The 115,343-nt window shown below is 63.5% G+C and carries 94 protein-coding genes, 2 tRNA genes and 1 pseudogene; 37 read left to right on the top strand and 60 right to left on the bottom strand.

Annotated features, from left to right (window positions below; all coding sequences use genetic code 11):
• Positions 1-145: 145 nt before the first annotated feature.
• Positions 146-2,341, bottom strand: a complete 2,196-nt coding sequence (gene katG / locus NKJ58_RS18025; protein ID WP_023667720.1) for a catalase/peroxidase HPI — start codon at positions 2,339-2,341, stop codon at positions 146-148.
• Positions 2,342-2,481: 140 nt separating this feature from the next.
• Here katG and NKJ58_RS18030 point away from each other — a divergent pair, with 140 nt between their 5' ends.
• Positions 2,482-3,390, top strand: a complete 909-nt coding sequence (locus tag NKJ58_RS18030) for a hydrogen peroxide-inducible genes activator (RefSeq protein ID WP_023667719.1) — start codon at positions 2,482-2,484, stop codon at positions 3,388-3,390.
• Positions 3,391-3,497: 107 nt separating this feature from the next.
• Here the strand turns inward: NKJ58_RS18030 and NKJ58_RS18035 are convergent, their stop codons facing one another.
• The 5 genes from NKJ58_RS18035 to hisS form a co-directional block, all read right to left on the bottom strand.
• Positions 3,498-4,601, bottom strand: coding sequence for a calcium:cation antiporter (locus NKJ58_RS18035; RefSeq protein ID WP_023701299.1), 1,104 nt, complete (start codon positions 4,599-4,601; stop codon positions 3,498-3,500).
• 96 nt (positions 4,602-4,697) lie between these two features.
• Complete coding sequence (locus NKJ58_RS18040; RefSeq protein ID WP_023681826.1) at positions 4,698-6,458, bottom strand: AMP-binding protein; 1,761 nt, start codon at positions 6,456-6,458, stop codon at positions 4,698-4,700.
• Positions 6,459-6,687: 229 nt separating this feature from the next.
• Complete coding sequence (gene hisG / locus NKJ58_RS18045) at positions 6,688-7,389, bottom strand: ATP phosphoribosyltransferase (RefSeq protein WP_352812806.1); 702 nt, start codon at positions 7,387-7,389, stop codon at positions 6,688-6,690.
• Positions 7,386-8,507, bottom strand: coding sequence for an ATP phosphoribosyltransferase regulatory subunit (locus NKJ58_RS18050; protein WP_023681828.1), 1,122 nt, complete (start codon positions 8,505-8,507; stop codon positions 7,386-7,388). The genes hisG and NKJ58_RS18050 overlap by 4 nt, the downstream gene beginning before the upstream one ends.
• A gap of 172 nt (positions 8,508-8,679) precedes the next feature.
• Complete coding sequence (gene hisS, locus NKJ58_RS18055; RefSeq protein WP_352853562.1) at positions 8,680-10,185, bottom strand: histidine--tRNA ligase; 1,506 nt, start codon at positions 10,183-10,185, stop codon at positions 8,680-8,682.
• 203 nt (positions 10,186-10,388) lie between these two features.
• Here hisS and NKJ58_RS18060 point away from each other — a divergent pair, with 203 nt between their 5' ends.
• Positions 10,389-10,631 carry a hypothetical protein gene (locus tag NKJ58_RS18060; RefSeq protein WP_023681830.1) on the top strand — a complete coding sequence of 81 codons (243 nt, stop codon included), beginning with the start codon at positions 10,389-10,391 and terminating at the stop codon, positions 10,629-10,631.
• 127 nt (positions 10,632-10,758) lie between these two features.
• On the opposite strand, the gene NKJ58_RS18065 is transcribed toward NKJ58_RS18060, so the two are convergent.
• A complete protein-coding gene (locus tag NKJ58_RS18065) occupies positions 10,759-11,397 on the bottom strand; it encodes a DNA-3-methyladenine glycosylase I (protein ID WP_023715643.1) in 639 nt (212 codons plus the stop codon).
• A gap of 209 nt (positions 11,398-11,606) precedes the next feature.
• Here NKJ58_RS18065 and NKJ58_RS18070 point away from each other — a divergent pair, with 209 nt between their 5' ends.
• On the top strand, positions 11,607-12,350 hold the full coding sequence (locus NKJ58_RS18070) for a L,D-transpeptidase (protein WP_023715642.1): 744 nt from the start codon (positions 11,607-11,609) through the stop codon (positions 12,348-12,350).
• A 271-nt stretch (positions 12,351-12,621) separates the two neighbouring features.
• Positions 12,622-13,542, top strand: a complete 921-nt coding sequence (locus NKJ58_RS18075; protein ID WP_352519442.1) for a bifunctional 5,10-methylenetetrahydrofolate dehydrogenase/5,10-methenyltetrahydrofolate cyclohydrolase — start codon at positions 12,622-12,624, stop codon at positions 13,540-13,542.
• A gap of 4 nt (positions 13,543-13,546) precedes the next feature.
• Here NKJ58_RS18075 and glcF read toward each other — a convergent pair whose 3' ends face one another.
• The 4 genes from glcF to NKJ58_RS18095 form a co-directional block, all read right to left on the bottom strand.
• Positions 13,547-14,872 carry a glycolate oxidase subunit GlcF gene (gene glcF, locus NKJ58_RS18080; RefSeq protein WP_023750649.1) on the bottom strand — a complete coding sequence of 442 codons (1,326 nt, stop codon included), beginning with the start codon at positions 14,870-14,872 and terminating at the stop codon, positions 13,547-13,549.
• A gap of 4 nt (positions 14,873-14,876) precedes the next feature.
• Positions 14,877-16,088, bottom strand: a complete 1,212-nt coding sequence (locus NKJ58_RS18085) for an FAD-binding protein (RefSeq protein WP_023715640.1) — start codon at positions 16,086-16,088, stop codon at positions 14,877-14,879.
• A 203-nt stretch (positions 16,089-16,291) separates the two neighbouring features.
• Entirely contained in the window at positions 16,292-17,788 is a 1,497-nt protein-coding gene (locus NKJ58_RS18090; RefSeq protein WP_352519441.1) for an FAD-linked oxidase C-terminal domain-containing protein, read from the bottom strand.
• A 259-nt stretch (positions 17,789-18,047) separates the two neighbouring features.
• Positions 18,048-19,370 carry a DUF3422 family protein gene (locus NKJ58_RS18095; protein ID WP_023686827.1) on the bottom strand — a complete coding sequence of 441 codons (1,323 nt, stop codon included), beginning with the start codon at positions 19,368-19,370 and terminating at the stop codon, positions 18,048-18,050.
• A 205-nt stretch (positions 19,371-19,575) separates the two neighbouring features.
• On the opposite strand from NKJ58_RS18095, the gene NKJ58_RS18100 reads away from it, so the two are divergent.
• The 3 genes from NKJ58_RS18100 to NKJ58_RS18110 are packed head-to-tail and all read left to right on the top strand — an operon-like array spanning position 19,576 to position 22,345.
• Entirely contained in the window at positions 19,576-20,373 is a 798-nt protein-coding gene (locus tag NKJ58_RS18100) for an FCD domain-containing protein (protein WP_023695102.1), read from the top strand.
• A 12-nt stretch (positions 20,374-20,385) separates the two neighbouring features.
• Positions 20,386-21,522, top strand: a complete 1,137-nt coding sequence (locus NKJ58_RS18105; protein ID WP_023715638.1) for an alpha-hydroxy acid oxidase — start codon at positions 20,386-20,388, stop codon at positions 21,520-21,522.
• Between the two features lie 55 nt (positions 21,523-21,577).
• Positions 21,578-22,345 carry a metallophosphoesterase family protein gene (locus tag NKJ58_RS18110; protein WP_352853563.1) on the top strand — a complete coding sequence of 256 codons (768 nt, stop codon included), beginning with the start codon at positions 21,578-21,580 and terminating at the stop codon, positions 22,343-22,345.
• Here NKJ58_RS18110 and NKJ58_RS18115 read toward each other — a convergent pair.
• Positions 22,342-22,482: a hypothetical protein gene (locus NKJ58_RS18115; RefSeq protein ID WP_006206855.1), complete on the bottom strand. Its 141-nt coding sequence runs from the start codon at positions 22,480-22,482 to the stop codon at positions 22,342-22,344. The genes NKJ58_RS18110 and NKJ58_RS18115 overlap by 4 nt on opposite strands.
• 371 nt (positions 22,483-22,853) lie before the next feature.
• Positions 22,854-23,552 carry a type 1 glutamine amidotransferase gene (locus NKJ58_RS18120; protein ID WP_023681838.1) on the bottom strand — a complete coding sequence of 233 codons (699 nt, stop codon included), beginning with the start codon at positions 23,550-23,552 and terminating at the stop codon, positions 22,854-22,856.
• A gap of 86 nt (positions 23,553-23,638) precedes the next feature.
• Between NKJ58_RS18120 and NKJ58_RS18125 the strand changes: the two genes are divergently transcribed.
• The 4 genes from NKJ58_RS18125 to NKJ58_RS18140 all read left to right on the top strand — a co-directional run bounded on the left by NKJ58_RS18125 (position 23,639) and on the right by NKJ58_RS18140 (position 27,692).
• A complete protein-coding gene (locus NKJ58_RS18125) occupies positions 23,639-24,286 on the top strand; it encodes a hypothetical protein (RefSeq protein WP_023692351.1) in 648 nt (215 codons plus the stop codon).
• 31 nt (positions 24,287-24,317) lie between these two features.
• The gene (locus NKJ58_RS18130; protein WP_023740490.1) at positions 24,318-25,052 is read left to right on the top strand and encodes a 16S rRNA (uracil(1498)-N(3))-methyltransferase; all 735 of its coding nucleotides are present in this window, start codon (positions 24,318-24,320) and stop codon (positions 25,050-25,052) included.
• 114 nt (positions 25,053-25,166) lie between these two features.
• Positions 25,167-26,540 carry a glutamate--cysteine ligase gene (locus NKJ58_RS18135; RefSeq protein WP_023670558.1) on the top strand — a complete coding sequence of 458 codons (1,374 nt, stop codon included), beginning with the start codon at positions 25,167-25,169 and terminating at the stop codon, positions 26,538-26,540.
• A 90-nt stretch (positions 26,541-26,630) separates the two neighbouring features.
• Complete coding sequence (locus NKJ58_RS18140) at positions 26,631-27,692, top strand: DUF937 domain-containing protein (protein ID WP_352853566.1); 1,062 nt, start codon at positions 26,631-26,633, stop codon at positions 27,690-27,692.
• A gap of 233 nt (positions 27,693-27,925) precedes the next feature.
• On the opposite strand, the gene NKJ58_RS18145 is transcribed toward NKJ58_RS18140, so the two are convergent.
• A complete protein-coding gene (locus NKJ58_RS18145) occupies positions 27,926-28,216 on the bottom strand; it encodes a DUF1127 domain-containing protein (protein WP_023670560.1) in 291 nt (96 codons plus the stop codon).
• 178 nt (positions 28,217-28,394) lie between these two features.
• Here NKJ58_RS18145 and NKJ58_RS18150 point away from each other — a divergent pair, with 178 nt between their 5' ends.
• Positions 28,395-29,351 (top strand): LysR substrate-binding domain-containing protein, encoded by a 957-nt coding sequence (locus tag NKJ58_RS18150; RefSeq protein ID WP_023695095.1) that lies wholly within the window; start codon positions 28,395-28,397, stop codon positions 29,349-29,351.
• A gap of 6 nt (positions 29,352-29,357) precedes the next feature.
• Here the strand turns inward: NKJ58_RS18150 and NKJ58_RS18155 are convergent, their stop codons facing one another.
• Positions 29,358-31,556, bottom strand: a complete 2,199-nt coding sequence (locus NKJ58_RS18155) for a bifunctional diguanylate cyclase/phosphodiesterase (protein WP_352521131.1) — start codon at positions 31,554-31,556, stop codon at positions 29,358-29,360.
• A gap of 91 nt (positions 31,557-31,647) precedes the next feature.
• On the opposite strand from NKJ58_RS18155, the gene xseA reads away from it, so the two are divergent.
• Both xseA and NKJ58_RS18165 read left to right on the top strand, forming a co-directional pair.
• On the top strand, positions 31,648-33,321 hold the full coding sequence (gene xseA / locus NKJ58_RS18160; protein ID WP_023735728.1) for an exodeoxyribonuclease VII large subunit: 1,674 nt from the start codon (positions 31,648-31,650) through the stop codon (positions 33,319-33,321).
• Between the two features lie 8 nt (positions 33,322-33,329).
• Positions 33,330-34,448, top strand: coding sequence for a DmpA family aminopeptidase (locus tag NKJ58_RS18165; protein ID WP_352853568.1), 1,119 nt, complete (start codon positions 33,330-33,332; stop codon positions 34,446-34,448).
• A gap of 33 nt (positions 34,449-34,481) precedes the next feature.
• On the opposite strand, the gene NKJ58_RS18170 is transcribed toward NKJ58_RS18165, so the two are convergent.
• From NKJ58_RS18170 to NKJ58_RS18200, 7 genes are all read right to left on the bottom strand, one after another.
• Positions 34,482-34,724: a DUF768 domain-containing protein gene (locus tag NKJ58_RS18170; protein ID WP_023670565.1), complete on the bottom strand. Its 243-nt coding sequence runs from the start codon at positions 34,722-34,724 to the stop codon at positions 34,482-34,484.
• Between the two features lie 618 nt (positions 34,725-35,342).
• A complete protein-coding gene (locus NKJ58_RS18175; protein WP_352853569.1) occupies positions 35,343-36,236 on the bottom strand; it encodes a sugar phosphate isomerase/epimerase family protein in 894 nt (297 codons plus the stop codon).
• Positions 36,237-36,301: 65 nt separating this feature from the next.
• Entirely contained in the window at positions 36,302-37,240 is a 939-nt protein-coding gene (locus NKJ58_RS18180) for an ABC transporter substrate-binding protein (RefSeq protein ID WP_352853571.1), read from the bottom strand.
• 76 nt (positions 37,241-37,316) lie between these two features.
• Entirely contained in the window at positions 37,317-38,309 is a 993-nt protein-coding gene (locus tag NKJ58_RS18185; RefSeq protein WP_286461478.1) for an ABC transporter permease subunit, read from the bottom strand.
• Positions 38,306-39,802, bottom strand: coding sequence for a sugar ABC transporter ATP-binding protein (locus NKJ58_RS18190; RefSeq protein ID WP_050588083.1), 1,497 nt, complete (start codon positions 39,800-39,802; stop codon positions 38,306-38,308). Before NKJ58_RS18190 ends, NKJ58_RS18185 begins: the two co-directional genes overlap by 4 nt.
• A 44-nt stretch (positions 39,803-39,846) precedes the next feature.
• Entirely contained in the window at positions 39,847-41,226 is a 1,380-nt protein-coding gene (locus NKJ58_RS18195) for an FGGY-family carbohydrate kinase (protein WP_023701286.1), read from the bottom strand.
• Positions 41,223-42,005, bottom strand: coding sequence for a DeoR/GlpR family DNA-binding transcription regulator (locus NKJ58_RS18200; protein WP_023701285.1), 783 nt, complete (start codon positions 42,003-42,005; stop codon positions 41,223-41,225). Before NKJ58_RS18200 ends, NKJ58_RS18195 begins: the two co-directional genes overlap by 4 nt.
• Before the next feature lie 192 nt (positions 42,006-42,197).
• Here NKJ58_RS18200 and NKJ58_RS18205 point away from each other — a divergent pair, with 192 nt between their 5' ends.
• From NKJ58_RS18205 to NKJ58_RS18215, 3 genes are read left to right on the top strand one after another with little or no spacing between them, the layout of a single operon-like run.
• Positions 42,198-43,241, top strand: a complete 1,044-nt coding sequence (locus NKJ58_RS18205; protein WP_023670571.1) for a class II aldolase/adducin family protein — start codon at positions 42,198-42,200, stop codon at positions 43,239-43,241.
• Entirely contained in the window at positions 43,225-44,514 is a 1,290-nt protein-coding gene (locus NKJ58_RS18210) for an FGGY-family carbohydrate kinase (RefSeq protein WP_031199271.1), read from the top strand. Before NKJ58_RS18205 ends, NKJ58_RS18210 begins: the two co-directional genes overlap by 17 nt.
• Complete coding sequence (locus NKJ58_RS18215; protein WP_023701283.1) at positions 44,511-45,362, top strand: TIGR01459 family HAD-type hydrolase; 852 nt, start codon at positions 44,511-44,513, stop codon at positions 45,360-45,362. The genes NKJ58_RS18210 and NKJ58_RS18215 overlap by 4 nt, the downstream gene beginning before the upstream one ends.
• Positions 45,363-45,437: 75 nt before the next feature.
• On the opposite strand, the gene NKJ58_RS18220 is transcribed toward NKJ58_RS18215, so the two are convergent.
• The 4 genes from NKJ58_RS18220 to NKJ58_RS18235 are packed head-to-tail and all read right to left on the bottom strand — an operon-like array spanning position 45,438 to position 49,362.
• Positions 45,438-46,619, bottom strand: a complete 1,182-nt coding sequence (locus tag NKJ58_RS18220; protein WP_023807587.1) for a hypothetical protein — start codon at positions 46,617-46,619, stop codon at positions 45,438-45,440.
• A 21-nt stretch (positions 46,620-46,640) separates the two neighbouring features.
• Entirely contained in the window at positions 46,641-47,651 is a 1,011-nt protein-coding gene (locus NKJ58_RS18225; protein WP_023686805.1) for a succinylglutamate desuccinylase/aspartoacylase family protein, read from the bottom strand.
• A 2-nt stretch (positions 47,652-47,653) separates the two neighbouring features.
• Positions 47,654-47,998, bottom strand: a complete 345-nt coding sequence (locus NKJ58_RS18230) for a RidA family protein (RefSeq protein WP_023686804.1) — start codon at positions 47,996-47,998, stop codon at positions 47,654-47,656.
• Between the two features lie 38 nt (positions 47,999-48,036).
• Positions 48,037-49,362 carry an alanine racemase gene (locus NKJ58_RS18235; protein ID WP_023686803.1) on the bottom strand — a complete coding sequence of 442 codons (1,326 nt, stop codon included), beginning with the start codon at positions 49,360-49,362 and terminating at the stop codon, positions 48,037-48,039.
• A 71-nt stretch (positions 49,363-49,433) separates the two neighbouring features.
• Here NKJ58_RS18235 and NKJ58_RS18240 point away from each other — a divergent pair, with 71 nt between their 5' ends.
• Positions 49,434-50,375, top strand: a complete 942-nt coding sequence (locus NKJ58_RS18240) for an amidohydrolase family protein (RefSeq protein ID WP_023692366.1) — start codon at positions 49,434-49,436, stop codon at positions 50,373-50,375.
• Here NKJ58_RS18240 and NKJ58_RS18245 read toward each other — a convergent pair.
• From NKJ58_RS18245 to NKJ58_RS18260, 4 genes are read right to left on the bottom strand one after another with little or no spacing between them, the layout of a single operon-like run.
• Positions 50,349-51,320, bottom strand: a complete 972-nt coding sequence (locus tag NKJ58_RS18245; protein WP_352560139.1) for an ABC transporter permease — start codon at positions 51,318-51,320, stop codon at positions 50,349-50,351. The genes NKJ58_RS18240 and NKJ58_RS18245 overlap by 27 nt on opposite strands.
• The gene (locus NKJ58_RS18250) at positions 51,317-52,282 is read right to left on the bottom strand and encodes an ABC transporter permease (protein WP_352560138.1); all 966 of its coding nucleotides are present in this window, start codon (positions 52,280-52,282) and stop codon (positions 51,317-51,319) included. The genes NKJ58_RS18245 and NKJ58_RS18250 overlap by 4 nt, the downstream gene beginning before the upstream one ends.
• Positions 52,279-53,778, bottom strand: coding sequence for a sugar ABC transporter ATP-binding protein (locus NKJ58_RS18255; RefSeq protein ID WP_198028928.1), 1,500 nt, complete (start codon positions 53,776-53,778; stop codon positions 52,279-52,281). Before NKJ58_RS18255 ends, NKJ58_RS18250 begins: the two co-directional genes overlap by 4 nt.
• A gap of 27 nt (positions 53,779-53,805) precedes the next feature.
• Complete coding sequence (locus NKJ58_RS18260; protein ID WP_031193248.1) at positions 53,806-54,855, bottom strand: ABC transporter substrate-binding protein; 1,050 nt, start codon at positions 54,853-54,855, stop codon at positions 53,806-53,808.
• Between the two features lie 232 nt (positions 54,856-55,087).
• On the opposite strand from NKJ58_RS18260, the gene NKJ58_RS18265 reads away from it, so the two are divergent.
• Entirely contained in the window at positions 55,088-55,894 is an 807-nt protein-coding gene (locus NKJ58_RS18265) for an IclR family transcriptional regulator (protein WP_023723361.1), read from the top strand.
• Positions 55,895-56,966: 1,072 nt separating this feature from the next.
• On the opposite strand, the gene NKJ58_RS18270 is transcribed toward NKJ58_RS18265, so the two are convergent.
• Positions 56,967-57,317 (bottom strand): hypothetical protein, encoded by a 351-nt coding sequence (locus NKJ58_RS18270; protein WP_156931535.1) that lies wholly within the window; start codon positions 57,315-57,317, stop codon positions 56,967-56,969.
• Between the two features lie 58 nt (positions 57,318-57,375).
• Between NKJ58_RS18270 and NKJ58_RS18275 the strand changes: the two genes are divergently transcribed.
• The 3 genes and pseudogenes from NKJ58_RS18275 (at position 57,376) to NKJ58_RS18285 (ending at position 58,492) form a co-directional block, all read left to right on the top strand.
• The gene (locus tag NKJ58_RS18275; protein ID WP_023715626.1) at positions 57,376-57,693 is read left to right on the top strand and encodes a hypothetical protein; all 318 of its coding nucleotides are present in this window, start codon (positions 57,376-57,378) and stop codon (positions 57,691-57,693) included.
• A gap of 357 nt (positions 57,694-58,050) precedes the next feature.
• Positions 58,051-58,170: pseudogene (locus NKJ58_RS18280) on the top strand (zinc-binding dehydrogenase); the annotation flags it as partial.
• Between the two features lie 67 nt (positions 58,171-58,237).
• On the top strand, positions 58,238-58,492 hold the full coding sequence (locus NKJ58_RS18285; RefSeq protein WP_023681865.1) for a hypothetical protein: 255 nt from the start codon (positions 58,238-58,240) through the stop codon (positions 58,490-58,492).
• A 139-nt stretch (positions 58,493-58,631) separates the two neighbouring features.
• Here NKJ58_RS18285 and NKJ58_RS18290 read toward each other — a convergent pair.
• Positions 58,632-58,708: transfer RNA gene (locus tag NKJ58_RS18290), tRNA-His, on the bottom strand.
• Between the two features lie 345 nt (positions 58,709-59,053).
• A complete protein-coding gene (locus tag NKJ58_RS18295) occupies positions 59,054-59,512 on the bottom strand; it encodes a phasin (RefSeq protein WP_023669330.1) in 459 nt (152 codons plus the stop codon).
• A gap of 324 nt (positions 59,513-59,836) precedes the next feature.
• On the opposite strand from NKJ58_RS18295, the gene NKJ58_RS18300 reads away from it, so the two are divergent.
• Complete coding sequence (locus NKJ58_RS18300; RefSeq protein WP_352519437.1) at positions 59,837-63,841, top strand: PAS domain S-box protein; 4,005 nt, start codon at positions 59,837-59,839, stop codon at positions 63,839-63,841.
• Positions 63,842-64,104: 263 nt separating this feature from the next.
• Here NKJ58_RS18300 and NKJ58_RS18305 read toward each other — a convergent pair whose 3' ends face one another.
• On the bottom strand, positions 64,105-66,069 hold the full coding sequence (locus NKJ58_RS18305; RefSeq protein ID WP_023834053.1) for an acetoacetate--CoA ligase: 1,965 nt from the start codon (positions 66,067-66,069) through the stop codon (positions 64,105-64,107).
• Positions 66,070-66,432: 363 nt separating this feature from the next.
• Between NKJ58_RS18305 and NKJ58_RS18310 the strand changes: the two genes are divergently transcribed.
• Entirely contained in the window at positions 66,433-68,286 is a 1,854-nt protein-coding gene (locus NKJ58_RS18310; RefSeq protein ID WP_023753890.1) for an AsmA family protein, read from the top strand.
• Positions 68,287-68,328: 42 nt separating this feature from the next.
• On the opposite strand, the gene NKJ58_RS18315 is transcribed toward NKJ58_RS18310, so the two are convergent.
• The 7 genes from NKJ58_RS18315 to NKJ58_RS18345 all read right to left on the bottom strand — a co-directional run bounded on the left by NKJ58_RS18315 (position 68,329) and on the right by NKJ58_RS18345 (position 76,459).
• On the bottom strand, positions 68,329-69,147 hold the full coding sequence (locus tag NKJ58_RS18315) for an ABC transporter permease (RefSeq protein WP_023669326.1): 819 nt from the start codon (positions 69,145-69,147) through the stop codon (positions 68,329-68,331).
• On the bottom strand, positions 69,144-70,109 hold the full coding sequence (locus tag NKJ58_RS18320) for an ABC transporter permease subunit (RefSeq protein ID WP_027049422.1): 966 nt from the start codon (positions 70,107-70,109) through the stop codon (positions 69,144-69,146). The genes NKJ58_RS18315 and NKJ58_RS18320 overlap by 4 nt, the downstream gene beginning before the upstream one ends.
• A gap of 9 nt (positions 70,110-70,118) precedes the next feature.
• Positions 70,119-71,258: an ABC transporter ATP-binding protein gene (locus NKJ58_RS18325; RefSeq protein WP_023689322.1), complete on the bottom strand. Its 1,140-nt coding sequence runs from the start codon at positions 71,256-71,258 to the stop codon at positions 70,119-70,121.
• Between the two features lie 84 nt (positions 71,259-71,342).
• Positions 71,343-72,440, bottom strand: a complete 1,098-nt coding sequence (locus NKJ58_RS18330) for a polyamine ABC transporter substrate-binding protein (protein WP_023711775.1) — start codon at positions 72,438-72,440, stop codon at positions 71,343-71,345.
• 426 nt (positions 72,441-72,866) lie between these two features.
• Positions 72,867-73,820 (bottom strand): DMT family transporter, encoded by a 954-nt coding sequence (locus NKJ58_RS18335; RefSeq protein ID WP_023740471.1) that lies wholly within the window; start codon positions 73,818-73,820, stop codon positions 72,867-72,869.
• Between the two features lie 161 nt (positions 73,821-73,981).
• Positions 73,982-74,881, bottom strand: coding sequence for a DUF2167 domain-containing protein (locus tag NKJ58_RS18340; RefSeq protein ID WP_031199285.1), 900 nt, complete (start codon positions 74,879-74,881; stop codon positions 73,982-73,984).
• 150 nt (positions 74,882-75,031) lie between these two features.
• Positions 75,032-76,459, bottom strand: a complete 1,428-nt coding sequence (locus tag NKJ58_RS18345; protein WP_352519435.1) for a helix-turn-helix domain-containing protein — start codon at positions 76,457-76,459, stop codon at positions 75,032-75,034.
• Positions 76,460-76,708: 249 nt separating this feature from the next.
• On the opposite strand from NKJ58_RS18345, the gene aceA reads away from it, so the two are divergent.
• The 3 genes from aceA to NKJ58_RS18360 all read left to right on the top strand — a co-directional run bounded on the left by aceA (position 76,709) and on the right by NKJ58_RS18360 (position 79,032).
• On the top strand, positions 76,709-77,998 hold the full coding sequence (gene aceA, locus NKJ58_RS18350) for an isocitrate lyase (protein ID WP_023681876.1): 1,290 nt from the start codon (positions 76,709-76,711) through the stop codon (positions 77,996-77,998).
• Between the two features lie 52 nt (positions 77,999-78,050).
• The gene (locus NKJ58_RS18355) at positions 78,051-78,293 is read left to right on the top strand and encodes an SMc00767 family acetate metabolism repressor (protein ID WP_023669318.1); all 243 of its coding nucleotides are present in this window, start codon (positions 78,051-78,053) and stop codon (positions 78,291-78,293) included.
• A gap of 277 nt (positions 78,294-78,570) precedes the next feature.
• On the top strand, positions 78,571-79,032 hold the full coding sequence (locus NKJ58_RS18360) for a response regulator (RefSeq protein ID WP_023669317.1): 462 nt from the start codon (positions 78,571-78,573) through the stop codon (positions 79,030-79,032).
• A 30-nt stretch (positions 79,033-79,062) separates the two neighbouring features.
• Here NKJ58_RS18360 and NKJ58_RS18365 read toward each other — a convergent pair whose 3' ends face one another.
• A complete protein-coding gene (locus tag NKJ58_RS18365; protein WP_023681877.1) occupies positions 79,063-79,770 on the bottom strand; it encodes an HAD family hydrolase in 708 nt (235 codons plus the stop codon).
• A 147-nt stretch (positions 79,771-79,917) separates the two neighbouring features.
• Here NKJ58_RS18365 and NKJ58_RS18370 point away from each other — a divergent pair, with 147 nt between their 5' ends.
• The 3 genes from NKJ58_RS18370 to NKJ58_RS18380 all read left to right on the top strand — a co-directional run bounded on the left by NKJ58_RS18370 (position 79,918) and on the right by NKJ58_RS18380 (position 83,889).
• The gene (locus tag NKJ58_RS18370) at positions 79,918-81,354 is read left to right on the top strand and encodes a glutamine synthetase family protein (RefSeq protein WP_023681878.1); all 1,437 of its coding nucleotides are present in this window, start codon (positions 79,918-79,920) and stop codon (positions 81,352-81,354) included.
• Positions 81,355-81,481: 127 nt separating this feature from the next.
• Positions 81,482-82,768 carry an NAD(P)/FAD-dependent oxidoreductase gene (locus tag NKJ58_RS18375; protein WP_023681879.1) on the top strand — a complete coding sequence of 429 codons (1,287 nt, stop codon included), beginning with the start codon at positions 81,482-81,484 and terminating at the stop codon, positions 82,766-82,768.
• Between the two features lie 275 nt (positions 82,769-83,043).
• Positions 83,044-83,889 carry an SH3 domain-containing protein gene (locus NKJ58_RS18380; protein WP_023681880.1) on the top strand — a complete coding sequence of 282 codons (846 nt, stop codon included), beginning with the start codon at positions 83,044-83,046 and terminating at the stop codon, positions 83,887-83,889.
• Between the two features lie 21 nt (positions 83,890-83,910).
• Here NKJ58_RS18380 and NKJ58_RS18385 read toward each other — a convergent pair whose 3' ends face one another.
• The 3 genes from NKJ58_RS18385 to NKJ58_RS18395 all read right to left on the bottom strand — a co-directional run bounded on the left by NKJ58_RS18385 (position 83,911) and on the right by NKJ58_RS18395 (position 87,514).
• Positions 83,911-85,206 carry a Mur ligase family protein gene (locus NKJ58_RS18385; protein ID WP_023681881.1) on the bottom strand — a complete coding sequence of 432 codons (1,296 nt, stop codon included), beginning with the start codon at positions 85,204-85,206 and terminating at the stop codon, positions 83,911-83,913.
• A gap of 85 nt (positions 85,207-85,291) precedes the next feature.
• A complete protein-coding gene (locus NKJ58_RS18390; protein ID WP_023681882.1) occupies positions 85,292-86,587 on the bottom strand; it encodes a Mur ligase family protein in 1,296 nt (431 codons plus the stop codon).
• Positions 86,588-86,767: 180 nt separating this feature from the next.
• Positions 86,768-87,514 carry an SDR family oxidoreductase gene (locus NKJ58_RS18395; protein ID WP_027049416.1) on the bottom strand — a complete coding sequence of 249 codons (747 nt, stop codon included), beginning with the start codon at positions 87,512-87,514 and terminating at the stop codon, positions 86,768-86,770.
• Between the two features lie 322 nt (positions 87,515-87,836).
• On the opposite strand from NKJ58_RS18395, the gene zwf reads away from it, so the two are divergent.
• The 3 genes from zwf to edd all read left to right on the top strand — a co-directional run bounded on the left by zwf (position 87,837) and on the right by edd (position 91,892).
• Complete coding sequence (gene zwf, locus NKJ58_RS18400; protein WP_023681884.1) at positions 87,837-89,306, top strand: glucose-6-phosphate dehydrogenase; 1,470 nt, start codon at positions 87,837-87,839, stop codon at positions 89,304-89,306.
• Complete coding sequence (gene pgl / locus NKJ58_RS18405) at positions 89,288-90,004, top strand: 6-phosphogluconolactonase (protein ID WP_023669306.1); 717 nt, start codon at positions 89,288-89,290, stop codon at positions 90,002-90,004. Before zwf ends, pgl begins: the two co-directional genes overlap by 19 nt.
• Positions 90,005-90,068: 64 nt before the next feature.
• Complete coding sequence (gene edd / locus NKJ58_RS18410; RefSeq protein ID WP_352853576.1) at positions 90,069-91,892, top strand: phosphogluconate dehydratase; 1,824 nt, start codon at positions 90,069-90,071, stop codon at positions 91,890-91,892.
• 67 nt (positions 91,893-91,959) lie between these two features.
• Here edd and NKJ58_RS18415 read toward each other — a convergent pair whose 3' ends face one another.
• From NKJ58_RS18415 to NKJ58_RS18430, 4 genes are all read right to left on the bottom strand, one after another.
• Entirely contained in the window at positions 91,960-93,618 is a 1,659-nt protein-coding gene (locus NKJ58_RS18415) for a vWA domain-containing protein (RefSeq protein ID WP_352853577.1), read from the bottom strand.
• A gap of 151 nt (positions 93,619-93,769) precedes the next feature.
• Positions 93,770-94,762, bottom strand: a complete 993-nt coding sequence (locus NKJ58_RS18420) for a GlxA family transcriptional regulator (RefSeq protein WP_352853578.1) — start codon at positions 94,760-94,762, stop codon at positions 93,770-93,772.
• Positions 94,763-94,779: 17 nt separating this feature from the next.
• On the bottom strand, positions 94,780-95,679 hold the full coding sequence (gene folD / locus NKJ58_RS18425) for a bifunctional methylenetetrahydrofolate dehydrogenase/methenyltetrahydrofolate cyclohydrolase FolD (protein WP_023681888.1): 900 nt from the start codon (positions 95,677-95,679) through the stop codon (positions 94,780-94,782).
• 355 nt (positions 95,680-96,034) lie between these two features.
• Complete coding sequence (locus NKJ58_RS18430; protein WP_352853580.1) at positions 96,035-98,323, bottom strand: GumC family protein; 2,289 nt, start codon at positions 98,321-98,323, stop codon at positions 96,035-96,037.
• Between the two features lie 198 nt (positions 98,324-98,521).
• Here NKJ58_RS18430 and NKJ58_RS18435 point away from each other — a divergent pair, with 198 nt between their 5' ends.
• On the top strand, positions 98,522-99,817 hold the full coding sequence (locus tag NKJ58_RS18435; RefSeq protein ID WP_352853582.1) for a lipopolysaccharide biosynthesis protein: 1,296 nt from the start codon (positions 98,522-98,524) through the stop codon (positions 99,815-99,817).
• On the opposite strand, the gene NKJ58_RS18440 is transcribed toward NKJ58_RS18435, so the two are convergent.
• The 3 genes from NKJ58_RS18440 to NKJ58_RS18450 are packed head-to-tail and all read right to left on the bottom strand — an operon-like array spanning position 99,814 to position 102,697.
• Positions 99,814-100,737 (bottom strand): DUF6492 family protein, encoded by a 924-nt coding sequence (locus NKJ58_RS18440; protein WP_352853584.1) that lies wholly within the window; start codon positions 100,735-100,737, stop codon positions 99,814-99,816. The genes NKJ58_RS18435 and NKJ58_RS18440 overlap by 4 nt on opposite strands.
• On the bottom strand, positions 100,734-101,528 hold the full coding sequence (locus NKJ58_RS18445) for a WecB/TagA/CpsF family glycosyltransferase (protein ID WP_352853586.1): 795 nt from the start codon (positions 101,526-101,528) through the stop codon (positions 100,734-100,736). Before NKJ58_RS18445 ends, NKJ58_RS18440 begins: the two co-directional genes overlap by 4 nt.
• Positions 101,525-102,697 (bottom strand): glycosyltransferase, encoded by a 1,173-nt coding sequence (locus NKJ58_RS18450; RefSeq protein ID WP_352498577.1) that lies wholly within the window; start codon positions 102,695-102,697, stop codon positions 101,525-101,527. Before NKJ58_RS18450 ends, NKJ58_RS18445 begins: the two co-directional genes overlap by 4 nt.
• A gap of 172 nt (positions 102,698-102,869) precedes the next feature.
• Between NKJ58_RS18450 and NKJ58_RS18455 the strand changes: the two genes are divergently transcribed.
• The 3 genes from NKJ58_RS18455 to proC all read left to right on the top strand — a co-directional run bounded on the left by NKJ58_RS18455 (position 102,870) and on the right by proC (position 106,059).
• Entirely contained in the window at positions 102,870-103,868 is a 999-nt protein-coding gene (locus tag NKJ58_RS18455; RefSeq protein ID WP_023692395.1) for a glycosyltransferase family 2 protein, read from the top strand.
• Entirely contained in the window at positions 103,837-105,156 is a 1,320-nt protein-coding gene (locus NKJ58_RS18460; RefSeq protein ID WP_023681901.1) for an O-antigen ligase family protein, read from the top strand. Before NKJ58_RS18455 ends, NKJ58_RS18460 begins: the two co-directional genes overlap by 32 nt.
• Before the next feature lie 87 nt (positions 105,157-105,243).
• On the top strand, positions 105,244-106,059 hold the full coding sequence (proC, locus tag NKJ58_RS18465; RefSeq protein ID WP_023669294.1) for a pyrroline-5-carboxylate reductase: 816 nt from the start codon (positions 105,244-105,246) through the stop codon (positions 106,057-106,059).
• A 22-nt stretch (positions 106,060-106,081) separates the two neighbouring features.
• Here proC and NKJ58_RS18470 read toward each other — a convergent pair whose 3' ends face one another.
• The 8 genes from NKJ58_RS18470 to NKJ58_RS18505 form a co-directional block, all read right to left on the bottom strand.
• A complete protein-coding gene (locus tag NKJ58_RS18470; RefSeq protein WP_352853626.1) occupies positions 106,082-106,981 on the bottom strand; it encodes an MBL fold metallo-hydrolase in 900 nt (299 codons plus the stop codon).
• Positions 106,982-107,254: 273 nt separating this feature from the next.
• A complete protein-coding gene (locus NKJ58_RS18475) occupies positions 107,255-107,437 on the bottom strand; it encodes a type II toxin-antitoxin system VapC family toxin (protein ID WP_280806608.1) in 183 nt (60 codons plus the stop codon).
• 29 nt (positions 107,438-107,466) lie between these two features.
• Entirely contained in the window at positions 107,467-107,646 is a 180-nt protein-coding gene (locus tag NKJ58_RS18480) for a type II toxin-antitoxin system VapC family toxin (protein ID WP_280940305.1), read from the bottom strand.
• Positions 107,646-107,888 carry a type II toxin-antitoxin system VapB family antitoxin gene (locus NKJ58_RS18485; protein WP_023681903.1) on the bottom strand — a complete coding sequence of 81 codons (243 nt, stop codon included), beginning with the start codon at positions 107,886-107,888 and terminating at the stop codon, positions 107,646-107,648. Before NKJ58_RS18485 ends, NKJ58_RS18480 begins: the two co-directional genes overlap by 1 nt.
• 80 nt (positions 107,889-107,968) lie before the next feature.
• The gene (locus NKJ58_RS18490) at positions 107,969-109,282 is read right to left on the bottom strand and encodes an NAD(P)H-dependent oxidoreductase (RefSeq protein ID WP_023681904.1); all 1,314 of its coding nucleotides are present in this window, start codon (positions 109,280-109,282) and stop codon (positions 107,969-107,971) included.
• Positions 109,283-109,435: 153 nt separating this feature from the next.
• Entirely contained in the window at positions 109,436-110,830 is a 1,395-nt protein-coding gene (locus NKJ58_RS18495; RefSeq protein ID WP_023681905.1) for a multicopper oxidase family protein, read from the bottom strand.
• Between the two features lie 182 nt (positions 110,831-111,012).
• Positions 111,013-114,858, bottom strand: a complete 3,846-nt coding sequence (locus tag NKJ58_RS18500; RefSeq protein ID WP_352519430.1) for a caspase family protein — start codon at positions 114,856-114,858, stop codon at positions 111,013-111,015.
• Positions 114,859-115,248: 390 nt separating this feature from the next.
• Positions 115,249-115,323: transfer RNA gene (locus tag NKJ58_RS18505), tRNA-Thr, on the bottom strand.
• Positions 115,324-115,343 lie beyond the last annotated feature (20 nt).

Consider the following 115,343-nt stretch of genomic DNA (forward strand, 5'->3'; position numbering starts at 1 on the left):
CCCCCCCCCCCCCTCTCTTTTTTTAATAATCCCCCCCCACCCCGCAATACACACGTAAGTCGTCGCGGCCCCTGTTTTTTGTTTATATAATACATCCCCGCCGGGGCCGGCGCCCCCCCCCCCCCCCTTCGTTTGGGAGGTTGTATCAGGCAGCGATGTCGAAACGGTCGGCGTTCATCACCTTGGTCCACGCCTTGACGAAATCGCCAACGAATTTCTGCCCGGCATCCGCCGACCCGTAGACCTCGGCCAGCGCGCGCAGCTGCGCATGCGAGCCGAAGATCAGGTCGGCGCGTGTGGCGGTCCACCTGACTGCCCTGGTCTTGCGGTCGCGTGCTTCATAGACCTCATGCGAGCCCGGCTCGGAGGCCGGATCCCAGATGGTGCTCATCGAGAGCAGGTTGACGAAGAAGTCGTTCGTCAGCGTGCCCGGCCTGTCGGTCAACACACCATGCTTCGAGCCGCCGGTGTTGGCGCCGAGCACGCGCAGGCCACCAACCAGCACCGTCATCTCCGGCGCCGTCAGGTTGAGCAGTTGCGCCCGGTCGACCAGCATGGCTTCGACCGACATCGGCGGTTTGCCCCTGACATAGTTGCGGAAGCCGTCAATTTTCGGCTCGAGCGCCGCAAAGGAATGGACGTCGGTCTGCGCCTGCGAGGCGTCGGTGCGGCCGGGCGTGAAGGGAACCTTCACCGCATTGCCGCCATCCTGCGCCGCTTTCTCGACCGCGGCGACGCCGCCGAGCACGATGAGGTCGGCCAGCGAGACCTTCTTGCCGCCTGCGTTGAACTCGTTCTGGATGGCTTCGAGCTTCGCCAGCACGGTGGCCAGTTCGACAGGCTGGTTGACCTCCCAGTCCTTCTGCGGCGCCAGACGAATGCGCGCGCCATTGGCGCCGCCGCGCTTGTCGGAGTTGCGGAAGGTCGAGGCCGAGGCCCAGGCGGTCGAGACCAATTGCGAAACGCTGAGGTCCGAAGCCAGGATCTTGGCCTTCAGCAATGCGATATCCTGGTCGCTGACCAGCTCATGGTCGACGGCCGGAACCGGATCCTGCCAGATCAGCTCTTCCTTCGGCACCAGCGGGCCGAGATACCGCACGACCGGCCCCATGTCGCGATGGGTGAGCTTGTACCAGGCACGGGCGAAGGCATCGGCGAACTGCTCCGGATGCTCGTGGAAGCGGCGCGAGATCTTCTCATAGGCCGGGTCGGCCCGCAGCGCGAGGTCGGTGGTCAGCATTGCCGGCGCATGACGCTTCGAGGGATTGTGCGCGTCCGGCACCGTAGCCGCGCCAGAGCCGCCCTTCGGCGTCCACTGATGGGCCCCGGCCGGGCTCTTGGTCAGCTCCCATTCGAAGTTGAAGAGATTGTCGAAGAAGTTGTTGCTCCACTTGGTCGGCGTCGTCGTCCAGGTAACTTCGAGGCCGGACGTGATCGCATCGCCGGCAATGCCGGTGGCATGCTTGCTCGACCAGCCGAGGCCCTGCGCCTCGATGCCCGCGCCTTCCGGCTCGGCGCCGACCAGTGTTGCATCACCGGCGCCATGGGTCTTGCCGAAGGTGTGGCCGCCGGCGATCAGCGCCACGGTTTCCTCATCGTTCATTGCCATGCGTCCGAAGGTCTCGCGGATGTCGCGGGCCGAGGCCAGCGGATCCGGCTTGCCGTTCGGCCCTTCCGGGTTGACGTAGATCAGGCCCATCTGCACCGCGCCGAGATGGCCGTGCAACTCACGGTCGCCGGAATAGCGCTTGTCGTCGAGCCACTTGGTTTCCGAACCCCAGTCGACATCCTGCTCGGGCTCCCAGACATCGGCGCGGCCACCGGCAAAGCCAAAGGTCTTGAAGCCCATCGATTCCAGCGCAACGTTGCCGGTGAGAATCAACAGGTCGGCCCAGGAGATCTTGCGGCCGTATTTCTGCTTGACCGGCCACAGCAGCCGGCGCGCCTTGTCGAGATTGGCGTTGTCCGGCCAACTGTTCAGCGGCGCGAAACGCTGCTGGCCCGCACCGGCGCCACCCCGGCCGTCGCCGATGCGATAGGTGCCGGCGCTGTGCCAGGCCATGCGGATGAACAGCGGCCCGTAATGGCCGAAATCGGCCGGCCACCAATCCTGCGAATCCGTCATCACCTTGTGCAAATCCTCGATCACCGCGTCGAGGTCGAGCGTCTTGAACTCCGCGGCGTAGTCGAAAGCTTCGCCCATCGGGTCCGAAAGGCTCGACTGCTGGTGGAGAACGCCGATGTCGAGCTGGTTCGGCCACCAGTCGCGGTTGGTCCTGGCGGAGGTTCCATGCGCGACCGGGCATTTGCCGGCGCTGTTGTCGTCGGTCATCGCGTCCATCTTGGCCTCCGAATTGCTGATTTATGTGTTGTTTTTTCCGGGCCGGCCGGGAGCCGCGCCACTCTGGAATGGTTCCAGACTAAGCCGTCTCTTCGATAAAAACAAATTGCCTTTCCTGTTTGTTGCGATAGGCTTTCCTTATGATTGGCTTGACCGTGCGGCAGATGCAATATTTCGAGGCTTTGGCGCAAACGCTGCATTTCGGCCGCGCCGCAAAACTCGCCGGCGTCAGCCAGCCGGCGCTGTCCGCGCAAATCGCCGAGATGGAGCAAAGGCTGAACTGCCGGCTGTTCGAGCGCGGCGGCAAGACGGTGCGGATGACGGAAGAGGCGCAAGCGCTGCTGCCACGCATCGAGCGCATCCTGCGCGACATCAGTGATGTCGAGACGACGGCCCGGCGCGGCCGCCCGGCCATGGAAGGCCGCTTCCGGCTGGGCATCATCCCGACCGTGGCGCCGTATCTTTTGCCGCATGTGCTCCCGGAGCTGAAGCGGCATTTTCCGTCCCTGCAGCTCGAACTGCGCGAAGCAGTGACGGCATCACTGGTCGAGGACACGGCAACCGGACGGCTCGACGCCTTCATTGCCGCGCTGCCGCTCGAGCAGCCGGGCCTGGTCACCGAGGAACTGTTCGCCGACCGCTTCTTCCTCGCCGTGCCAGCCGGAGATCCAGCCTTCGCCTCGCCACCGGTGCCGCCGGAAAGCCCGGCGCTGGAGCGGTTGATGCTTTTGGAGGAAGGCCACTGCCTGCGCGAACAGGCGCTGGCCCTGTGCGGCAGCGTGCGTCCCGTAGCGATGGCAAGCTACGGCGCCACCAGCCTGACGACGCTGCTGCAGATGGTGGCGCATGGTCTCGGCGTCACGCTCATCCCCGAAATGGCGGCAAGGCCGGCCAGCGCCATGCCGGACCTCAAGATCGTGCCGTTCCAGGAGCCAATGCCGCAACGCACGATCTGCCTCGCCTGGCGCCGCAACAAGGTGCGGCATGATGAATGCGTCGAGTTGGCGAAGATCATTCGGGGGTTGGATGCGGCGGTGCTGGGGGTGTGAGTCGTTTGGGTCTTGGATGTCGCCTTGGGAACCCCGAAAAGAAACTCAAATCAGGCGCGTTCGCGAATACCCGCATTGATGGCTGGTCGCCAGACCGCACCAAAGCCTCAAGGGATAAATACCAGAAAAACATACGTAAAAAATACAACGGCATGGACGATTCCGGTCAGGAAGGTCGTCCTTTCGTTGCTAAAGCTTACGCCGCATATGAAAAGCGCTAAAACCAAAAGTACTGCGTCAGCTTCCGGGAGCCCCAGGGTCAACCCTCGTCCCGTAAGCAGGCTGGCTGCTGCGACCGCAGGTATCGTCAAACCAATAGTGGCGCAAGCCGAACCCATTGCGACATTCAGGCCGCGCTGCAGCTCATTGTTGAGTGAAGCGCGAACCGCCGAAATGGCTTCCGGCATCAAAACCAGACCCGCGATCATTGCCCCCACAATGCTGTCAGCCTGGGTCACCTGGTAAGCAACGAGCGCATTTTCAACACTTGCGGCAACCTGCTCGGCGAGCATGACAATTCCGATCAGTCCGATTGCCAGGAGCAGAGCGCTGGAATAGATGCTTTTGTGAGGGGCGGTTCGCGCCGAAAGGTCGTGTGCCAGTCCTTCGATGAAGTCGTCCCGGTGCCGGACGGTTTGCGCGAACACAAAACTTGCATAGAGCAGCACGGAAAGTACGCTCACAAGGCCAAGCTGAGCTGCCGAAAATGTGCCGGGATCGGTGGTCCGCGTGTAGGTCGGCAGGATAAGCGTCATGACGGTCAGTGCAGCCAGAACCGCCAGATATGCGCTTGTCCCTTGCCGGACAATTGCCTGCTTGCGATGACGCCAGCCGCCAAACGTGAGACACGTCCCCACAACGCCGGTGGAGGCAATCATCACCGTCGAGAAGACGGACTCACGTGCAAGCGTGGGGTTGTTCTCTCCATGCAGCATCATGGAAACGATGATCGACACCTCGATTGCCGTTACGGCAAAAGTCAGCACCAATGTGCCGTAGGGTTCCCCCACACGGTGGGCCACCGCCTCGGCGTGATCGAGCACCACGAAAATAGTGATGAACATGATCGCACTCGAGAGCGCTCCGACGAGAATCCTGACGCTCGGCGAACCTTCGTCCACCGGTAGCCCGCTGGCTCTGACCGCAACGGCCAGTGCCAGCGCGGCCAAAGGCATCGCATAGGAAGTCGCTGATCGTGCGAAACCAGTCATTCAAGCCCCAATGCGTTCGGCGAACCTTGCGGAAGCCTGTCGAGCACCCCAGTGTCGTTTAGAAGCCGGGCAGTCCCGTCCCCCGGCCCTCACCCCTCAAGCCGTCTTCTGCACCACCAGCCCTAGCTCCTCCACCATCGCCTCGCGCATCAGAAACTTCTGCGGTTTTCCCGTCACCGTCATCGGCAGTTCGGTGCGGAAGCGGATGTAGCGGGGGATTTTGTAGTGGGCGATCTGGCCGGCGCAGAAGTTCCTAATCTCCTGCTCGGTCGCGATCTGGTTGGGCTTCAGCACGATCCAGGCGCACAGCTCCTCGCCATATTTGGCGTCGGGGATACCGAACACCTGCACCTCCTTGACCTTGGGATGGCGATAGAGAAATTCCTCGACCTCTCTGGGATAGACGTTTTCGCCGCCGCGGATGACCATGTCCTTGACCCGGCCGACAATGTTGCAATAGCCCTCGGAGTCGATCGTGGCGAGATCACCGGTGTGCATCCAGCCATCGCTGTCGATCGCCTCGCGGGTTTTTTCCGCGTCGTCCCAATAACCCTTCATCACGGAATAGCCGCGTGTGCAAAGCTCCCCGGGCGTGCCGATTGCGACGGTGGCGCCACTGGCATCGATGGCCTTGACCTCGACATGCGGGTGGATGCGGCCGACGGTGGAGACGCGTTTTTCCAGCGGGTCGTCGACGCTGCTCTGGAACGACACCGGGCTGGTCTCGGTCATGCCATAGGCGATGGTCACCTCTTCCATATGCATCAGCGACACCACCTTCTTCATCACCTCGATCGGGCATGGTGAGCCCGCCATGATGCCGGTGCGCAGGCTGGAGAGATCGAAGCTGGCGAAATCCGCATGGTCGAGCATGGCGACGAACATGGTCGGTACGCCGTAGAGGCCGGTGCAGCGTTCCTGCGCCACCGCTTTCAGCGTCGCGCCGGCGTCAAAACCCTCGCCCGGGAAAACCATGGTCGCGCCCTTGGTGACGCAGCCCATCGTGCCCATCGACATGCCGAAGCAGTGATAGAGCGGCACCGGGATGCAGAGCCGGTCGTCGACGGTGAGCCTGATTGCCACGGTGACGAAATTGCCGTTGTTCACGATGTTGGTGTGGGTCAGGGTCGCGCCCTTGGGCGCGCCCGTCGTGCCCGAAGTGAACTGGATGTTGATGGCTTCGCCCGGCTTCAACCCTTCGGAGATGCGGTCGAGGCTGTCATGCTCGTCACGGCCGGCCATCGACAGCACGTCGGCGAAATTGAACATGCCGGGCGAGTTGTCATCGCCCATGCGAATGACGATCTTCAGCGCCGGCAATTTCTGCGCCCTGAGCTTGCCGGGGGTGGCCCTGGCCAGCTCCGGCGCCAGCGTCTCGAGCATGCCGAGATAGTCAGAGGTCTTGAAGCTGGCGGCGGTGACCAGCGCCTTGCAGCCGACCTTGTTGAGGGCATATTCCAGCTCCGTCAGCCGGTAGGCCGGGTTGATGTTGACCAGGATCAGGCCGATCCGAGCGGTGGCGAACTGGGTGACCAGCCATTCCCAGCGGTTAGGCGACCAGATGCCGACACGGTCGCCTTTTTCGAGGCCAAGCGCCAGGAAGCCGGCGGCGAGCGTATCGACCGTGTCCGACAGTTCGCTCCAGGTGAAGCGCTTGTCCTGGCCGACGAAGACGGCAGCATCCTGCGTGGCGTATTTGCTGACCGTGCCGGAGAAAAGCTGAGGGATCGTCTTGTCGAGCAGCGACGGGGTGCGCTCGCCGGAGACATGCGCCCTGCCATCGATCGGCGCGATGAACGCCCTGCCGCGCCCGCGCAGATTGGTGGCGTTCTTGAGCTCGTCGAGATTGATCGCCATCGCCGTCTCCTCCCGATGAGTGAGCCTAGCAGCCTGATGGGGTGGTGGAAAGTACAGGCGGTTTCCCTCCCCTCGAGGGAGGGTGCCTCGCGAAGCGAGGCGGGTGGGGTCCTCGGCGAAGTGCTCGACTTCCTTGGTCACGGTCGACCCGGCTTGGGTCGTCTCGCGTCGAGCACTGCCGGAGCGACCCCACCCGTCCATCCGCCTTTGGCGGCTGTCCACCCTCCCCTCAAGGGGGAGGGAGCGCGCTCATCTTCGCGGCGATTTCCCGCACTAGCGCCTCATCCGCCGGCGCACGATCTTTCCGGGCAGCCACCAGGCAAGCCTGCGACTCCAGCACAACCCCATCGGCCAGCACCTTGAGATGGTTGGCGCGTAGGGTCGAGCCGGTGGTGGTGATGTCGACGATGACATCGGCGAGGCCGGCGGCCGGTGCGCCTTCGGTGGCGCCGAGGCTTTCGACGATGCGGTAGACCTGGATGCCGTGCTTTTGCGAGAAGAACTGCTGCGTGAGCCGCCAGTATTTGGTTGCGATCCTCAGTCGCCTGCCGTGGCGCTGGCGGAAATCGGCGGCGACATCGTCGAGATCGGCCATAGTATCGACGTCGAGCCAGATGCCGGGCACCGCGACCACGACATCGGCATGGCCGAAGCCGAGGCGAGCGACGATTTCGGCGCGCGCCTCCCAGTCGGCGAGGTTTTCGCGCAGCAGATCCTCGCCGGTAATGCCGAGGTCGACCGAACCTTGCCCAATCTCGCCGGCGATTTCGGACGCCGACAGGAACGCCACCTCGATGCCCTCGGCGCAGTCGATGCGGGCGCGGTACTGGCGCTCATCGCCGGGCAGGCTGACGGCAAGCCCGGCCCTGGCCAGTACCTCCACGGCCTGCTCCTTGAGCCGGCCTTTCGATGGGATCGCCAGCGTGATCATTGCGGCTCTCCCCGCAGCGCTTCGATGCGGTCGAGCCAGACAGAGAAGCCGACGCCGGGGATCGGCGTCTTGGCGCCGAGCAGGGTCAGCAGCCGGTCGTAGCGACCGCCGCCGGCCAGCGGCCGCTCGCCACCAAGTGCTGCGATCTCGAAGACGATGCCGGTGTAGTAATCCAGCGGACGGCCGAAGGCAGCGTCGTAGCGGATCGTCTTTGCAGGCAGGCCATTTGCCTCGATGGCTTTGGCGCGGGCGGCGAATTTTTCCAGCGCCGCGCCCAGCGAAAGCCCGGCAGAGGCCGCAAAACTTTCGAGCGCAGCACTCGAGCCGTCGAGCGGCACGTCGATGGCGAGAAAATCCCTGAGCGCCGCAAACGCTTCGTTCGACAACCGCACGCTGCGCAGTTCGGCCTTTTCGATCAGCCGCCGGGCAATGTCGGCGGGCGCGCGTCCGCCGGATGCCAGCAGGCCGGCCTCTTCCATGCCGCCGGCAATGTGGGCGGAAAGCGCTTCGAGATCGCCATTGAGGACAAGGGCCGCGACTTCGCCGTCAAGCTGACCGTTGCGTGGCGGGTTGGCGAGATCGGACAACGCTGCCTGCAGCATCGGCGCCGAACCGAAGGCACGCGCAAGTCGCATGCGCCAGCCGCGCGGCAGGCCGAGGGCCGCCAGCACCGCCTCGAAGATGGTCTGGTCGCCGAGCGTGATCGCAAGAGGTTGCGCCGGCAGCACCAGCTGCAGCAGCGCATGCGCATCGGCCAGCGAACGCGCATCGGCCTTGGCCGTATCGCGGTCGCCGAGATCCTCGATGCCGGCTTGGAAAAACTCGTTGCCGCCCTCGCGGCGCTGGCGGAACACTTCGCCGAGATAGCAATAGCGGCGCGGCGTGCCGGCCTGCGAGGCGATGTGGTCGAGACAGACGGGGATGGTGAATTCGGGCCGCAGACACAGCGTCTTGCCGGTCTCGCTTTCGGTGAGAAAGATGCGGCGGCGCAGATCCTCGCCGGCCATGTCGAGGAATGGGTCGGCCGGCTGCAGCACCGCGACCTCAACCGCATGGGTGTTGCGGGTGGCGAAGAGGTTTGTGATTTCGGATGCGATGGCGGGATAGCGGGAGGTCATGCGTGGCGCGAGGCACCCCCCTCTGGCCTGCCGGCCATCTCCCCCTCAAGGGGGGAGATTGGCAGCTTGGAGCGCAGCGCCTCTTCTTCAACGCCGGAGATTGGCGAAACCATGCGCGACATCCAATCTCCCCCCTTGAGGGGGAGATGGCCGGCAGGCCAGAGGGGGGCGTTCAAGCGCCACCCTTCGCACGGTCAGCGGCCTGCGCAGCCAAAATCTTCTTCACCTCGGCGACCAACTCGCTCTCCGCCACCGTGACCTGTGCCGGCCTTGCGGCGCGCCATTCGGCGTTGTCGGTGATCTCGGCCGACATGCGGGCGCCCTCGACCAGATCCTTGATCTGCAACTTGCCCTTGGCGCGCTCGTCGCCGCCCTGGATGATGGCGACCGGGCTGCCGCGGCGGTCGGCATATTTCAGCTGCGCCTTCATGCCGGCGCCGCCGAGATACATTTCGGAGCGGATGCCGGCCGCGCGCAGATCGGCCACCATCTTCTGGTAGCGACCTAGGCTTTCCGTATCCTTGTCCATCACCAGCACGACGACCGGCGCGATGACATCGGTGGTGTCCAGCTTGCCGAGGTTCTTCAGCGCCGTCATCAGGCGGGAGACGCCGATCGAAAAGCCGGTCGCCGGCACCGGCTCGCCACGGAAGCGCGAGACCAGCCCGTCATAGCGGCCGCCACCACCGACCGAACCGAAGCGCACGATCTGGCCGTCTTCGTTGGGGATTTCGGCCAGAAGCTCGGCCTCGAAAACCGGGCCGGTGTAGTATTCGAGGCCACGCACGATGGAGCGGTCCATGGCGATGCGATCTTCGCCATATCCGGCCGCCCTGACCAGGGCTTCAATCGTCGCGAGCTCGCCGACGCCTTCTTGGTAAGTCGGGTTCGAGCCCACTATGGAAACCTGGTCGACCTGTGCGTTCCTTGCCGTGGCGAGGAGAACTGCTTCAGCTTGCCCGTCGTCCAAACCAGCGCCCTTGGCGAAGTCGCCCTCGCCTTCCTTGCCGCCATCCCATCGGCCCGGCCCAAGCAGAAGCTTCACGCCTTCCGGCCCGAGCTTGTCCAGCTTGTCGATGGCGCGCAGCACGGTCAGCCGGCGGCCGGCATTGTTGTCACCGCCAAGGCCGATCGCCTCCAGCACGCCATCCAGCACCTTGCGGTTGTTGACCCGGATGACGTAGTCGCCACGCTTGATGCCAAGCGCTTCCATCACGTCGGCCATCATCATGGCCATCTCGGCGTCGGCTGCGACGCCCGGCGTACCGATCGTGTCGGCGTCGAACTGCATGAACTGGCGGAAGCGGCCCGGGCCGGGCTTTTCGTTGCGGAACACCCAGCCGGAGCGGTAGCTGCGATAGGGTTTCGGCAGCTTCTCAAAATTCTCGGCGACGTAGCGCGCCGTCGGCGCGGTCAGGTCGTAGCGCAGCGACAGCCACTGCTCATCATCGTCCTGGAAAGAAAATACGCCCTCATTAGGCCGGTCCTGGTCGGGCAGGAACTTGCCCAGCGCATCGGTGTATTCGATCAGCGGCTGGTCGGCCGGCTCGAAACCGTAGAGCTCATAGACCGAACGGATCGTGGCCATCATCTTCTCAACGGCGCGGATATCTTCCGCGCTGCGGTCGGCAAAGCCGCGCGGCAGCCGCGCTTTCGTCTTTTCCGATTTGTCGGCCATGGGATGGGTCTTTTCGCTTAGTAATCGATGACTTGTTTGGAGTGGGCGTGTCCTAACCGAAGCGGCTTTGTGCGGCAAGGGTTTGCGCTTTTTCCTTCTTCTCCGAAACAAAACGCACCAAAAGGAAACAATTCCGCCATCGGCGCGGCATCGTGCCGACACAATCAGAGCCGATAAGCGCGCCGAAACAAAGGGTTGGGGCCATGACTGCGGCACACAAGTTCGACATCAGAGACGACGGCCTGCATGAAGTCCGGCTGCGGCCGGCCGAGAGCCGTGCGCAGGTGACGGCGAGCCTCGGTCCGTTTGAGGTCACCGCCGACGAGCGCAAGGGTTCCACCATGCGCGAGGCGCTGATGACCGGATTGCTGGTGATTTATCCGGCCTTTGCGGCACTGGCGGCGATTGTGGCGGGATTGTTCCTGACTGGCGCCAGCGGGACGTGAGTTCCTTACCCTCCCCCTTGTGGGGAGGGTCGACGCGTAGCGTCGGGGTGGGGGTGCGGCGCCAAGATACCCCCACCCGCGCCTTCGGCGCGACCTCTCCACAAGGGGGAGGTAGGGGGACAGCGCCCTACTTCGGCCTCTTAAAGGCCTTGCGTTCCTTCTCCACCTGCTCCCGGCACACGCAGCCTTCGAGATGGTCGTTGACCAGACCCATCGCCTGCATGAAGGCGTAGACCGTCGTCGGGCCGACAAAGGTCCAGCCGCGCTTTTTCAACTCCTTCGAAATCCTGATCGAGACCCCTGTCGTCGGGTTGGCGCGTAGATGCGCCATGTCCACCACCGCCGGCCGCTCCTCCGGCCCCGGCTCGAACTTCCAGAACCAGGCGGCCAGCGAACCGAACTCGTCGACCATTTCGCACGCCCGTTTGGCGTTGTTGATGGTCGAGACGATCTTGGCGCGGTGACGGATGATGCCGGCATTGGCGACCAGGCGCTCGACATCCTCGTCGGTGAAGGCGGCGACCTTGTCGAAGTCGAAACCGGCGAAGGCCTCGCGGAAATTCTCGCGCTTGCGCAGAATGGTCAGCCAGGACAGGCCGGACTGAAAGCCTTCGAGGCAGATTTTTTCGAACAGCCTGCGGTCGTCGGCGACCGGCCGGCCCCATTCATGGTCGTGGTAGTGCAGATAGACCGGCAGATTGCCGTGCCAGAAGCAGCGCGTGATCCCGTCGGAGCCGGTAAGCAGTCCGGTGTTGTCTTGCGCCATGGCCAATCCATCCGTTAACGCGCTTTCGCGCTGCATTTACCGCGGCTTTACCAGATTCCTGAACCCGGCGGTAACCACACCAAAAGGTTTACTGACAAAGCGGCATTTTACGCATTCCGATTCATGTTTCGGTTGCCGCTTCGCGCCAAGGATCGCGCAACCGGGGGCAAGTTCCGCCTCCGTCCGTTCGACGATCAAGGTGCGTTCCGATGAAGATCTTTTTGCGTTCCGTGCTCGGCGCCGTGGCCATTCTGGCCGCCGGCGTCACCTCGTCTGCCGCCAACGACCGCTATGCCGACAGGCCGCCGGTGATGGTGAGCCCCGACCTTTCCGCACCCTGGGTGCTGCAGCTTGGCCGGGCGCCCGGCATCGTGCGGCAGAGCCGACAGATGGTCCAGCAGCCGCGACTTCGCTATGCGCAGCCGGCGCGACCCGATCGGGTGCGCACTGCTTCCGTGCAGGCGCCGGCCAAGCGCGTGGTGATGCGGCCGCAGATCAATCCGCTCTATCTGCCGCAGGAAGTCGCCTATGACGGCCCGCAGAAGCCGGGCACGATCGTCATCGATACGACGCAGAACTTCCTGTTCCTGGTCGAGAAGAACGGCAAGGCGCGGCGCTATGGCGTCGGCACCGGCAAGCCTGGGTTCGAATGGTCTGGCACGCACAAGATCACCAACAAGCGCGTCTGGCCGGACTGGCGCCCGCCAGCGGAGATGATCAAGCGCGAGGCTGCCAAGGGCCGCTACCTCCCGACCTATCTGGCCGGTGGCGAAGAGAATCCGCTAGGCGCCCGCGCGCTCTATCTCGGCACGACGGAATACCGCATCCACGGCACCAACCAGCCATGGACCATCGGCGGCTCGGTATCTTCCGGCTGTATCCGCATGCGCAACGAGGACGTGGTTGACCTTTACGAGAGGGTCAATGTTGGAACGACCGTGGTCGTGATATAGTCGGCTACCGAATCATCTGGTTCAGAAGGCTAGACCTTCAGGGATCGGGAAGAGTTTACGGGGGACGGGCCGTGTGGGGATGCGGCCAGTCAGGAAAGGGCAGCCCGGGAAGCCGCGCTGCCCTTTCTCTTTGCGGCTATAGCTGAGCCAGGCTGCGCCAGAACGTCGCGCCAGGGGGATGACGGTTCGCTTTCACGCTGCCTTGCCGCATTTCCCCTGCTATAGGGACGGCCAAACTCCCCTGCGCCAAACTCGCTGCAAAGGTTCAGCCATGTCTCCGCCAGACGATAGCCGCTATCTCCGGGGCGGCCCGGTCGCCCAGCGCATCATGGCATCCGTGCGCGAGGATGCCGCCATCGCCACCGCCGAAGGTTTTCCGCCCAAGCTGGTGTCGATCACCGTCGGCGATACCGCTGCCGTCGATGTCTATGTGCGCAACCAGCGCGCCAAGGCCGCGCTTGCCGGCATCGGTTTCGAGGAGCGGCGGTTCCCCGCCGACATCAGCGCCGGCGAACTCGAGGCGGCGATCCACGGCCTGAACGCCGACCCGCGTGTCACCGGCATCATCATCCAGCGGCCGGTGCCGGCGCATATCCCGATCAAGACGCTGCAAGCGGCGGTGCATCCACTGAAGGACGTCGAGGGCATGCATCCGGCGTCGATCGGCAATATCGTCTACAATCAGCTCGACCTCGCGCCTTGCACGGCTGCGGCCCCGGTCGAGCTGCTCAAGGAAACCGGCCTCGACCTCAAGGGGCTCGAAGTCGTCGTCGTCGGCCATTCCGAGATCGTCGGCAAGCCGATTGCCTTCCTGCTGATGAGCGAAGGCGCAACGGTGACGGTGTGCCATCACATGACGCGCTCGGTGGCGGCACATGCGCGCCGCGCCGATGCGCTGTTCGTCGCCGTCGGCAAGCCGCGGCTGATCAAGGCCGACATGGTGAAGCCCGGTGCGGCCGTCATCGACATCGGCATCAATTCCGAGATCGGCCCGGACGGCACGAGCCGCATCGTCGGCGACGTCGACACCGAGAGCGTGAAGGAAGTCGCGTCCTGGATCACGCCGGTGCCGGGCGGCGTCGGCCCGATCACTGTGGCGATCCTCTTGCGCAACACAATGGTCGCGCTCAGCCGCCAGCGCGCGCGCTACCAGGCGACGTATGGCGTGGTGGACCGGCTGGCAGCGGAATAGCTGCTTACTCGGCGGCGACCAGGTTTCCTTCGGAGACGCCCTCCGGCTTCGGACCACCATAGGCCCAGTCGAGCAGCTTGATCGTGTGCACCACCGGCAGCTTCGCGGCGGAAGCGATCTGGGTGATGCAGCCGATGTTGCCGGTGGCGACGATTTCGGCGTCGGTCGCCTCGATGTTCTTCACCTTGCGGTCACGCAACCTTGCGGAAATCTCCGGCTGCAGGATGTTGTAGGTGCCGGCGGAGCCGCAGCACAGATGCCCCTCGCGCGGTTCGCGCACGACGAAGCCTGCCTTGGACAGCAATTCCTTCGGCTGGCGGATGATCTTCTGACCGTGCTGCATCGAGCAGGCGGAGTGATAGGCGACGACGGTGCCGGGTTTGCGCACCGGCTCGGGCAGGTCGAGGCTTGCGAGATATTCGGTAATGTCCCTGGCCAGCGCCGAGACCCGCGCGGCCTTGTCGGCATAGGCCGGATCGAGGCGCAGCATGAAGCCGTAGTCCTTGATCGTTGTGCCGCAGCCGGACGCGGTGATGACGATGGCATCGAGCCCGCCCTGGTCGATGGCACGCGTCCACGCATCGACATTCTGCCGGGCCGAGGCAAGGGCTGCTGCCTCGCGGCCCATATGATGGACCAGCGCGCCACAGCAGGCTTCGCCCTGCGGCACCACGACCTCGACGCCAAGCCTGGTCAGCAATGCAATCGTCGTCTCATTGATGGCGGGGTCGAGCACCGATTGGGCGCAGCCGGTGAGGATGGCGACGCGACCTTTCTTCGTCCCCTTGCCAGCATGGACGCCGGGAGAGGCCATTGGCGAGACCGTCGGGATCGAGGCCGGTGCCAGCTTCAGCATCGCGCTGAGCGGCTTCAGGGCCGGCACCTTTTCGAACAGACCAATGAACGGCTTGCCCAGTCTCGCCAGTTTCAGCGCGGCACGAAAGCGCCCGGGATAGGGCAACACGAAGGCCAGCATGGCGCGGGTGAGCCGGTCGAGCAGCGGCCGCTTGTAAGTTTCCTCGATATGGGCGCGGGCATGGTCGACCAAGTGCATGTAATTGACGCCCGACGGGCAGGTCGTCATGCAGGCGAGGCAGGACAGGCAGCGGTCGATATGGGTGACGATCTCCTTGTCGGCCGGGCGGCCATTCTCCAGCATGTCCTTGATGAGATAGATGCGGCCGCGCGGCGAATCCAGTTCGTTGCCAAGCGTCACATAGGTCGGGCAGGTGGCGGTGCAGAAGCCGCAATGCACGCATTTGCGCAGGATCTTCTCCGATTCCGCGACATGCGGATCAGCAAGCTGGGCAAGGGAGAAGTTAGTTTGCATTATCTTAGCCTTGGGCCATGCGGCCGGGATTGAGGATGGACTTGGGATCGAACTCGGCCTTGAGCCGTGCCGACAGTGCGGCCATATGCGGTGCCTGCGGCTCGAACACCGGAACGGCGGCGCGATGCGAAGGGGTGGCGCGCACCAGCGTGGCGTGGCCGCCGCCAAGCTTTCTGATCAGCCCGCGCAGCAGGGCGGCCTCGGGATCGCCCTCCTCCATGCGCAGCCAGACCAGCCCGCCCTGCCAGTCGTAGAAGGCGCTGACACCGATCTGCATGCGCAGCGTCAGCACCATCTGATGGGCCTGAGACGGCGCCATGGAGACGCGCCAGACCGGCTTTTCGCTACGGTCGGCGAATGGCGTGCAGTCCCTTATGTCACGCCAGAGGGAATGCGAGGCCTCGCCTGCAATCTCCTGCAGCGGGCCCGCATTTTTGAGCAGGGTTTTCAGTGCCTCGATGCGGTAGGCGACCGAAGGGCCGAAGCCTTCGACGCGCAGCAGCGTTGCGGCGTCGGCCCCGAGACTGCCGCCGGCAACGCGCGCGGCGGTGCGCTCGGGCAGATGGGCGGCGCTCGACACTTCGGCGCTGGAGCCTAGCGCCAGCGCCATGGCGGCAGCCGCCGCATCGTCGAGCAAGCCGCGCACGGCAAGCGTCACCTCGATCTCGGCCGCCGGCAGCACCTTGAAGGTGACATCGGTGAATACAGCCAGCGTGCCCCAGCTGTTGGCCATCAGCTTCGACAGATCGTAGCCGGTAACATTCTTGACGACGCGGCCGCCTGATTTGAACGCTTCACCACGACCGGCAACCGCGTTGATGCCAAGGATATGGTCGCGCGCGGCGCCCGCCTTCAGCCGGCGCGGGCCGGACAGGTTGGCGGCAAGCACGCCGCCGATCGTGCCTCTTCCCTTGATACCGCCGAACAATGGGCCGTAGTCCATCGGCTCGAAAGCAAGTTGCTGGCCGTTTTCGGCGAGCAGGTTTTCGATCTCGGAAAGCGGCGTGCCAGCCTTGGCCGACAGCACCAGCTCGGCCGGCTCGTAGAGGGTGACGCCGGTGAGCTTCGAAAGATCGAGCGTGTGTTCGCTCTGGTGTGGCCGGCCGATGCCGCGCTTGGAGCCGTGGCCGATGGTTTCCAAAGGTGTCTCTTCCGCCGCCGCCCATTGGACGATGGAGAGGGTCTCGGCCGATGTGGTGGGAGTGAAGGTCGTCATGGCGAAGATGGGTCGAGTTCCTTCGCGCCCCCCTCTGTCCTGCCGGACATCTCCCCCTCAAGGGGGGAGATCGGAAGTCGCGTCCGATTTCGCCAATCTCCGACCTTGAAGGAAGGGTAAGGCGCGCAAGCTGCCAATCTCTCCCCTTGAGGGGGAGATGTCCGGCAGGACAGAGGGGGGTGTTCACGCGCCAACTTAGCCACTCAAAACCTCGGAATGTCCGGAAACGCCACCTGGCCGCGATGCACGTGCATGCGCCCAAGCTCCGCGCAGCGGCGCAGTTGTGGAAACACCTTGCCGGGGTTGAGCAAATGATTGGGGTCGAAGGCGCATTTGACGCGCATTTGCTGATCGAGGTCGATCTGGTCGAACATTTCAGGCATCAAGTCGCGCTTCTCGACGCCGACGCCGTGCTCGCCGGTCAAGACGCCGCCGACCTTGACGCAGAGCCGCAAGATGTCGGCGCCAAAACTTTCCGCCTTGTCGAGTTCGCCCGGCACGTTGGCGTCGTAGAGGATCAGCGGATGCAGATTGCCGTCGCCGGCGTGGAAGACATTGGCGACGCCAAGGCCGTATTTTCCCGACAGTTCGCGCATGCCGGCGAGCACACGCGGCAATTCCTTGCGCGGGATAGTGCCATCCATGCAGTAATAGTCGGGCGAGATGCGGCCGACCGCCGGGAAGGCCGCCTTGCGGCCGGCCCAGAAACTCAGCCGCTCCTGTTCGGATTGCGAGATGCGACAGGTGGTGGAGCCGTTCCTATAGGCGATCGCTTCGACGAGACCGATCAGGTGATCGACCTCGACGCCCGGCCCGTCGAGTTCGACGATCAGCAGCGCCTCGACATCAAGGGGGTAGCCGGCATGGATGAAATCTTCCGCGGCATGGATCGCCGGCCGGTCCATCATCTCCATGCCGCCAGGGATAATGCCGGCGCCGATGATGTCGGCGACGCATTGGCCGCCCTGCTCGCTGGTCGGAAAGCCGATCAGCAGAGCGCGGGCCGTCTCCGGCTTTTTCAGGATGCGCACGGTGACCTCGGTGACGACGCCGAGCAGGCCTTCGGACCCCGTCATGACGCCGAGGAGATCATAGCCTTCCGAGTCCAGATGATTGCCGCCCAGGCGCACCACCTCGCCGTTCATCAGCACCATCTCGATGCCGAGCACATTGTTGGCGGTCAGGCCGTATTTCAGGCAGTGCACGCCGCCGGAATTTTCCGCGACATTGCCGCCAATCGAGCACGCGATCTGGGAGGATGGGTCAGGGGCGTAGTAAAAGCCCTCCTGCTCGACGGCAATGGTGATGCCAAGATTGGTAACGCCTGGCTGAGCGACGACGATGCGGTCGGGATAGTCGATGGCCAGAATGCGGTTAAAGCGGCTCATGACCAGCAGCACGGCATCCTCGAGCGGCAGCGCGCCGCCCGACAATGAGGTTCCGGAGCCGCGCGGCACGACACGGATGTTGCGGTCGTTGCAGTATTTCAGCACCCGCGACACCTGCGCCACCGTTTCCGGCAGCACCACGACCAGCGGCAATTGCCGGTAGGCGGTGAGGCCGTCGCTTTCGAAGGCGCGCATCTCATTGGTGGCGTCGACGACGCCCTCGCCCGGCACGATGATGCGCATGTCGGCGACGATCTCCGCCCGCCTTCGCATAGTGGCGTCGTCTGGCTTGGGCATGACAAGGCCGGACATCGGCGGCGTTCTCCGCTTGGCTGGTAAAAATCTTTTACCAATTACATTCGGATGTTGCAAACACCGCGTCGGGCAAAGAGCGTACTGCCCGCCTTCCGCAGCGGCAATCTGCCGCTATTCACCCTCCCCCTTGTGGGGAGGGTCGCGAACGCAGTGAGCGGGGTGGGGGTCCGCGCGACGAAAGCTCTTTACGAGCACCCCCACCCCGATCCGCTATGCGGATCGACCCTCCCCACAAGGGGGAGGGTAAAGTGCGCTCCTACTCCCCCGGATGTTTCGCCGGCTCGGAGTGCATCCGCCTCACTCGCCGCACCCCCCACCAGACCAGCACGATGGCGACCGGCACCGAGGCGGCGGTGACGACTTCGGGCGCAATGGCATGGCCGAAGATCGAGGCGCCCTTGGCAAGGTAGGAGATCAGACCGACGACATAGTAGGACACTGCTGCCACCGACAGGCCCTCGACCGTCTGCTGCAACCGCAGTTGCAGCCGGGCGCGGTTGTTCATCGACGCCAGCAGATCGCGGTTCTGCTTCTCGACCTCGACATCAACCCACGTGCGCAGCAGCGTCGTGGCGCGGGTTAGTTTGCGCGACAGGTTGGCCTGGCGCTCCTCGACCGAACGGCAGGTGCGCATGGCAGGCGCCACCCGCCGCTGCAGGAAGCCGCCCCAAGTGTCGTAGCCGGGCACGGCTTCTTCGTCCAGCGCCTCCAGCCGCTCGACAACGATGCCGTCATAGGCGCGGCTGGCGCCGAAGCGATAGAGGCTGGAGGCGGCATCGGCTTCCAGCTCGGCGGCAAGCTCGGTCAGGTCGGCGAGCAGCGTCTGGCTGTCGCGGGTTTCAGTGACCTTCATTTCCAGCGTGGTCTGCGCCAACCGGTCTTCGATGCGGCGGGCGCGGCTCGACAGGGTCAGCGCCAGCGGCAGGCCGAGCATGGCAAGCGTGCGGTAGGTCTCGACGTCGATCAGCCGCTGCGACAGCGCGCCGGTCCGCGCCGGCGTCAGGCCGCGATCAAGCACCAGGATGCGGGTCAGGCCGTCGCCGTCCTGGCGGAAATCGGTGACGATGGCCGCATTGCCGCGCTCGACCAGCGAATAGCAGAGGCTCGTCGGGTCGAAGGCCGCAATCAGCTTCTCGCTTGCCGGCGTCCATTTGCGGATCTCCAGCCTTATGCCTGAGATCACCGTTCCCGGCGGCGAGAACCCGTTGCCGAAAGGAGAATCCTCCTGCGCCCTGCCGCTTTCGGCAAGCGGCCCTTCCCAAAGATAGGTCGAGAATTCCGTATGCCGCTCCCAGCGCAGCGTGCCCTTGCCCCACTTCATGGCGTGGTGGCGGGCATGACGGTCGGGCGCCGCGATGCCGAGGCGCCGCGACAGTTCGGAGAGCACGGCCATGTCGACGCCGGAGCCGCCCTCGGTCATGAAGGCGAGTTGCACAAGCACGCGCGGCTTCTCGATCAGCGGATGCGGCCGGGCATGGACCTCGCCGATCGCGCCGGGCCGTCCCTCATGCGCGGGAAAGCCCATCACGCTGCCCTGGGCGCGCGGCTGGAATTCGAGGTTGGACGTCTCGTCCGACACGGTGGTCCCCCTGTTCTCGACCCTTCGTGTGATGGCGTCCTCTAAAGGCAATCCATGAGGCGCGTAAACACCAAAGTCTAGCATCGTAGGTCCTGCCGGCGCGACGCGCAGACCGACCCGATTGGGCAAATTGGATAAATAATTTGACCAGTTGGCGACGCTGGCTTTATCTTGCGCGACGCCGGTTCAATTTCCCAGGCCCCCGTTGAGCGATATTTTCTCCAGGATCGAGCATTCGCGCACCGCCGACGAGGTGGTGCAGCAGATCGAAAGCCTGATCCTTGAAGGCGTGCTGCGCACCGGCGACCGGCTGCCGGGCGAGCGCGAGCTGGCGCGCCAGTTCGACGTGTCGCGGCCGATCCTGCGCGATGCGCTGAAGGCGCTGGAAGGGCGCGGGCTGCTGATCACCAAGGCCGGCGGCGGCACCCATGTCGCCGACGTCATCGGCCAGTTGTTCACCAAGCCGGTGACCGACCTCATCTCGATGCACCGCAAGGCGGTGACCGACTATCTGGAATACCGCCGCGAGATCGAAGGTGTTGCGGCCGAATATGCGGCGCGGCGCGCGACAGCGGACGACATTGCGCTGCTCGACCGCATCATGGCGCGCATGGACGAGGCGCACCGCACCGGCGATTTCGACGACGAGGCGGAAATCGACGTCGAGTTCCACCATGCTGTGTGCGAATGCGCGCACAACATCATCCTCTTGCACACACTGCGCTCCTGCTACCGGCTGCTGTCTGAAGGCGTGTTCCAGAACCGGCTTCTGGTGTTCAGCGTGCCCGGAGCGCGCGAGGCGCTGCTGGCCCAGCACGGCGCGATCTACAAAGCCGTGAAGGCCGGCGATCCTTCAGCTGCCCGCCAAGCGGCGATGGACCATATCTCCTATGTCGAGCGCTCGATGCTCGAGGCCGAACGCAGCGGCGACTGGCAGCGCGTGTCGCGGCTCAGGCTTAAGCAGCGCTCCGACGCCGACGACGGCTTCAAGACGACTGGCTAACGAGGAACCACCATGAGCGACATCCTCACCATTGCCGATCTCAAGGACCTGGCGCGCCGGCGGGTGCCGAAGATGTTCTACGACTATGCCGATTCCGGCGCCTGGACCGAAAGCACCTACCGCGCCAACGAGGAGGACTTCCAGAAGATAAAATTCCGTCAGCGCGTACTGGTCGACATGAGCAACCGCTCGCTGGAATCGACCATGATCGGCGAGAAAGTGGCGATACCGGTGGCGCTTGCCCCAACTGGAATGACCGGCATGCAGCATGCCGATGGCGAGATGCTGGCGGCGCAGGCGGCAGAGGAATTCGGCGTGCCGTTCACGCTGTCGACGATGAGCATCTGCTCGATCGAGGATGTCGCGTCGGTGACGAAGAAGCCGTTCTGGTTCCAGCTCTACGTGCTTCGCGACAAGGATTTCGTGCTCGACCTGATCGACAGGGCGAAGGCTGCAAAATGCTCGGCGCTGGTGTTGACGCTCGACCTGCAGATCCTGGGGCAGCGCCACAAGGATGTCCGCAACGGGCTGTCGGCGCCGCCCAAGATGACGCTGGCCAACATTGCCAACATCGCCATGCGGCCGCGCTGGCTGATGGGCATTGCCGGCACCAAGCGCCGCACCTTCCGCAACATTGTCGGCCATGCCAAGGGCGTCGGCGACGTCGCTTCGCTGGCATCGTGGACGACGGAGCAGTTCGACCCGCACCTGTCGTGGAAGGACGTCGCCTGGATCAAGGAGCGCTGGGGCGGCAAGCTGATCTTGAAAGGTATTCTCGACAAAGAGGACGCGCTGATGGCGGTCGAGACCGGCGCCGACGCCATCATCGTTTCCAACCATGGCGGGCGCCAGCTCGACGGCGCATCGTCGTCAATCATGGCGCTGGAGGAGATCGCCGATGCCGTCGGCGACAGGATCGAGGTGCATATGGACGGCGGCATCCGCTCGGGCCAGGACGTGCTGAAGGCGCTTTGCCTCGGCGCCAAGGGCACCTATATCGGCCGCCCGTTCCTGTACGGGTTGGGCGCCATGGGCAAGCAAGGCGTGACCCTGGCGCTGGACATCATCCGCAAGGAGATGGACATCACGCTGGCACTGTGCGGCAAACGGCTGGTGACCGAGATGGGCAAGGACCAGTTGCGGCGATAGGGTCTTGTTCACCGATTAGACCCTAGCCTCGCTGGATCACGGAGACGAAGCCGCCTTGATCGAGACCGGCATCCACTACCTCGACGCGCGCGCGCCCGATGGCATGCGCCTCTATGCGATCGGCGACGTGCATGGCCGGCTCGATCTGCTCGCCGCCATGCATCGCCGCATCGAGAGCGAACTCGAATACAAGCCGACCAGCGATTGGCGCGTCATCCACCTCGGCGACTATGTCGACCGCGGACCAGAGTCCAAGGGCGTCATAGACTTCCTGATCGAGGCACAGAAACGCGATCCACGGCATCTGATGCTCGCCGGCAACCACGATATCGGCTTCCTCGATTTTCTCGACGAGCCTGACCCGGAAGGGCTGTTCATCCGCTATGGCGGCGTGCAGACGGCACAATCCTATGGCGTCGACCTAGCGGGACACGCAAGCTGGTTCGGCAAGGCCGAGGCGTTACGGCGGGGACACCAGGCACTGGTCAATGCTGTACCGCAAGCCCATGTCGACTTCCTGCGGTCGCTGCAATTGTCACTGATATCAGGTGATTTCTTCTTCTGCCATGCTGGCGTCAGGCCTGACGTGCCGCTGGAGAGCCAGAGCCCGCAGGATCTGGTCTGGATACGCGACGTCTTCCACAACCATCCAGGGCTTTACCCGAAGGTGATCGTGCACGGCCACACACCGGTGCCGGGGGCGGAGGTGATGCCGAACCGCGTCAATGTCGACACGCTCGCCTGGCAGTCAGGCATGCTCAGCGCGCTCGCCGTGGACGGCGCGGACAAGCGTGTCCTGACTGTGCAGGGAAAAGCGTTTTAGCGAAGCGCGGCGGTGACGCCGTAGCCGTCGACGGCCTGATGGTTGTTGGCTGCATCGGCGGAATAAATGCCGAGACCGCACAAAACGATGGCAGACAGCATGACAAAGGACAGAAGCGCTGCTTTCACGGACGTCATCTCTAGTTGAGCTTCCTGCATCTGGGCACGAGGCGGTTACCAATGGGTTGAAACCGAGAATTCGTCTCAAAGTTTCGACGATTTCGCGCTTGTAGGTCGATTCTGTATCGGCGGTGTGTCGCGCGGATCACACAGAAGGTTCATCGCGGTTGCATTGCCGATGCATAGCGCGCGCCTTGTAGGATAGCGTTCGGCCACAAACCAAGGACGAAAGAAGTTGTCCCCGGCAGATTCCCCGCCGCGTGCCAATTATGCAACGGATAGAGCGGTTCGCCGCTACGGCGAACCGCTCTATCTTTTTATCTGACGCAATTCCGGACGGAAAACCGCTTCACACTTTTCCTGGAATTGCTGACTGCGCGCGGCCAGTCTCAGATCGTCGCCACCCAGGCGCGGGCAATGGCCAAGCCCGCGGCGTCGGCCTCGGGGCCGTTGCGTGCCATTTCGCTGTCGAGGCGATCCTGCCAGTCGGGATGGCGATCGGCAATCAGCGGCGCGAAGGATGTGCTCCAGTCCCTCACCATCGGCTGGTCGGCCTCGAAATGGAACTGGAAGCCGTAGACGGCGCGGCCGATACGGAACGCCTGGTTCTCGGCAATTTCGCTGCCGGCAAGCCGCACCGCATTTGACGGCAGCGCGAAAGTGTCGTCGTGCCATTCGAAGATGGGGAAATCCTGGGGAAGTGCGCCAAGCACCGGATCGGTTCTGGCGTCCGGCGTCAGCGATACCTTGTGCCAGCCGAATTCCGAGGCGCCGCCGATCTGGTTCTCACCGCCGAAAGAGCGGGCAACCAACTGGCTGCCCAGGCAGATACCGAGAACCGAGCGATCCTTGGCGGCGAAATCGCGGGTCAGTTCGAGCAGCACCGGGAAATACGGGTAGTCATCGTCGGCCAGCGCATTCTGGCCGCCGCCCAGCATCACCATGGCATCGTGTCCGGTCGCGTCGTCCGGCAGCGCATCGCCCTTGTAGGGCCGGCGCAGGTCGAGATCGGCGCCGGCTTCGGCGAGCGCGGCACCAACCTGGCCAAGGCCGGTGTTGTCGTAGTTCTGGACCACCAGCACCCGCATCGCAAAACCCTGCTGACATGAAATGACGCGACGAGCGATATCATGTCGCCAGCATTGCAGCCAAGATGCGTATTCGGGAGAGAGCTATGCCACTGCAGAACCGGGTCGATCCGTTCGGCGCCATCCATGCCATATCCGAGCGCGGCCTGTTCACCGGCAATCGCGGCATCATCCACGATCCTGAGACCAAGACGCTGCTGAAAAAGCGTTGGGCCTTGCCGGCCTGGATCATCTGCGTCTGCCAATTCCGCAATGTGCGGCGCGAGCCGATGGGCAGGAATCGGCCGGGCGGCAGGGCCGGCTGGACCGAGTTGTTCTTCCTCGACGAGGTGACGGCGCTGGCCGCCGGGCACCGTCCCTGTTTCTATTGCCGGCGTGAGCGAGCCACGGATTTTGTCGGGCGTTTCGGCAAAGTCTTCGGTGTAAACGAACCGCGCGCGCCAATGGTGGACAAGCGGCTGCACAAGGAGCGGCTGGCTTCGGGCGGCAAGCCACCTGATGTCACCATGGGAGAGCTTGCCGAATTGCCGGACGGAGCGATGATCGCGGATGGCGGCTCGGCCTATGCGCTGCGCGGCGGCAACGCGCTGCCCTGGTCGTTCGCAGGCTATGGCGATGCGGCGGCCTTCGACAGCCTTGCCGGCCGGTCGCTGCGCCTGCTCACACCGGCCACGACCGTTTCGGTGCTGCGGCACGGTTTTGAACCGGTGTGGCATCGTTCCGCCGAGACTTGACGCCAGGCACCGCCTCGCCCATTCCTCGGCGATGCGCGCCAATTACAAGATGCAGCGGCTGTTCGTGCCGGACGACCTCGCGGCAGGCATCGAATTCGATGCCGGCCAGCAGCAGAGCCATTATCTCACGCATGTGCTGCGGCTCGGCGAAGGCGCCGAGATCCTGGTCTTCAACGGCCGCGACGGCGAGTGGTCGGCGGCGATTGCCACCAGGTCGAAAAGGGCGGTGCGGCTGAAGGTGCTGGCCTCGCAGAGACCGCAACCGCCCCTGCCTGACCTGATCTATTGCTTCGCGCCGCTGAAACAGGGCCGGCTCGACTATCTCGTGCAGAAGGCGGTCGAGATGGGCGCCGGCATCCTGCAGCCGGTGATCACCCAGCACACGCAAGTGGCAAAACCCTCCATCGACCGGCTGCGCGCCAATGTCGTCGAGGCGGCCGAGCAATGCGGCATACTGGCGGTGCCGGAAGTGCGCCAGGCCGAGAAATTCGAGCGCCTGCTCTCCGGCTGGGACAAGGAACGCCGGCTTATCTTCTGCGACGAGGATGCCTCGACCAACAACCCGCTGCCGGCATTGCAGGCGGTGCCGGAGAGGAAGCTGGCGCTGCTGGTCGGGCCGGAAGGCGGCTTTTCCGACGACGAACGCAAGATGCTGCGGGCGCTCCCCTTCGTCACTGCCATCCCGCTCGGACCGCGCATCCTGCGCGCTGACACAGCAGCTGTAGCGGCGCTTGCGGTGATGCAGGCGACGGTCGGAGACTGGTAAGAAGCGTAAAGATCAATTCCTGTTGACCTGTGGCTCAGGATTTTTCGCTTGATCGGCTGCTGACATTTCGTCCATTTAGCGCCGGCGGGCTCCGAGAGCCGCAGAGGGGGCCCCATGGCGCGCGACACAACCGATTTCCGGCCAATCGAAGGCATCGACGAACTGGTCGAGCATCTGGCCGAAGGCAACAAGCCGCGCGACAAGTGGCGCATCGGGACTGAGCACGAGAAGTTCCCCTTCTATGTCGACGGCAACGCGCCGGTGCCTTATGGCGGCGAGCGCGGCATCCGCGCCATCCTCGAAGGCATGCAGCAAAAGCTCGGCTGGGACCCGATCATCGATGACGGCCGCATCATCGGCCTGGTCGAGCCGACCGGACAGGGCGCGATCTCGCTGGAGCCTGGCGGCCAGTTCGAGCTGTCGGGCGCGCCGCTGGAAACGATCCACCAGACCTGCCGCGAGGGCAATGCGCATCTGGCGCAGGTCCGCGAGATCGCCGAGCCGATGGGCATCCGCTTTCTCGGCCTCGGCGGCAGCCCGAAATGGTCGCTGGCCGAGACGCCGAAAATGCCGAAATCGCGCTACGAAATCATGACCCGCTACATGCCCAAGGTCGGCACCAAGGGTCTCGACATGATGTATCGCACCTGCACCATCCAGGTGAACCTCGACTTCGAAAGCGAAGCCGACATGCGCCGCAAGATGCAGGTGTCGCTGAAGCTGCAGCCACTGTCGACGGCGCTGTTTGCCAACTCGCCCTTCACCGACAGCCGGCCGAACGGGCTGCAGAGCTGGCGCGGCGACATCTGGCGCGACACCGACAACCAGCGCTCGGGCCTGCTCGAATTCTGCTTCTCGCCCGAGTTCGGCTTTGCCGACTATGTCGAATGGGCGCTCGACGTGCCGATGTATTTCGTCATCCGCGACGGCCACTATCACGACATGACGCACATCACCTTCCGCCAGTTCATGGCCGGCGTTGCCCGCAATGAAGTACCGGACGGACTGCCCACCATGGGCGACTGGGCGAACCATCTGTCGACCCTGTTCCCTGACGTCAGGCTGAAGCGCTTCCTCGAAATGCGCGGCGCCGATGGCGGGCCGTGGCGCCGCATCTGCGCGCTGCCGGCCTTCTGGGTCGGGCTGCTCTATGACGAGGCCGCGCTCGACGCCGCCGAGGCGCTGACTTCGAGCTGGACCTATGAAGAAACGCTGGCGATGCGCAATGCGGTGCCGGAACAAGGCATTTCCGCGCCGTTCCGCAACACGACGCTGCGTGAGATCGGCCGCGATGTAATGACCATTTCGCGCCTTGGGCTGAAAAATCGCGGCAGGAAGAACCGCGACGGCTATGACGAGACCTCGTTCCTCAACACGCTGGACGAAGTCGTGGCGCGCGGTACCACCAGTGCCGAGGAAATGCTGTCGGCCTACCACACGCGCTGGGGCGGCTCGATCGAGCCGGTGTTCATGGAATATGCGTATTAGCGTCGCGCCTTGAGCAGCGGCAAAAGCCGCTTCAATCGAACATCGAAACGAACTAGGTTCTCCCTCGAGGATTTCCGGGAGGAGAAACCGATGCCTACCTTGTTCGACATATTGGCGCAGGCGCAGAACGGCAACGGCATGCAGGCGCTTGCCCAGCAGTACGGGCTTTCCATGCAGCAGACGCAGGCGGCTGTCGCCGCTCTGCTGCCGGCCTTCTCGCAAGGGCTGCAACGCAACACCGCCGATCCCTATGGGCTAGGCGCCTTCATGACGGCGATGGCGAGCGGCCAGCACGCCAAATACTTCGAGGACGCGACCAGGGCTTTCTCACCGCAAGGCGTCAATGAGGGCAACGGCATTCTGGGTCATCTGTTCGGCTCGAAGGAGCTGTCGCGCGCGGTGGCCAGCCAGGCCGCGCAGGCGACCGGCGTCAGCCAGCAGATCCTGCAGCAGATGCTGCCGGCCATCGCTTCGATGGTGATGGGCGGATTGTTCAAGCAGACGACAAACCAGTTGACCGGGGGTCAGATGCAGGCCGCCGGTGGCTTCGGCGCCGGCAGCAATCCGCTCGGCGAGATCATCGAACAGATGATGCGGCAGGCGGGCGGCGGGGCACAGCCTGCGCCGCAGCCAGCACCCAATCCTTACGGTGAGAACCCGCTGGGCAAAGTGCTGCAGGACATGTTCGGCGGCGGCGCCCAACAGCCGCAAAGCCAGCCGCAACAGGCGCCCAACCCCTATGGCGACAATCCGCTGGGCAAGGTGCTGCAGGATATGTTCGGCGGTGGCGCGGCACAGCAACCGCAGGGCCGGCCGCAGCAGCCAACACAGCCGCAACAGACGCAGAGCCCTTACGGCGACAACCCGCTGGGCAAGATTTTTGAAGAGATGATGCGGCAAGGCGGTGGTGGCGGCTTCGGCCTGCCCGGCGGGCAGCCGGCGCCGCAGCAGCCGCAAGCACCCCAGCCGCGACAGGCACCGCAGGAGCGCCAGGCGCCGCAACCGCAGGCCAATCCGAGCGGCAGGCCACGCAATCCGTTCGACGATATTTTCGGCAAGATGTTCGAGACTGGCGCCCAGCAGCGCGACGACTATCAGAAGGGCGTGGAAACGATCTTCGACCAGTTCAAGCGGGACATGGACCGGCGGTAGTTGGCGGTAGTTGGGCGCTGACCTTCGCGGCTTCGGAGCAAGGAACGAAGCGACGCGGCGCAGACCGCACGATGACGACGGAGCTTTAAAAGAAAAGCCCGGTCCTGGAGGAGGAGCGGGCCAGTGTGCAGGCTGGCCGGCGGGGAACCGGCAGGGAGTGGGGAGCCTGCTATACTCGTTGGTCGCAGCGAGCCTGAGAAAGGTTCACGGCAGCCGAAACAATGCGCCCGATATCACGCTATCTGGCGGGCGAGATCTTCGATCGTATCGGCACGATCGCTCGCAATCGCACGCAGCTTCACGGTCGGATCGGCACCGAACGGCACATCGATGGCGACATGGAGATCCGCGCGCGTCAGGCCGATATCGGCGAGTTCGGCGTCCGACATCTCGCCGAGGCGATAGAAGGCCCGGCGATTTTTCCAGGCCTGGTAGGCATTGAGAAGGGTGTTGGCCACGCGCGTCGCAACGGCCGGACGCGAGGTTATGCGCGAGGTCTCGGTAGCGAAATCAAACGTGGTCATGTCGGTCTCCTTCAGACTCGAACTGGACAAGACCAGGCGATCGGCGCTGGGGACAGCGGCCGTTCCGGTCTCGATTCACATGCCTTCATGTGGACAATGTGAATTTGCCACGCACCGATTGATTAATCCAACGAATGTTTCTAATCTTTAGCATCAACGCTAGTGATGGATTGGACCGATGAAAGCGCCACTCGATCTCGACCAGTTGCAGACCTTCATCTCGATTGCCGATACCGGCAGCTTCACCCGCGCGGCCGAGGAAGTGCTGCGCACGCAATCGGCGGTGTCGATGCAGATGCGCCGGCTGGAAGAGCGGATCGGCAAGCCGCTGTTCGAAAAGGACGGCCGCACCAACAGGCTGACCGAGGAAGGCGACAAGCTGCTCTCCTACGCGCGCCGCCTGCTCTATCTCAACCGCGAAACGCTGGCCGCCTTCGATGACCAGCGGCTCGAAGGCACCATCCGCATCGGCACCCCCGACGACTATGCCGACCGGTTCCTGCCCGAAATCATGGCACGCTTCACACGGTCAAACCCGCGCGTCGAACTGACCGTCATCTGCGAGCCTACGCCAGGCTTGGTCGAGCATATCAAGCGCGGCAATCTCGATCTTGCGCTGGTGACGCACAACGATACGCGCGGCCAGTCGGAAGTGGTGCGGCGCGAGCCGCTGCTATGGGTGACCTCGGCCAACCATGCCACGCACGAACAGGAAGTGCTGCCGATGGCCTTCGGCCGGCCGAACTGCATCTGGCGGCGCGCCGCCGTCGATGTGCTCGACCGGCAAAACCGCGACTATCGAATCCTGTTCACCAGCTTCTCGGCCACCGTCATCACCGCCGCGGTGCTGTCGGGGCTGGCGATCTCGGTGCTGCCGGAATGCGCGCTGCGGCCCGGCATGCGAGTGCTGGGCGAAGCCGACGGTTTTGGCGCCCTACCCGACTGCCGCATCGGCATCATGCGCGGCCAGACCTCGCGTCCCGAAATCGTCGACGCGCTGGCCCGGCACATCTCGGAAAGCCTCGACAATATTTCCGTGCCGCTCGGCGAAGAAACGGGAAGCTTCGATTTCGCCTCGCTCGCCTTCGCCAAGATGAAGCGGAGCAAGCCGAACCAGATCCTGCCTGGCTGGTAGGAACGATCAGGCCGACGCTGCCGCCTCCGTCGTTGCGTTGGCCGACGACAGGCCGGGCAGCGCCACCAATTGCGCCGGCTCCAGCGGCGGCGACAAGAGGTAGCCCTGCAGCTGCTGGCAGCCCATGGCGACCAGCAGCGCCTTTTGCACCTCGGTCTCTACGCCCTCGGCGGTGACCTCGACCTTGAGCGCGCCGGCGAGATCGATCAGCGCCTTGACGATGGCGCCCGAATTGCCGTCGCCGTCGAGAAGCCGCACGAAGGAGCGGTCGATCTTGAGCTTGTCTATGGCATGGCGGCGCAGATAGCTCAGCGACGAATAGCCGGTGCCGAAATCGTCGAGCACAATGCCGACGCCCGACTGGCGCAAGGCTGCCAGAGCCGCTCTGGTGGTGTCGTTGTTTTCCAGGAGAACGTTTTCGGTGATTTCGAGCTGCAGGCGCTTCGGCGCCAGTCCGGTTTCGGCGAGGATCGAGGCAACCTCTTCGGCAAAGCCGGCGTCGCGCAATTGCAGCGGCGAGACATTGACGGCGAGCCACGGCAGTTTGGTCTTCACGGCGAAGCGGCAGGCTTCCAGCAGGGCCCATGCGCCGAGCTGCCCGATCATGCCGCGTTCCTCGGCGATGGCGATGAACTGCGCCGCCGGCAGTGCGCCATGGACCTCATGCGCCCAGCGGATCAGCGCCTCGGCGCCGACAATGGTCTTGCCGTCGCTGGCAAAGACCGGCTGGTAGGCGAGCTTGATACCGGTGCCGCCATTTAGCGCGCTGCGCAGCTCGCTCTCGACCTTGCGCTTGCGCAGCAAAAGGTCGTCCATGTCGCCGGCGAAGACCTGGTAGCGGCCACGGCCGTTCTTCTTGGCTTCGTAGAGCGCGATGTCGGCCTTGCGCAGCAGATCGTCTGCATCGGCATCAGGGCCTGTCGACAAGGCTATGCCGATGCTGGCGCTGATAAAGACCTGATCGTCCATCAGTTTGAACGGCTCCTGCAGTTTCTGCAGCACCCTCTCGGAAACATCCTCTGCGTTCCTGACGTCGCGGACATCGATCAGGATTACCGCGAATTCGTCGCCACCCAGCCTTGCCACCGTGTCGACGTCGCGAACAGTATGCTGAAGCCTGGCCGCCGTCTGGCGCACGAGTTCGTCCCCTGCCGGGTGACCAAGCGTATCGTTGACATGCTTGAAGCGATCTAGATCGAGATAAAGCAGCGCGACCTTGCTTTCATTGCCGGAGGTAAGCAAGGCACGCCGCAGCCTGTCCTCGAACAGTGCCCGGTTGGGCAGGCCGGTGAGCGTGTCGTGAAAGGCGAGATATTGCGCCTGGGCCTGGCTGGTCTGCAGCGCCGATGACGCACGGCGCAGACGCCGGAGCAGAAAGGCGAGCACGCTCGCCGCAACCAGCGCGGCCAGAGCCAGGGCCGGGCTGGCCTTGCCCACCAGCGTCAGTCCGGGCCGTTCCTGGTCCCAGGCAATATAGCCGAGGATGACACCCTGTTTGTCGATAAGCGGAATGGCAGCCGAGCCAAGCGGCTGAGCCATCGGCAGGAGATGCGCCCCCGCCAGCAGATATTTCTGCGCGATCTTGCCGATCACCGCGTCGTTGATGAACTCTATAGAGACATGCAGATATTCGCTGCCGGATGCCTGGGTGACGCGATCCGAACTCGGCACCAGAGGCATGACGCTGAGTATGGCAGGGTGACCGCCAAGCGAGACCAGATCGTCGGCAACGAATTTTGCGCCGGCCTGGCTTGCGTCCTTGCTCATCATCTGGCGCAACCTGGCGATTGTCGGCCGCAAAGCGGGTTCGTCCTCGCCAAAGACGGCAGGCGACACGACCTTGCCTTCGCGCATGGCGTGGACCGGCCGGTTGGCGTTGTCCAGCACATAGACCCGGTTGTGGCCGTAATACGAGTACATCCAGACGCTGAGATTCTCGGCCATCCAGGTCTGGTTGCCGGCCTTGGCGTTTATAACGGAATCATCCCAGACGGCGACGCTTTCCTGCTCGCGCTTTACCGCGGCGATCTGGTCCTGCAGGCCGTTGGCAAGGAAAACCTTCTGCCGCTCGAGCGAGACCCGGTCGGCCTGCATGGTGGCGTAAAGGCCGAAGCCGACAACGATGGCCAGTGCAAAAACGGCAAGCGTCAGCACCGTCAGGGTGACCTGGAACGTCAACGGGCTGCGTTGTTTGCGGGCGCTCATGCGTCCTCCTTGGCCCAGAGTCAATCAGGCCAGGCTTAAGATCAAGTTATGGAATCTTGACGCGGAGCGACAACAGCCGCTCAATCGGCCGATGAGCGACGCAGAATCCGAATCACGAACCAATGCCACCGAATACACGGTGAGCGAGATTTCCGGCGCGCTGAAGCGCACGGTCGAGGATGTCTTCGGCCATGTGCGGGTGCGCGGCGAAATTTCCGGCTATCGCGGGCCGCACTCTTCCGGCCATGCCTATTTCACCCTGAAGGACGACCGCGCGCGGCTCGATGCCGTGGTCTGGAAAGGCACGATGAGCCGGCTGAAATTCCGCCCCGAAGAGGGGATGGAGGTGATCGCCACCGGCAAACTCACCACCTATCCCGGCAAATCCAACTACCAGATCGTCATCGACAATCTAGAACCCGCCGGCGCCGGGGCGCTGATGGCGCTTTTGGAAGAGCGCAAGCGGCGACTGCAGGCCGAAGGGCTGTTCGATGCCGGCCGCAAGCGGCGGCTGCCCTTCATGCCGCGCACCATCGGCGTCGTCACCTCGCCGACCGGATCGGTGATCCGTGACATCATCCATCGCATCAAGGACCGCTTTCCGCTGCATGTGCTAGTCTGGCCGGTGAGAGTGCAGGGCGAGACAGCGGGGGCGGAAGTGACGGCGGCCGTCAACGGCTTCAACGCGCTGGCCTGGGATGGAGCGATCGTGCCGCCCGACCTTCTGATCGTGGCGCGCGGCGGCGGCAGCCTCGAGGACCTCTGGGGGTTCAACGATGAAGGGCTGGCGCGCGCCGTCGCTGCCTCGCGCATCCCGGTGATTTCGGCCGTCGGCCACGAGACCGACTGGACCTTGATCGATCTCGTCGCCGACATGCGGGCACCGACGCCGACAGGTGCGGCGGAGATCGCGGTGCCGGTGAAAGCGGACCTCGAAGCGACACTAGCCAGTCTTGGCGCACGGCTCAAAGCAGCTACCTTGCGCAATTTCGAACGCAAGCGGCAGGCCTCGCGTGCGGCCGCCCGCGCGCTGCCCTCGCCCGACCAGTTGCTGGCGCTGCCGCGACGGCGGCTGGACGAGGCGGCCAGCCGGCTTAGCCGGGGGCTGATGGTCTCCACCGAAAGAAAGCAAGCTCGGTTCTTCGCCGTGAAGCTCACTCCGGCAACGCTGTCGCGGCGGATTGCCGAGGCGCGACGCACCAACGACCGCAACCTTTTGCGCGCCCAAGGGGCGCTGCGCGCATTGGCGAGAGCCCGGCGCGCGGAGTTGAATCGTGCGGCGGATCAGTTGCCAAAATGTGCGAAAGCATCCCTGCAACGGCACAGGCAGCAACTGGCTTTGCTGCAAGGCCGCATTACGATCGAGCCCACGGCACGGCGGCAAACCGTGCAGAGGGATCTTCTGACAGCTTTGACGAGACGCGGCACGCAAGCGGTACTGCTCAGGCTGGAGCGACTGCGCGGCCGCATCGTCCAATCCGAGAGGCTGATGGCAACGCTGTCGCACAAGGCTGTGCTGGCCCGCGGCTTCGCACTGGTCAAGGATGCCGACGGCGCGGTGATCAAACTGGCAGTTGATGTGGCGCCGGGCGCTGGCCTGCAGCTGGAGTTCGCCGACGGCATCGTAAATGCAGTCGCGACCGGCGACGCCGAGCGGGTGCAGGCCGTTGCCAAACCAGCGGCCACGCCGCCCGCCAGCAAACCCGCCGCAAAGCCGACGGCCAGCAAACCGAAAGAACCGGGCAATCAGGGCTCGCTTTTTTAGAGGACCGCATGACCGGACATGACCCGCATCTTCAAACGCCGGCGGGCAAGCCGCGCGCCCGTGCTTTCGGCATTGCCTTCGAGGGCACGCCGGGCGGCTTCAACACCATCACCGATGTGCCCGGCGTATCGGTCGGCTATGCGACGCTAATTTCCGGCGAGGGTCTGCTCGAGGTTGGCACGGGGCCGGTGCGCACCGGCGTCACCGCCATCCTGCCGCGGCCGTTGGCTGAGCTCGCCACGCCGGTGTTTGCCGGTGTCTTCAGCCAGAACGGCAATGGCGAGTTGACGGGGTCGCACATTATCGAGGAAGTCGGCGCCTTCAACCTGCCGGTCACCATCACCAACACGCATTCCTGCGGCGTCACCCGCGACGGCACGCTGCGCTGGATGCAACGCGTGCTGCCGGCGGCGCTCGACAGCGGCTGGGGCCTGCCGGTTGCGGCGGAGACCTATGATGGTTTCCTCAACGACATCAACGGTCATCACGTCGGCTTCGAAGATGTCGAAGCCGCGCTCGACGGTGCCGCCGGTGGAGCGATCGAGGAAGGCAGTGTCGGCGGTGGCACCGGAATGATTGCCTTTGGCTTCAAGGCCGGCTCGGGCACGGCATCCCGCATCATCGAGTGGCAGGGTATCAGGCATACGGTCGGCGTATTCGTGCAGGCGAATTTCGGCAAGCGGCGCAATTTCACACTGCGCGGCGCCCGCGTCGGGCCCGATCTGGTAGAGCCGGCGATGCGCGAAGGCACGCCGCGTGCCGAAAAGGGCTCGATCATCGCCATCGTCGCCACCGATGCGCCATTTCTGCCGCACCAGATGAAGCGGCTGGCAAAGCGCGTGCCGCTCGGCATCGCCATGACAGGCGGCTTCGGCTACCACAGTTCGGGCGACATTTTTCTGGCCTTCACCACCGCCAATCCGCAAGCAGCACTTGCACCGTCGGGACGAACCGCAAACGCCGCTTACATCCCGGACGTCGATATCGATCCGTTCTTCGATGCGGTGGCGCAAGGCGTAGAGGAGGCGATCCTCAATGCAATGGTCGCCAATGAGGATATGAGCGGACGCGACGGCAATTTCGTGCCGGCGCTGCCGAAGGCCTGGCTGAAAGATCGATTTGGATAGAGGACAAGGCCTGGCGGCGCCAGGCCTGTTGCGTCACGGCTTGGCCGCGTTGCTCTGGTCGGCCTCGGCCGCCTCTTCGAGCCGCGATGCGATCAGTTCCTGGATGTCGCCGACTTCTTCCTGGATATCTTCCAGCGGAATGCCGACCTCAGCGGCCTTGGCCGCGCACTCCTTGGCGAGGGTCTCGGCCTGCTTCTCGATCTTTACCGGCGAGTGCTGGCAGTGGACCTTTTCACCGATCCATCCGCGCAAGAACTCGATCGCATGTTCACTCATACTGCTTTTCCCTGGCGGCTATGCCGGTTGGTAACCGTAAACGTCCGCACCCGGTAAAGGATGCATGCTGCCATTCCAACCGAGTCGGCTTCGCCCGGCAAGTTGATCTTGTCGGAGGTCCGAAGAGCCGAATGAAGGGAAGGGTTCAAGGAGCACGTTCTGATTGTTTGATAGAGTGGTACGTTGGCCGGATCGGCTTCGGCTCTATGCTGTTGTTCTTACGATCTTTTCCTGCTGTCGACGGCCGATTTGTATCACAATAGGGGTCACAACGCGTAACACATTTTCTGCTGCTTCGTGGTACACCGCCACAGCTACGCGGTCGAAGCCGCCGCTATATAGTGACATCATTATGCGATGTCGACTCTATCAGCTATCCTGCTTCTTTCCGCCGCGCTGTGTCAAACGTCATCCCCGTCCAGTATGGAGATTGGATGGCCCCGGAGGGCGTATCAAAATGTTGATTTTATTGCGTTTCGTGGCCAAAATCAGAACCTCTCGTCAGCGTCACCCCGCTCGACTGCCTCCGCCACACTCAGCGCCTCCGACGTCGATTCCTTGCACGTAAGGCGCGGGCAGGATGAACGACAACATTGGCGCTTTGGCAGCGCGCTCCTGCTAAGGACGATGTCTCGATGCGACAAGCTCTGCCTTGCGCTGCGCCGTCTCCAACCCGATTGCGATAAAGGCGCGCGCATGCCGGGCCAGTTCCATATTGTCGGCCCACAGATTGCGCCAGATCGCGGTCTTCCGTGACAGGTTCTCGTCGACGATCTTCGACGAGAAGGATTCAAAGCTGAGGTCGTCCCTATAGCCGATTGCGGTCAGCGCATCGAAGATGGCGGCAAAGTCGATATTGCCGGTGCCGAGGAAACCGCGATGGCTCTCGCCGATATGGACATAACCGATCTTGTCAGCGGCATGGCGGATAGCCAGTCCGACATCGGCCTCCTCGATGTTCATGTGGAAGGTATCGAGATGCAGGAAGATGTTGTCGGAGCCGGTGTCCGCGATGAAGGCCAGGCCTTGTGAAGCGGTGTTGAGCAGATTGCTTTCGAAGCGATTGACGATCTCCAGATTGAGCGTGACGCCGGCGGACTTGGCCGTCTCCGCAACCTTCGCAAGTGTCCCCGCGCTGCGGTTCCACTGATCGCGCGTCGGCGCCTGCGTCTGCAAGCCATGGCTGGTGCTGAGGATGCCGCCAACCTTCTGGCCGCCGAGATCGCGGGTAAGCGCGATCGTCTCGTTGAGGATCTCGACGCCGCGCGCGGCAACCGCCTTGTCGGCACTCGAAATGTCGCCGTCGGCCGGCAGGCCGATGCTGATCGCGACGCCGAGCTTGAGGTCGGCGATGTGCCTGGCCAACCCGCCAACGTCGACATTGGCCGGGTCAAGATAGGAGAACTCGATCAGGTCGAAACCGGCCTCCTTGGTGTTGGCCAGCGTCCGTTCGAGGTCGCCTTGCGCCGAACTCGCCGACCAGACGAAGGAATGAATACCGATGCGCGACATGATCGTCTCCCGTTTCTGAATTGAGATGCGGCCGGGTTGCCCCGGCCGCATCGGCCTTGGGAGGCTTAGCGGGCTGCGGTCCAGCCCTTGTAGTCTTCCAGGTTCTCGGCCGTGATCAGCTTCGGGTCGAGCAGCACGGTCGGCTCCGCCGGCTTCTTGCCGGCAAGCAGCTCAGCCGCCATCGTCAGCGACTGGCCAGCCATCACATAGGGATCCTGCGAAGCCGAGGCCTTGATCATCGAGGTGCCGGAAGCGAGTTCCTTCTCGATATCGGGCGCTCCGTCCACTGCGGTGAAGATGAACTCCGAGCGATTGAGCTGCTTGGCCGCAAGCTGGGCGCCGATCGCCGTCGGATCGTTGATGGCAAACACCGCATCGATCTTGTCGAAGCGGGTCAGCAGCGACTGAAAGACCTTCAGGCCGCCGTCGCGCGAGCCTTCGGCATTCTGGTCGTCGGAGAGGATCTTGATGTCGGGGTGTTTTGCAAGGACGTCCTTGCAGCCCTTGACCCGCTCCAGGATCGACGACGACGCCGGGCCGTTGAGGATGACGTAGTCGCCCTTGCCGCCGGTGTGGTCGACCAGATACTGGCAGGCCTCTTCGCCGGCCTTGACGTTGTTGGTCATGACGGTGACGTCGGCGCCTGGCGCCGAAACGTCGAAGGCGGCAACGACGATGCCCGCTGCTTGCGCCTTCTTCACCGCCGGGCCGATCGCCTTGGCATCGACCGCATTGAGCATGATCACGTCGACCCCGGCGGCGATGAAGGAATCGACCTGAGAGACCTGCTTGTTGAGGTCGTAGTCGGCCGACACTGAGGTTACCTCGACCTTCGGGTTGATCTTCTTGGCTGCGTCCTCGATGCCCTTGATGGTGGCGACGAAGAAGGGGTTGCCGAGCAGGCCGACCGAGATGCCGACCTTGTTGAGGTCCTTGGCCGATGCGGGCGCGATGGCGGCGGCCGCGAGTGCGACGCCGCAGAGCAGTTTAGCGATGGTCTTCATTGCTTTCCTCCAATTGCCCCGCGCCTCTCACGGTGCGTTACACAAACCGGTCGTTTACGCCGGCGACCAAGGTCAATCACGTTCTCGCTCCTGCCTGGAGCCTGTAGCGGTCGAGGGCGACTGCCACGATGATGACCAATCCCTTGATGATGTACTGCCAGATGTCCGAGACACCGGCCAAGATAAGCCCGTTGGAGAGCACCGCTATGATCAGGCCGCCGATCAGCGTACCCCAGATCGAGCCGACGCCGCCGACGAAGCTGGTGCCGCCGAGAATGACCGCGGCAATGGCGTCGAGTTCGTAAGACTGCCCAAGCTGCAGCCCGTTGGCCGCATAGAGCCGGGCCGCTGACATGGCGCCGCCAAGGCCGGCCAGCAGGCCGGAAACGCCATAGACAAAGAGCAGCACCAGCGGCACCTTGATGCCGGTCAGCCGCGCCGCTTCGGCATTGCCGCCGACGGCATAGATCCAGGTGCCGAGCACGGTGCGCTTGAGCACCAGCCAGGACAGCACCACGACCGACAAGGCGATGATGACCAGCCAGGGAATGCCGAACAGCGTACCGTTGCCGATGAAGTCGAACGGCAGGTCCGAGTTGAACACCGTGGTGTCCTGGCCGAGCAGGCGGGCGACGCCGCGCACAGCGGTCAGCGACCCCAGCGTGACGATGAAGGGCGGCAGTCTGATATAGGCGATCAGCAGCCCGTTGATGACGCCGAAGCCGAGGCCGACGAGAATGGCCGCCGGCACGCCCAGCAGTCCCCAATCGGGCACCAGCGACACCATCACCGCCACCATCGCCGAGGCGGCAAGTATCGAGCCGACGGACAGGTCGATCCCGCCGGTCAGGATGACGAAGGTCATGCCCGCTGCCAGCACAATGTTGATCGACGATTGCTGCATGACGATCAGCAAATTGGTCTGGGTGAAGAAGCGCGCGTTCATCAACTGAAAGCCGACCGCCAGCAGGATCAGGATCGGCAGCATGCCAAGGGCGGCGAAGGCGGTGCGCAACCGCCGGCTCCTGCCGACAACCTGGCCACTGATCTCGGTCGCCTTGTCGGTCATCCCTTGGCCGCTCCCGTTGCAAGTTCCATGATTGCTTCCTGGCGCAGCGGCTGGTCTTTGGACGCCGTAACCTCGCCGGCAATCGTGCCGTCGCGCATTACCAGCACGCGGTCGGCAACGCCGATCACCTCCGGCAGTTCGCTGGAGATCATCAGGATGGCGATGCCCTTTTTGGCGAGATTGTCGATCAGCCGGTAGATTTCCGACTTCGCTCCGACATCGACGCCGCGCGTCGGTTCATCCAGGATGACCACTTGCGGCTCGGTCTCGAGCAGGCGGGCAAGCAACACTTTCTGCTGGTTGCCGCCCGACAGCGAACCGGCATTGGCCTGTACCGACCTGGTGCGGATGGAGAGATCCGAAACGGCAGTGGCAGCACGTCTCTCGGCGGCTTTGAAATCGCGCAAGCCGCCGGGCCGCGCATCCCTGGCCAGCACGCCCATGCTGATGTTGTCGGAGATCGACATGTCGAGAAAGAGGCCGAGCTCCTTGCGGTCCTCGGTGAGATAGGCGATGCCGGCATTCAGTGCCTCGCTTGGCGAGCCGATGGTTACGGGCTTGCCGTCGAGTTCCAGCGTGCCGGCGATGCGTCTGTCGGCACCGAAGATCAGTCGCGCGAGTTCGGTGCGGCCCGAGCCGACAAGGCCAGCCAGAGCCAGCACCTCGCCCTTGTACAGTTCGAAGGAGCAGTTCTTCAGGAGATTGCCGTCCGCCATGCCGCGCACCGACAAGGCGACCGCGCGCTTGTTGTCCGGCGGGCGATGATCCTTCCTGTAAAAAGCGGACAGGTCGCGGCCAACCATCATCGAGACGAGGCGCGAGGCGTTCAGCTCGGCACGCTCGAGTGTGCCGACATAGCCGCTGTCGCGCAGCACGCTGACACGGTCGGCCAACTGGTAGACCTCTTCCATGCGGTGGCTGATGTAGATGATGGCGATGCCTTGCGACTTCAGCGTCGCGATGACCTCGAAGAGACGGTCGGTCTCGCGCGAGGTCAGCGAGGTGGTTGGCTCGTCCATGACGATGATGCGCGCGCTGGTCGAAAGCGCGCGGGCGATTTCGACCAGCTGACGCTCGCCGAGCGACAGGCTGGAAACCTGAGCCCGTGCGGAGAAGGACACGCCGAGACGCTTGATGATCTCATTGCTGCGCCGGTAGCATTGGTCGCGGTCGACGATGCCGAAACGCCTCGGCTCATTGCCGAGGAAGATGTTCTGCGCGACCGTCAGGTTGGGCGCCAGCGACAGTTCCTGATAGATAACCGCAATGCCGTGAGCCCGCGCCTTGATCGGGTCGCCGGTGGCGACCGGCACGCCGTCGATCAGTATCTCGCCGCCGGCATCAGGCCGATAGGCGCCGGACAGCACCTTCATCAAAGTCGACTTGCCAGCACCGTTTTCACCCATCAGCGCATGGACTTCGCCGGCATGGACGGTCAGCGACACGTCCTGCAAGGCGCGGACTGGCCCGAACGTCTTCGAGATGTGCCGCATTTCCAGCACTGGCTGGCGCGTGACTTCGGCCTGAGCAGCGACAATCACCGTGCGCCTCCCGCTGCCGCGCGGGGGATGCCCTGCTCGCCGATGAGGCCACGCCATGTGTCGCGATATCGGGCAAGTCCGGTGAAGCTTGCGGCACGCACGGGCTCCGGCACTTCCGCGGCAAATTCGCGGCCGACGGTCTCGAAGGCCAGCGCCGCCGCCCCGGTGGCGCTGCCCTCCAGTGTGGCCCCTTGCAGGAAGGCCTGGCTGGGACGCAGTTGCGCCACTAGCCCGGCGAGCAGGCCGCCAGCGTTCAGTCCGCCATCGACGATCACGGTGTTGTCCGAATGGATCTGGTCGAGGCAGAGGTCGACCATCAGCGCGACGTAGAGCAGCGCCACGGCTGCGCGTTCCTCGGCGCTTGGCATGCGGCCGACCAATTTGCCGGCGCGGCCGGGCATTGGTCCGCCCGGCGCGAAGCTCGGCAGCGCCATGCTGCCGGCGTTGATCACCCGCTGCACTGCCGCCGGCGCGATCGCGCCTTGCCAGCCGTCGCTGATCGTGGCGAATTCGCGCCCGCCCATGAAGCGGATGGTCGGCACAGGGCCGCCGTCGATATCGACATTGACCAGCATGTCGCGCTGGCCATCGAGCGCGTCGAGCAGGCAATCCGGATTAAGCACGACGACCCAGGTGCCGGTCGAGACGACGGTGACCGGGCCAAGCTCCTGCCGGCGATAGGCATGGAGCGCGGCATTGCTGTCATGGACACCATTGTGGATGGCGATCCGCCGCTTCGTGTCGCCGAGGCGTTGCTCGCCGACAACCGAGCCCGCCCGCTCGAAAGCGGGCATCCGGTCGCGCCAGCCCTCAATATCGACCAGCGAACTGAAGTCGCGCTTGCGCGGCGCCCATAAATGCGAGTGGCAGCCGAGATAGGACACTTCCGAGACCGCCCGGCCGCCAAACCGCCAGCTCCAGTATTGTGGATAGCCGAGGATCGATTTCGCGGCCGTGAATGCACCGGGTTGCACCGCCTGTAGCCACAGCATGTGGCGACCGTAGTTGAAGCCGAGCGGCAATCGCGGCGAGAAGGTCTCGGTGAAATCCGGAACGAGGCGATCAATTTGCGCGGCAATATCAGCCGGCGGCTCTTGCTCATAATCGAGTATCGGATGCGTCAGCGCCGCCTCGTCGACCAGGGCAAAGGTGCAGCCATGGCCCGACACCATCACGCCCTGTACGCCATGGACGTCGGAGGCCTCGCTTACGGCGCGAACCGCCCAACTGTGAAGTGCTGCCTCATCAAGCACGCTGAAGCCATCTTTGCGCATCCAGTTCGGCCGGGTCCGGCGCTCGTCGACGATGCGCCCGTCCTGAGCGAAGACGAACAGCTTCGAATTGGTCTTGCCGAAATCGAGGACGGCCATCTTCACTGGATGGCTCCCGAAGCCGAAGCGATGCGCACCATGACGCCCGCGTCTTCCAGCATGCGCGCGTCGACGTCGGACAGGCCGTCATCGGTCACCAGCGTGCCGATGCGCGACAAGGGCAGCGCGATGTTACGGGCGTGGATCGACAGTTTGCGGCTGTCGGCCAGCACCACGATCTGGTCGGCACACAGGCTGAGATCGGCGATGGAGCGGACCAGCAGCGGGTGCGATTCCAGCACGCCCTCCTGGCCAAGGCCTTGCGCGCCGAGAAAGAACTTCGATGCGTAGAACGGCTCCGCCTGGGTCGGTGAATGGATGATGCCCGGCTCACGATGCAGATCGCCGCCGGCAACGGTCAGGCTGCAATGGCCGTGGTCGCTCAGATAGGCCGCGAGCGGCATCGAATTGGTATAGAGACGGATGCTGCGCTCAGCCAGCTTGACCCCAAGGTGGAAGCAGGTCGAACCGCCATGCACGATGACCGCATCGCCGTCGCGCACCATCGTGGCCGCGAGAGCGGCGATCTGCCGCTTGGCCTCGACCGCGAGGTCGCGGTTCTCGTCATAGGGCCTGGCATAGGCAACACCCGCCTGTGAAGCGCCGTCGAGCGCCGAGATGCCACCATAGACCTTCCGTGCTTCACCGGCCTCGTCGATCTTGTCGATGTCGCGCCGCACCGTCGCCGCCGACACGCCGAGCTGCTCCTGCAGTTCGCGCACCGACGCGAAGGGGCGATCCCGCAGCAACTCGACGATCTGACGCTGGCGGCCGGAGTCGCTCAATCGTTTTCCTCCCAGGAGCCGTTTTTGCCACGGCATTTGACGTAACTTACTCAACATCTTTCCGATTGCAAGAACCTTTGATGACATTAGATCACTATTGACGTAAGTCGCTCGCATCTGCGATACACATCAACATCCCACGACGGGTATCCGAAGCTGCGAGGCTGACGGAGCTGATAGAGGAAATGCGCCATGGCGAGCTATGCGGATGCGCAGGAAATGGCTGCTTTGCGGGCGCTTTCGGCCAGCATCGGGCGCAATCCAAATCTGACCCAGGCCGCCGGCGGCAACACCTCGCTGAAAGCCGGCGACACGCTGTGGATCAAGGCTTCCGGCACATGGCTGAAGGATGCGCTCTCCGAAGACATCATGGTCCCGGTGGCGATGGCGCCGCTGCTCAGGGCTGTCGAACAGCGCGACAGCGCCGCCGACCAGCCGCAGATCTTCGCCATCGAGACGCTCAACGCCCGGCGCCTGCGCCCTTCGATTGAAACCACCGTTCACGCGCTGATGCCGCAGCGCGTCGTCCTGCATGTCCATTGCGTCGAAACCATTTCGCTGGCGGTACAGGCCAATTGCGAGGTGGAAGCCGCCAGACGCCTTGATGGTCTCAAATGGGCGTATGTTCCTTATTTCCGGCCAGGCCTGCCGCTTGCCCAGGGTATTGCCGAGCGGCTTCAGGCTGGGGTCGACGTGCTGATCCTTGCCAATCACGGGCTGGTCGTCGCGGCCGATACCGTCGCCGAGGCCGAAGTGCTGCTGCGCCGCGTCACGCTGCTTCTGGCGCGGCCGGCGCGCCAAGTGGCGGAACCGGATGTTGCGGGATTGGCGGCGCTGGCCGGGAAAACCGGTTACAGGCTGCCGGCGGAAATCGAGGCGCACGCGGTCGCCATCGATCCCGAAAGCCGCCGCATGGCGTCCGGGGGCAGCCTCTACCCCGATCACGTCATCTTTCTGGGTCGGGGGTCGGTGGTGGCAAAGCCCGGTGAGGATGTGCCGCGCGTCATCGAGCGGTGCGGTACAAACCCCGTGGCGATCCTGTTTCCCGGGCTGGGCGTGCTGATGCGCGGCGATGCCAGTGCGGGCGCCGACGCCATGCAACGCTGCCTTGCCGACGTGACGGCACGCATCGACATTGCAGCGCGGCTGAACTACCTCACCGCCGCCGAGAACGATGAACTGGTCAACTGGGACGCCGAGAAGTATCGCCAGAAACTCAATGCCGCCAGCCGCTGACACGCCGCTTGCCATAGGCATCGACATCGGCACGTCCGGCGCGCGCGCGGTCGCCATGCGTCCGGATTTTTCCATTGCCGCGCGTTCCGCCGTTTCGCTCGAGTTGTTTGGCCGGAATGCCCGCGACCCTGCAGTGTGGTGGTCAGCGGTCGGCGCAGCGCTGGCGGAACTGCTTTCGGGCATCGACCGAACAGCGGTCCGGTCGATCGCTGTTGACGGCACTTCAGGTACGTTGCTGCCGGTCGACGGCGCCGGGCGGCCGCTGGCCGAGCCGCTGATGTACAACGATACGGTCGCCGACAACGCCATTCTGGTCGCGATCGCTCGCGAAGCCCCAGCGACCAGTGCCGCACTTGGGGCGACGTCCGGTCTCGCCAAGGCGCTCTGGTTCCAGCGCACGCCCGGTGTTGCCGCGGTGCTGCATCAGGCGGACTGGATCGCGGGACAATTCTCCGGTCGCTTCGATGTCAGCGACGAGAACAATGCCTTGAAAACCGGTTACGACATCACGGCCCGCTGCTGGCCGGACTGGATTGCGGCCACCGAAATGCGCATGGAGTTGCTGCCCGGTATCGCCAGGCCGGGCGATGTCGTCGGCAAACTCACCGCGGATGCCGCGGATATGTTCGGCTTACCGCGCGAAATCGCCGTCGTCGCCGGAACGACCGATGGCTGCGCCTCGTTCCTGGCGACAGGTGCCGCGGCAATGGGCGACGGCGTCACCGCGCTGGGGTCGTCGTTGACCGTCAAGATCCTGTCCGACCGGCCTATCTCGGCGCCACGCTTCGGCATCTACAGCCATCGGCTTGGAGATGTCTGGCTGGCGGGCGGCGCATCGAACTCCGGCGGCAAGGTGCTGACACAGCATTTCCCTCTGGCGCGCATCGTCGAGCTGAGCATGGCGATCGACCCGATGACCGAGACCGGCCTCGACTACTATCCTCTTGCCACTGCAGGCGAACGCTTTCCGATCGCCGATCCGGCACTGCCGCCGCGTCTTGTGCCGCGACCGGTGGAGGACGCCGACTATCTGAAAGCCATGTTGGAGGGTATCGCCGCGATCGAGGCGCTCGGCTATGACAGGCTCGCCGAGCTCGGCGCTCCGCAGCTGACGTCGGTCAGAAGCGTCGGCGGCGGTGCGGCGAATGCCGCCTGGACGGCGATCCGGCAGCGCAGACTTGGTGTTGATTTCCTGCCGGCGCTTTCGGACGAAGCCGCCGCCGGCACAGCGCGGCTGGCGCTGATGGGCGCAAGCGCGGCGGGGCTTCTATGAGCGCGAAAACAGTCGAACACCTCAACGGCGTCAACCAGCTGGCCGAGCGCTATGATTTTTTCCTGCTCGATCAGTTCGGCGTGCTGCATGACGGCGCCAGCCCCTATCCAGGGGCAGTGGAAGCACTGTCGGCGCTGAAGCGCGCCGGCAAGACCATTGTGCTGATCTCGAACTCCGGCAAGCGGGCGGGGCCTAACGAGAGCCGGCTGCTAAAGCTCGGCTTCGAACCGGGAAGCTGGGACCATTTTGTTTCTTCCGGCGAGGTCGCGTGGGAGTTCTTCCACGACATGGCGGTATCCGGAAAGCTACTGCCAAACACGAAATGCCTGTTGATAAGCCGCGACGATGACCGCTCGGCGATCGAAGGTCTGCCGTTCGCATTGACTAAGGACGGTGACGATGCCGGGCTGGTGCTGATTTCGGCCAGCGAGGGCGACCGCTATGATCTTGAGCACTATCGCCGACTTCTTGCGCCGGCTGCGGTGCGGCAGGTGCCATGCTTCTGCACCAACCCTGACAAGATCATGCTGACGGCAGTGGGGCCGCGCTTCGGTGCCGGCCGGCTGGCGGATCTCTACGAGGACCTTGGTGGTAGCGTCACGCGTATCGGCAAGCCTTACCCCACTATATTCGGCGCCGCACTAGCGCTGGCAGGCAATCCAGACCGCGGCACTGTGGTCTGCGTCGGCGACAGTGTCGAACACGACATCGCTGGCGGACTTGCTGCCGGCGTGGCCACGGTGCTGGTTCTGTCAGGAATATTGGCGGACACACCTGACCTGTTCGACCTGTTCGACACGATGGACGCATACCCGGATTACACCATGGATGGCTTCAGGTTTCGCTGATTTGATTCACCCCGCAGCGCTCGCGCCCGAATCCGGCCTCAACGCCTCGTGGCCGGCGAGCATTGGCCGGCTGGCTCAAGGCTGCCGAACAGCGCGGATCCAGTCGAGCCGCGCGGCTGGAATGAGGCCGTAATTGTAGAAATTGATGCCGTCGACACCGGGCGCCAGCGCTGGCTTCACCTTGGCCGCAAGAATGTCGGGGCGGGCCATTTCCGGATAGAACAGCCGGTAGCCGGCGCCGAGGAATTTGTCCGCGCCCAGTGCCGCACGGCCGGCCGCCATCAGGCTGGCGACATCGCCGGCCTGCATGTCGTAGGCGCACAGGATCGCCCCGTCGCAGACCTTGCCCAGCGCTGCCAGATCGCAACCGCCAAGCCAGCCGTCTTTCAGATCGATAATAACGACCCGCGTCGTGGGATCGGCTACCTCGCGCAGTTCGGCGACCAGGCTGGTCACTGGCTCGAATCGCCACAAGAGATAGGCATGGAGCTCCGGCCAGGGGGCAAAGGCGTCGATGCCGCAGGCGGGAAAATCGGGAAAGCGCCGCTCAGGCATCGCACGCTCGCAGGTCTCGACGATCCATTGCCTGGTGAGCTTGCGCGCCGCCTCGGCATCGATGCCGGCTTTTGCCGCACGGGCGACGCAGGACGGACAGAAGCACAGAGACAAAAGAAAATCGTCTTCCGGCGTCAGCCCGACACCGTCCTTCTCGTGATGGTATTCATGGGCAAAGCCCATGAAGGACGGGCTTTCAAGTTCTATCCGGTCCGGCCGGTAGCTGTGCGAGATGTCGGCGATCAGCGCGCGGACATAGGCGCGCGCATCGGGATGGGAGGGGCAGAGATTGTAGTAGTTGGCATCGCCGAAGGCGTTGCGGGTGACGGCCTGCGGATGCAGCATGCCCAGGCGGGTGTTGTGCAGGCAGACCGTCCAGCACGAAACTCCTAGTCCGCCCGCGTCGCGACGGCGGATGAGCTGACCGAGCACGTCGCCGCCCTCAGTGATCACGTCAGCCACCTTGGGCTGGATGGCTAGACTTCCCCAGCGCGCAGCGGTCGGCTTGAAATAGATGGTGCCGTCCTCAGGGAAATAGGCCTTGCGGCGCGGGCTGCGCGGCTGCAGGAAGCGCCCGGCATGATAGGATGTCGCCAGGCTGATCATGTTGAGCCCGGCGCGCTCGACAAGATCACGTTCGACCGTCTCCAGGCCGAGATCCTGGATGTCCCAGGGATAGGTCCACATGGACAGTTGCTGCATGGAATATCCTCTGCCTTTGGCTCAGCCGTCGACCGGCTCTGCGACCTGCATTAGGCAGTCGCCCGCCTCACACATCGTGTGCAGCCGGCGCGACAGCACCAAGCCGCTTTCGGCGAAATGCAGGGCCTCCTCGGCAACATCGAGCCGCTCGAGATCGTGGTACCAGCCGGCCAATTGTCCTGAAGTGACACTGTCGCCGAGCCTAGCGGCGGGCTCGAACCAGCCGCGGCGGGTGGCATAGAGGCCCTGGCTGTGCCTGGACAGGGACAGCAGCCTTGTCGGCGCCGAAGGCTTTTCGCCCGCGCCAAGAACCGGCGCGTCGACCACACCCATTGCTATCATCAGACGGTCGAGCGCGCGGGCCGTGATCGCCATCGAATCGACCGTTGCGGTGCCACCGCCGCCGAACTCGCCGCTGACGCCGACGGCGCCGGCGCGGCGCGCTGCGCCCATCGAGGTTGGCGAGGCCTGGCCGTTGTCAGCGATAAAGCCGTAGGGCATGCCGAGCGTGCGCATCAGCTCGACGCCACGCCGGTGGCGCTCGGGATCGGCGTTGCGTTCGACCAGCGCGGTCGGCAGATGCTCCATCGACGTGCCGCCCGAATGGATATCGAAGACGACGTCGTGACGAGGAAACAGCTCCGTCTCAAGGAAATTGGCGAGCCGGCTTGTCGGCGTTCCCGAGGGATCGCCGGGAAACGCCCGGTTGAGATTGCCGCCGTCGAGCGGCGAGCAGCGCTTGGCGGCCATCACCGCAGGGGCGTTGGCCATCGGCATGATGGTGATGCGGCCCTTGATCCGCTTCGGATCGAGCCGGCGCGCCAGTTTTGCCAGCGACAGCTCGCCCTCATATTCGTCGCCGTGATTGCCGGCCATCAAAAGCAGTGACGGGCCGTCGCCATTGCGGATGAGGCAGATCGGCACCTTGACCTGAAAGTAGGGCGAGCGATCGATCGAGAACGGAATGCTTAGATGGCTGAGCGTCTTGCCGTCGCGGTCGAAATCGAGCGTGTGGGCGAGGCCGGTGTGCATGGTCAGACCGCCGCGACCGCGGTGATTTCGATGCGCAGATCAGGGTCGGCAAGCCGCGCCTCGACGCAGGCCCGCGCCGGCAGGCGGGCAGGATCGATCCAGGCATCGTAGATGCTGTTCATGGCCTCGAAATCACCGATCTGCGGCAGGAAGATGTTGACCGCCACCAACTTCGACTTGCTGCTGCCGACCTCGACCAGCAGCGCCTCGACTTTGGCAAGCACGTCGCTGGTCTGGCCTTCGATGCCGGCCTTGCGATCGTTGGCCACTTGGCCGGCTATGTGAACGAGGCCGCCATAGACGACTGCCTGCGACATGCGCGAGCCGGACTGAAAATACTTGATCATATCGGATCCTTTCGAGGTTCTCTTTTTGGGGGATCTGGTCAGCCGAACCAGGTGGGGAAAGCGTGGCGGACGTGGCCGGTCGCGTCGACGCCGAAGATCACGCGATAACGGTCGAGGCAGGTGCAGGGATGCGAGATGCCGAATTCGACGACGTCGCCGACGGCCACGTCGTCGCTCGGTGCAATCGACAGGAAGGAATGCTGGTCGTTGAGCTTGACCACCTCGGCGCGCGCCGCCGGCATCGGCAGCGGCTTGCAGGCACGAAAGACGGTGAGCGGCGTTGGAAAGCCCTGGTCGAACGACACGTCGCGCATGCCCATGCCGCAGATGACAAGGCCCGGCTCCGGACGCGACAGCACTTCGGCCCAAAGGCGTAGCGCAGGGCGAAAGGAATGCCGCGCCGAAGCGCTGATGCCGCCTATGGCAAAACCTTTGCGGGCATCGAGGGCGCCGAGCGAACGGTCATAGGTGCCGTGGTCGTGGAAGAAGATGGCGCCGCTGCGCAGCACCAGCGTTGCGTTGCCGTCGCTGGAAACGAGGGGTGCAAGCGCCGCGACCACCTGGTCGAAGAAGGCGGAGCCGCCGGCTGTGACGATCAGCGGTGCGTCGCCGCCGACGCGGGCACGCAGCCGCAGGAACATGTCGGCGGTCATTGCCAGCAGGCCGGATATCACCTCATCGGTGCGACCGGGCTCGGGTTGCGCCGCCGCCCCTTCATAGGTCGCAACGCCGGCGATCAGCAGCCGCCCGCCGGCAGCCGTGATCGCATCGGCGATGGCCTCGGCTTGCGCGGTGGTGCGGGCGCCCGCCCTGCCCGCACCAAGTTCGACCAGCACGCGCAGCGGCGGCAGCGCCGCATTGGCGCGCCAAGCCTCGGCAAGCGCGTTCACGGCGTCGACCGAGTCGGCAAAGACATAGAGCTCGGCATCCGGCCAGGCACCAGCAAGCACGGCCAGCCGGTTGGCGCCGCCGGCTCCTCCAACCTCATTGGCGATGATCAGCCGTGTCAAGCCGGCCTTCAGCATCACTGTCGCTTGCCTGATGTCGGCGACCGTCGTGCCCCATGCGCCGGCCTCGACCAGCGACCGGGTAAGATCGGGCGCCATCGGCGTCTTGGCATGCGGAGCGATCGCAACATTGTGTTCGCGCGCATAGCGCAGGAACAGGTCGCGATTGGCGGAGAAGGCCGCCTCGTCGAGGGTCAGCACCGGAAGCGCCATGCGTCCATCGGCCGGATGCCAGTGCTCGGCCGCGACAAGGCTGCTGTCCAGCCCGGTTGTGCCGGGAGGCACGCCGCGGATGCGGTCGTCGAGCCGAAAATTTTCGCGCACCGAAAGGGCTGGAACCGGTGAGTTTTCAGTCATGCGATGCTAACCCTTTTACCGTCGCAGAACGAAGCCAGGATCGATCGCCGGTCACAGCCTGAGAGAGATACGTGCCAGAACCTTACGCCGGACCGATCATCGACGCCCATCATCATCTTTGGGATCTCAGACTGGGACGGCATCCCTGGCTCGCCGCCACGGCCAGCGAGCGCGGCGGCCTCGGCGAGCTTGGCCCCTTGCGGCGGAACTATCTGCCCGGGGATTATGCGCGCGATGCCATAGGGCATAATGTCGTCGCCACCGTCCATGTCGAAGCCGGCTGGGCGAGTGGCGACTGCATCGGAGAAACGCGCTGGCTTGAAACACTCGACAAATCGCGCGGCGTCGCCGCCCGCTATGTCGTTCACGTGCCGCTCGCCGATCGCCAGGCGCCGGCGCTGATCGAAGCGCAAGCCGCGTTCGAGCGTGTCGCCGGCGTGCGCGACATATTGAGCTGGGATCCCGACCCTGCCCGCCGTTTTGCGGCCCGTGACGGCATCATGGACGATCCGGCCTGGCGCGCCGGGCTTGCCTTGCTTGGCCAGCATCGGCTGGCCTTCGACATGATGGTGTTTCCGCGCCAGCTCGCCGACGCGGGGCTGCTTGCCAGGGCCTTCCCCGATCAGCAATTCGTGCTCAACCATTGCGGTAGCCCGATCGACCGCGACGCCGATGGCATGCAGGTGTGGCGCGACGGGCTGCGGCTTCTGTCGCAATGCGACAACGTCGCCATCAAAATATCGGATCTGGTCGCCTACGATCATGACTGGACGCTCGACAGCCTGAAGCCCGTCGTCCTGCATTGCATCGATTGTTTCGGCACCGGTCGCGCCATGTTCGGCAGCGACTTTCCGGTCGCCGGCCTGCATGCCTCGTTCGATGACATATATGACGGCTTCAAAACCATCACAGCGGACTTTTCCGCCGACGAGCAGACGGCGCTGTTCTTCGGCAACGCAAGGCGCATCTATCGGCTCGACGATGTGTCATCGGCGCGCCTGCTCCCGGCCTGAGAGCAGCAGCAGGCCGAGGATCAGCGAGCCGAACAGGATGCTGCGCCAGCCGGGCGATGCGTTGACGACGGTGATCAGCGCGGTGATGGTGACCAGCAGGATGGCGCCGGGGATGGTGCCGGCATAGGTGCCAAGCCCGCCGAGGATCGAGGTGCCACCGAGGACCACGGCGGCAATCGAGGCGAGCAGATAGGGATCGCCGATGCCGACATAGCCCTGTCCGTTCATGCCCAACACGAGCACGCCGGCAAGTCCCGAGCAGAAGCCGCTGATGCCGTAGACCGCAAGCGTCGTGGACGTGACCGGAACACCGGACAGCGCCGCGGCAAGCGGGTTGGCGCCCATGGCAAAAATCCGGGCGCCGAGCGATGTCGCATGCATCGTGGTCAGCACGATCGCCGAGACGACCACCCACAACAATACGCCAGCGGGAATGCCGGCCGGCCGGCCATTGCCGAGCCAGTGGACCAGCGGGTTCTCGGCGGTCACGGCGCTGCCGCCGGCGATGATGATCAACAGACCCTGCAAGAATGTCGCCATGGCCAATGTCATGATCATCGGGTGGACGCGCAGCAAAGCGACGCCGAGCCCGTTGACCAGGCCGATTGCCGTGGTCAGCACCAGAACGGAAAGAATGGCGGTGATGCCGGTCGGATCCACCTGCCACGACAGCAGCGGCAGGCTGACGGCGCTGACCGTGACGATGGCCGCGACGGAAAGGTCGATGCCGCCGGCGATCACCACAAAAGTCTGGCCCGCGGCAACCAGGCCGATGACGGCGCCGAGCTCCACCAGATAGCGCAGATGGCCATAAGCGCCGAAGCCGCGCGAAACGAAGCTCGCCACGATCCAGACCGCGGCAACGATGGCAACGGTGAGAAACGGCCGGCTGCGCAGGACCGTCAGGGCGCGTTTGCCGCCCGCGCTGTCATTCCATGCTGTCATTGCTGTGCCTTGCGGAATTGCGGGATGGCGACCGCGCCGATGATGATCAGGCCCTGGGCCACATATTGTGCGACCGGCGTGAAGCCGAGGAAGAACATGACGCTGATCATCAGGCTGAGCAGCAGGCTGCCGGCAAGCGCGCCGCGCATCGTGCCCTGGCCGCCGAGGAAGCCGATGCCGCCGAGCACCGCAGCGGCAATCGAGTTCAGGGTAAAGGCGGCGCCGATGACCGGGTCGCCCGAACCGGTCTGTGCGGCGACGAACAAGCCGGCGCCGGTGGAGAGCAGACCGCTGATCGCATAGGCCGCAATGCGCGCGCCGTCGACCGGCACGCCGGAGCGATAGGCGCCGACCGGATTCTCGCCGGCGGCATAGAGGCTCAAGCCAAGCGGCGTGGCGAGATAGAGCTTCCACAGGAGAACGATGAGCACCAGCAGCACGAATGCCGCCGGTGTGTTGCCGGCAAGCAGGTCGGACAGCCACGCCGGGATTGCGCCGCCGGGCCGCGGCAGGATCAGCAGTGCGGCGCCGCCGATGATGAAGGACCCGGCAAGCGTCACCACGATCGCCGGCAGGCGAAGCCGTACCACGACGAAGCCGGTCGCCGCCCCGATGCCGAGGCCCGTCAGCGCCACCGCGGCAGTGCCCCCGGCGACGCCCAGCGGCCCGGCCATCGTCGTCGCGGCGATGACCGCGCCCAAGCTGACCGTCGCGCCGATGGCCAGGCTGATGCCGCCGGTGAGCATCAGGATCGCCTGCGCCATGGCGACCAGAGCCAATGGAAACCAGCTCTGCGTGAATTTGGCGAAGCCGGACGCCGTGAACAGACCCGGAAAGAGGACGCCATAGGCGATGAGAAACACCAGGACGACGGCAAACAGGCTGCGCACGCCGACATTGCGACGCAGTTGCACCGGCCAGTAGAGCGCATCGGTCTGCCGGGCGGAGGAAGATGTGTTCATGCCGCAACCTTCCGCTGTTCGGCGCCCATCGCGGCGGAGACGATGGCTTCCTCGCTCAGCGCCCCACGCGCCAGCATGGCGACGATGCGGCCTTCGCGGACGATGGCTACACGGTCGCAAAGGTGCACCAGTTCGGGCGTGTCGGAACTGAGCAGCACGACCGCCTTGCCGGCGGCGGCGAAATTGCGAAGCATCATGTAGATCTCACGTTTTGTTTCGACGTCGACGCCGCGCGTCGGATCGTTGAGCAGAAGCACCAGCGGGTCGTGCGGCATCCATTTCGCCAGCGCCACCTTCTGCTGGTTGCCGCCCGATAGAGCCTGCGCCGCCCGGCCGAGGTGACCCTTGATGCCGAGTTGGGCGGCAAGGCTTTTGGCCGTCTCGCGCTCTGCGCGGCGGCTGCGCAGCTTCAGCGCCGGCAGCCTGGCAAAGGCGGGCAGCATCATGTTGGTGATGATGGGATGGATCAGGTGCAGGCCCTCGCGCTTGCGATCCGCGGGCACATAGGCCAACCCCAGCGCGTTGGCATTCGGCACGCCGCCGGGCAGGCCGGAGGCGCCGTTGACGGTCGCCGATGCCGTTCGTGCCGGAATGGCGCCGTAGAGACCGAGCAGCAGATCTTCCTGCCCTTGCCCGACCAGACCGCCAATGCCAAGCACTTCGCCCGTTTTGATATCCAGATCGACGTCGCGCATCAGGCCGGCCGAAAGATTTCGGACGGAGATAGCGTCGGCAGGCAAACTGGAAGGCTGCCATTGCGGAAAAAGATCACCGGGATCGCGGCCGACCATCAGCCGAACCAACCCGGCGGCGTCGGTGCCTTCCAGGGTGCGGTCGGCCGTGCAGGTGCCGTCCTTCAGCACGGTGACGTGCTGGCATAGCGCCATGACTTCGTTCAGTCGGTGCGAGATGTAGAGAATGGCGATGCCTTCGCCGCGCAACCGCTGCAGCAGATCGGTGAGGATTTTGGTTTCGGTTGCCGATAGCGACGATGTCGGTTCGTCGAGAATGAGCACGCGCGGCCGGCGGTAGAGCGCCTTGGCGATCTCCACCATTTGGCGGCGGCCGAGCGACAGATTCCCGACCGGCGTCGACAGCGGCTCGTGCAGACCGACAAGTTCGCATGCGGCCCTCGCCCGCGCAGCGAGTTCGCGGTAGTCGATCAGGCCGAACCGTTTGGGATAGGCGCCGAGACCAATATTTTCGGCGATGGAAAGACTGGCCGTCAGGCTGAGTTCCTGCTGGACGACGGCGATGCCGGCCTGCCGCGCAACAGCCGGCGTCATGCGTGAGACCGCGCGTCCATCGACCTCGATCGTCCCGCCATCCGGTCTCAAGGCGCCGGACAAAAGGTTGATCAAGGTCGACTTTCCGGCGCCGTTCTCGCCGAGCAGCGCATGCACGCGGCCCGGCTGGAGAGCGATTGAAACGTCGCGCAGGACGGGGTTGCCGAAGAAAGACTTCGACACCCCGCGCGCCGCGAGCAGCGGAGCCATGGTTGTCAACGCTACAACCCTTCAGGCTTATTTCTGAGCCAGCAGCTTCTTGAACAGCTCCTCATCGTAAGGAGAAAAGATGTAGCCGTCAGCCGGGAAGTCCTTGGCCCGGGCGAGGTATTCGTCGATGTTGGAATTGTCGATCACCGGCAGCGGAATCTTGACGAAAGCCGGCACATCCTTGCCTTCCAGCGCCTGAACGGCGGTGTAGGTGGCGAAGGCGCCGAGCCAGTTCGGCTGCATCGTCGCCCAGCTCTTCAAGCCCTTTTCTTTCCAGAGTTCCAAAAACTGCCGGGCGTTCTCACCGGTGATCGGCACCTGTTCACGGCCCTGCTTGTCGAGGGCCAGCACGGCGCCTGCCGACAGAGCGCCGCCGAGCGACAGGATGCCGTCGATCTCGGGGTTGGCGAAGAGGAGGCTGGTGACGGCTTCCTGTGCCGGCGCGACGTTGTAGGGCGTGTTGGTCTCGGCAAGCACCGTCACGTCGGGATGGGCCTTGAGCTCAGCGTCGGCGCCTTTGCGCCTGTCATCGCTGACCGAAACCCCGGCGGGGCCATTGAGGATCAGGATCTTGCCCTTGCCGCCGATGGCGTCGATCAGGAACTTGGCGGCCTGGTCGCCCCATTGCGAAGAATCGGTGTTGACCTTGGCGGTGACCTTGTCGGTGTCGACGAGGCTGTCGAAGTTGATGATGGCGATGCCCTTGGCGCAGGCGTCGGCCAGAACGCGTGCCGGTGCGGTCGACGAACCGGCGATCAGGATGATGGCGTCGACATCGGAATCGATCATCGACTGAATCTGCTGGATCTGGACGTTGGCATCGCCCTGAGCGTCGGTGACGACGAGCTTGTCGACCAGTCCCTGCCTCTTCAGGGTCTCGACTTCGGCTTCGATCGTGCCTTGGGTCTGCTTCATCCAGGTCGGCACGGAATAGATGTTGGCCCAGCCGATCGTGTACGGCGCCTTGCGGTCGCCCTTGATGCAGTTGGCGGCGGCATTGGCCTGCGAGGCGACGCCAAAGCTCAGCACGAGACCGAGGCAAAGCGCGCTGGCGGATGCGAAAAACGGTGATTTCATGATGACTGTTCCCTTCAGAGGTTGTGGCCTCGACGTGCAGAACAAGGGCGAGGAAACCCGTCGATCGCCGGGTCTTGTAAACCGTGTGTCCTCTCGGGATTTGTCTGCGTCAGGCTCGTTAGTTTGTCTGGTATTTCAGACAATGTGTCTGTATATCGGACAAATTGGATGCTAGACCGAGCCTTGACATCTTTCAAGCGCCTTGAGACGAGAACCGAAATGATTTTGGCGGATGGTCATGAGCGACGGCACTAACGATGCGATCGGGAAGGAAGCCGGCGCGGAGCCGCGCAACGGCGAACGACGACGCGGCATTGACCGCGTCATCATGCTGCTCGAGGCGTTGCTGCGGCACCGCGCGCCAATGCGCGTCGGCGACATCGCCAAAATGATCGGCGCGCCGCGTTCGACCACCTACGAGATCGTCAACAGCCTGCTCGACGCCGAAATGCTCGAAAACGTCGGCGGTGAAGGTTACGTCTATTTCGGACGCGCCATGCATCTGTTCGGCTGGGCCTACTCACATCACAATGCCCATTACCGTCGCATCATCGAGACCTTGGATAAGTTGGCCGCCGAGACAGGCGAGACGGTCCAGCTATGCGGCCTGCGTGGCAACAAATACGTCGTTCTTGACTGCCGAGATTCGCCGGGCCCGTTCCGGATCTCAAGCGATGTCGGGGTTGAGGTGCCGATCCCATGGACGGCATCCGGACGGCTGCTCCTCGGCCATATGAACGAGCAAGAGTTGAGGGATTTCATCCCATCTGGCGACTACAGGCTTCCCGACGGCCGCATCATTGCACCAGCCGAATTCTTTGCCGATGTTGCCTTGGCCCACCGGCAGGGTTTCAGCGAGACCACAGCCTTGGCCGACCGTTTCACCTGGTGCATGGCGGCCCCCATCCGTGACGGCCACGGCGCCATCAAAAGGACCTTGTGTTTGGTGTTACCCGTCGACACGCCGGAGCCACGGCGCGACGAACTGCTTGCGTTGCTGCGCGAGCGCGCCCGTGGACTGTCTCTGGCGGGAGGCTGACGATCAGCCGTCGTGCCCTCAGGTTGAAGCCTCTTAAAGGCACATGGATTCCGCTCTTCCCCATTGGTTCCATTTAGGTTCCGGACCTTAGTCCCATAGTCGGTGGATAAGGTCCGAACCAGGGAACACGCAACCGGAAGCCACATTAGGAGAAGACCGTCGATCAAAGTCCCTTCATCGCCGGTTGAGGATCCCGCCGCTCTTACTGTCGAGAGCGCGGCGAATCCTTACGCGCGGAGCGAGCACATGAGATTTGTCGAGATTTTCACAGATGTGCTTACGGCCCTGCTTCTCGCTTTATTCGTGTGCGGGATATTCGCTGTTTTCGGAGGCCATCTGGTTCCTCCACGCTACGCAAAGATGGTGTTGCTGCCGGACCTCGATAAGATGACGACTGCATCATCTACACCCAGCTTGCCCGATTCCATCGACTTGCAACTTCAAAAGCGCCCAGAGGTGCAAAGGTCTGCCGGCGTGACACAGCGCGCAGTCGGTCTGGAGCCGCCAGTGCCATCCAGCAAGCGGTAAGAATCAGCGGAGGTTTTGTGGCTCCCCAGCTATCAGAGAGCGCCGGCGATTATTGACAGACCCGGCTCTTGAAATTGGCTGAAATCGCCGCTCCACATTTCCGCATCTGTTTGAATTGTGTTTATCAACTAGTGCGAACGCTATGGCGAAGCAGGTTGAGCTGGCGGCGTTCCTGGCTGATCCCCGCCAGTGCTTGATCGCGGCGTGGGATCCTTGTCGAGCTTGGGATTTCGGTCCACCGGTTCGCCATTCACATCATCGGCCTTGGAGTTTGCAGGGTCCGTTTGGCCAGGATTTGGGCTGTAAGTATCTGGCGATGGAACCCGGCTGTTTTGCTGTGTCGCCGGTGTCTTAGCCTGCTCGCCATAGATTTCAGCGATCCCCCAGGCAACGAGCGCCAAGACAAGGCCTGCCAAGAGCACGCCAAGGACCGGTCGCCCCAAGCCACCCTGCCTGGCCCGCTTTTCCGGAATGTTTCTGCTCATGATCGCAACCTTGGGCTAAGAGGAGTGGCCCGCGCTCCAGGAGCGAAGACGCGAGACGGTCAAGAGTTCCGGACGTTGGCCATGCGGCGAACAGGGAACTCGCTGCACATACCGAACTCGCTGGCGCTGTTGATGTTCCCACGGAATACAAACAGCGCGCCGCCGGGAGCCGGACTGGCAATTTGGGTTGGAGTGGCTGGAACGAGCCAGCTCAAGGTCAACGAGCGGCGGTGTGCGTAAGCGGGCAGCCAGACTGGAACTTTGCCGAATCTGCCGCGTTGCCGACCATGGCCGACTACAACGAGACCACCAATCCGGTGCTGACCGGTTGCAAGGCCCGCGTTGCCACCAGGGACATCTGTTTGAAGGCTATCTGAAATTTGCTCCTCGTTGTCGGCGATTCCGCCCAATGGAACATCCTGATCCGCTCGCGGTTGGGGAAGCCCGGGCCAGCTCAGGAGCATCATCATGAACGTCGAACGTAACCCGGCCGAAGACAGAGGCGATATTCAGTCTGGGGCGACAGAGGACAAGACGCCGGGATTCGACCCGGCGGCGGCGCCTATGGAAACCGATGCCGAAGCGGCAGACACCGGCGCCGTGCCGGTTCCCGCAGCGACGGGCACGCCGGCTTTCGCTAATCAAGCAAGCTTCGCCAATGCGATGCGGCGGCCGGACGACGAGAGCGCCCCGGCCCCGAGTAAAAACGGCCCGGTGCTGGCCATTGTCGCGCTTGTCGTCGTTGCCGCCGTCGTGTTCGTTGTCGCCGCGATGCTGGCGCGATAGCAGATCCTGCGCTTGCGCCAAACCTCTGCCCTTGGACGCGTTCAAGGATGTGGCCGTGGGCAACAGGCGATCAGCGGCTGGAAAAGCAGGTTGCAGCCGCGCATGCCACGCCGGCCGGCACCCCGACCGAGCAGCATTGCGGCATGGCCGAACCCCGTTCGGTCGCCAAGGGTTGAGGCCGGATGCTCGTTGGAAGCGGGAACATTTCACATCGAGCCAAGTTCGGGCTCGCAGAGCTTGTCGTCAAGGAACAGCACATGCAGGCCCTCACATGGCACGGCAAAGGCGAGATACGCTGCGATCAGGTGGCCGATCCGACGATCCAGGATGAACGCGACATCGCTGCAGAAAGTTCGGAACGGCGATATCGACCCGTCATTTCATCGGGCTGGCCCCAAGGCCGGGCCCGAACTTTACAAAACCTTCCGCGACAAGGAGGACGGCTGCATCAAAGTCGTGATGCGCCCGCACGGCTGACCGTTCTGCCTCAGTGGCCCGACTATGTTGTCCGGCCGTCTGCATGCTGAAAAGGCGAGAGTTGAAAATGGCCAAGGACAAACCCGTATCGACAAACCCGGCCGCCACACCTTCGGTCAGATCGCCTGAGGCCACCGGCCTGCCACATCCCCGTCGCGACGCTGAAAACAGCGATTCCGGCGCCAAGCCGACGGCGCCCAAGACCGCTGGCGCCCAGCAAGCGTCCAGATCGCCGCTCGACAGCCGTATTGCAAATCGCAATGCCGGCCGTCCTCGTCAGGCAGGCACGACGCCTCGGCCGACCGACGAACCGCTGGAGTAAAATGAAACCTTAGATGCGGCGCGGGTATCTGCACCGCGGTGTGTGTGCAGTCAGGGTCTTCCTGCCCTGCCGACAGCGCCATACAGGTCTTGATCTCCCGTGGATCGCCGGGATCGGCTTACTTTAGCGGAAAATTCGATGGTACCGTTGGCTGGGATCGAACCAGCGACCTCCGGATCCACAATCCGGCGCTCTAACCATCTGAGCTACAACGGCACGTTCGCCTGAGCCAGATCGTGGTGAAAATTCATTCTCCGAGATCCGCTCTGTCGTTCGGCGATGCGTCCAATACGGTCTATCAGAGACTAATTCAAGGCCTTTGATAAGGCAAAGCCGGTCTCCCAACAGACGCCCGTTTCTTCGGCAAAAGAAAAAGGCCGGCGGGAGGAGGTGCCGGCCTTTTCCTGTTACGAGCCAGCGGGAGGAGGTGCTGGCTGGTCACCCCGGAGAGCAGAGGGAGGAGGTTCCACTCGCCGGGTATTCATTTGGACAACTCTATCGCACACCTATTTGTCTGACGAAATGCGACGTTTTGATGCATCGCAGAGTTGTGCGCAATTATTAGGCGGCCTTGATGTCCTTCAGGGCCTTCTCGAAAGCGGTCTTGACCGGCTTGGAGACGTCTTCGGCAGCCTTCGAAGCAACAGCCTGGAAGTCCTTGGCCTGCTCGACGGTGGTCTCGACGCGCTTGCGCAGGAAGGCGGTCTGCAGTTCGACCACTTCCGACAGCGACTTGGCGCCGATGAGGGCCTCGAGATGCGAGAAGCCGGCTTCGGCATTGGCGCGCAGAGCGGCGATGGTCTTGAGCGACAGGTCGCTGGAAACGGTCTTGGCAGTCTCGAAGGTCGATTCCAGGACTTTCTGGGTCTCTTCAGCGCCGGTCTTCAGCTTGGAGTAGGCTTCCTTCGACTGCTCGACGCCCTTTTCGGCGAAAGCGCGGATCTGGTCGGTTGCCTTGGAAGCGTCGAAGCTCGGGAATTCGACGTTTTCGATGGTCTCAGCGGTCTTGGCCTTGGTCATTTTCCATCCTTTCGGGGTAGCGGCTTTGACAAAAAGCCGTCTCGTTCATGTATGATGGCAATATAGCGGTTTTTTTGTGCGATGCAATATCTTTGTTGCAGTGCACCATAAATTTCTTCCCATGCGTCACCCAAGAGGTTATCCAAGGGCATTCCGAGAGGCTGTTAACCAAGTGGCCAGAGATTCCACCTGCTTCCCGCCATGGCTTGTGGACCTTCGCCGCGCGGGCTTTTATTAACAAAGCGTTAACTGCAAATTGCCCGCCTTGTAGGTTCGCCAAGAGGGGTTCGCCAAGAGGTTTCACCGAAAGGGTCCGCCAAGCGCATGCCTTCCGAGAACTACTCTTTCCTCGATGTCGCCGTGCTTGATGCGGTTCGCCAGCGCTTCGCCGCCGGCGACGCGATCGCGATTCTGTCGGCCGACCTCGAACAGGTGATCTGGGCCAACGGCCCGGGCGCTGCGGTGTTCGGCTATCCCGATATCGAGGCCATCATCGGCGCCTCGGCTCAGCTGCCGCTGATCGCCAGGCGCCAGATCATGGCGACCGCGGGCTTCCCGCAGATCGGCAGCGACCGCGCCATTACGGTACGGCTGGCGACCGGCATCACCAGCCGCGCCGTCGGCTTCCTGGCCAGTGCGGTGACTATGCCGGACGGCGAAAGCGCCATCATGCTGGTGGTGCCGGCAGCGCAGGCCGGCTCGCGCAGTGCTGCCGACATTGGGACCCGCGCCATCAGCGGCTTTACCGAAGACGGCCATTTCATCGCCTTTGTCGACGCCGCCGGCACTGTCGAGGCGGCTTCGGATGGCTTTGGCGCGCTCGCCATCCGGCCTGAGACGCTGGCCGCGCTTGTCGCCGACGTGGCGAGCCAGGACGACCGCATCGTCAAGCGGCTGGTCCCCGGCGGCGCCACGTCCTATCCGGCCGGCTTCGCGCGCCTGACCGAGTCCAGGCATCTGCTGGTGGTCATCGACGAGGATCAGCTCGGTGAGGAAAATCCTGTCGGCGAGCTGGATGCCGAACCTGCTGCAGCGCAGGTCGACGATGGCCCGGCGCAAGCCGCCGCGGAGAACGCGGTAACGGTGGATGCGGTGGCTGACCACCCCACCGCAAGCGGGAATCAGGGCGCCCCACTCGCGGCCGCGCCTGATGTCGGGGAGACAGGTCCGGCTGCCACCGAGCATGATGCTTCGGCGTCAACCGATACAAAGGCGGACCATCGCGAGCAGACGACCGGCCGCGAGCAGGCGGCGAATGACAGCGCGCCGGCGCAACATGATCATTGGTACTTCCATGCCGGCGAAGAGCCGCAGGCGGGCGAGCCGGACAGCCCGGCGCAGGCCGAGCCGGACTCTGTTTCCCCGGCCGAGAGTGCGCAGTTGGACAGCAGTGCCGCTGCGCCCGCCCTGCCGTCCGACGCAGCCCCACCGGCTGCGCCTCCCGCCAAACGTGAGGTCGACCGCTCGGCGCCGCCGCTGCGCTTCGTCTGGCGCACCGACGCCGAGGGCAAGTTCAGCGCGCTGTCGCCGGAATTCGGCGACATTGTCGGCAAAGCCGCCGCCGACGTGATCGGCCGCCGCTTCAAGGACGTCGCGACAATTTTCGGCCTCGACGCCTCGGGCGAGATCGCGGGCCTGCTTGAACGGCGCGACACCTGGTCGGGCCGCTCGGTACTGTGGCCGGTTGCCGGCTCCGACCTGAAGATACCGGTCGATCTGGCAGCACTGCCTGTCTATGGCCGCAGCCGCGCCTTCGAAGGTTTTCGTGGTTTCGGCGTCGCCCGCGCCGGCGATGCGGTGGTCGATCCGGAAGCAATCGGCATGGCGCTGGTCCCCAATGGCGCGCCAGCGGCAGCAGCCGAGCCGGCCCCGGAACAGCCCGTGGCGGAAGCTCCCAAGGCGGCCGATCCGTTCGAGGGCGAAGTGCCGGCACTGACCATCGTGCCGAAGCAGGAACGTCGTTTTGCCGACAAGGTCATCCGGCTGGCCGAGCATCGGCAGCCCGCCAACGACAAGCAGCCGACAAGCGAGAGGGGCCTGTCGACGCTGGAGCGCAGCGCTTTCCGCGAAATCGGCGAGCGGCTGAAGAAGGACAATCCCCCGCCGGAGCAGCCGGAGACTGCCAAGCAGGCCGAACCGGCCAATCCGGATCAGGTAACGCCAGACCAGGCCAAGGCAGATGAGCCCAAGCCGGATCATGTCGAGGCGGACCAGGCTGAAACAGCCGCGCCAGCCCGACAACCCGCCGAGGTCTCGAGTCCGGACGAAGCCGGCCCGGCTGCCGTGGCTGAACCATCGGCAGCCGCACCCGAAAGCGAAACGGCTGAGGCCGAACCGCCGGAAAGCGATGCCGAGGACGAAAAGGACCTGACGCGGCTTGACGGCGAGCAGCCGGACGACGGCCTTGCGGACAGCGAAGCAGGCGAGGCGAAGGCGCCGACAGTGTCGCGCTCCCTGCTCGACTATGCCGATCCCGAACCAGGCTCCGTCACCGAAGACAGTACGGAAGCAACGTCGTCCAACGACGAACTTGCGCCGGCTTCCGAACCGGATGATACGCAAGCCCAAGAGATCGTCGAGGCCGCAGAGCCACAGCCGGTTGTTGCCGAGACGCCGGCCAATGCCGGTGAAGACGACAGCATGACGTCGGCCGACTTCCGCGATGCCGAGGACAATGAGGATTGGGCGCCGTCCGACGAGGCGACCGATTCCGCCGTGGAAGACGGGGACAAGGCCGGCGATGCGGACACAGTGCCGGCAGAACCACAGCGCCTGAAAGTGCCGCCGCTCAAGCTTGAGGGGTTCATGCCTTCGGCATTCTCGGCCGGAGATGAACACAAGGCCCCTGACACGTCGATCCTCGGCAAGCTGCCGGTGCCGCTGCTCATCCATTCGGGCGACGAGCTTCATTACGCCAATGAGGAATTCCTCGGCCTGACCGGCTATGACACGCTTGAGGACCTGAGCGACGCCGGCGGGCTCGACGCGCTGTTTGCCGATCCCTATTCAGAAATGGCCGGCGAAAGCGACCACACACTCAAACTGAAGACGCGCGAGGGCCAGGAATTTCCGATCGAAGCCATTTTGCGTTCGGTGCCGTGGCGCGCCGGCAAGGCGCTGATGCTGGTGGTGCGACGTACCGGCGATAACGAGCCGCCGATGGTTGCGCATCTCGCAGCCGAGGAGCAGACGCAGCCCGATGTCTCCGAACTCAAAGCGCGCATTGCCGAGATGCGCACCATCATCGACACCGCGACCGATGGTGTGGTGTTGATCGGCCGCGACGGCGACATCCGCTCGATCAGCCGGCCGGCCGAGGCGCTGTTCGGCTTCGACAGCGACGACGTCACCGGTAAACCGTTCGCCTCGCTGTTTGCCATCGAAAGCCAGCGCGCGGCGCGCGACTATCTGAACGGCCTGTCCGAGCCCGGCGTGGCGAGTGTGATGAACGATGGCCGCGAGGTGATCGGGCGCGAGGCGCAAGGGCGCTTCATCCCGCTGTTCATGACCATCGGCAGGCTGCCCAATGACAGCGGCTTCTGCGCCGTGGTGCGCGACATCACGCAGTGGAAGCGGGCCGAAGAGGATCTGACCCAGGCGCGCGCGGTGGCCGAGCGCGCCTCCTCGCAGAAGACCGATTTCCTCGCCCGCATCAGCCACGAGATCCGCACGCCGCTCAACGCCATTATCGGCTTTTCCGAGCTGATGGTGGACGAGAAGTTCGGCCCGGTAGCCAATGACCGCTACCGCGACTATCTCAGAGACATCAACCGCTCGGGCAACCATGTGCTCGATCTCGTCAATGACCTCCTCGACATTTCGAAGATCGAGGCCGGCCAGCAGGAAATGGACTACGAGGCGGTGTCGCTCAACGATACGCTGGCCGAGACGGTGGCGATGATGCAGCCGCAGGCCAACCGCGAGCGTGTCATCATCCGCTCCAGCTTCGCCTCGCGACTGCCGGAAGTCGTCGCCGACCTCAGAAGCGTGCGCCAGATCGCGCTCAACATCCTGTCCAATGCCATTCGCTATACGCAAGCCGGCGGACAGGTGATCGTGTCGACCGCCTATGAAACCTCCGGCGACGTTGTCATGCGGGTGCGCGATACCGGCATTGGCATGAGCCATGCCGAGATCGAGCAGGCGCTGAAGCCGTTCAAGCAGATCAATGCGCTGAAGCGCGGGCGTGGCGACGGCACCGGTCTCGGCCTGCCGCTGACCAAGGCGATGGTGGAAGCCAACCGCGCCCGCTTCACCATCACCTCGACGCCGGGCGAAGGGACGCTGGTCGAGGTCGCCTTCCCGTCGACGCGGGTGCTGGCCGAATAGGCCGGCGATTTCCGGGCGAGAATCCCGGACAAAGAAAAGGCGTCCAACAGGACGCCTTAAATGGGATTTGCTGTCACAACGGGGCTTGAGCGAATCTGATCCTCAGGGGACGAGGAACGGGATTTCTCCCTCAAGTTACGTGCGACTATCGACGCCGGGCCTTAACAACTCCTTACCGGCCGTCCAAAAAATTTACGAATGTGTACCACTCATGAAATCTAGGTAAATTCGACCGACATATCTGGTTAACCATCCCGGCCGCGTCACTCAGCCAGCTGCGGCAGGTTCCTGAACAGCTCCAGCGCCTCTGGATTGGCCAACGCTTCCTTGTTCTTGATGGCGCGGCCATGCACCACGTCGCGCACTGCAAGCTCGGTGATCTTGCCCGATTTGGTGCGCGGAATGTCGCTGACGGCGACGATCCTTGCCGGCACGTGGCGCGGGCTGGCGCCGCTGCGGATCTTGGAACGAATGCGCTTTTCCAGATCCTCGTCCAGCGTCACGCCGGCGGCCAGCCGCACGAACAGCACGACGCGGACGTCATTGTCGAAATCCTGACCGATGCACAGCGCCTCAAGGATCTCCGGCATCTGTTCGACCTGATTGTAGATCTCCGCCGTGCCGATGCGCACACCGCCCGGATTGAGCGTCGCGTCGGAACGGCCGTGGATGATCATGCCGCCATGCGCGGTCCATTCGGCGAAGTCGCCGTGGCACCAGACATTGTCGAAGCGCTCGAAATAGGCCGCATGGTATTTCTTGCCCTCAGGATCGTTCCAGAAGCCGATCGGCATCGACGGAAACGCCTTGGTGCAGACCAGCTCACCCTTTTGCTCGCGGATCGGCTTGCCGTCATCGTCCCATACATCGACAGCAAGGCCGAGGCCGGGACCCTGGATCTCGCCGGTCCAGACCGGTTGCGTCGGTACGCCGAGCACGAAACAGGAGACGATGTCGGTGCCGCCGGAAACCGAGGCCAGATGCACGTCCTTCTTGATGCCGTCAAAGACGAAGCGGAAATCCTCCGGCGACAACGGTGAGCCGGTCGAGGAAATCGCCCGCACACTCGACAGATCATGGCTGCGGATAGGCTTGAGCCCGGCCTTGCGTACGGAATCGATGAATTTGGCCGAGGTGCCGAAAAAGGTCATCTTCTCGGCATCGGCGAAGCTGAACAGCACATTGCCGTCGGGGTGGAAGGGTGAGCCGTCATAGAGCAGCAGCGTGGCGCCCGAGGCCAGGCCCGACACCAGCCAGTTCCACATCATCCAGCCGCAGGTGGTGAAGTAGAAGAAGCGGTCGCCTTCGACGAGCCCGGCATGCAGCCGGTGTTCCTTGACGTGCTGGACCAGCGTGCCGCCGGCCGAATGGACGATGCATTTGGGAATGCCGGTGGTACCTGACGAGAACAGGATGTAGAGCGGATGCGCGAACGGCAGCCGCTCGAACGTGACCGCTTTGGCGGTAAAGGGTGACAGCGCCTCTTCGAGCGCCACGGCCTTGTCGATGATCGCTGCGATATCGCGCGAGGTACCGAGATAGTCGACGATCAGGACCTTGCGGACGGTTTCGAGCTTCGCCGCAACGGCAGCGATCTTGTCGGCTACCTCGATTGCCTTGCCATTGTACCAATAGCCGTCCGGCGCAATGAATATGACCGGCTCGATCTGGCCGAAACGGTCGAGCACGCCCTGCTCGCCGAAATCGGGGGAACAGGACGACCAGACCGCGCCGATGGAGGCGGCCGCCAGCATGGCGGCGACGGTTTCCGGCATGTTGGGCATCATCGCCGCGATGCGGTCGCCCTTTTTCACCTTGAGCGACAGGAAAAGCTGCTGAAAGCGCGAGGTCAGTTGGTGCAGTTCGCTCCACGACAGCCGCCGCTCGATCTTGTCCTCGCCGCGAAAGACGATCGCGTCACCGGAACCGGTCTTCTTCAGCAGGTTCTCGGCGAAGTTCAGTGTCGCATCGGGAAAGAACGATGCGCCGGGCATCTTGTCGCCATCGACGAGCACCGTCCCATCGGTCCCTTTGTCGCCGACAATGCCGCAAAAGTCCCACAGCAGGCTCCAGAAGCCTTCGCGATCCTCGACCGACCAGCGGTGCAGTTCGGCGTAGGAAGCGAAGGATGTGCCGCTTTTGGCCGCTGCTGCCTTCATGAACGCGGTCAGTGGTGCTGCGTCGATCTGGTCTTGCGTCGGGGTCCAGAGCGGTGCTTCGGCAGCCATGATCGATCCTCCTTGAAGCCCGTCGCGTCGCAAGATAGATATGCTTTTGTTTTGATGCACGTCGTTGTCCCGGAACCGCTGCACTCTTCCGGGCGACATGCACTAGCCTCAGCTTTACAGGCGTCGCTGCCCCAAAAACGCCGCGCCTCGTAGCAGGCTGAAGCTGCATCGCTTATGCCTACCACCGTGCGGCAGAGCAAGATTTTGTTCCGCTAAACTCGGCCATATGTGCGCAATTGCCATCGCCGGGCCATAAAGACTTGAAATGCCTCAGCCCTAAGTCGTAGTGACGGCTGGAAGGCGTGGTGACGACTGGCGGTTACACCCGTCAGGCGTTATCGGAATGAAAGCAACCGGGGCAATATGCCATCACCTTTGATCCGGCGCGGAATATGGGCGATCGGCGTTGCCGTGCTCGTCATCGCGCTGGTCGTCGCCGCTCTGCCGCTGTTTGCCTCGACCCGGATCGTGCGCGATCGCATCGCCTGGGAAATGAGCGCGTGGAGCGGTTTCAGGGTCACCATCGCCGGTTCGCCGCGCATCGAGGTGTGGCCGAAGTTCCGCGCCATACTGAGCGACGTCACGCTGTCGCAGTGGACCGAGACCGACGCGCCGCCGGTGATCGAGGCCGAACGGGTCGAGGTCGACCTTTCGGCCATGGCGGCGCTGCAGGGCGATGTGGTGTTTTCGACGGCGCGGCTGGTGCGGCCGACGATCCGGGTCCAGCGCGCCGCAAACGGCATATTCCTGCCCGCCATACCAACGGGCGGACGCATCACCCGCTCCATCGACACGGCGCGCGGCGTGGTCAACGCCGATCCGACGAAGCCGGATCTGAGCAAGCTGCCCGCCGATCCGTTCGGCACCGTGGAATTCAGGGACGGCCGCATGGTCGCCTCCGTCGGCGGCAAGGACGTCGAATTGCTGACCAGCCTGTCCGGCCAGGCGAGCTGGGCAGCGATGAACAGCAACGCGACCTTGTCGGCGACCGGAATCTGGCGCGGCGAGAGCGTCACCGTCGATGCCGCCTCGCCCAAGCCGCTGGTGCTGTTTGCCGGCGGCGCCGCACCGGTCACGTTTTCGTTCAAGGCAGCGCCGGCCAGCTTCTCGTTCGACGGCACGGCCAGCATGTCGCAAAACGCCTATTTCGATGGCCAGGCGAAATTCGCCGCGCCCTCGCTGCGGCGCGTGCTGGAATGGTCGCAGGCCGGCATTGCTCCTGGTACGGCGATCGGTTCGGTCTCGATTTCGAGCAAGATCACGGCGACCGCCGGCCGCGTCAAATTCGAAAACACCGCGGTGACGCTCGACAACAACCCGGGAATGGGGGCGCTGGATTTTTCGTTCGGCGACGCCTTGCCGGTGATATCAGGCACACTCGCCTTCGACACGCTCGACCTCAGGTCGCTGTTTTCGGCCTTCACGCCGCTGGCGCCGACCGGCGAGACCGGTCCCGGCGAAATCGACACCAGCTTCGCCGACCGGATCAATCTCGATCTGAGGCTGTCAGCGGCGCATGCCTCGGCCGGCGCAATCCAGCTTGCCGACGTCGCCGCCACGGCGCAGGTGAAGAACGGGCTTGCCGTCTTCGATATCTCCGATGCGTCGGCCTTTGGCGGCAACGTGCAAAGCAGCCTGCGTTTCGACCGTAAACCGGAGGGCTCGCAGGTCGAGATCCGGCTGCTCGCCTCCGACATTGACGGCGCCGCTTTCGGCACCGCGGCCGGAATGACGCGGCTGGTGCCGGCCAGCACCGGCACTGTCTCGGTCATTCTCAAAGGGCCGGGCAAATCCTGGGACTCGATCTTCGAGAACGCCGACGGCTCGGTCTCTGCGACGTTCGGGCCGGGCGCGCTGAGCGGGCTCAATTTGCCGGCATTTCTGAAGCACACGGAACAGGGCGGCTTCTTCGCGCTCGACGACGTCTCGGACGGGACACTGCCGATGGACGGCGCCGAGCTCAAGGCCACCATCTCGAAGGGTGTGGCAAGGCTGGACAAGGCCGAGGCCAATTCGGCGAAATACAAGGTCTGGCTGTCCGGCATCGCCTCTTACGGCGGACGCGGGCTGGCGCTTTCGGGGGGTGTCACCCAGGCCGACCCGGCAGCGGCACCGGTCAATGGCCAGCAGGGATCCAACCAGTCGTCATTCTTCGTCGGCGGCACCTGGAGCACGCCGTTCATCTCGCCGATCAGCCGCGGCGTCTCAGGCGAATAGGCGGACCCTTACCGGGACCGCCCTATCCCTCGTTTGACGCAATCAACCGCGCTGCGCGGCCTGTTCGTCGAGCTGGCGTTGCACCTCACGCCGCTTGTTGGCGACCGAAGCGATGATGACGCCTACCGCCACGACGGCGATCAGGATGGTGCAGGCGGCGTTGATTTCCGGCGTCACGCCGAGACGCACCTGGCTGTAGATCTTCATCGGCAGCGTGGTGGCGCCAGGCCCGGAGGTGAAGGAGGCGATGACCAGGTCGTCAAGCGACAGGGTGAAGGCCAGCATCCAGCCGGAGACGATGGCCGGCATGATGACCGGCAGCGTGATCTGAAAGAAGGTCTTTACCGGCGTTGCGCCGAGGTCCAAGGCAGCTTCTTCCAGCGAACGATCGAACGACACCAGGCGCGACTGCACGACGACAGCCACGAAGCACATGGTCAAGGTGATGTGAGCAAGCGTCACGGTCAGGAAGCCACGGTCGAGACCGACGGCAACGAACAGCAGCAACAGCGACAGGCCGGTGATGACTTCCGGCATGACCAGCGGCGCAAACACCATGCCGGAAAACAGGATGCGGCCGCGGAAGCGGGTGTAGCGGGTCAAGGTCAGTGCTGCCAGCGTGCCGAGCACGGTTGCCACAGTGGCGGAGATGACACCCACACGCGCGGTCACCCAGGTGGCGTCCATCAGCCCCTGATTGTGGAACAGCGAGGCATACCATTTGGTCGAGAAGCCGCCCCAGACGGTGACCAGCTTCGACTCGTTGAAGGAGAAGACGATGAGCAGCACGATCGGCAGATAGAGAAAGGCAAAGCCCAGCACGACCGAGGTGACGTTGAAGCGGCTCCAGGTGGCGTTCATTTGTCCTGCTCCTGGGCGCGTGCCTGGGCCTGCTGGAAGAGCATGATCGGCACGATCAGGAGCAGCAGCAGGATGACGGCGACGGCCGACGACACCGGCCAGTCACGGTTGGCGAAGAATTCATTCCACAAGGTCTTGCCGATCATCAGCGTCTGCGAGCCGCCGAGCAGATCGGGAATGACGAACTCGCCAACCGCTGGAATGAACACCAGCAGGCAGCCGGCGATGACCCCGGGCAGCGACAGCGGGAAGGTGATCTTCCAGAAGGCTGATGTCGGCGGGCAGCCGAGATCCTTTGCCGCCTCGATCAGCGAGTAATCCATCTTTTCCAGCGACGAATAGAGCGGCAGCACCATGAATGGCAGGTAGGAATAGACGATGCCGATGAAGATCGCCGTGTAAGTGTTGAGGATGATCAGTGGCTGATTGATGATGTGCAGCGACAACAGCAGCTGATTGAGCAGACCCTCGGGCTTGAGGATGCCGATCCAGGCATAGACGCGGATCAGGAACGACGTCCAGAACGGCAGGATTACCAGCATCAGCAAGGTCGGACGGATCGTCGCCGGCGCGCGGGCCATGCCGTAGGCGATCGGGAAGCCGACGAGCAAGGTCAGGATCGTCGAGACAGCAGCGATGATAACGCTGGTCACGTAGGCTTTGAAGTAAAGCGCGTCCTGCGTTAGCCAGACATAATTGTCGACGCTGAGTTCGCGGAAGCGGACAAAGAACCCGGACATGCCGTCCCTGAAATCGAGCGCCGGCGTGTAGGGCGGCATGGCGATCGCCGACTGCGACAGCGAAATCTTGAAGACGATGATGAACGGGATGAAGAAGAAGAACAGCAGCCAGAGATAAGGCACGATGATGACGAGCCGGCTGACAAAGCCGGCACCGAGCCGCATCAGGAACGGTTTGGCCGCGGCCGATGGACCGGCGTCGGTGAGTGCAATGTTGGACATGGCCGCCCCCTACCGTGTCAGCACGACGCCGGCATCCGGCCGGAAGGAGACCCAGGCGCGGTCGTTCCAGGTCAGCGGGTCCTCGGTGACTCGCGCCGCGTTGAGCGCGCTTGCCCTGATGATCTGCCCGTCATCCAGCCGGATGTGGTAGACGGTCATGTCGCCGAGATAGGCAACGTCGTAGACCTCGCCCTCAAGCGCATTGACGGCGTCGGCCGGTTTCGTCGACGACACCTTGATCTTCTCCGGCCTGATGGCGAAGACGATGTCGGAACCGGCCTTTGTATCGGTACTGTTTTCGACGACGATCTGGGCCCCTGTCGCGCCGGTGATGCGCGTGGTGTTTGCCGCACGCTCGGCGACCTTGCCCTCGAACATGTTCACATTGCCGACGAAGTGGGCAACGAAGCGCGAACTGGGGGCTTCATAGACTTCCGCCGGCGTCGCCACCTGCATCACCTCGCCCTTGTCGATGATGGCGATGCGGTCGGCCATGGTCATCGCCTCTTCCTGGTCGTGGGTGACGACGACGAAAGTGAGCCCGAGATTTTGCTGCAGGTCCATCAGCTCGAACTGCGTTTCCTCGCGCAGCTTCTTGTCGAGCGCGCCGAGCGGTTCGTCGAGCAGCAGCACTTTCGGCCGCTTGGCGACCGAGCGGGCGAGTGCGACGCGCTGGCGCTGCCCGCCGGAGAGCTGGTGCGGCTTGCGCTTGGCGAACTGCTCGAGCTTGACCAGCTTCAGCATCTCGGCGACGCGCTTTTCGATATCCGGTCCCGGCATGCCTTCCTGCTTGAGGCCGAAGGCAATGTTCTTTTCCACGCTCATATGCGGGAACAGCGCATAGGACTGGAACATCATGTTGACCGGGCGGCGGTAGGGCGGGATGCCGCGCAAATCCTGGCCGTCGAGAAGGATACGGCCGGCGGTGGGCTCCTCGAAGCCGGCAAGCATCCGCAGCAACGTCGACTTTCCGCAGCCCGACGCGCCGAGCAGGGCGAAGAACTCGCGCTCGAAAATGGTCAGCGACAGATTGTTGACGGCGGTGAAGTCACCGAACTTCTTGGTGACATTCTCGAATTGGATATATGGCTTGGCGTTCGGGTCGTTCCATGGCGCGAAATCCCTGCGGATGCTGCCAAGCGATTTCATGTCCCACTCCGTCCTGTTTTTTTTGCTTCTTGCCCCAGAGAAGAATGGTCCCGGCAGATGACTGCCGGGACCATGTCGCATTGCTTACTGGCCGGTGACGATCTTGGTCCAGCTGCGCGTGATCAGGCGCTGGGTCTTGGGATCGTAGGGCTGGACCGTATAGAGCTTTTTCAAGGTCTCGGCGTCCGGATAGACCGCCGGATCATCCAGCAGCGCCTTGTCGACGAACTGCTGCGAAGCCTTGTTGCCGTTGGCGTACAGCACATAGTTGGACGACTTGGCGATCACTTCCGGCTTCATCATGTAGTTGAGAAATTCGAGTGCCTCGGCGGCATGCGGCGCATCGGCGGGAATCGCCATCTGGTCGAACCACATCTGGGCGCCTTCCTTGGGCACGGAATAGCCGATCTCGACCCCTTGCTTGGCCTCGACCGCGCGGTTGCGTGCCTGGAAGACGTCACCCGACCAGCCGACCGCCAAACAGATATCGCCGTTGGCGAGCGCATTGATGTATTCGGACGAATGGAATTTGCGGATATACGGCCGCACCTTCAGCAACGTCTCCTCGGCCTTGGCGATGTCGTCAGGTGAGGTGCTGTTCGGATCGAGGCCGAGATATTTGAGCGCCGCCGGGATGATGTCGGCCGGCGAGTCCAGCACATAGACGCCGCAGTCCTTCAGCTTGGCCAGGCTGTCGGGATTGAAGAACACATCCCAGCTGTCGATCTTGTCGGTGCCGAGTGCAGCCTTCACCTTCTTGATGTTGTAGCCGATGCCGACCGTGCCCCACATGTAGTTGATCGAATATTCGTTGCCCGGATCGTATTTGGCGGTGCGCTCCGAAACCGTGTCCCACATGTTGGAAATGTTGGGCAGCTTCGACTTGTCGAGCTTCTGGAACACGCCGGCCTGGATCTGGCGGGCCAGGAAGTTGCCGCTGGGCACGACGACGTCATAGCCGCTGCCGCCGGCAAGCAGCTTGGTTTCGAGGATTTCATTGGAATCGAAGGTGTCGTAGACGACCTTGATGCCGGTCTCCTTAGTGAAGTCGTCAATGATCGAACTGTCGATGTAATCCGACCAGTTGAAGACGTTGACGACGCGATTCTCGGCATGGCCGCCAACGGCGAAAAGCGTCAGAAATGCCGAGGTTGCCGAAAGCCAGAGCGCTTTGCGGATCATGCTGTTCTCCTTTGATGAGTGTTCCTTCGCCAAGTCGTCGCTGTTCGAGCGCGATTGGGCATTTGCTTCAGAGTATTGAGCTTTCCGGGCAGCCACAAGCATGAACTGCCAGCGCCGTCCGGGCGGTTCGACGAGCGGCAGATGATGGCTCTGTGTGCCCGCATGGCGGGCGCGGTGACGCCGTCAGAGGCTTTCGCCGCGGCGCTGGCAGGGATACGACGCTGTGGTCCGGTCTTGGTCCGACCGGCGGGGACACTTGGCAAGATAAGCCTGTCTTGTTGTTGCCGTGCCCCAGCCTGCCCGTGCCGCAGCAAGGTTGTCAATGGCCCGCGCGGGGAAGCTCGGTCAATAGGGGCGTGCGGCTTCGCTAATTGGGGAAAGACGGGTGTAATTAGGGAAGACGGGCTCAACCAAGGGAAAGGCGGGTCAATTAGGGGATGGCAGGCCAGTGGTCCCCGGCCGTGCAGGCCTCGCCTGGCGCTTGAATTCAAGCGCGATATGGACGAGCAGCGCGGCGACCACCACCGCGCCGCCGATGATGGTGCGCACCGAGGGCACCTCGCCATGAACGAGCCAGACCCAGATCGGTCCGATGATCGGCTCGAACGTGCCGAGGAGTGCTGCGATCGCCGCCGGAACCAGCCTCGCGCCGGTGGCGAAGAAGGCAAGGCCCAGGCCGAGATTGATAACGCCGAAGGCAAACAGGAAAGCCATGTCGTGGGTCGACGTGGCAAACTGCGTGGCTTGCGATGCGGCGAAAGCCGCTGCCAGCATCGTACCGAGGCACGTCGCCGGCGTCATGCGCACATGGGCGAAGCGCCGGGTGATGACGGTGGCAATCGAGAACATGACGGCGATCAGCAGCGACAGCCCGTCGCCGATGGGCGATACGGCGCCGTCGAGCGATTCCGACACCATGATGGCGACGCCGGCGATGACGGCGGCGATCGCCACCCAGGTCGCGATGGCGACGCGTTCGCGAAACAGCACCCAGGCAAGCAATGCCGCCAGCAGCGGCACACCGGCCTGCATCAACAGGATATTGGCAACGGTGGTGTAGGCGAGCGCGACAACGAAGCACGTCGACGCCGTGGCGAAACAGACGGCCACGGCAAGGCCGGGCAGGCCCATGTCGCGAAACAGCCGCAACATGCCGCGCCAGCCGTCGCGCCAGGCCATGAAGCAAATCAGGAACACAGCCGCCCACAGCGATCGCCAGAACACCACCGTCCAACTGTCAGCGGTGTCGATGAAGCGGGCGATGGTGCCGCCAAAGCTCCACATCAGCGCCGACAGGAACACCAGCAGCAAGCCGACCCGCTCTTCGCGAGGCGAGACGATCGGCGGTGCGGCGATTGGAGAAGATGCGGTATCGGTCATGGGGTGCGACTGTCGGCTATCTCGGGGCGGCATGATGCACAATGGACGACAGAAACGTGCCGTATTCGCCTAGCGCATAGGCTACCGCCGGACGTGATCCAGCCCGGCATTCCCTTTGGCGCACCGCCAACCGGCAGCCATACGGGCAAACACCGCCGTTTCTAGGACGTGCCCTTGTTGCCGCGGATAAAGCGCCAAAGACCGGCCAACGGTACCAGCAGCAGAATGCCGAACTTTTTCAGGGCGATGACCGCGACCGCAATCAGGCCGGCCTTTGCCGCGAGTTTTCCGGCGATGAGGCCGCCAATGCCAACCGCGGCGACCGTGTCGGTGCCGGGCAGAAAATCGGTGTATTTCTTGCCGGTGTTGAAGTCCGCCACGCCCAGCACTTCGTCCAGGCTCTGCTTGATCTCCGGCAATTGTTCAACCGTAGCGATGTAGCTCATCACGAAGACGCCTTCCCGGCCGAGGAAACGGACGTCGTAATTGAGCGTGTGGACGGTATCGTCTCCGAACTGCAGTTCCTTGGCCCAGTGCAGCCGCTTGTGGACGAAATCATAGACCGGCGGCGAGGCCCAGCCGATTAGCTTGATCGGGGGAAAGCCGTCCTTTACCCGCTGATCGTTGGCCGACAATGTGTCCGCCTGCATGCTGCTCAGCAGTTCGGTGTAGTCGATGGATGCGGCGTCGGCGTCATCGACATGGCCGATCTTTTCATAGCGCAATTCGATGCCCCAACCGTTGCCGGCGATGGGCTCGTACTTGGCCGGGAAGATCATGCCGATTGCTTCGGACGCGGTATCAGGCGGATTGCCCCAGGCCTCGGTCAGGACGGACGTCGCGTCCTTCTTGCCCAGAAAATAGAACTTGTCCTTGAGATCGAGATGGATGCCTTCGGGAAGGTCGACCGCGCCGGTCTTTGGATCGATTTTGTCCAGGAATGCCTTGCCGTCGTCACTATACTGTTGATAGTCCTTGAAGAATTCCGAGGATTTTTCTGCCAGAACAGGCCCCGCCAAAAGGGCAAGCGCCACGCCAAGCCACAAAGCTTTCCTGTTCATAAGCCATCCCCCCCTTGGCTGCCCTGCAGCTCACCTTCGATAGCGCAGCGCCGATGCTTAATCAATATTTGGTTCGGCGACGGTTCGGGCAGCGCTCTATTGCTTAGCGCAAACAGCTGCGGTCTTCCGCGACCTCCAGCCCGAGAAGCATCACTGGAAATCGAAGGCGCTCAGGCCCGTCGCCATCTCGTCCAGGCCCAGCGGACGGGTCACCGGCGGCTCGGCGCGGGCGAGGCAGCCGATGCGTTCGCACAGCCGGCAAGCGGGACCGACCGGCGTGGCGGCGCCCTGTCCGGCCTTTGCCGGCAGCCCGGCGCCATAGACGCTCTCGTCGCGAAAGCCGATATCGCAGCCCAACAGCAGCGCGGTGCGGCGCGGGCGCTCGGAGAACGAACCCTGCGGCCCCTCGAGCGTGCGTGCGATGCAGAGGAACTCGGCGCCGTCGGGCATTTCCACCGCCTCGACCAGTATCTGGCCAGGCGAAGCGAAAGCGGCATGGACCGGCAGTTTCGGGCAGCCGCCGCCAAAGCGGCTTTGCGGAAAGCCCTGGCCGCCGGCCTTGCGGAAGCGGTTGCCGGCATTGTCGACCTCGAGCATGAAGAACGGCACTCCGGACAAGCCAGGGCGCTGCAGCATGGTCAGGCGGTTCGCCGCCTGTTCGAAGGAGACGCCGAAACGCGAGCGCAGCACATCGATGTCGTAACGAGCCCGCACGGCGGCGGCATGAAAGGCCTGATAGGGCATCATCAAGGCATTGGCGGCGTAGCGGCCGAACTCGAAGCGGGCGAGCCGGCGGGCTTCGTCCGTACCGAGCTTCAGCGCCTGAATTTCGCCGGCGATCGCGACCGTCATGCGGATCAGGCAGGCCTCCATGGCGACTTCGCGCAACTGGTCGAACGGCGACAGCCGCTCCGATAGAAAAAGACGCTGCGAATGACGGTCATAACGGCGGCGCCAGTTCGGCATGGTGGCGACCGGCAGCACCTTGACGACGATGCCATACTCGCGCTTCAGCCACGCCTTCAGCGCGCCGAACAGATCGTCGCCGGGGTCGAGCATCGAGGTGAAGGCCTCGGCCTCCTCCTCCAGTGCTGCAAAATGGTTCGGCCGGCGCTCGAAAATCTCGTGCACTTCGTCGATCGGCAGCCGCGCACCGGACAGCGCCGTGGCGCGGCCCTCGCGCGCCAGAAGCTCGTTGAGATCGGACAGCCGCTCGGCCTGCTCGCGGTAAGCGCGAAACAGTTTTATCATCGCAGCCGATGCATTGGGGGCGGCCTCGGCCAGTTCGATCAGTTCCTGGTCGCCCGGCAGCTCACCGGCAAGCAGCGGGTCGCCGAACACTTCCTTCAAGGCCGAGATCGACCCTCTCGCCTCACCCTGCAATTCATGCGGGTCGACCTTGTAGACAGAGGCCAGCTTCAGGATCAGCTGCACCGTCAGCGGCCGCTGGTTGCGCTCGATCAGGTTGAGATAGGACGGCGAGATGCCGAGCCCCTCGGCCATCGCCGTCTGGGTCAGGCCTTTGGCGATGCGGATGCGGCGGATGCGCGGCCCGGCGAATATCTTCTGGTCGGCCATCGGCTTTCCTTGACAGGAATTTACACGACTTGCGAGCGATGAACGGCGCACCATCTTTTTACAATCATGACAGATTTACAGCGGCAAGAAGTCAAACACAACACAGGTTTTCTCTTATTTTCTACCGGAAATGGCGGTTTTCCTCGCTCTCGTCGCGGCGCAATGTAAATGATGTCACACACAGACGACGCACACCATCCCAGGGCGCGGCGTTTCAAGACACTGGCATCGATTGATCTGGAGTGACCAATGACTGATTTTTACAATCTTGTCCCATCCGCGCCCGAAGGCCGCTTCGACGGCATCGAACGAGCCTATTCGCCGGACGATGTGAAGCGGCTGCGCGGGTCGGTCCAGATACGCCAGAGTCTTGCCGAAATGGGCGCCAACCGGCTGTGGAAGCTCATCCACGAGGAAGACTTCGTCAATGCACTCGGCGCCATGTCGGGCAACCAGGCGATGCAGCAGGTGCGTGCCGGGCTGAAGGCAATCTATCTCTCGGGCTGGCAGGTCGCCGCCGACGCCAACACCGCGTCGGCCATGTATCCGGACCAGTCGCTCTATCCCGCCAATGCGGCGCCCGAACTGGTCAAGCGCATCAACCGCACGCTGCAGCGCGCCGATCAGATCGAGACCTCGGAAGGCAACGGCCTGTCGGTCGACACCTGGTTCGCGCCGATCGTCGCCGATGCCGAGGCCGGCTTCGGCGGACCGCTCAACGCCTTCGAGATCATGAAGGCGTTCATCGAGGCGGGCGCTGCCGGCGTCCACTATGAGGACCAGCTGGCCTCTGAGAAGAAGTGCGGCCATCTCGGCGGCAAAGTGCTGATCCCGACCGCTGCGCATATCCGCAACCTCAACGCGGCGCGTCTGGCGGCCGACGTGATGGGCACGCCGACGCTAGTCGTGGCACGCACCGATGCGGAAGCGGCAAAGCTTCTGACCTCCGACATTGACGAGCGCGACCAGCCTTTCGTCGACTACGATGCCGGCCGCACGGTTGAAGGCTTCTACCAGGTCAGGAACGGCATCGAACCGTGCATCGCGCGCGCCATTGCCTATGCGCCGCATGCCGACCTGATCTGGTGCGAAACATCCAAGCCCGATCTGGCGCAGGCCAAGAAATTCGCCGAAGGCGTGCGCAGGCATCATCCGGGCAAGCTGCTCGCCTATAATTGCTCGCCGTCGTTCAACTGGAAGAAGAACCTCGACGACGCGACGATCGCCAAGTTCCAGCGCGAGCTCGGCGCCATGGGCTACAAGTTCCAGTTCATCACATTGGCCGGGTTCCACCAGCTCAATTTCGGCATGTTCGAGCTGGCCCGCGGCTACAAGGCGCGGCAGATGGCGGCCTATTCCGAGTTGCAGGAAGCCGAGTTCGCGGCCGAAGTCCACGGCTACACCGCGACCAAGCACCAGCGCGAGGTCGGCACCGGCTATTTCGACGCCGTGTCGATGGCAATCAGCGGCGGCCAGTCGTCGACCACCGCCATGCATGAATCGACCGAGCACGTCCAGTTCAAGCCGGCAGCGGAATGAACCGATCGACATAACCAACAGAGGAAACGCCCGAAGGGCAAGGGAGAAGAAAATGGCATCGATAAGCCGCGTCAAGGAACGTGCAGAAGAGCAGTCCACCACGATGAGTGTCGACCAACAGGCGACCATCCGCATGCTGGCCAACGACCTGCACCGGCTCAATCAATCGGTGATGAAGGCAGTGGAGGCCGGCGTCTCGGTGGAACTGGTGCGCTCGGCCCGGCATCATGGCGGCGACGGCAATTGGGGCGACCTGCTGATCCCGGTGATCGTCACGCAGAAGAGTCACGGCTGATCTTCCCTTACGGAAGCTTTGTGCTTGTGGAACCTATGGGCCCCGCCGCTCACTGGCCGATTTCAACGTCACCCGCGAGTTTTCAGCGCGGGTGACTTTCGCTTTTTGAGCGTGAACTTAACTACAGTTCGAAAACAGAACTTGTCTCCGGGGTTTAATATTTCCGGCTATATTTCGCAGGTCCGTCATTTCAGCTTGACATGGCGGGCGATCTCACGCCATTTGGCTCTCGGATTTCAACCCTGCATTGAAGCAGCGCCGAGTGCCCGCCCCGCCCATGTGCCCTGTGAACCGCGAGACCGACACCGCCAAACATCTGAATTCGTCAAGCAGGGACGCGAACTCCGAGATATCAACGGATTTCTCCCACGTGCTGGTCGTTGGAAAATCGCCGATCAACCGGGTGGTGGTGTCGAAGATCGTCGAGAAGTCCGGACTGAAGCCGATCTCCGAGTCGCCCGAGATGGCGGCCAAGACATTGCGAACCCTCATTCCGGGCGCCGTCGTTCTCGATGGCGGCCCCGACAACGAGGACTGCCGCGCGCTGATGGCGGCCATCGACGCCTTGCGGCGGACATCTGGGCGGTCGCTCCCCAAGGTGATCCTGCTTTCAACCAAGACCGGCACGCCCGACAGCCTAGGTCTGTCGAGCGTGGTCGATGTGGTGGTAACCAAGCCGATCACCACCGAAAGGCTGCAGCCGGTGGTCGACCGGCTGATCAGTCTCGGGCGCGGCTGATCGCAATCCGCCCGAACGCGTGTGGGGCGGTCAGCCTTCCTTGCCGATGCTCTCGATCAAAGCCGGCAGTTCGCCAAGATCGACAAGCTGACGAAAACGCGGTGCCTCGACCGGCGGCTCGACGCGTTCGAGCACCCAGGTCAGCTCGTGCGGCACATACACACCCCAGCTGCCGGCCTCGATGGCCGGCACCACGTCCGACTTGAGCGAATTGCCGACCATCATGCTGGTCTGCGGGCTGCCGTGACGGCCAAAGATCCTGGCATAGGTGGCGGCGCTCTTGTCGCTGACGATCTCGACTGCATCGAACAGGTCGCCAAGGCCGGACGCCGCCAGCTTGCGCTCCTGGTCGAACAGATCGCCCTTGGTGATCAGCACCAGATGGTAGGCGCCGGCGAGCCTTTCCACGGTCTCACGCGCATGCGGCAAAGCCTCGACCGGATGTCCCAGCATGTCGCGGCCGGCGGCAAGGATTTCGGCGATGGTCGACCCCGGCACACGGCCCTCGGTCACTTCTATTGCCGTCTCGATCATCGACAAGGTAAAGCCCTTGATGCCGAAGCCGTAGACGGCAAGGTTGCGCTTCTCGGCCTCCAGCAGCCGTGCCGAAATGTGCTCGGCCTCGCCGTGGTCGGCGAGTAGGGTTGCAAAATGCTTCTCGGTCAGGCGGAAGAACTGTTCGTTCTGCCATAGGGTATCGTCGGCGTCGAAGCCGATGGTGGTCAATTTGCCAGGCATACGGTGTCTTCTGCTGCTCGATCTGCGGGAGGTTGACCCTAATCTGCGTGGCGCGATTTTCAACCAGGAAGCCGAAGACAGGCAGCTCCCCTTCCCTTCCATCACCGGCAACAGCTATACTGTGATAATTGCAACCCAAACTGGTGAATGATGCCGCCTGCGAAAAAGGAAGTCCGTCCGTCGACCCGCGGAGGACGCGTCCGAACGCCTGCCTTCGTGAAAAATCAACGCGGCGTGAAGAACTGGAAGGAAGTCAGCGCTTGGCTGGAATGGCGCGGCATCGAAGACATAGAATGCATCACGCCTGATCAGGCTGGCGTCGCGCGCGGCAAGATGATGCCGTCGAAGAAATTCACTTCCAACACCTCGCTGGCGCTGCCATCGGCAGTGTTCATGACGACGATTTCGGGCGGCTATCCCGAGGATGGCAACGGTTTCCACTATCCGGAGGATGATGGCGACCTGAAGCTGATGCCGGATCTGTCGACGTTGACCGTCGTGCCGTGGGAAGAAGACCCGACGGCCGCCGTCATCTGCGACCTCGTCCATCAGGATGGCCGTTCGGTCGAGTTCACGCCGCGCAACGTCCTGAAGCGCGTGGTAGCAGCCTACGACAAGCGCGGGCTGAAGCCGGTGGTGGCGCCCGAGATCGAATTCTACCTGGTGCGCAAGAACCCCGACCCGGATTACCCATTGACGCCACCAGTCGGGCGTTCCGGGCGGCCAATCGGCGGCGGAGCCGGCTATTCGATCGCCGGCGTCAACGAGTTCGACGAACTGATCGACGACATCTACCATTTCTCGGAAAGCCAGGGCCTGGAGATCGACACGCTGATCCACGAGGAAGGCGCCGGCCAGCTCGAGATCAATCTGCGTCACGGCGATCCGGTCGAGCTCGCCGACCAGGTGTTCATGTTCAAACGCACCATCCGCGAGGCAGCGCTGAAGCATGAGATCTATGCCACCTTCATGGCCAAGCCGATCCAGGGCCAGCCAGGTTCTGCCATGCACATCCACCAGTCGATCATCGACAAGAAGACCGGGCTGAATATCTTTTCGGCGAAGGACGGCTCGGAAACCGACGACTTCTTCCATTTCATCGGCGGCATGCAGAAGCATGTGCCGAACGCGCTGGTGATGTTTGCTCCCTACGTCAATTCCTACCGCCGGCTGACGCAGTCGGCCTCGGCGCCGGTCAACAACAAATGGGGCTATGACAACCGCACCACGGCGTTCCGCGTGCCGCGCTCGGATCCGGCGGCGCGGCGTGTCGAAAACCGCATCCCGTCTTCCGACGCCAACCCCTATCTGGCGCTGGCGGCCTCACTTGCCTGCGGGCTGATCGGCATCACCAACAAGATCAAGGCCGAGCCTCCGGTGCTGACCACCGCAAACGCCGATGAGATCGACCTGCCACGCGGCCTGCTCGAAGCCGTCGATCTTTTCGAAGGCGACGAGGAACTATGCGCTCTTCTGGGCAAGTCCTTCGCCGCAACCTATGCAGCGATCAAGCGGGCGGAGTTCGAGACCTTCATGGAAGTGATCAGCCCGTGGGAGCGGGAGTATCTGTTGCTCAACGTGTGAGCGGCGACTTCGTCGTGTGAATGGTGAATAGTGAATGGTGAGTAGTTTCATATTGGATGGATGAGCGCAGACGTCGTGCGTCTCGCAGCCATTCACCATTCACCATTCACCATTGGCTGGTGTCCCCATGCCTTACCAATCACCTATCTCCCCCGGTCGCTCCTGGTACGAAGACACAGCCGGACCACGCCCTGAGTACCCTGCCCTGGACGGCGACCGCAGCTGCGACGTCGTCGTCGTCGGCGGTGGCTTCACCGGGCTGTCGGCGGCCGCTCATTTGGCGAAGGCGGGAGCCGACGTCGTTCTGATCGAGGCGCATCGCTTCGGCGACGGCGCTTCAGGGCGCAATGGCGGCCAGCTCGGCACGGGCCAGCGCGCCTGGGCCGAAGAGATGGAGGCCGAATACGGCTTCTCCCGCGCCAAGGCGCTGTTCGACCTTGCCGAGGAGGCGAAAGCGCACCTGCTCGAATTCGCCGCCGTCAACCAGATCGACATCGACTATATGCCCGGCCAGTTGTCCGTGGCGCACAAGCCGCGTTATCTCGACGACTACAAGGCGCATGCCGAGATCATGGCGGGCCGCTTCAATTATCCGCACATGGCCTTCATGGATGCCAGGGAAACGGCCGAACGGCTGGGCTCCACACGCTACTTCGGCGGCACCCGCGACACCGGCACCGGACACATCCACCCGATGAAGCTGGTGATCGGCACGGCAAAGGTCGCGGCAGCGGCCGGCGCGCACCTGTTCGAGCAGACACTATCGACCGGTGTTACCTCCAGCGGCGGCAAGGTCAGGGTGACGACTTCGAGAGGAACCATCACCGCCCAGAAATGCCTGATCGGTGTAAATGCCTATGGCGGCACGCTCGAGCCGGTGAGTGCCGCGCACATCATGCCCATCGGTTCCTTCATCGGCGCGACGGTGCCGCTGGGCGTCGATTCGAAAGTGCTGCCGGGCGGCGAGGCGGTCGACGATTCGCGTTTCGTCGTGCGTTATTTCCGCAAATCCAGGGATGGAAGGCTGCTGTTCGGCGGGCGCGAGGTCTATGGCGTCAACGATCCGAAGGACATCCATGTCCATATCCGCCGGCAGATAGCCGAGCTTTATCCGGAACTGAGCGATGTCGAGATCACCCATGGCTGGGGCGGCTATGTCGGCATCACCATGCCCAGGAAACCGTTCGTGCGCGAGGTGATGCCCAATGTGATCTCGGCCGGAGGCTATTCCGGCCACGGCGTGATGCTGTCGAACTTCTTCGGCAAGCTCTATGCCCAGACCGTCGCCGGCAACCGCGACAGACTGAAGCTGATCGAGGACCTGAACATCCCGGCTTTTCCCGGCGGCCGGCGATTTAGAACGCCATTATTGTTCTTGGCACTGAACTGGTTTGCCCTGAGGGATCGAATATAGAGAAAGTATCTCATATCGGCCGTGGCTGGTACTGAGCTGATTCTATTGAGCTGTTGGTTGCCGCAGCGAGACGTTGCAGAATCCTTAACAAGAGCGCACAATTCCCCTGAGGGCGCACTGATGCCACAATCAAGGGCAAAGGATGCCGGTTCTGGGCGATTGAACGGGGATTTCTGCGGGCCTGCCCGCTTTGTTGTTGGGACCGATGCCGATCGAATGCCGGGCTGCCGGCGCCGATCGAAAGAACACCGGCTCATCTTTTGGAGGTGGCAAGAGTGAACGAGCCCTTCAGTTTCGGCGCGCCGGAACGTCGGCGCTTCGCCATGCAATTCGGCTATGACATGCGGCCCTCCTTCTGGCAGGGGGTGCGCACGAATTCGCATCTGGTGATCGCCGCGGTCGGCACCGCAGCGCTGCTTGGCGTGGCGGGCATAGCGCTTTGGCTGGCGTTGCCGGCCAGCGACCGGCAAGCGATCGCCAGCACACAGCAGAACGTTCCGACTTTTCCGGTCAAGACGACCAAGATTGCCCCGGTCGCGGCCACGGCTGCCGCGGTAGCGGCGCCACAAGCCGCGCGCAAGGGCGATGCGGTTTCATCGACGGTCGCTGCCGGTGGGGCTGCCATGCCGCCGCTGTCGGCGAACGATCCGCGCTGGACTGCGGCGCAATCCAACAGCGACCCTGCCGCGACGCCATCCGATCAGGCGCCTGCCGAGCAGGCTGCCGCCAGACCGTCTGATGCCGCGGCATTCGAAGAACCGGCGGCGCAGAGCGACGCCACGACGCAGCTGTCAAAGGTCGCTGCTCCCGCCAATGACGACGACGCCGAGACCGCCGCCATACCGACGCCAAAACCGCAACTTCCAAACGAGCAATCTTCCGCCGCAACGGACGATACCCAGGCCAAGGCCAAGCCACAGAAGGTGGCTGCTGCCGCCGGCACCGGACGCATCCTCAGGGCGGTGACAATGCGCAGCGGTCCGCAGAAAAACGCCGCCGCCATGGGGACCGTGCCTGCCAAGTCGTCGGTGCAGGTGATGAGTTGCAAGAAATGGTGCCAGATCGTCTACAACGGCAAGCGCGGCTGGATCTACAAGAGCTACATCAAGACCGGGGATTGAGACGCAAGCCGCCAGATCTGGTCAGCCGCCGAGCAACCACCTGAAACGGTGTCTCCTGCGAGCAAGTTTGCGCTTCGCCAGGAAATCCCGCTGTTCCTCGAACGGCACCTCGTAGAGGCCGCACATTTGGCAGCTTTCCGACTTGCGGCATATCGGGACCCAGCATTTGACGTCGTGTGTCCAGGCGAGCGCGATCCTTTCCAGATGAAGGTTGGACGAACTTTTCAGCAGAATCAGTTCTCCTGGGACTGCCGTCCGTTTGATATGATCCGAAACTTCCTTGGCAGTGCGAAGCTCAATGAAACGGCCGCTGTCGCGGTCGGCCTGGCTGGCGCGCGAGCGATGCGCATTGTCGCCGGTATAAATGACCTCATCGGCGATTTCGCGCGCGATGTTGTAGGCGGCGCCGTATTTCCTCGACGAGCCGGCGTAGTCGGATATCTGCCCCAGCACAATGCGCTTGCGAGCACCCTTGGCCTTTGCAATCATCTCCAGAGCAATGTTGAGCGAATGCCAGGGCGCTTTGGCCGTATCGACCAGGAATTTCGGGCCCGCGGATACCTCTTGCACCGTAGAGCGGTTGGGCAGTGGTGCAAACGATGCCGTTCTCGCTACGACTTGCTCTGGCGGGACGCCAAGTTCCAAGGCGGCGGCAACAGCCGCTGCAGTCGGCAGCCAGAATTGCTCGCCGGGAAAAGGCGCTTGAATATTCAGGCTGCCACCGCGCCAATGAAGGGTGAACCGCAGCAATTCCGGATACGCGGCATACACGTCACTCACGCGGTAGTCTGCCTCGCCGGACTGGCCGAAGGTCGCAATCCGGCATTTCGCGCCAGACGCCATGCCGATCACCAGTGGGTCATCGCAATTGAGAACCGCAAGTCCATCAGGTTGGAGTGCCCCGACCAGCGCCCGCTTCTCTCCCGCCACAGCTTCCAGAGTCTTGAACTTGCCGAAATGCTCCAGACGGATCATCGTAACCACCGCCACACTCGGCTTCAGCATCTGCGCCATGGCGCTGATCGTGCCGAAGTCGGAAGCGCCGGCTTCGAAAACGACGTAATCGACTTTGCCGGCCTTCCTCAGGCGCTTGTAAAGCGTTCGGATGAGCGCAGGCATTGTATTGGCCTGGGCCTGTAGATGCACCTTGCCTTGGGCGGCCAGTATGTGTGCAAGCAGGCTGGTGGATGTGGATTTGCCGGAGCTGCCGGTAATGCCGATGAACGTCGCCTTGTTACGCGCCCGCACCCAGCGCGCCTGCAGCCGTCGCAGCGCCCAGCCCAAGTCCTTGCGAATTTTCAGCAATTCCAGTTTCACACCCCGCCAGCTTTTAGCCCAGCCTAATATGCGTCGTGCCAAGTTCCAGAGTCAAACGGGCGCTGGCGTGCTTCAGCCAAAGATTCTAGCGGCCGAGGAGCCGCAGCAGTCTGTGCTTGCGGCGCTTCGATTTTCTCTGCGCCACAAACTCACGGTGCTGCTCAAACGGCACTTCATAGAGGCCGCATTGCTCGCATCCCTCGGTCTTGCCGCATACCGAAACCCAGCACTGGACGTCGTGGGTCCAGGCAAGAGCGACACGCTCGAGGTGCAGATTGGACGAGCTCTTGAGCAGGATCAACTCGTCAGGCTGCGCGGTTTGGGCGATGTAGTCCGACACTTCCCTGGCCGTGCGCAATTCGATGAAGCGGCCGCTGTCGCGATCTGCCTGGTTCGCCTTGGAGCGATGGGCATGATCGCCGGCATAAATCACCTGGTCTGCAATCTCGCGCGCGCTGCTGTAAGCTTGGGCATATCTGTTATTCGAGCCGGAAAAATCCGATAGCTGGCCAAGAACGATACGTTTTCGCCCAAATGTCGATCCGGCTACCATGTCGAAGGCAAGGCTCAGCGAATGCCAGGGCGCCTTTGCGGCATCCACGATGAAGTGGGGGCCGCCCGCGGGGACGAGCACCTGGCCGCGATTTTCCAGAGGCTGGAACGTCGCGGTTCTGTCCTTGACCATCTGCGCAGGCACGCCCAGTTCAAGAGCGGTTGCAACCGCCGCTGACGTCGGCAGCCAGAAATGCTGGCCGGGGAACGACGTCTCGATATCGAGCACACCGCCGCGCCAGTGGAGCGAGAACCGCAACGGCTTGGGATAGGCTGCCTCGATATCGCTGACGCGATAATCCGCCTGCCCCGATGTGCCGAATGTGACGGAACGGCAATAGCTCGCCGAGGCCATGCCCATCACAAGAGGGTCATCGGCATTGAGCATCGCGAAGCCGCCCGGCTCCAGCGCCGCGACTAGGGCGCTCTTTTCTCGAGCGACGTTTTCCACAGTCTTGAAACTGGCCCGATGCTCCAGCCGGACCATTGTGACAACAGCCACGTCGGGGCGAAGCAACTCGGCCATGGGCTTCATTGTATCCGGGCCGAATGCAGCAGCCTCGAAGACGACGTAGTCGGTTTTGCCGCCCTTTCCCATTCGCCTGGATAGGGTCGAGACCAACAGTTTCATAGTGTTGGCCAGAACCTGTGTGTGGACCGAACCGTGGCCAGCCAGGATGTGTCCAAGCAGGCTTCCCGCCGTCGTCTTGCCGGAGCTTCCGGTAACGCCGATGAAAATTGCCTTGCTTCGCGCCCGCGCACGCGTGGCCAGGTAAAGCCGCAGCCGCCATCCCAGATCATAGCGACTTTTCTGCTGCCTGATCTTCATCACCCGCCAACACTATCCACGATCCCGTTATGCCTTTCGGGTGATCGAGAAGTCAAACTGGGGTCCGGCGTGACGACGTCAACTGTTCGTTCCTCGGCCGGCCGGCGCACCGATGCGAACTTTTGCCGACGTTGCTCTGTCTGCCGTGCATTGCGAACAGCGAGGTACTTCCCGAATTGCTCAAATGCAGCGGCCGCCGTCGACCTCCAGCGCCACGCCGGTGATGAAGGCGGCTTCGTCCGACGCAAGCCAAAGCGCAGCGTTGGCGATATCGAGCGGCGTCGACAGACGGCCGAGCGGTATCGAGGCACGGAATTTCTCGCGGATCTCGGGCGTGTCAGTGCCCATGAATTTCTCCAGCATGCCGGTCTCGCCGGCGACCGGGCAAAGGCAGTTCACGCGGATGTTCTTGGGCGCGAGTTCGACCGCCATCGACTTGGTCGCGGTGATCGCCCAGCCCTTCGAGGCATTGTACCAGGTGAGCCCCGGACGCGGCCGCAGACCGGCGGTCGAAGCCGTGGTCAGGATGACGCCGCCGCCCTGCCGCTCCATGATCGGCACCACGGCAAGTGCGGCGTGGTAGATCGCCTTCATGTTGACTGAAGTGATCAGGTCGAAGGTCGCCTCGTCGACGTCGAGCATGTCTCCATTGCGATGGGTGTAGCCGGCATTGTTGACCATGATATCGATGCGGCCGAAGGCGCTTTTTGCGGCATAGACCATCTCGTCGAATTCGGAACGCTGCGAAACGTCGGTCTGGGTCCAGATCGCGGCCTGGCCGATCTCTGCTGCAACGCGCTCCGCGCCCTTGGCGTTGAGGTCGGCGACGACGACCTTGGCGCCCTCTTCGGCAAAGCGCCTGGCCATGCCTTCGCCGAAACCTGACGCAGCACCCGTGATGACGGCAACCTTGTTTTCCAGACGCATGCTTTTTCCGCTCATTGAAGACCCACCTCGCAAGCGCATTTTTCCTTTTTGTTTGATGCGTGTCTGTCTCCCAGAACCGCTTCGCACTTCTGGGCGACACGCATTAGCTTTCGTCACATTCCCGCTTTATGTTGCAGGCGCGAAAGCCCCGGGACCATCGCTTGACGAAAAGCCTCCGGGTGGCAGCCAGTGTCAAGGCACATTTGGAGCGAATCAATATGCAGTGATTTGGCCTTGATGTGACACCATGGCACTGGATAGTTTAAATCGATTAGATTATATCCTGCCGCGTCACAGCGAGCGGCGTCAAAGCGGACAGACCATGACCAGCCAGATCATTCCCGTCGATCCTTTCGACTTCATCATTTTCGGCGGCACCGGCGACCTGTCGGAACGCAAGCTGCTTCCCTCGCTCTACCACCGCCAGCGCGACCACCAGTTTTCCGAGCCGACCCGCATCATCGGCACCTCGCGCTCGAAAATGAGCGACGAGGAATTCCAGGCTTTCGCCAAGCAGGCGATTTCCCAGCATGTTAAGCCGGCCGACATCGACGCCGAGGAACTCAAGACATTTCTTGCCCGGCTGTCCTACGTATCGGCCGACGCGACGACGGGTGCCGGCTTCGACAAGCTGAAAAAGGCGATCGGCGAAAGCGACCGCATTCGCGCTTTCTATCTGGCGGTTGCGCCGGCGCTGTTCGGCGACATCTCGCACCAGCTGAAAGCCCACAATCTCATCACGCCGAATTCGCGCATCGTGCTGGAGAAGCCGATCGGCCGCGACCTCGATTCGGCGCGCAAGCTCAACGACGTGGTTGGAGACGACTTCCACGAAAGCCAGATCTTCCGCATCGACCACTATCTCGGAAAGGAGACGGTGCAGAATCTGATGGCGCTGCGCTTTGCCAACGCGCTCTATGAGCCGCTTTGGAATTCTGCCCATATCGACCATGTGCAGATCACGGTGGCCGAGACCGTCGGTCTTGAAGACCGCGTCACCTACTACGACAAGGCCGGCGCGCTGCGCGACATGGTGCAGAACCACATGCTGCAGCTGCTCTGCCTGGTTGCCATGGAGGCGCCATCGTCGATGGATGCCGATGCCGTGCGCGACGAGAAGCTGAAGGTGCTGCGGGCGCTGAAGCGCATCAACGGCAATGAGGCACCCAAGCACACCGTGCGCGGGCAGTACCGCGCCGGCGCCTCTGCAGGCGGCGCGGTGAAAGGCTATGTCGAGGAACTCGGCAAAGACAGCTCCACCGAGACCTTCGTCGCCATCAAGGCCGAGATCGGCAATTGGCGCTGGGCCGGCGTGCCGTTCTATCTCCGGACCGGCAAAAGGCTGGCGACCCGCGTTTCGGAAATCGTCATCGAGTTCAAGCCGATCCCGCATTCGATCTTCGGCGACAGCGCCGGGCCGATCTCAGCCAACCAACTGGTGATCCGGCTGCAGCCCGACGAAGGCGTCAAGCAGTTCATCATGATCAAGGATCCAGGCCCGGGCGGCATGCGGCTGCGCCAGATCCCGCTCGACATGAGCTTTGCAACATCTTTCGACGGTCGCGCGCCGGACGCCTATGAACGGCTGATCATGGATGTTATCCGCGGCAACCAGACGCTGTTCATGCGCCGCGACGAAGTCGAGGCGGCATGGAAGTGGATCGACCCGATCCAGAACGCCTGGGAAAGCGCCAGGCAGGAGGCGCAAGGCTATACGGCCGGCACATGGGGTCCCTCGGCCTCGATTGCGCTGATCGAACGCGACGGGCGGACATGGCACGAAAGCAATTGAGCGAGCCCGTCTATAACTGGAACGGCTTTGCCGGGCGCCAGGATCTGGCGGCAGCCCTTGCCGGCAATGTCGCGGCGCGCCTGACCAAGGCCATCGACGAGCGCGGCACGGCCCTGCTTGCCGTTTCCGGCGGCACCACGCCGGCAAAGTTCTTTGCAGCACTTTCGGCCATTCCGATCGCCTGGAACAAGGTGACGGTGACGCTGGTCGACGAACGGTTCGTGCCGGCCTCCTCGCCGCGCTCGAATGCGGGGCTGGTCGCGGCCAACCTGCTGCAGAACAAGGCGGCTGCCGCGCACTTCGTGCCGCTCTACCATGAGGCGGCAAGCATCGAGACCGCCGCGGCGGCCGACGATGCGGCGCTGAAGGCTCTGCCCTGGCCCCTCGATGTCGTCGTGCTCGGCATGGGCGGCGACGGCCACACCGCCTCGTTCTTTCCCGACGCCGAGAATCTCGGCGATTTGCTCGACCCGGCCTCATCAAGGATCGTGCTGCCGGTTCACGCGGCAAGCGCCGGCGAACCCCGGTTGACGCTGCCGCTGGCGCGGATCGTCGACGCCGGCTTCATCGCGCTGCATATAGAAGGCGAGGACAAGCGCACCGCCTTCGACGGTGCGATGGGACCGGGTGCGAAAAAGCCCATCCGCAAAGTGCTCGAAGCGGCACCCACCCCGGTAGAGGTGTTCTGGGCACCCTGATTTCACGCAAAGCAGTCCCGGCAGACGGTGGAGGACGTTCTTCCGGGGCTCGAAAGGACCGACCATGACAGCCAGACGCGACATCGAAGCCATCACGGAACGCATCCGCCAACGCTCGAAAGCCGGCCGCGAGCGCTATCTCGGCCGCATCGCCGAGACCTCCAGCCGCGCCGCCAACCGGGGGGTTCTGTCTTGCGGCAACCTCGCGCATGGCTTTGCCGTCTGCAGCCCGTCTGAAAAGCTTGCGCTCGGCGCCGACAAGGTGCCGAACCTCGGCATCATTACCTCCTACAATGACATGCTGTCGGCGCATCAGCCCTTCGAAACCTTCCCGGCGCTGATCAAGGAAGCCGCGAAGGAAGTTGGCGGCATCGCGCAAGTGGCCGGCGGCGTGCCCGCCATGTGCGATGGCGTGACCCAGGGACAGCCCGGCATGGAGCTCTCGCTGTTTTCGCGCGACGTGATCGCCATGTCCGCGGCGATCGGCCTGTCGCACAACATGTTCGACGCCGCCGTCTATCTCGGCGTCTGCGACAAGATCGTACCGGGGCTTGTGATCGCGGCTCTCACCTTCGGCCATCTGCCGGCGGTGTTCGTGCCGGCCGGGCCGATGACGACGGGCCTGCCCAACGACGAGAAGGCCAAGGTTCGCCAGCTCTATGCCGAGGGCAAGGCCGGACGCGCAGAACTGCTCGAAGCGGAGTCTAAATCCTATCACGGGCCGGGCACCTGCACCTTCTATGGCACCGCCAATTCCAACCAGATGCTGATGGAGATCATGGGCCTGCATACGCCCGGCGCGTCCTTCGTCAATCCAGGCACGCCGCTGCGCGACGCGCTGACGCGCGAGGCGACCAGGCGAGCCCTGGAGATCACCGCGCTCGGCAACGCCTACACGCCGGTCGGCCGCATGATCGACGAGCGCTCTTTCGTCAATGGCGTCGTCGGCCTGCACGCCACCGGCGGCTCTACCAACCACACCATCCATCTCATCGCCATGGCCGCGGCGGCCGGCATCACGCTGACCTGGCAGGACATTTCCGACCTGTCGGAAGCGGTGCCGCTTCTCGCGCGCGTCTATCCGAACGGGCTTGCCGACGTGAACCATTTCCACGCCGCCGGCGGGCTTGGCTTCCTGATCCGCGAATTGCTCGACGAAGGCATCCTGCATGAGGATGTGCAGACGGTATGGGGCGAAGGCCTGAGGCCCTATGCGGTCGAGGCCCGGCTCGGCGAAGATGGCGGCGTCGTGCGTGAAGCCTCGCCGCTGCAGAGCGGCGACGAGAAGGTGCTGGCGCCGTTCAAGAAAGCCTTCCAGCCGACCGGCGGCCTGAAGGTGCTCGCCGGCAATCTCGGCCACGCCGTCATCAAGACGTCTGCCGTGAAGCCGGAACGCCGCGTCATCGAGGCGCCGGCCAAGGTGTTCGACAGCCAGCAGGGACTGAACGAAGCCTTCAAGGCCGGCACGCTGACCGGCGACTTCATCGCCGTCATCCGCTTCCAGGGCCCGAAGGCAAACGGCATGCCGGAACTGCACAAGCTGACCACCGTGCTCGGCATCCTGCAGGATCGTGGCCAGCGCGTCGCGCTGGTCACGGACGGGCGCATGTCTGGCGCTTCCGGCAAGGTGCCGGCGGCGATCCATGTAACGCCGGAAGCGGTCGAGGAAGGGCCGATCGCCAGGATCCATGACGGCGACATCATCCGGCTCGACGCCGATGCCGGCACGCTGGAAGTGCTGGTGCCGGGGCCCGAGCTCGCGCTGCGCCGCACGGCCGACATCGATCTCATCGGCAACGAGTTCGGTTTCGGCCGCGAGCTGTTCGCTGGTTTCCGCCAGTTGGTCGGCCGCGCCGACCACGGCGCCAGTGCTTTCGGAGCAGCCTGACCAGATTGCCCTATCCATGAAAAAGGGCGACTCGTGGCCGCCCTTTTTTGCGTTCGTCCATACGATCCTATTGCACCGTGAGCTCGGCTCGCTCGCCGGCCTTGACTGTTACGGTGCCTTCCTTCGAGCTGTTGTCCGACTTCTCCGAAACGACCACATAATCGCCGGTCGCTATCGCCGCCTGATACTTCTGGTCGTAAGCGTAGCCAAGCGACTTGCGATTGCCGTTGATGTCTTTCTTAGCCTCGAAAATCTCGATCTTTGAAGCGCCGGGCGCGGTGATTGCCAGCACGCCGGCGTTCATGGCGACCTTCACATCCTGGAATTCGCCGACCTTGACGGTGAACGGCTGCTCGACGACGGCGAGGTCGACCGTCGCAATCAACACATAGTCATCGGCCGGCAGATCGAACTTGCTGTCAGGGCCATAGGAGTAGGTCACCTCTTCCCTGGTCCCGTCGATCTTCTTTTTCGCCTTGAAGACCTTGAAGCCAATGCCTGAACCATCGGCCTTGTCGCCGCCGGCAACATAGTAGGCGTTGGCCACGACATGCCCGACGCCGACGATGATGTCCTTTTCGACCGTCTTGCCGGCAGCGAGCGGAATCGTCTCGGTAGCCACGCCCTGGCCGATGGTGACAGTCACTTTCTCGTCGCCGGCCGGCAACACCACCTTGGTGGTGCCATAGTAGGTCGCGGGGTTATCGGCGCTCGGATAGTCGATCACGACAGCCGCGCCATCGACAACATCCGCCCCCACGCTTGGTCGCGGATGAATGATGAGCGTGCCGGCATTCAGGGTGAAGAGCGGCTTGTAGATCTGGCTTGCCTCGACCTTGAGCTTTTGTTCGGACTTGGCCTCCCCGTCGCGCGCGACGATGATGTAGTCGCCCGGCTCCAGATTGCCCTTGTAGGCGCCGTATTCGGTGGTGACGTTGTCGCCGCGCGTGCCATCGGCCTTGGCCTTGTAGACCTCCCAGGCATTGCCGTCGGTGATCGGATCGCCGCCTTCCGCCATGACCACGCTCGGGATGAAATTGAATTCGGGCTTTGCCGGTTCAGGGGCAGGCGCCGGAGCGGGTTCGGGTGCCGGCGCCGGAGCCGGCGCGGCGACGGTTTCGATCAGTGCTTCCTGCAGCGCCTTCTCGTCCGAGGCCTGGATATATTTGCCGCCGGTGTTGTCGGCGAGACAGGCAATCTGCTTGCCCTCGTCAGCGGTCAGGCCGAAGCCGACGACGTCGACGGTGAAATCGACGCCTGAGGCCTCCAGTTCCTTGCCCAGCGCGCACGGGTCACCTTCGCAGGTTTCAAGCCCATCGGTGATGAGAACCACGGTCGCCTTGTCCTCGGTGTATTTCAGAGCTTCGGCCGCCTGCTTGACGGCTGCGGTCAGCGGCGTCTTGCCGAGGAATTTCAGGCTGTCGGCAGCGGCCGAAATGGCGCTAGCCGAGCCGGCTTGCGGCGGCACGATCAGCTCGATGTCGTCGCAGCTGCCCTTTTCGCGGTGGCCATAGGCCATGAAGCCGATCTCGTCGTCGCCCGGGACCGACTGCAGTACGGTCCTCAGCGATTCGCGCGCGATCTCGAGCTTCGGCTTGCCGTCGATCTGGGCCCACATCGAGCCTGAAGCGTCAAGAATGATGATAACCTTGTTGGCGGCAAAGCCGAGCGAAGTCATCGACAAAAGGAGCAGCGCCGCAGCGACGCTCCGCAAAAGTCCCGCCATGGAAATCTCCTTGAGGCCGCCCTCTTAATATGCGGCGGCAAGCTATTTGACGCCGCGTCCGGGCACAAGCCCCGGAGCGGGTCACGAACGGTTGCCGTGTAACAGGATCGGCGCCGGCCGAGGCCTGTTCCGAGGCCGGCTAAGCACCGCGTCAGTACGTGGTGCGGCGCTCTTCGGAAGGGGGCCGGCCGAATTGCAGCCGATAGCTCTGCGCGAAATAGGAGTGCGAGGTAAAGCCGGTGGCAATGGCCACGTCGAGGATCGGCATGTTGGTCTGGCGCAGCAGTTCGCGCGCCCGCTCAAGCCTGAGCCGCATGTAGTAACGACCGGGCGTGACGCTCAAATGGCGCAGGAACAAGCGCTCGACCTGGCGCACCGACAGGCCCGCCGATTTAGCAAGCTGCACGGCTGATAGCGGCTCGTCGAGATGGTCGGCCATCAGTTCGACGATGCGCCTTAGCTTCTCCGACTTGCCGGTCAGGTCGCGCTCCGGCCCGACGCGCTGGCGGTCGCCGGCGGAGCGGATGCGCTCATGCTGGAACTGGTTGGCAACGCCGTTGGCGAGGTTCGAGCCGAAGTCGCCACGCACGATCTCCAGCATCAGGTCGATCGAGGTGGTGCCGCCGGCGCAGGTGTAGCGCTTGCGGTCGATCTCGAAGACGTTGCCGGTGCAATTGATGTCGGGAAAGCGCTCGACGAAGCCGGCGCGGTTTTCCCAATGGATGGTGCAGCGATAACCTTCGAGCTGACCGGCTTCGGCCAGGAGGTAAGAGCCCACCGACAGCGCGCCGAGCGCATTGCCGCGCCGGCCCCAGCCGCGCAGCGCCGCCAGCACCTTGCTCTTGCCGGGGAACTCGACCGACAGGCCCACCGACACGAACAGGATATCGACCGGCGGCAAATCGGCGACGGCATAGTCGATCTTGAGCGGCAGGCCGTTGGAGGCCATGACGGGATCGCCGTCGGCCGAGACCGTCGTCCAGCCATAGAAATCGCGGCCGAGCAGGCGGTTGGCCGAGCGGAAGGTATCGATCGCCGCTGCCAACGAAAACATCGAAAACTTGTCGACCAGCAAGAACGCGAATTGCCGGCCCCCTTGAACGGGATCATCCGGCCGTTCAGAGGGTGTAGTAAGGTTCGGCAAAGAAGCTGCTTTCTGGGTCAGAAGGAAGGCCGCTTCAAGCCGGCCGCAAGGTAGGCTGAGGCTAACGTATTGGCCATCAGCATGGCAATGGTCATCGGTCCGACACCGCCGGGCACGGGGGTGATGGCGCCGGCGGCCTTGGCCGCTTCGGCATAGGCTACATCGCCCACGAGGCGGGTTTTGCCTTCGCCCTTCTCGGGTGCGGCAATGCGGTTGATCCCGACATCGATCACGGTGGCGCCCGGCTTGACCCAGTCGCCCTTGATCATTTCGGGCCGGCCGACGGCGGCAATCAGAATGTCGGCTGTGCGGGCCAGCGCCGGCAGATCCTTGGTGCGGCTGTGGGCGATGGTGACGGTGCAGTTGGCGGCAAGCAACAGATTTGCCATCGGCTTGCCGACGATGTTGGAGCGGCCGACGACGACCGCGTTGAGGCCGGAAAGATCCTTGCCGCGCACGCGTTCGATCAAAAGCATGGAGCCGGCCGGCGTGCAGGGCACGAAGGCTGTTTCGAGTTCGCCGGTGCCGAGCTTGCCGACATTGATGAAATGAAAGCCGTCGACATCCTTTTGCGGTGCGATGGCCTGGATGATCTTGCCGGCATCGATATGGGCGGGAAGCGGCAGCTGCACCAGAATGCCGTTGATGGCCGGATCGGCGTTGAGTTCGCCGATGATCTTCAGCAGTGCCGCTTCGGACGTGTCGGCCGGCAGCGTGTGCTGCAGCGAATGAAAGCCGCATTCCTTGGCGGTGCGCGACTTCGACGCGACATAGACCTGGCTTGCCGGATCCTCGCCGACGATGACCACCGCCAAGCCGGGCTGGGCCTTTCCCTTGGCGACCAGGTCCTCGGTCAAGGCCTTGACCTTCTGAACCACGTCTGCGGCGACGATCTTTCCGTCAATCACTTCGGCCATGAACCATCCTCGACATCATTCCAGCCAAGGCGCGGCGCGCGCCTTGAACGTTGCTTCGTGCATGTCGTTGGCCCAAACGTTCCGCCCATTCGGGTAAAGCCCGACGGCAGCGCTTTTTTGGGCGCCATGCTGCGCAGCATTTTCACGAAATTTGGCCTAAGCAATCCCGTCAAAGCGCCGTCAAATGCCGTAAACTCGAAACCGGCAGCTTTTATTCTGTGCTGACGGGCTAGAGCGACTCATCCTTTTACGGAAAGGCTGAACCGCTCTATTTCTTGTTTTGACGCAATTCCCAAGGGAAAGCGCGCTACGCGCTTTTCCCGGGAAAACCGTTTCACACTTTTCCTGGAATTGCTCAGAAATAGCGGCGGTGCGAACGGCTTTCGGTGAGTTCGCGCACCGCTTCGCGAAATTCGCGCAGGCCGGCACGGATATCGTCGATTTGCGCCTGCTGGTCTTCCGGCACCGCCCCAGCGGGCTGCGGAGAAGACCACTGCTCGGACGCCACGGGCATCGGCTGAGCCTGCGAATAGGCATAGTCAGCCGGCTGACGAGGCCGCGCGTAGCCAGGCTGCTGCGCAGGGGATTTGGCGTGCGGAACCTCGTTCCGGAAGTCCGGCTGGCGATAGCCCACAGGCTCCTGCACCGGCCTTGTATATTCGGCGGCTGGTTGGGCGCGGTAGGTCTCGACAGGTTCGCCTGACGTCCCGCTACCCGGCGCGGCTTTGCGCATCGCCGAGAACAGTCCGTCGAACAGACCTGGGCTCCGGGCGGGAACGGCCGCGGTCGGCAACACCGGAGGTGCTGCCGGTGGCGGCGCCACAGGCAGCGGCGCGCGATAGACCTTGTCCTCGACCGGAGGGCGGCGCTCGTCCATTCTGCCGCGCGAACGCGAATTGGCAGCGCCGCGCAGGCTGGCAAAGGCGCCGCGCATGGCGCCGACACCGATGCCCGAAGCAAGCCCGAGCAGCAGGCCGGCCAGCGCTATTACAGCCCGCGACGGTCCGTTGGGTTCGAGCGGCGGTTGCGCGGGGGTCATCAGATTGATGTTGGTGGTGTTGATGTTTTGCTGTTCGCCGGTCTCCTTGGCGCGCAGAAGGTACTGTTCGTAGACGGAGCGTTTGGCGGTGGCATCGCGCTCCAGTTCGCGCAGGCTGACCAGATCGCTGTTGACGTCGCCGCTCTGGACCTTTGCCTGAGCCAGGCGGGAAGCGAGATCCTGCTCGAGCTGGACCGAGCGCTTCAAATCGACCTGTAGCGACGAGGCGATGCGGCGCAGTTCGCCTGCGATGCGCTCGCGCGAGCCGTTGAGCTGGGCACTGAGCGCCTGGTATTCGGGATGACGCGGTCCCAGACGCACGGCGGCGCGGTCGGCCTCCTGCTTCAAAGCTGCATATTGCGCGCGCAGTTCGCTCATCGTGTTGGAATTGATTTCTTCCGGCAACGTGCCGTTGATGACCGAATTGACGTCCAGCGAACGCGCCGACGCGGCCCGGGCATTGAGTTCCAGCGTACGGGCCCGGGTGACTGAGAGCTGCTCGTTGAGCTTCAGCATCTGGTCGTCGCTGATCAGATGGCCCTGCGCGTCGACGAGATCATGCGTGGCCCTGAAATCCTCGACCTTGCGCTCCGCTGTCTCGACATTCTTGCGCAGGTCATCGAGCTTGGCCGTCAGCTGGTCCGTCGCGCGCCCGGCCATCCCGAACTGGTATTGGGCCGCCTCCTGCTGGAAAACGTCCCTGGTCCTATTGGCTATCTCCGCCGATTTGTCGGCGCTTTGAGTGGTGGCGCTGATGGAAACGACAAAGCTCTTGCCGCTGCGCTCAACCGACAGGCTCTTGGCCAGATTGCCGACCGCCAGCGCCTGGCGGCGCACTTCACCGCCGCCGCCAGGGCCATCCTGGCGCGACAGTATCGAGCGAATGAGCGACAGGACGCCAAGGCCGCCAGAGCCCTGTCCGTTGAATTCCGGATCGTCGACGAGATTGAGATCGGCCACGACCTTGTCGAGGACCTTGCCGGATGTCACCATCTTGATGCGGGTTTCGACAACAGCCAGCGCCGCATCGGGCTGCCCGACCGGTTGGGTGAGATCGTTGTCGGAAAGCTTCAGGTCGCCTGGCTCGATGACCATCTGTGTGGTGGCTTCGTATTTCTTCGGTGTCGAAACGGCGACGGCGACGCCGAGCACCGTCCCCAATATCGTCGTCGAGACGATCAGCAACTTGGAACGACTAATGCCGCGGACGACCTGGAGCGGATCGATCAGCGGTTTCCATTCCTGCCCGTCATCGTCGTCGCGGTCCGGTCGCTGCTCGTGGAAAGAGCGGGGCTCATAGGCGGCGTGCTGCTGACGCCGGCCGGAAATAGGCTCCTCACGCGCGCTGCCGGCCGAAACGGGTTCGCCGTCGGCCTGGAACTGCGGCGGCTCGGGCGGTGACGTTGGCGCCGGATTCGACCGCGCCTCGCGTTGCGAGCGGGCTATGCGGTGACGCGTGGCGGCATCCTCGCGCCATGACGGATCCACCCGGTCACCGATCGAGACCGCCGACGCATCCGCCGCCTCATCGCCGCGCACGGCTTTGCCGAGCGCCAGGAGGGAACGCTCGCGCCTCCAGTCTTCACGGTTTTCCCTGTCGACCATTGTCTCGAAACTTTACCTTCGACGGCGCGGGAGCGGCGGTCGGCCAATCGTTAAGTCACGCTAAACAGGCATGGGAAACAAAAGGTTAATTTCCGAAGTCTGCAAGTGAAAGTTTCTCGCTTCGCCACGCATTGCCGGGATCTGTAAAATGGCGTCAGAACCGCACGTTAAGCTTTCCGGCTTACGGCTTTCCTCGATATGACGCAGGCCAGCGACATACCGCAAAGGCGGACATTCGCCCGCATCGGCACCTTCCTTGCCGAAAGACGGGGGCTGGTTCGCGACTATCTTTCAGCCATCAGCGGCGCCGGCGGGCGGCTGGTGTTCTCGCTTGCCTATTTCATCGCACTTGCCAACACGCTGTCGATTGCCGAGTTCGGCATGTTCGCCACCGCCTCGGCGGCCGGCGTCATGCTGTCGCGCATCCTCGCTTTCGGCTTCATCTCGGCGCTTTACCGCACAGCCACCATCCGCCCCAATCTGATCGGCACCTTCACCGCCGGCTTCCTTTTGCTTGGCGCCGTGTCCTTACCACTGCTGGCGGCGGCCTCGTGGGGCGTCTACCTGATCTTCTTCGCCAGCACCGTGCCTCTGGCCGTCTTTGCCGCAATCGTCTTTGCCGAAGCGCTTTTGTGGCGGCCGGTCGAGGTGGTGCTGATCGTCAACAACGGGCTCGGCAAATTCGGCCGCGCCGCGGTGCTGTCGATCGTGACCACGGCGTTCCGTGCGCTGGGCGCCGTGCTGTTCATGCTGTCGGGGCAGCACAGCGTCTGGATCTGGTCATTGTTCTACATCGGCGCCAACGCCGCCTCGCTGCTGCTGGCCTTCGGCTTCTATTATCCACGCCAGCGGCTGAGGCTGCGCACCGAGCTCTATCTCAGGCGGCTTGCCGATTCGATCTATGTTGCCGGCGCCGAAGTGCTGTTCTACCTGCAGTCGGAATTCGACAAGCTGCTCGTCCTGGCGATCGGCGGGCCGCGTCTGGCCGGCATCTATGCCATCATCATGCGGCTGGTCGACCTGACGGCAATACCGATCCGCACCTTCTCGATGATGCTGGTGCAGAAGATGATGCGGTCGCCGGAGCTGTTGTCGCGACTGCGGGTCAAGAGCGGTATCGAAGCCGGCGTGTTCCTGGTATCGACATTGGCGCTGGCCGCACTCGGCATCGTGCTGCATTTCGTCCCCAATGCACTTGGCCGGAATGTCGCCGAGGCGGCGCCCTTGGTGGCATTGGCAATCGGCGTGCCGGGACTGCGCAACCTGGTCGAATACCAGGCCGAGCTGCTGTTCGCGCGCGGCCAGACCGCGCTCAGGGCGCTCAACCTCGGCCTGCTGGCGGGGCTGAAGGCGGTGCTGTTGACCTATGTGCTGACCACGATTGCCGACACGCCCAGGCTTGTCGTATCGCTCAATGTCGTCTTCCTGCTGCTCTATCTCGCCTCGGCGCTGCTGACCTATTCGGCGCTGCGCAAGCCCGCCAAGGCAATCTAAGCCAATCCGATCAGGCGGCGGATGCGGCCGATATCGGTGCCGATGAAGGATTGCATGCCGATCGCCACCTGCCCCGGTGCCATAGCGGCGACGAAGCTGCGGAATTCGTCATCCGACAGCGCCTCCCCGGTCCAGTGCACGCGGCAGAATTCCTCCGAGCCGCGGAAATGGCCAGCGCCCTTCAGCACATCGTCGACATAGCGGCCATAGATCATGCATTCGGAGAACCGGCGCACTGAAGCGATGACCTCGACCCAGCCGCGCGCGTGCACCTTCTCGATCTCGGCGCACATCGCCGTCACGGTCTGACGGCGCCAGGCGATCAGCGTCGAAATATAGTCGTGGTTCGAAACCTCGGATGCATCGATACCAATCGCCGAGGCCGCATTGCGCGACCAGATGCGATGCTCGTCGTGACCGTCGCTCGACAGCACGCCGTCGCGCCGGAACAGCCGCACCTTGCCGTCGCGCCAGAAGGCGCTCAGATCGAATGGCTTGAGGAAGGCGACGTCGGAATCACAGAAGACCAGCACGTCTTCTTCAGCATGCGCAGCGATGGCGATGCGGCGCAGCTGCTGCACATGCCAGCCGCGCAGCGGCTGGGCCTTGAAACTGAGCCAGATGCGACGGCGAAAGAGGCTCATCGGATCGTCGAACACACGCAGCCAGCGCGGCAGCAGGTCGCGCTCGTCGACAACGCTGCGGCGGTCGTTTTCCAACTGGCGAAACAGCGCCACGTCGCGGTGCTCGACCAGAATGTAATGATGCGCCACGCCGGAGACATGGCGGTCGAGGGTCTCGCACAACAGGCGGCAGCGTTCGAAATCCGGCGCATAGCTGGCGGTCACCACCGCCGCCGTCGGCGTTTGCGGCAGGGCACCGGTCTCGGCTGCAGGGCTCGGCACGACGCGGCTGTTCACCGCAACTCTCCGGCGGGCTCGGGCCGATGTGAGAATTTCTGCCTGACGACACGCAGCAGGAACACCGGATTGCCGAGGACGTAGCGGCGCCACAGCCGGCCGGGCTCGATGCACAGACGGAACAACCATTCGAGCCTCAGCTGGCGCATCCACAGAGGCGCCCGCGGCACCGTGCCGGAGAGAAAATCGAGCAGCGCGCCGACGGCGATCGGCAGCGTGCAGTGGCGGGCATCGATATGACGGGCGATCCACAATTCCTGGCGCGGCACGCCCATGGCCACAAGCAGCACGTCGGGCCGCAATGCCTCGATGCGATCGACGATCGCCTGCTCTTCGGCGGGGGAGAAATAGCCGTCATGGATGACGACGAATTCGTGCTGCACCGCCAGCGCGGCCAGCCTGACCGACGCCGCCTCGGCGTTGGCGCGGGTGGCACCAAGCAACCCGACGGTCAGCGGCCTCGCCGATGCCTGCAGAAAGGCCGGAATGAGATCAGTGCCGTTGAGATTGTCCGGGAACGGCGCACCGTAGAGCAGCTTTGCCGCCAGATCGACGCCAACGCCGTCAGGCAGGATGAGGAAATCGTCGAGCGCCTCGGCAAAGACCGGATCGGTAGAGGCGATGTTGGCGTTGTGAGCGTTGAGAAAACTGACCTTGGTGAAGCGCCGCTCGGCGATCAGACGAGTGAGCAGCGCGATCGCGTCATCCCAGCCGATGGCAAGGACCGAAATGCCAAGGATCGTCTTCAGCGTATCGAGCCCGAAGGCGGCGCGGGCGGTGTGCATGTTCATGCAAACACCTCCTTCCCCACCGGCCCAAGCTTTTCCAGGCCGAGCCTGATGGCGGCATCCAGTGCCTTGATCTGCCGGCGATGGAAGGCGGTGCCATCGACATCCCTGACATCGGCCGCAGCTGCCTCCAGCGCGCCGGCGAAGGCGGCCGGATCGTCGGTGATGAAACAATTTGCCGGGCGATGATCGATGCCGCGCAGCGAACGGCTGGTGGCGACCGACGGCAGGCCGAGTTCGAAGGTTTCGATGGTCTTGAGCTGAACGCCGCTGCCTGCGGTGCTGATCAGTGGAATGACGGCGGCGCCGCGCACGAAATCCTGGGCGTCGGGCACGCGGCCGACAAATTCGACACCGGGATGGGCAGAGGTGATATCCGACGGCATGTTGCCGGCGACCCTGATGCGAAAACTCCGGCGAAGATGCGGCACGACTTTTTCCAGGAACCAGTCGAGGCCGATGCGGTTCGGCTGCCAGGTCCAAGTGCCGATCAGCGCCGCGTCGCAATCGATGCGGCGCGGCTTGACCGGCTTTGGCGCCGTGGCAGTGGTCACCAGCGGCAGCACCGCCGAGCGGTCGTCGCTGGCAACGCCGAGTGCGGCGCGGTCTTCCTCGGCCAGCGTGAAGACGAAGCGAGCCCGGCGGCAGAGCCGCTCCTCCATGGTCTTGAGCAGCCTGGCCTCGCGGGCAAACAGCAGGCGCTGGAAGCGACTGTTTGCTGCTGCCGCATTCTCTTTGGCCGAACCATGTTCGACATTGTGGGCGACGAAAATCGAGGGACGGTCGGCGAACAGTTTTTCAAAGGCGCCGGCGAACTGCACCGAATTCAGGACATAGCCGTCGAAGGGACCGGCGCGCTCGATCGCGGCACGGACTTCGCTGTCGGAAACCGCGCGCAGCTTCACGGAAGCGAAGGTGAGCCCTGACAGCACCGCCTTGCCAAGCCAGGCGAGCTTCTGCCGCGCCGAGGCGCTTTCCGTGCGCACGTCGACGGCGCCGAGCACGATGGTGTTTTCGGGGTCGCTGGGCGCCTTGCCCGGCCAGATGAAGCCGATGACGGTGACGCGCACGCCGGCGCGCCGCAAGGCGGCGATGATCGCAGCATTGGCGATCTCATAGCCCGAAGCGAGAGCGCCGTCGGGCACGATCGATGTGGCGAACAGCAGATGCATCTCACCTATCCAGGCGTCAGCCACTAGCAAAGCTGGGTGAACCCTTGATTAAATCACGCAACGCAACGGCTGAAAGGCGCGGACCGGCAGGCGCCGCTGCGAAAGGTGATTAACGAAACGTTATCGTCGCGGTGTTATCGAAAGCCAGATTCAAAACATGCGGCTGGAGCGGATGATCCCTTTGCCATCGGACGGTTCGGTATCGATTGCGGGACGCTCTCCGGGGCTCGCCGCAGAGACGATGGAAGCCGTCGTCACGCTGCCGACCTTCAAGCGGCCGCAACTGCTGCTCGAAACGCTGGCGTCGCTCAAGGCACAGCAAACCAGCCGGCGCTTCGCCGTCATCGTCATCGAAAACGAGGCCGAGGCGCGTGAGGGCGCCCAGGCGGCCGTGCCGCTGTTCGAACGCGACGATATGAAGGGCATGGTCATCATCGCGCATGAGCGGGGCAATTGCAGTGCCTACAATGCTGGCTGGCAGACGGCGATCCTGCATTTTCCGGATTTCCGCCACCTGCTGGTCATCGACGATGACGAGATCGCCGACGCGGACTGGCTGGAGCGCATGTGCAGGACGGCGGAGACGCTTGGCGCCGACATTGTCGGTGGCCCGCAAGTGCCGGTGTTTACCGATCCTGCTCACGCCAAATGGGCCGAGCACCCGGTGTTTGCGCCGCCCTATCGCCAGACCGGGCGCGTGGCCGCACTCTATTCCTCGGGCAACCTTCTGGTCGGGCGCAATGTGCTCACCATCATGGGGCCACCCTTCCTCGACCTGCGGTTCAACTTCATGGGCGGCGGCGATTCCGACTTCCTCAGCCGCTCGGCGCAGAAAGGTTTCGTGCTTGGCTGGTGCGCCGAGGCAAAGGTGCGCGAAGGCGTTCCGGCCCGGCGCGTCGAGGCTGACTGGATCCGCGCCCGATCCTTACGCAACGGTGTAATCTCGACGCTGGTCGAAAAGAAGAAGCGCGCCGGCACGCCATTCGCCGGCGCCAAGGTGTTTGCAAAAAGCCTGGCGCTGCTGATAGCCTCGCCCGTGCGCGGCGCAATCAAATTGGCGCGGACAGGATCGCTGTCGACGGCGCTTTACCCCGTCTATGTCTCGCTCGGCCGCGTGCTTGCCGAATTCGGATACGCCAATGAGCAATACAGGCAGCCTGAGAAGAACTGACGAGCTGCTGCTGGGCGGCATCGTCACCCGCGACGGCGTGGCGACGGCGATTGCCGCGCTGTTGTTTGCCGTCGTCATCGTGTCGTTCCGGCCGTTTCAGCCGGCAGGCGCGGAACTGACCGGCGACGGCGGCGACATCGTCAACCAGCTCGGCTTCAGTTCGCTCGGCGCCATTTCGATCTTCTCACTGCTGACGTTCGCCGACCCCAAGGTGGTGCGCTCGCTGCTCAGCCCGTCCTGGATTCTGATGCTCGGCTTTTTCATGCTTTCGGTCATCGACGCGACCGACCCGTCCTCGGCCATGCGCGCGGCCTTCTTCACGCTGCTTGGCGTTCTGACGATAGCGACGGTCCTGGTGCTGCCGCGCGATGCCGACAGTTTTTCGAAAGTCATCATATTCTGCGCGATCGTCGTTATCGGCCTGTCCTATGTCGGCCTCATCGTCTTTCCGCATGAGGCCCTGCATACGGCCGATTCGCAGGAGCCCGAACATGCCGGCCTGTGGCGTGGTGTGTTCGCCCACAAGAACATTGCCGGACCAATCATGGCCTGCTTCAGCTTCGCCGGCCTCTATCTCTTCCGGCGCGGCCAGAAATTCTGGGGCGTGGCGATCTTCGGCGCGGCGATGATCTTCATGCTGCACACCGGATCCAAGACGACGGCCGGCCTGGTGCCGTTCTCGATCCTGATCGTCGTGCTGCCGGGCCTGATCGGCATGCGGTTCGGCACGCCGATCCTGTTTGCACTGGCGATCATTGCGACGGCCATCGGTACCTTAGGCATCGTCTTCATCCCGCCGGTGAAAGAGCTGGCGGCCACCTATTTCCCCGACCTCACCTATACCGGGCGCACGACGCTGTGGGAGTTCTCCGGCGAGATGCTGGCGAAGAAGCCTTGGACCGGCTACGGCTATGAAAGCTTCTGGGGCACGCCGCTGCTGCTGAGCCAGGACCAGCCTTTCGACCGGGCCTGGGACATCCGGACCATCGTGCATGGCCATGACGGCTATCTCGACATTGCGGTGCTGATGGGCATCCCGGCGCTGTGCGTTGCCGTCTACACTTTCGTGATCGCGCCGCTGCGCGACTACATGCGCATCCCGCCGCGCAAGGAGAACATCTATCTCGGTGACTTCTTCATGATGGTGGTGCTGTTCACGGCGCTGAACGCGTTCCTGGAAAGCTTCTTCTTCCATCGCGGCGACCCGGTGTGGCTGCTCTTCGTGCTCGGCGTGCTTGGCTTGCGGCAAGTGTCGCTGCGGCCGATCGCGGTGCGCCGGCGACCTTGACCGGCTGGCCTGATCCAGCACCCCTTGAGGGGCTTTCCCGTCTGCCCGCTAGCGTCTAAGGAGAACCCTTGTCTCGGAGGGCTCTCAATGACGATCAGGCTTGTTCTCGCCGGTTGCGGCAATATGGGTTACGCCATGCTTGCGGGCTGGCTGAAATCCGGCAAGCTTGCCCCGCAAGCCGTGTTCGTGGTCGAGCCCAATGCCGAATTGCGCAAGCGCGCCGAGCACCTCGGTTGCAGTGTCGCCGCGGACGCGAACGGGATCCCCGCCGACGCAGAGCCCGACCTCGTCGTCATCGCCGTCAAGCCGCAGGTGATCCGCGACGTCACCGCCGCCTACAAGCGCTTCGGCGACGGCAGGACCACCTTCGTCAGCATCGCCGCGGGCACGCCGGTCGCCACCTTCGAGCACATCCTCGGCCATCTCGCGCCTGTTATCCGCTGCATGCCCAACACGCCGGCCGCGATCGGCAAGGGCATGATGGTGGTCTATTCCAACCCGCTGGTGACCGACGACATCAGGCGTTTCGTTGCCGAGCTGCTGTCGGCGAGCGGTGTGGTGACGACGATCGACGACGAAGGCCTGATGGACGCGGTGACGGCGGTTTCGGGGTCCGGTCCGGCCTACATCTTCCATTTCATCGAGGCGCTGACGGTTGCAGCCGAGAAGGCGGGGCTGCCGACCGAGACCGCCAGGCTGCTTGCCATGCAGACCGTCTATGGCGCTGCTGCACTCGCTGCCGAAAGCGGCGAGGAGCCCGGCGTCCTGCGCCAGCAGGTGACCAGCCCCAACGGAACCACGGCAGCCGCCCTTGCCGTGCTGATGGGCGAAGACCGGCTGACGAAGCTGCTGACCGAGGCGGTGGAAGCCGCGCGGCTGCGGTCGGTGGAATTGGGGAAGTAGCCGAGACGCTCGCGGGGCCGTATCAGCCCCACTTCATCTCACCCTTGGCGACCTTTGCGCCCAGTTCCAGGGACGAGACGTCAAGAAGATCGGAATAGCGCCGCTTCATCGCTGCAATCAGCTCGACGCTGGATTTCGCTTTTTCGGCTTCCTTATTGAAAGCTTCGAGGTAGGCGCGGGTGAATTCCACGGCCGCCAGACCGTCCGGTGCACCGGCTACCTGATGGGACGGCACCACGATGTTGGGTTTGCGGGACGCGATTTCGTTGAGCGCGGCAATCCATTTCTTGCGGTCGTCTACGGTTGGCTCGTCGGCAACCCAGACATGTACGCCGGACGAGATCAGCACGCCGCCGAACACCGCTTCAAGGCTGGGCACCCAGAGATACCGCCGGTCTTTCAGATCGGCGACGGTGACGATCTCGATCTTGTTTCCTTCGATTTCAAGTGAGGTGATATCGGATGCCTCGGGAATGACGACATCCGCCAGGACCTTCGGTCCATTGTCCTTGAGCTGCGGGCCCCAGACATCCAGCTTGGCTTGCACATTGGCTTTGATGGCAGCCACCGTCGCAGCGGCTGCGATGATCTTGGCGTCGGGGAAAGCATCCGCGACGGGACGCAGGCCGAAATAATAGTCAGGGTCGCTGCAGCTGACGTAGATCGTGGTCAGAGTCTTGCCCGTCGCCTTGATCGCATCCGCGACCGCACGGCCATCCGACAGCGTAAATCCGCCATCGAGGAGGATGGCTTCCTTCTCACCGGTCAGCAGCACCGGCGTGCGGCGGAAACCCCTCTCGTCAGCCTGAAAATAGGTCCATTCCAGCTTGGCGGCGGCCTTGGCTGCAAAAGCCAGAGGCTGAAGCATGGCAACCATGCCCGTTGCCAGAAGGGTTTTCATTGTTTCGCGTCTTGTCCAAATGGTTTGCAAGATTTCAACCTCAATGGGGTTCAACTGATCGTTCGGAGATTGGCATCTCGGCATCGTTTGAAAAACCCGGATCAAAAAGACAGACTATATGAATGGATCATACAATGGCAGCCGATGGTCTGCGTCGTCAGCACGAGCGCAATGATCAGGCGTGTTGCGCGAGCAGGTCAACAGCCCCATGGCGCGACCGCGGCAGCATTTGGCCTGCTGGGCGGGAGCGGCTGACGAAGCTGCTGACCGAATCGTGGAACTGGGGGAGTAGGATCAGGCCAGATCGGTGTGGGAAAAGCCTTTCCCTTTGTAGAGCGAGGGCATCCCACGGCTTTTTGCCGAGGCGTATGACAGGCAGTCAGCGAGGTTGAGCTGAGCCGGGTGGCCGCGACCTTTGCCATAGTTCGAAAAAGCCTGGATCGCGAGCTTGGCATCACCTCTTTCGATCGGAACCACCTCGATCGCGGCTTCGCGCAGGAAGTCTCCTATTGCCCTTTCGGCGAGAGCGGCTCCACCACCAACTTCGACGAAAGCCGCATCGCCGCTTCGAGCACGACCAGCGGAGATGTTATCCGTATCGAGGCCTGCCCGATCCGGCGGCTCCAATTGGCGGCGTCTTCCTCTGCGGCGAGGACAGCGATCACCACCGAGGTGTCGATGAACATCAGGAATGTCCCCACATCTCGTCGATCTCATCCTTAGTCAGATCCCTGCCGCCGCTTCCCGCCTTGGCCTTCAGATCGTTCGATATGGCGGCCAGCCGCTCAGCCAGCGGAACTCGTTCACGTTCGCGCTGAAGCTCGGATTCGAGCGCCTCGATCACCGCCTCGGTCATTGGAATCTTTCGCTTTTCGGCAAGCTGCCGGGCGAGGTCACGGGCGCGCGGGTCTCTGATCTGGAGATTCATCCTAGAAGCCTCCGTTCGGTGCCACTACAACATAGGGAGTTGTCATGACAAGGCCAGCCCGACTGGCCTGTCGTCCAATCTCAGCTCCCGTACAGCATCTCATCCTGCAGCTTGCGCAAGGCGAACAGCCTGGTCGTGCGGTCGGGTGTGGCGTTGTCGGTGGTGATGAGCTCGCCCTTCCTGACCGGCTTCAGCACCTTGCCGCCTTCGAGCAGGCCGACCGCGACGGCGCTGACGGCGCGGGCCTCTTCGACGGTCATTGTCCAGGAGCGGTAGCAGGTCTCACCGATGGCATCGAAGGTCTCGCCCATGGCGAGATCGCGCTTGGCGACCGCGCAGACCTCGGCCACCGGCTTCGGCAGCGGCACCATGTCGGGGCGGCCGTAGAGCATGATACGCGCTGCCGTCAGCGGCACTTCCAGCGAGGTCAGATGGTAGGGCCGGAAGAAGCTGTAGTAGGGGCCGTGGCCTATGTGCAGGTCGTCCATGCGCTCGACGATGCGCGGATGCGTCGCCTCGACGATGACGAACACGCCGGGCGCCACGCCCGTGCCGATGGTGTAGTCGACAACGCCCTTCTTCGACAGGATGCCGCCATCCGCCTTCGGGATGAGCACCTTGGCCAGCTGATCGCGGTCGGCCTTTGGGCCGTGCATGCCCGGCACATCGGGCACCAGCCCGGTGGCGTTGGCGATGGCGCACATCTCGACCATGGTTTTCGAGCCGTCTACGAACTCGACCAGCATGCGCGGGTTCATGTTGCGGCGAAGGGCTTCCTCGCGATAGTCATCCGGAACGGCATCGTGGTTGAGCGGGTTGTTCTTGCCCTTGCCAGCCGAGACGATGGTGTAGCCGAGCGCGGAGGCAAACTCGATCAGCTCCATGCAGCTCGACGGCTCGTCGCCGGCGCCGACCGAATAGACGACGCCGAGCCGGTCTGCCTGCTGCTTGAGGTAGCAGCCGATTGTGACGTCGGCCTCGACATTCATCATCACCAGGTGCTTGCCGTGCTCCATCGCCTTCAAGTCGAAATCGGCGGCGACACCAGGCTTGCCGGTGGCGTCTATGACGACGTCGATCAGCGGATTGGTGACCAGCATCTCGTTTGAGGTGATGGCGATTTTCCCGGCCTCGATCGCCGCCATGACCTTCGATTGCGTGTCGGTCTCGGCCGCCATCGCCTCGTCGCCATAGGCGATGCGGATAGCGTCACGCGCGGTGTGCGGGCGCCTCGTCGAGATGGCGCAGACCTCGATGCCCGGCATCAGCATGCCTTGCGTGACCAGGTCGGTGCCCATTTCACCGGAGCCGATGACGCCGATGCGCACCGGGCGTCCCTCGGCGGCGCGCCTGGCGAGATCGCGGGCCAGTCCGGTCAGGGCGACATTGGTCATGCAAGCGTGTCCACGGCTTCTTGATTTGCAGGCGGGAATAGCAGGGAACGGCGCCGCTTTGCCAACGAAACCGGCGAGCACCGGCAATTTCTCCGGCAACAGGCCCGGCCGGTGAGGCCAACCCCGGTAGAGGCTGATTGACCCGCCTCGGCGTCAAACCACCCTGATATAGCTCGTCATGCCGGTTTTCTGATGTTCGATGATGTGGCAGTGCAGCAGCCAGTCGCCGGGATTGTCGGCGACGAAACCGAGCTGAACCTTCTCGTTGGGCTGCATGAGATAGGTGTCGGAGATGACCGGCTGAACCTGGCGTGTCGACGACGACAGCACCTTGAAGCTCATGCCGTGCAGATGCATCGGATGCGATTGCGGCGTCAAATTCTCCATGTCGATGACATAGTTTTTGCCGAGCTTCAGCTCGGCCAAAGGCGCGGTCGGATCCGGCGTGTCGCCCGGCCACGGTACCTTGTTGATGGCCCAGAAGGAGTAGCCTAGCGTGCCGCATATGCTGTCGCTCGGCACGTTTTCCGCCGTGGCGCTGAGCGAGAGCGCGATGTGTTTCGCGCTGGCGAGATCCACCTTCGGCACCGGGTTGGCTTCCAGCGGTGCGAGGTCTCGCAAATCGCGCTTGAGCGAGCTGCCGGTGGCGCGCAAGGTGGCGAGGACCTTGGGTTTGGTGCCTCTGATGTCGCCCAGGCTGACGATCGCGCCCTCCTGGTCAGGCATGCGGATGGCGAGCTCCATGCGCTGCCCCGGTCCGAGCAGCAAAGCATCGGGCGCAAAACGCTGCGGCACCGGATTGCCGTCCAGCGCGATGACCGCGGCCTCCCCACCCTCGACGCGAAAGGCGTAGATGCGGGTGACATCGGTGATGGCGACCCGCAGCCGCACCAACCCGCCGGCCGGCGCGTCGAATTGCGGCTGGTCGAGCCAGTTGGCGGTGCGCACCGTGCCATAGGTGCCGGTTTTCGCGGCATCGCGCGGCCGGAACTGCTGGATGAACTGGGCGTCGTCGCCGAGCCGCCAGTCTCGCAGATTGATGACCGCCTCCGCATCGAATTTCGGATCGCCCGGGTTTTCGACCACGATCACGCCGGTCAGGCCGTGGCCCATCTGCTCCAGCGTGTTGCAATGCGGGTGATACCAGAACGTGCCGGCGTCGGGCGGCGTGAAGGCATAGTCGAAATGATCGCCGGTGTAGACGTAAGGCTGAACCAGGAAAGGAACACCGTCCATCTTGTTTGGAACGCGAATGCCGTGCCAGTGGATGGTCGTCGGATCGTCGATGCCGTTGACAAGCCGTGCGGCGAAAGGCTCGCCCTTTTTCATCCTGAGCACCGGCGGCATTTTGGCCTCTCCATAAGTCAGCACATCGCGGGTCTGGCCGATATCCATGAACCTGGCCTGGATCTTTGCCGTCTTGAGAACCACCGGCTCCGGTGCGGCCGCGGCCCAGTCACCAAGCCTGGCCATCGCTGCAAGGCCAACCCCGCCAGCGCCGGCAACCGCGGCCGTTTTCAAAAGCCTGCGGCGGGTGAATAGGGTCATCTGGCGCTCCAACGGAATATGATTACCTGTCGTCCTGAATGACGGGTGGCGACCGGCGCACAAGCCGATACTGCCACATCGCATCTCTGTCATGCCATGGCGAGCCGGTGACATCTGCTTGCGCAACAGCGTGAACGCTGGCGTGCCCACCATTCGCCCGCATCCGGGAGCGCGGGCTCGGGTTAATGCAACTCGGCCAGCAACGCCTGTGCCTCGGCGAGGTTCTTTTCGGAACCGGCGGCGAGATCGTCCATCTTCTTGTCACGGAAGATGACGAGCGCGTCCTGGCATGCGGCGATCGCTTCCTGTGCCATCGCCTTGTCCTTGTGGGCGGCGCCCAGATCGACCAGCACGTCGCACAGGCTGTCCTGCGTGAAGGCGACAGCCGGCACCGAATTGATCTTCTTTTGCACCACGATCGCCTCGCGCAGGACCAACACCGCCTCCTCGAAATGCGCGACATTGTTTTCGGCGCGGCCGGCCATGGTCAAGGCATAGCCCATCTCGTTGCGCGCATTGGCCCAACGTTCGGGATCGCGGTCGCGACCGAGCTGCTCGGCAAGCGCCCGGTTGACGACAATCGCCTCCTCGTACAATTCAGCCGAAGGCTCGCGGGCCGCGATCATGCTCAGCGTCTGCGCGAGACTGGTCTGGTTGGTGATCCAGAGATCGGGATCGCGGGTGATCGTTCGCACCGTGGCGAGGTCGCGGTAGATCTGAGCGGCTCGTTTCAGCTTGCCGACATCGTTCGCCCAGTAACCAAGACTCGACAGCCCGCCGGCGAGATTGTTCTGATTGTTCTCCCAGACAGCCAGCGCATTCTCGCGCGTTACCACGCTGAGCGCTGCGTCATAGGCGGCAATCGCGCGGGTGAGCAACTCGACGTCCTTGCCGTCCGCGGCCATCAGCAAGGCATTGCCGATATCGCCCTTGGTGCGCGCCCATTGCATGCGGTTGGGAAAACCGTCGTAGATCCGCGCTGCCGTCTCGAAGCTCTGCACGGCCTTGGCGTAGAACGTGGCGTCGCCACCAATCCGGCCCTGGCTGTAGAGGGCAAAGCCGAGGTCGTAATTGATATTGGCCCACTCCTCCGGGTCGGCGTCCTTGGAGTAGGCGGGGAGCGCGGCTTCCAGCATGTCGGCTGCTTGCGCCAGCAAGTCCAGGTTGGATGTATTGTCGCCCAGGATCGACAGGGTCTGGCCGAGCACGCGCCGCGTCTGGCCGATCTCCGTGACATCACCGCCTTTCGTCTGCCCGTCGAGCGCCGCCCGCAGCGCGTTGACCGATTGCTGCAGCAGTTGATCGTCAGAGGCCAGCTTGCCTGACATCATCAACGCGCAGCCGAGGCGGAATTCCGTCTTGGCCCAATTGGCTGGGTCCTTGTCGCGGGTGCGAACCCTGAGCACCTGACCGTAGACATCGATCGCCTGCCGCAGGGTCGAGATGTCCCCCGCGCGTTCGCCCCAGTTCGATAGCGTGCCTGCAAGGCTGTAACCAATCGAAGCGAACTCGCCCGGCGCGGCGGTTGCGGTATAGACCTCCCATGCCTGACGATACGCGGTCACCGCCTGAATGTAGTAATCGGTTCCCGTATCGAGATCGCCGAGCGTGTCGTTGACCGATCCCAGATTCTGCTGCAGCGAAGCCCAGTCGAGCGGCAGTTTCTCACGCGGATATTCGGACAGAGCGGCCTGGTACGTGGTGGCTGCCTGCAGCAGCAGTTCCTTGTTCTTCTGCTTGGCGCCGAGGCGCTGCAAGGCGTTGCCGAGCGTCAGCTGGCCGTTGGCCCAGCTCGCCGCGGCGTGCTCGCGCGTCCAAACCGTAAGCGATGCCTCCGCCGCCTCCCGCGCGCGCTGCAACGCGGCGATATCGCCGTTGATCTCGCCGATCGACTCGAATGCGGTGCTCAAATTGTTCTGGATGGTCGCCCATTGCGCCGGCGCGCGTTCCCTGGTCATCTCCTCAGCCGCCGCCTGGAAGGCCGCGACCGATTGCTCAAGCGTCGGTACATCCTTTTCGCGCGCGCCGAGGCTCGCCAGAACGACACCCAGATTGATCTGGCTCAATGCCCAGTCGAGCGGTACGCGCTCTCTGTTGTATTCCGTCAATGCCGCACGATGCGCCTCGATCGCCGCGCGGAAACTGTCCGATGTGGTCTGGCGGTCGCCGATTTCGGACAGCACGATGCCGAGATTGTTCTGCGTCGCCGCCCATTCCAGCGGTAGTTTCTTCAACGACTGCACCTCGAGCGCCGAGCGGAATGCCGCGACAGCCCGCTCCAGAAGCGCCGTCCCGTTCTCGCGCCGGCCGAGCCGCCAGTAGACCGTGCCCAGATTGCCATAGGTCGATGCCCAGTCGTCGGGGTAGGCGTCATGCGTATAGACGGTCAGCGCCTGCTCATAAGCGGCAGCTGCCTTGTCGAGGTTTTCGCGGCCGGCTTCCCGTTCGCCCAACGTAGCAAGCGTGGCGCCCATATTGTTCTGGGTGGCCGCCCAAAGTAGCGGCAACTTTTCGCGGGTGACATAGGTCAATGCCTGTTCATAGGCTGTCAGGGCCTGGGCGAGATACGCATTGTCGCCGGAGAAGTCCCCTTGTTCCGACAGAGCGTTGGCCTCTGCCGCCTTGTAGTAGAACGCGTCTTCGTCGCTCCATTTGGCAGCCTGCTCGAAGGCCTTGGCGTAATCCTGCGCCGCCTCCTTGAAGTTGAAGGAGATTTCATAAGTCCTGGCACTGCTGGCGAAGACCTTTGCGAATTCCAGCCGCTTTGCCTTCAGCTCGGCCTCGGCCTGGTCGACCGTAGACGAAAGTTCGCCGATGCGGGCCTTGGCCTGCTCGTTGAATTTCTGCGCCGCTTCGAGCGCGCCTTCCTGAACCGCCTGTTCGGCGAGTTTCGATAGCCTGGCAATTTCGGGGTCCGGGTTTTTCAAAGTCTCGCGTTCAGCCAACACGTGTTTCAGCCGTTCGGTCTGGCCACGCAGCAGCTTGTCGAGCTCAGCCGGATCCTTGGGTATGTCGACCCCGAGCGCCTTCAGCATGGCGTAGAGCCCATCCATCGGCACCTTGCCGTCACGCGATATGGTTTCGATCTGGCGGCGCTCCGGCTCGGGTAGCGTCGAGATGGTCAGCAGGAGCTGGCGCCGCTCCCTGAGGATTTCGCCCTCATCACCTTTCGGCGCCTCGGCGGGGGTACCGAAATAGAGCAGCCGGCGCAGGCTCTCATTGACCCAGGGCCGCTGCTGGCCATTGGTCTTGAGATAGACCTCCTCGCCGATCATGCGCAAAACGGTGCCGAATTCCTCGCCGCCCATCGTGTCGATGTGGCGCAGGATCGCCGCCGCATATGGGCTGTTGCCGTCGGCCGGACCGTCGAGCGCAACTTTACCGGGTTCGGCGGCAAAGGCGATGACCTGGCCGAGGCTGTCGTCGGCAGAGCCCTTGGCCTGGTCTCCCGACTTGAACGCAACGACGCCGCGCGTTTCGCCGAGGCCGCCCGCGCCGATCGGCTTGCCTTCATCATCCGGCGCCAGCTTCAAGAGCGTGCCCGGCGGGAACGGATCGTTGCGGCAGGCGTCGAGCAACACGATGGTGACCGGCACCTTGGCCTTCAGTTCGGCGACGATGGCCGACAGCGGCACCAGCTTCTCGCCGGCGTCGTCGAGCGCCGAAATGTCGGCATCGACAGGCAACAGATAATTCTCGCCGCCGGCTTCGATGCCATGACCCGAATAGTAGATGATGGCGACGTCTGCTCCCTCGGCGTCGTCGACGAAGCCTTCGAGATCGCGCCGCAATTTGCGCGCGTCGCGGTTGGTGGCGACATCGGTCTCGAAGCCGAGCTTGTCGAGCATCTCCTCGATGGCGCGGGCGTCGTTTTCCGGATTGGGCAATTTGCCGACATGCTGGTAGCCGGACTGACCGATGACCAGCGCCACGCCTTTCAGCGCCTTCGGCTCTTCAGCCCACGCAGGGAGAAGCGTGCACAGGCACAGCAGCAGTGCCGCGGCTATCGCCGCACACGCGCGCCCCATCGCACCTGCTGTTCGCCCAAAGAGCATCGTCTATCCCAAACCCGGCGATATCTTCCGCAGCCGAGATGGCATCATGATGGCCGGCTGATGGCAAGTCCTTGGGCGAGCTGTGTTCTTGTGGTGGATATGCGTACGAGGCGGCTGGCTTTCAGCGTGCGAGCGGTAGTGTTCAGCATGCCGGATACGGCCAGTCCGGCCTGTTCATGAGTGGACAGGTCCGGACTTGTTGAGCAGTCGTCTGGCCCCGTAGAGCCTCTTTCTCTCAATGTTTCCGGGCGAGGGGGCCACGGTTGGATGCGCGGGATTGGCACTTTTGCGTCAGCCGGCTTTTTTGGTCCGCAACGAGACCCCGACTTCGCGACGCATCTTTTTAAAATCGAAGGAATGAACTGGTGCTGCGAGAGAGGATTGAACTCTCGACCTCTCCCTTACCAAGGGAGTGCTCTACCACTGAGCTACCGCAGCCGCTGATGGCGGGGCTTCTG

The sequence above is a fragment of the Mesorhizobium sp. M0139 genome, from assembly GCF_040322455.1.
Classification (GTDB): Bacteria; Pseudomonadota; Alphaproteobacteria; order Rhizobiales; family Rhizobiaceae; genus Mesorhizobium.

What these genes read in the sequence shown, in the direction of transcription:
- NKJ58_RS18435 (WP_352853582.1), top strand. Translation starts at nt 98,522, where the DNA reads ATGACGCAGGCCAGCGACATACCGCAAAGGCGGACATTCGCCCGCATC.
- edd (WP_352853576.1), top strand. Translation starts at nt 90,069, where the DNA reads ATGACAGCCAGACGCGACATCGAAGCCATCACGGAACGCATCCGCCAA.
- NKJ58_RS18060 (WP_023681830.1), top strand. Translation starts at nt 10,389, where the DNA reads ATGACTGCGGCACACAAGTTCGACATCAGAGACGACGGCCTGCATGAA.
- NKJ58_RS18450 (WP_352498577.1), bottom strand. Translation starts at nt 102,697, where the DNA reads ATGCATCTGCTGTTCGCCACATCGATCGTGCCCGACGGCGCTCTCGCT.
- NKJ58_RS18030 (WP_023667719.1), top strand. Translation starts at nt 2,482, where the DNA reads ATGATTGGCTTGACCGTGCGGCAGATGCAATATTTCGAGGCTTTGGCG.
- pgl (WP_023669306.1), top strand. Translation starts at nt 89,288, where the DNA reads ATGGCACGAAAGCAATTGAGCGAGCCCGTCTATAACTGGAACGGCTTT.
- NKJ58_RS18180 (WP_352853571.1), bottom strand. Translation starts at nt 37,240, where the DNA reads ATGAAGACCATCGCTAAACTGCTCTGCGGCGTCGCACTCGCGGCCGCC.
- NKJ58_RS18125 (WP_023692351.1), top strand. Translation starts at nt 23,639, where the DNA reads ATGCCACTGCAGAACCGGGTCGATCCGTTCGGCGCCATCCATGCCATA.
- proC (WP_023669294.1), top strand. Translation starts at nt 105,244, where the DNA reads ATGACGATCAGGCTTGTTCTCGCCGGTTGCGGCAATATGGGTTACGCC.
- NKJ58_RS18480 (WP_280940305.1), bottom strand. Translation starts at nt 107,646, where the DNA reads ATGTTCATCGACACCTCGGTGGTGATCGCTGTCCTCGCCGCAGAGGAA.
- NKJ58_RS18460 (WP_023681901.1), top strand. Translation starts at nt 103,837, where the DNA reads ATGAGCAATACAGGCAGCCTGAGAAGAACTGACGAGCTGCTGCTGGGC.
- NKJ58_RS18135 (WP_023670558.1), top strand. Translation starts at nt 25,167, where the DNA reads ATGGCGCGCGACACAACCGATTTCCGGCCAATCGAAGGCATCGACGAA.
- NKJ58_RS18070 (WP_023715642.1), top strand. Translation starts at nt 11,607, where the DNA reads ATGAAGATCTTTTTGCGTTCCGTGCTCGGCGCCGTGGCCATTCTGGCC.
- NKJ58_RS18395 (WP_027049416.1), bottom strand. Translation starts at nt 87,514, where the DNA reads ATGCGTCTGGAAAACAAGGTTGCCGTCATCACGGGTGCTGCGTCAGGT.
- NKJ58_RS18175 (WP_352853569.1), bottom strand. Translation starts at nt 36,236, where the DNA reads ATGTCGCGCATCGGTATTCATTCCTTCGTCTGGTCGGCGAGTTCGGCG.
- NKJ58_RS18335 (WP_023740471.1), bottom strand. Translation starts at nt 73,820, where the DNA reads ATGACCGATACCGCATCTTCTCCAATCGCCGCACCGCCGATCGTCTCG.
- NKJ58_RS18130 (WP_023740490.1), top strand. Translation starts at nt 24,318, where the DNA reads ATGCGCGCCAATTACAAGATGCAGCGGCTGTTCGTGCCGGACGACCTC.
- NKJ58_RS18320 (WP_027049422.1), bottom strand. Translation starts at nt 70,109, where the DNA reads ATGTCCAACATTGCACTCACCGACGCCGGTCCATCGGCCGCGGCCAAA.
- NKJ58_RS18445 (WP_352853586.1), bottom strand. Translation starts at nt 101,528, where the DNA reads ATGAACATGCACACCGCCCGCGCCGCCTTCGGGCTCGATACGCTGAAG.
- NKJ58_RS18340 (WP_031199285.1), bottom strand. Translation starts at nt 74,881, where the DNA reads ATGAACAGGAAAGCTTTGTGGCTTGGCGTGGCGCTTGCCCTTTTGGCG.
- NKJ58_RS18140 (WP_352853566.1), top strand. Translation starts at nt 26,631, where the DNA reads ATGCCTACCTTGTTCGACATATTGGCGCAGGCGCAGAACGGCAACGGC.
- NKJ58_RS18205 (WP_023670571.1), top strand. Translation starts at nt 42,198, where the DNA reads ATGGCGAGCTATGCGGATGCGCAGGAAATGGCTGCTTTGCGGGCGCTT.
- NKJ58_RS18275 (WP_023715626.1), top strand. Translation starts at nt 57,376, where the DNA reads ATGAACGTCGAACGTAACCCGGCCGAAGACAGAGGCGATATTCAGTCT.
- NKJ58_RS18165 (WP_352853568.1), top strand. Translation starts at nt 33,330, where the DNA reads ATGACCGGACATGACCCGCATCTTCAAACGCCGGCGGGCAAGCCGCGC.
- NKJ58_RS18360 (WP_023669317.1), top strand. Translation starts at nt 78,571, where the DNA reads ATGTGCCCTGTGAACCGCGAGACCGACACCGCCAAACATCTGAATTCG.
- NKJ58_RS18345 (WP_352519435.1), bottom strand. Translation starts at nt 76,459, where the DNA reads ATGGCCGACCAGAAGATATTCGCCGGGCCGCGCATCCGCCGCATCCGC.
- NKJ58_RS18415 (WP_352853577.1), bottom strand. Translation starts at nt 93,618, where the DNA reads ATGGCGGGACTTTTGCGGAGCGTCGCTGCGGCGCTGCTCCTTTTGTCG.
- NKJ58_RS18170 (WP_023670565.1), bottom strand. Translation starts at nt 34,724, where the DNA reads ATGAGTGAACATGCGATCGAGTTCTTGCGCGGATGGATCGGTGAAAAG.
- NKJ58_RS18295 (WP_023669330.1), bottom strand. Translation starts at nt 59,512, where the DNA reads ATGACCAAGGCCAAGACCGCTGAGACCATCGAAAACGTCGAATTCCCG.
- NKJ58_RS18085 (WP_023715640.1), bottom strand. Translation starts at nt 16,088, where the DNA reads ATGACGACCTTCACTCCCACCACATCGGCCGAGACCCTCTCCATCGTC.
- NKJ58_RS18265 (WP_023723361.1), top strand. Translation starts at nt 55,088, where the DNA reads ATGGTCATGAGCGACGGCACTAACGATGCGATCGGGAAGGAAGCCGGC.
- NKJ58_RS18255 (WP_198028928.1), bottom strand. Translation starts at nt 53,778, where the DNA reads ATGGCTCCGCTGCTCGCGGCGCGCGGGGTGTCGAAGTCTTTCTTCGGC.
- NKJ58_RS18040 (WP_023681826.1), bottom strand. Translation starts at nt 6,458, where the DNA reads ATGGCGATCAATCTCGACGAGCTCAAGAACGCCACCAATCTGCGCGGG.
- NKJ58_RS18305 (WP_023834053.1), bottom strand. Translation starts at nt 66,069, where the DNA reads ATGGCTGCCGAAGCACCGCTCTGGACCCCGACGCAAGACCAGATCGAC.
- hisG (WP_352812806.1), bottom strand. Translation starts at nt 7,389, where the DNA reads ATGATCACGCTGGCGATCCCATCGAAAGGCCGGCTCAAGGAGCAGGCC.
- NKJ58_RS18145 (WP_023670560.1), bottom strand. Translation starts at nt 28,216, where the DNA reads ATGACCACGTTTGATTTCGCTACCGAGACCTCGCGCATAACCTCGCGT.
- NKJ58_RS18220 (WP_023807587.1), bottom strand. Translation starts at nt 46,619, where the DNA reads ATGCAGCAACTGTCCATGTGGACCTATCCCTGGGACATCCAGGATCTC.
- NKJ58_RS18035 (WP_023701299.1), bottom strand. Translation starts at nt 4,601, where the DNA reads ATGACTGGTTTCGCACGATCAGCGACTTCCTATGCGATGCCTTTGGCC.
- NKJ58_RS18235 (WP_023686803.1), bottom strand. Translation starts at nt 49,362, where the DNA reads ATGACTGAAAACTCACCGGTTCCAGCCCTTTCGGTGCGCGAAAATTTT.
- NKJ58_RS18325 (WP_023689322.1), bottom strand. Translation starts at nt 71,258, where the DNA reads ATGAAATCGCTTGGCAGCATCCGCAGGGATTTCGCGCCATGGAACGAC.
- NKJ58_RS18225 (WP_023686805.1), bottom strand. Translation starts at nt 47,651, where the DNA reads ATGCACACCGGCCTCGCCCACACGCTCGATTTCGACCGCGACGGCAAG.
- NKJ58_RS18210 (WP_031199271.1), top strand. Translation starts at nt 43,225, where the DNA reads ATGCCGCCAGCCGCTGACACGCCGCTTGCCATAGGCATCGACATCGGC.
- NKJ58_RS18115 (WP_006206855.1), bottom strand. Translation starts at nt 22,482, where the DNA reads ATGACGTCCGTGAAAGCAGCGCTTCTGTCCTTTGTCATGCTGTCTGCC.
- NKJ58_RS18215 (WP_023701283.1), top strand. Translation starts at nt 44,511, where the DNA reads ATGAGCGCGAAAACAGTCGAACACCTCAACGGCGTCAACCAGCTGGCC.
- katG (WP_023667720.1), bottom strand. Translation starts at nt 2,341, where the DNA reads ATGGACGCGATGACCGACGACAACAGCGCCGGCAAATGCCCGGTCGCG.
- NKJ58_RS18090 (WP_352519441.1), bottom strand. Translation starts at nt 17,788, where the DNA reads ATGTCCGGCCTTGTCATGCCCAAGCCAGACGACGCCACTATGCGAAGG.
- zwf (WP_023681884.1), top strand. Translation starts at nt 87,837, where the DNA reads ATGACCAGCCAGATCATTCCCGTCGATCCTTTCGACTTCATCATTTTC.
- NKJ58_RS18365 (WP_023681877.1), bottom strand. Translation starts at nt 79,770, where the DNA reads ATGCCTGGCAAATTGACCACCATCGGCTTCGACGCCGACGATACCCTA.
- NKJ58_RS18245 (WP_352560139.1), bottom strand. Translation starts at nt 51,320, where the DNA reads ATGACAGCATGGAATGACAGCGCGGGCGGCAAACGCGCCCTGACGGTC.
- NKJ58_RS18485 (WP_023681903.1), bottom strand. Translation starts at nt 107,888, where the DNA reads ATGAATCTCCAGATCAGAGACCCGCGCGCCCGTGACCTCGCCCGGCAG.
- aceA (WP_023681876.1), top strand. Translation starts at nt 76,709, where the DNA reads ATGACTGATTTTTACAATCTTGTCCCATCCGCGCCCGAAGGCCGCTTC.
- xseA (WP_023735728.1), top strand. Translation starts at nt 31,648, where the DNA reads ATGAGCGACGCAGAATCCGAATCACGAACCAATGCCACCGAATACACG.
- NKJ58_RS18495 (WP_023681905.1), bottom strand. Translation starts at nt 110,830, where the DNA reads ATGACCCTATTCACCCGCCGCAGGCTTTTGAAAACGGCCGCGGTTGCC.
- NKJ58_RS18490 (WP_023681904.1), bottom strand. Translation starts at nt 109,282, where the DNA reads ATGACCAATGTCGCCCTGACCGGACTGGCCCGCGATCTCGCCAGGCGC.
- NKJ58_RS18390 (WP_023681882.1), bottom strand. Translation starts at nt 86,587, where the DNA reads ATGAAGATCAGGCAGCAGAAAAGTCGCTATGATCTGGGATGGCGGCTG.
- NKJ58_RS18370 (WP_023681878.1), top strand. Translation starts at nt 79,918, where the DNA reads ATGATGCCGCCTGCGAAAAAGGAAGTCCGTCCGTCGACCCGCGGAGGA.
- NKJ58_RS18150 (WP_023695095.1), top strand. Translation starts at nt 28,395, where the DNA reads ATGAAAGCGCCACTCGATCTCGACCAGTTGCAGACCTTCATCTCGATT.
- NKJ58_RS18260 (WP_031193248.1), bottom strand. Translation starts at nt 54,855, where the DNA reads ATGAAATCACCGTTTTTCGCATCCGCCAGCGCGCTTTGCCTCGGTCTC.
- NKJ58_RS18250 (WP_352560138.1), bottom strand. Translation starts at nt 52,282, where the DNA reads ATGAACACATCTTCCTCCGCCCGGCAGACCGATGCGCTCTACTGGCCG.
- NKJ58_RS18230 (WP_023686804.1), bottom strand. Translation starts at nt 47,998, where the DNA reads ATGATCAAGTATTTTCAGTCCGGCTCGCGCATGTCGCAGGCAGTCGTC.
- folD (WP_023681888.1), bottom strand. Translation starts at nt 95,679, where the DNA reads ATGGCCGAAGTGATTGACGGAAAGATCGTCGCCGCAGACGTGGTTCAG.
- NKJ58_RS18075 (WP_352519442.1), top strand. Translation starts at nt 12,622, where the DNA reads ATGTCTCCGCCAGACGATAGCCGCTATCTCCGGGGCGGCCCGGTCGCC.
- NKJ58_RS18375 (WP_023681879.1), top strand. Translation starts at nt 81,482, where the DNA reads ATGCCTTACCAATCACCTATCTCCCCCGGTCGCTCCTGGTACGAAGAC.
- NKJ58_RS18155 (WP_352521131.1), bottom strand. Translation starts at nt 31,556, where the DNA reads ATGAGCGCCCGCAAACAACGCAGCCCGTTGACGTTCCAGGTCACCCTG.
- NKJ58_RS18310 (WP_023753890.1), top strand. Translation starts at nt 66,433, where the DNA reads ATGCCATCACCTTTGATCCGGCGCGGAATATGGGCGATCGGCGTTGCC.
- NKJ58_RS18105 (WP_023715638.1), top strand. Translation starts at nt 20,386, where the DNA reads ATGAGCGACATCCTCACCATTGCCGATCTCAAGGACCTGGCGCGCCGG.
- NKJ58_RS18185 (WP_286461478.1), bottom strand. Translation starts at nt 38,309, where the DNA reads ATGACCGACAAGGCGACCGAGATCAGTGGCCAGGTTGTCGGCAGGAGC.
- NKJ58_RS18120 (WP_023681838.1), bottom strand. Translation starts at nt 23,552, where the DNA reads ATGCGGGTGCTGGTGGTCCAGAACTACGACAACACCGGCCTTGGCCAG.
- hisS (WP_352853562.1), bottom strand. Translation starts at nt 10,185, where the DNA reads ATGGCCGACAAATCGGAAAAGACGAAAGCGCGGCTGCCGCGCGGCTTT.
- NKJ58_RS18455 (WP_023692395.1), top strand. Translation starts at nt 102,870, where the DNA reads ATGATCCCTTTGCCATCGGACGGTTCGGTATCGATTGCGGGACGCTCT.
- NKJ58_RS18330 (WP_023711775.1), bottom strand. Translation starts at nt 72,440, where the DNA reads ATGATCCGCAAAGCGCTCTGGCTTTCGGCAACCTCGGCATTTCTGACG.
- NKJ58_RS18355 (WP_023669318.1), top strand. Translation starts at nt 78,051, where the DNA reads ATGGCATCGATAAGCCGCGTCAAGGAACGTGCAGAAGAGCAGTCCACC.
- NKJ58_RS18065 (WP_023715643.1), bottom strand. Translation starts at nt 11,397, where the DNA reads ATGGCGCAAGACAACACCGGACTGCTTACCGGCTCCGACGGGATCACG.
- NKJ58_RS18190 (WP_050588083.1), bottom strand. Translation starts at nt 39,802, where the DNA reads ATGCGGCACATCTCGAAGACGTTCGGGCCAGTCCGCGCCTTGCAGGAC.
- NKJ58_RS18050 (WP_023681828.1), bottom strand. Translation starts at nt 8,507, where the DNA reads ATGACCTCCCGCTATCCCGCCATCGCATCCGAAATCACAAACCTCTTC.
- glcF (WP_023750649.1), bottom strand. Translation starts at nt 14,872, where the DNA reads ATGCAAACTAACTTCTCCCTTGCCCAGCTTGCTGATCCGCATGTCGCG.
- NKJ58_RS18430 (WP_352853580.1), bottom strand. Translation starts at nt 98,323, where the DNA reads ATGGTCGACAGGGAAAACCGTGAAGACTGGAGGCGCGAGCGTTCCCTC.
- NKJ58_RS18285 (WP_023681865.1), top strand. Translation starts at nt 58,238, where the DNA reads ATGGCCAAGGACAAACCCGTATCGACAAACCCGGCCGCCACACCTTCG.
- NKJ58_RS18300 (WP_352519437.1), top strand. Translation starts at nt 59,837, where the DNA reads ATGCCTTCCGAGAACTACTCTTTCCTCGATGTCGCCGTGCTTGATGCG.
- NKJ58_RS18315 (WP_023669326.1), bottom strand. Translation starts at nt 69,147, where the DNA reads ATGAACGCCACCTGGAGCCGCTTCAACGTCACCTCGGTCGTGCTGGGC.
- NKJ58_RS18500 (WP_352519430.1), bottom strand. Translation starts at nt 114,858, where the DNA reads ATGGGGCGCGCGTGTGCGGCGATAGCCGCGGCACTGCTGCTGTGCCTG.